Source organism: Brucella sp. NBRC 12950, from assembly GCF_030268145.1.
Lineage (GTDB): Bacteria > Pseudomonadota > Alphaproteobacteria > Rhizobiales > Rhizobiaceae > Brucella.
On the sequence record NZ_BSQC01000018.1, the window covers coordinates 12,988 to 111,827 of the forward strand.

Here is a 98,840-nt window from a genome sequence, read left to right on the forward strand (position 1 = left end):
GTATCTTCGTCAGTGCTTACAGCATCATCATTGGCAACCGGAGCAGGATTGGAAACAGTCCATGTGAAGGTTTGATCGACAGTGCTGGTGCCATCACTGACCGTGATCGTCACACTATGCGCACCGCCCACACCGTCCTGGCTTGCGGATGGATCAATGGTGCCGCTGATAATGCCCGTATTTGGATCAATCGTCAGACCCTTAGGCAGCCCCGTGGCGCTATAGGTAAGCGTATCGCCATCAACATCCTTGAAGAAACCGCTCACATCAAGCGAAGTGATGGCGTCAGCGTCATTGTTCGCCTGATCGACAATCGTGCCAACAGTCTCCGGCAGGTCATCAACGGGCGTAATTTCTATATCAAGAGTGCTTGTCGTCGAACCGCCGTCGTTACCGTCACTGACAGTGTAGGTAACGGTTGGAACCTTACCGTTCCAGTTGGCAACAGGTTCAAAAGAATATGAGCCATCAGCCTTGATCACAAGCACGCCAATGTCAGGAATGCTAACTTTTTCGCCAGGAAGATAGGTCGAACCGTTGATCTCGAAACGGGTAATTGAGATCGCATCACCATCTGGATCACTATCATTGCCAAGCAGATTACCGGTTACGGGCGTATCTTCGGGGGCAATAACGGATTCTGGCTCAGTAACCGGAGGCTGATTGTTCACCGTAACAGTGACAGTCGTTGTCTCTTCGGTGCCGCCGCTTGAAACCGTGTAAGTGTAGGTGTCAGTTCCCACGAAACCAGGTTTCGGTGTATAAGTTATCGTTCCATCTGGATTAACGACGACGGATCCATGTGCGCCAGGAGTTACGGCACTAATGCGGGCGTCTGGATCCTTGAATGTATCATTAGAAAGTACAGCGGTGGTTACCGGCTCACCCGCATGGGTGACAGCCTCATCGGGAGCAATGTCAACTACCGGCGTCACCGTGATTGGAACGGTAACAATCGTTTTCCCACCTCGACCGTCGGATACGACGACATCGAAGCTGTCGGGACCGTTATAGTCGGCATGAGGTGTGTAGGTATAGGTTCCGTCCGGATTAACCGTGACGGTACCGTGCTTAGGGCCTTCGCCACTAAGTTCAAAAGTCAGAGTGTCTCCATCAGCGTCTTTTGCGGTGATCACGCCCTTGAAAACGTTGTCCTCTGCAGTCTCAACTGGGTCAGCAGAAACAACAGGCGCCCTGTTGGACGGGCCATCATCACTACCGCCGCCAGAGCCAAGAGCAATCGCAGCCCCGCCTGCAGCCAGGCCGATACCTGCCAGAAGTGCCATCGGCAAAGGTGCGGCCGTGGTGGTTGAATTGATCTCAGCTATATCAAATCCCGACCAGGTCTCGCCATACTGCGCCCACCATGTAACGTCGTTTCCGTCTTCGAAAACCAGATCATTGCGAGCGTCACCGTTTGTGACAAAGAAATTCTCGATGACTACGACCGAACCGTCTTCAAGAATAAGGAGCAGGTTGTTTCCATCGCGCTCAAAGCGCGCGACTTCCTCGGGCCCGATTTGCAGCTGAACAACACTTGGCGTCTCAAGCCGGATGCGGTTTCCATCAAAGTTTCGCGACGCTCCACTCTCGGCCTTAGGAAACACGACTGCTTTCATTTTGGACGCCTATCTAGCTCTACAATACCAAACTAAACCTCCCGTGATCGGGAAGTTCAATGATTGTTGTGTCCGTGAAATCCGCCCATGAACTCGGACAACGCACAACGAGTTCGCCACCGCAACAGTTGTCAACCTGTTGAGATGCACACGCGTCTTGTACGTTGTCTGCGATCAAATATTAGGTCCCGCCGCAACACAATCAGAGCACCTTATGGTTGCGTCGCCAAGCTGTGTCAACTAATATTCTCTAATAAATAGATATTTGATCAATGCCCATTATTCAACAACTTAGCCCGCCTGAAGGACCTATCTGCCAAGCGATCATTTGAAACTTATCTTCAACGAAGCCGCGCGCGATTAAAAAAATCAAGACTATATAAGATTTAGAAAAGCACCGGATATCCATGTGGTTAGCGCAATATCCCATCAAAAAGCTCTCGTTTAAAAAGCAACCCTCACACGAATGACAATATTACTCTAGATTGAAATTTTACGCAGCCAGATAGGCTTCAATTCATGCACCAATACAGCGCCACCCCTTTAGCAAATTGAAAGCACTATCTGCCTGAAATAATTATTCAGAGTGAATCTTTTTCTGGTTAGTTCACGTTAATACTCTAAAAATAAAATATCTTTTTTATAAAGCAACTTTGTCTTACCAATCGAATAACTATAAAAGTATTATTTGCGATATATATTATCCGACCCATCGACCTATTCACAACCTTTCCGGGAATGCATCTTTGCTTGATGGGCTATTCTGACATTTACGGCCTTCCTAAAGTCGAGCTCCTGAAATAGCATTCCACAATATGCCGCTGTCAGTCCGCTATACCAAGCGGTGCGAGCAGACTGACAGCGGCTTTTGTCACAAAGACCTGTATCTGAGAGTATTTGACGCAGGCCTGCGGTAAACTGTTTTACCACTTCACGCGGAAGCCCACATTCCCCTTGATCGAATAACTGTCACCAAAGTCATTGAGGCTGGTATTGACGACCCCTTCTCCGAAGATCGAATACTTGTCATCATTCCAGTTGTAGGATCCACCGATGCCAAGTCCACCCCACACGCGATCCTGACGGCTAGCAAGGCTCAGATCGTTAACATTGACTTTGCTGCCTTCAAGGAACTCATAGTAAAGGTCAGCGATGCCATAAATATGGCTACGGTTCTTCATCCCATTGCCGTTTTGCCACGAGGTCTCATGATCGAGCGTCAGACCAAGGCGACCCTGCAAGCTGTCTCCGCGATCAAGACTGACCGATGCGCCATAAATATCGATGAAATCGTCGAACTTGACGCTAGAATAGACAAGTTGCGCCTGCGGCGTGACTGCCCACTCAGGATTAATCTCGATCCGCTTACCACCCTCCAACGAAAGGGCGTAACCGAAGCCGCTATTGCCATCTACGAATGTCTTATCATTGTAGTCTGATACGAGATCACTTTTGTACCATGTGGCTTGGCCCTGAGCGTCAATGTAAAAGCCATTCTCGCCATACCAGGTCAGCGTGCCACCCAAACCGTACCCATCTGTAGCAATATTGCCATCGCCCCAGCCAGTGGCGTCATTGGACGAGATCTTGGTTTTGCCATGTACATATTGGGCAAACACGCCGCCGATAAGCTTACCGCTCTCGGCTTCGCTTAGCAAACCATCAATACCGGCCTGCAATTTGACAGAATTTTGCCTGAAATCGCCGCCTGTTGTGGAAGAGTCAGATCCAAAGCGATTGTGTGCACCTTCAATACGACCCCACACACCATTGCCTTCTATCGCCACACCTGCTTCCTGTGGCGTTGCATACGGTGTGCCAACGGGATCCGCACCCTGTTCAATTACCTTGTTGCCGTTACCTGCCCAGAAACGGTTACCAACGCGCTGCTGCAGCGTCGATATCCCGTTCAACCCGAGGAGCGCTTGCGGGTAGGCTTCGTAAGTTTCAGCAGCTGGCGTCAGAACAAATTCGCCGCCACCAGTATTACCGCCACCCGTATTGCCACCGCCAGTATTCGGATCCGTACCGCCAGTGCCGGTATCTTCAACCTTCTTTACAGAGCGCAAATACCAATCTGACTTATCAATACCGGATGCATTTCCTTTATAAAGCCCATAGGCATAAGCACCAGCAACGATAACTTGCTGGTTTGAGTACACTTCATTGCCAACGAGACTGAAAACACCGTTCGATGTGCCGCCGACCGAGATTACCTCGATGCCGTCCGTCGTAAGCGCACCACTACCCCCGGCATTCGCCACATAGACTGATGTCATACCCGATGTATCGCCTTTAACGACAAGCTTATCCGTAGTCGAGCTGTCGTCACCAAGCGCGGTGTCGATCGAAAGACGACCGTTATCGCCACTATAATTGCCGGCAATCGTTACAACATCACCAGCCAGATTGTCCTGTGTTGTGATCAATCCTGAATTGTTCACGCCGCCAGAGATAGTGTAAACACCTGTACCACTGCCTGTTGCAACAAAGGACGAGCTCGCATCGACCGTCAGATTGGCGGCAAGCGCCAGCGCAGCCCCGCCATCTAGCGTCGAAGAGTTCGTCAGATAAACGCCCGTCGCAGCGTCTCCCGCCGCTCCGACTGCAAGGCTGCCATTGGTCAGTTCAAGCCTGCTGTTATCAAGCGTGAATATTTCCCAGTTCTGGATTTTAGACCCATCATAGGAGCTATCCGCATCATGAAGTGTCAGCTGATCATCACCTGTACCACCGTCGAGTGATGTAATTCCCGAGAAACCGCCATAGAGATCAACTGTGTCTGTGCCAGCATTCAAGCTGATCGAACCGTTAACGACGCCACCGTTTGCAACAACCACATGACTGTCTCCCCCGTTATTAACAATGGCAAGGCCAGAATCCGCACTGACAGTTGCATTGCTTCCGACAGTGATATTGCTCAGCACTCCTGCATTGGTCTGTGTCGAGATGGCAGCTCCCGCACCAGACTGAATCTGGCCGGTCACGGAGACGTTGACGTCATTGTTTGAGGAATCTGGGTCTGCGGGATCATTAGCGCTCGAGTTACTAACCACATATATACCGTAATCGGCGCCTTTTGCGTTATTGACATCAACGTTGATCTGCTTGACGTTTGCGTTATCGGCATAAAATTCAATAGCATCATCACCGGAAACGATCGAACCCTGCGCACTGATATTGACCGTGCCGTCACCACTATGAATGGCATTAATGCCGTCATCGCCCGACGTGATACTGTTTACAGCAATATCCAGGTTTTTTGTGGTTGAAGCCGTGTCTAACCAGACACCGATACCCGATACATCGATGTCGTGTGCGCCAACCTTTACGTCGCCTGAACCCCAGGTATTGAACCAAATGCCGTGACCGTTGGTGACCTTAATATCGTTCGCGTTGACAATGGTATCGCCAACGCCCGCATGATTGAAACGGATAGCACTTCCCAGCGATGTGACATCATTCACATCAATGACAAGATCGTTCGAATTCACCGTAGTCTCGATATTGATCCCTTCGCCCCCAGTGCTGACGATATTATGGGCATCAATACCAACATCTCCGGAACCATAGTAATCGATCCAGACACCTTGAGTGCCACTCTTGATATCATTCACATCAATATCAAGGCCCTCAGCCTTGGATGCGATAATTGCATAGATACCGTTGGTGCCAGACGAAATTAAACCAGACGAATTGATGTCGACCACACCGCTTCCGGAACTACGAATGTCAATACCGTTACCACCAGCAGTGACATCGACAACGTCAACTGCTAAGCCCGTCGTGCTTCCGCCATTATTGACATAAATTCCGGTGTTAATTTCACTATTTATTGCTCCAGTTGCAGCAATCGATGTCGAGCCTAACCCGTTGTTATTAGCCTCGATGCCATTGACCCTGCCGTTTACATCCGCCACATCAATCGTCAATTCAGTGGTGGCACCCCCGTTATAGACATAAATACCATTGTTCGCTTTGCCGGTCACATCGCTCGTTGAAGAAATCGATGTCGACCCCTTCCCATAATTGTAAGCTGCAATGCCATAGCGGCCGCCAGTCACATCCACCGTATCGATCGTCAAATCGCTTGTGGTGCTGCCGTTGTAAGCGTAAATGCCATCGGCGGATGTACCGGTGACGCTGCCGGTCGAGGCAATTTGTACCGCACCGGTTCCGTTCGCCTCGACGCGAATTCCGTCCGTTGCTCCAGTGACATTATTGGTCTCTAAGACGACGTTCCTGCTTCCTGCAGTAGCTTCAACGTTTATTCCTTGCGCAGTTTCACCTACAACATTGCCGCGCGCGCTAATCTCCAGGTCACGCCCACCGGTCCAAACCAATGCATCAATACCAATAGTACGACCACTAACGTTATTTACATCCATGGTCATGAGCGAGCCGTAGTGGACAGCTCGGATGCCAGAGGTAGTCTTTGAGGAGACCGTACCCGTTGAAGTGAGATTGAGAGTACCGTTGTTTGAACCACGATTGGTCAATAATACGCCATAGGAACCCGCTGATATATCTGCGACGGAAATATCAACATTGGTGTCTCCTGCGTAGACGAAGCCAAAGCCGTCCTCATAGACGAGACCTGTTGACCCCGCCTCGATGCTACCGGTTACGGCGATCGAGACGTTTCCGGCTCCTCGCTTGCCAACCGTGATACCCTGCGCAGCTGCATTTATACTATTTGCTTCAACTTTAATGTCACCCGTCATGCCAACATTACCATTAACGGATATACCTGAGCCCGAGAATGCGTTCTGCGTCACTATCGAACCCGAAGCAATAACGGTGGCGTCGCCAGCTCCAAAGACATTCGCTACAACGCCACTCTGTCCGCCAACAACGTCATTCACTCTGATTGTTGTGGAACCCGACGCCGAGTTTGCGCCGGTTACAAGGACCCCGAACCCATTATTGGCAGACGTCGCTGTAATTTTACCGGTCGAAGTAATCGTAGTATCTATATTTGCAAGGTTGTTAACGCTAACTCCTCCATAGCCGCTGACATCTAAAACGTTAATATCAACACTTGTGGTTCCTACACCAGCCGTCGCAACAATACCGTTAGATGTGCTGTTGCCAATTATCTGGCCGTTTGACTGAACAATCAATTTACCCGGATTGTTGTTGGTGATAGCCAGACCAACTGCTTGGCCAGAAATTGTTGCAGCGTTCGTGTCTATGAAGCTCGTGCCGCCATTGCCTTGGATCGTAAAAGCGTTTCCCGCCTGGGTCGCGTGGCCAAAGCCCGGTGACGTTGTCACAGATATATTGCTGCCGCTAATACTTCTAGTGGTATCACTGACCGAGGCCGGGCCTGAGCACACCGTGTTGCTCCCGGTGGTGACGCATCCCCCAGCAAACGCCGTTGTTGACGACAGAAATGCACCACCGAGTGAGAGAACCGTTGCAACAACTGTAGAAGTTAGGCTCGATCCCATTTCACAGGGCGCAATCCCGCCGGCAATTCCTTTGTACTTGCCGACACGCCCGCCACGTAACATAAAGGGCCGCCAGAAATGCCGTAAGCTTCCGACTTTGACGGAAGAATTAGTTTGAGAAGCTAACACGATTTTTGACTGCGATATCGGAGCGTATGCCATTAGTGTCCCACTTACCTAATCTGTAATCAATTCGGTAAAGTACACATAGCTTCCAATAACTGGGCTCTCCGTACCTCGCCACCCATTGCTTGATGTTGGCGGCGCAAAGTTCATTTAATGGAATCAGGCATGACAACATCTTTGGGTTGTGTATCCTGACCGCCTATCGATGATATAGAGCATACAATCCAAGTAACCGTTACATCCCGTTACGTAACCTCCTTCTTTCAGGGGTTGTTCGGAAGCCAAATACGTCTTGTACATATTAGTTAAAAATCTGATGATATTGTGAAATAACGTGAAATCACGATTATAAAACGTTTGCGAATTGCCTCGCCAAGTAACGAATTCCCCATTTACGGCCGATCACATTCGCTAATGATCAAATCTCCATGACGCCTTCGACGGCTCGACGGTAAACTTACGATAACAAGTGAGCCGCTCAGTTCAATCCGAGTACGTCACTTCAAATAGTTTTGAAAACGTCATCGCTTGCAACAAGCAATATGCAAAAACGCATCAAGCTCACGGGTGTTGGCCGAGCAGACATGAACTCGGCACCTCTCCGACATCACTTAATACAGAAACACTTTTGTTTCCTTATGAACTAGTAAGAGACCGACAAACTTACTTTAGGAAAATCAGGATTTTTTACAATTTCATTTACTGTCAGAGTCTGACAATCTTCATTCCCGATATCACGCTATTAAACAACAACTAAAGTCGCACGCACCCTCGAAATTCCGCGTTAGACCAGCATCGCTAGGATCAGTCTGTGCCGTCCAGATGGCTCCTAAAGGTTCATCTTATCAGCAAGAAGCAGAATGGACCGGCAAATCTATCGGATTGCGTCCTAAAAAATCAACGAACCCCGCGCTTTTGTTTTGAGAGCATATGAACAACGGGCACAGATTTCCAGCTGATGGGCGCGATTGAGCATGTTTATACAGCTAGACTGTTACACGCCGCGCTCTAAAAGTAGAAGCACTCGAACAAAATAAGAATAGCCCCTTCCTGAATCTTGATCGAGCTCGATGCAGTCTATCGCTGACCTGCAAGTCGGTTTCCAATGGCATACAATGCACAATCCGCCATGTTCTCGGGACGGCTCCTCCTACACAGTGTAATCGCCTGCTCGGCAGCAGCATTGTTCGTTCGCGCCCATATTGACCAACCCCATGCGCCCTTTCCATTCGTTGCAAAAGCTTTTTCATAGGTTTGTCTCTCTTGATACTCCCGAAAGGCTTGTCTCCCCGAGGACGACAATCCCTTTGGCATGGGCAGATCAGTTTTGCGCAGTCCGACGATCTCGGAAAATGGAAGTGCGTTCCGCTTCAAAAATTGCGCAATTCTTGGCCACCAGAAATCCTCGCTCGCTGAAACGATAAAGCTGTGGCCGTTCTGGTGAAATGCCGGAGCCTCGTAGAACTCCGCAATACCGCCGGCGCCACGATAGAGCCCAAACATTTCCTTTCCCAACTCTGGATTGAAAGATCTATCATTAGCGGCATAAACCCAAAGAGTGGGGAGACGAGCAGAGGTTCCATAATGTTTCATGAGAGAAAGCAATTCATCTCTCCCGCAAATTGATTCATCCAAGCCCCGAGCTCCCCTGCCTCCGTCAAAACTGATAACAGCTTGAACCCCCACGGGATTTTCCGCGCTCGCAGCAATGACGCCGAATCCACCAGCGGACAGTCCTATAAGAACCGCTTTGTCCTCAGACGCCCAGGGTTGTCGGCGTATTGCATTCAGTGCGGCAATGATATCAGCTCTTGCAATTTCCCCGGCGCGTTTGTGCCTGGGCTTTTCGCAACTATTCCCTTCATAGTCTGGCTGCCCAGTTGACCGACCAAACCCTTGTCTCAGAACACTCACAGCGGCATAGCCATGCCTCGCAAAAGCAATCGCAGGCGATGAGAAGCGGTTGGGGTTCAGGTTAATGCGGTCCGCTTGAACATTTCCATCCGCGCCATTTGTTAATAAAGCAATGGGCCAATTTCCCGGTTTTGCTGGTCGAGTGACAAATGCATCAAGTTTCGCACGTCTTCCGTCCTGCAAGATTACAAGCAAGGACAACGGCTCTCGGATTAATCCGTGAATTCTTTCGTTGTCTGACTGTGGTGGTGATGCAACTTTCTCCGCACGCGCCGCGAATGGGCCGCCCGAAAAAGCAATAAGTGTTCCAAGAAAAATATTCATGCAAACAATAATGTGCCAACGCATTGTCGCTCTATCTAACGCTATGATCTAAAGATTAATATCATAGACAAGAACTGAGCTGGCTGAAGAGCAATACCTTGCTCCCTAATATGAAATGGTTGTCCGGCTTTGGGCGTACATGTCCACTTAAGAGCTGGAAATCTCGGCGCCCGTTACGGCTCGTTTGCGACCAGTGATGGCCCGGAGTATATTTTCTCCGCACTTATCGGTCGGCTGTTCATTCGTGGCTGCAACAGTCAATATTTTGCGCCATTTACTCATACGCCCATCTTTATTCTGGGAACATAAACGTCAAAGTTGTGCGCAGTCCCCATTTCGGAGTTCCCACGGGGCCTTCCGCGTAGTAACGCCCACCCAGCTGGAAGCTCATCGCCTGATCCTTCACTTTGAAGACCTGAGTAGCACCCACATTGATTGGGACGGTCCACTGCTCTGCTTCCCAATCATATGTAGAGTCCACGCTCACAGACATCGATCGTCCGTGGCCGAAATTATAGGAAACGAATGGCTGTAATAAGCTCGCACTTACGTCTTTCCTGCCAGACGGACCTGCAACGGACCAAACATGATTGCCCAACGCGCCCAGTGTCCAGGCACTTTCCTGAACAAGCGCGACTGCTGTTGGACCAAGCCCAAATTTACCGCTCCCCAGATAGTCGTCGGTGGCTGTTGGAAGCAGAAACACTGGCCCAATGCCCCAGATCAAGCCACTTGGCCCCGCTTTTTTCGGAGACAGAAAGAAACTCGCATTTATATCGCCAAGTCCAGACACGCTGCCACCGGGCATGTAATCTCGATAGGCGATCGGGATGATCGTACGTGATATTACGTTCCAGTCGTCGTTCAGACTGAACGGAATTACCGGCTGAATATTAAGACCATACGCAAAACCATCTTCATGAGCACCGGCTCTAAAATCAAAGTTACTCTGCAAAGGCACGCTAATCAGGCTGGCAAGAGGATTAGCGAGCTGTTGAGAAAGGTTCTCCTCTGAAGACTGGGCCAAGGCGCCTAAGGGAGCAAATCCAAAAAACAAAACGACGGTGATCAATGTTGCCGAAAGCCACTTTTGCCCAACAAAGTGATCGTGGATGTCCTGCATTGCTTTCTCCTCAATCAACAATTGACTTCACACCATTGGTGACAACACGAAGCAAATTTTACCGCGCAACGCCTCAAAAAGGCGCAGTTGAATCTGTTACTCTTTCCCAGTGAAAGCAGTATCATCACAACTCATCTCAACTATATGATTATAAAGGCTAAATTATCCTTGCTGGTACATCATTATGGACCACATCACAATAATTTTCTCGGATTGTAGCTATAAGATCCAAGATTTCCGAAAGCGACAATTAGCGTCGTTGGCCAAAGGTTGCAGTCTGTCAACCGGACATCCTATCGACTACATCATGGCTGTTCAGGATGATCCACGATGAGGAAGGTAGGTATTCTGGTGTCTGATGGAACAGGATCTTTGGAAGTCGTCAATCCAACCCGACCGCTTCTGGTGAGGTGGATCATAGACGAAATTGGTGCGTCATTTGGCAATTCGATCTGATTGACAACTGTCATCGTCTTCAGATCCAATGATACCAGCAACATCGCTGCTTCCACTGCAGGATTGGAGGCTGTTTGCGACACCAGATACAATATCTTTTTCTCCACGTTCAAAACTGGCATCTCCAGCGGCTGGTCATATACTGGGGAGCTGGCAAGATATGCGTTACCATTTTTGATATCGAAGGCATGAATCGTTGATTGCGCCGTATAATCGGTGCTGCTGTCTGCAACGCAAACAACATATAAAATATCTTGATTGTTATCGACGACTGTCCCCGAAACATAGTCAACAGGCTTCCCGGCGATATCTGGCATAACTATCGACGAAACGGTTGCGTCATCTCGGTCATCGATACAAAAAACAGCCGACTTGCCATTTACACCCGGCACATGAAACCCGTTTGAAACGAATATCTTACGCAGTCTGCTTACACTAGGTCGTGAAGTAGCAAGAATGTCGAAATTACTTTTACTGAGGTCAATTTGCCTCTTATACTTTCTAGTCTTGGCGTCGATTATGACGAACCCTGCGAAAGTCCCCGCATCCGACATACCCCCTGCCCCGATACAGTAATAAACCTCATTGTTGTCAGCGTCATAGTTCACCCAAGGTACGTCATATACTTCTCCTGCCACCAAAGGTAATTCAGGCACGTCGATCGTCGAAGCTTGTTTGAATCCTTGACTAGCAAGTGCATCCACCTCGAGATTTGGCATGAGCTCCGTGCGGTAGGCTGAGAATCCCCAGCTTGTTTCCGGCTCCGTGCACAATGCCGTCAATCCTGGATCGACTTTCACACTCGACTTTAATCTATCGCCATTAAATCCAACAGCGACGATCCCCAGATATCCTTCTCCTAAAACGTAAACCGCATCTTGCATAACGCTATATGCCAAGATAGCAGGCCCATTACCGTATTTATCGACCGGTAAGTATATTGGCGCACTGATCTTACTCATCTACTTCCCCTATTACGCAGGTTTTTATTTCCAATAGAGATCAATTTGGAAGTGGTTCTTTCTCGTGCGACCTGAGGACCAATGATCGGTCCTCAGGTCTGCTTGGCTACCAGCTCACTTTGAGACCGATATTGGCCTTGAGCGCGTAATTCTTGCCGAATTGTTCGAGCGAAGTATTAAAGAGACCTTCGCCATAAACCGAGTACTTGTTGTTCGCCCAGGCATAGGTTCCTCCGACGCCAATGCCTCCCCAAGTCTTATCCACATCCGTCGCAAACGATCGACCTGAAACAACGCTTCGAGAACCGTTGAGGAATTCGCGATAGACATTCGCCAGGCCATATATACCAGTATTGACGGTCATCCCCTGATCGTCATGCCAGCTCTTGTCATACTCGACTGTGACACCTGCCCGGCCAACAAGACTATCGGCATTGCCGAGCGCGTATTGTGCGTTCCAAGCATCCGAGAACGGATCAGCTTGAAGCGATGACCAGATTAATTGCGCCTGAGGCGTTAGCGCCCAATATTCACTTGTTTGAAAACGCTGTCCCCCTTCGATACTCAACGCATAGCCTGTCGCAGCATTCCCACTTGCAAGAGAAGCATGCAGGGTATCGGAGAACAGATCTGTGTCAAACCAGACATATTGGCCCTGAACGTCAGCATATAGACCATTGGTACCGTACCAAGTCGCGCTAGCGCCAAGGTTCCAGGCGTTGGTTTTCAACTCACCATCACCGTCGCGCGCCTTAACGTCGCTTCGAGCCACTCCATAGCCACCAAAAATGCCTGCAATAACTATACCGTTGGCATCATCGTAGAACTGCCCGTCGAGCCCCGTTTGAAGCCTGGTTGTATTGGTTTCCATGTCCAGCCCAGTGGCCGACGACGGTGAGATCCGACTATGAGCTCCATCAATGCGCGCCCAGAAAGCGGGCGCATTCGCCGACACGGCAGGATCTTTTTGCACTTCCCTCCGCCAGTATCGATTTCCTACGCGTTCGCGCAGTGACGTTAAGGTATTGAGCTCGCGCAGAGATGCGGCGTAAGCTTCGTAGAGCGGAATGTTTGGCCCAAATCGGCGATCAATGGGCTTGGTTGGCTCAGTGGGGTTGGTTGGCTCCGTGGGATTAGTCGGATCGACCGGGCCCGATTTAAGCTGGCTGGACAAGTACCAGTTACCGTTCTGCGGCGACGCGGTCGTACCCTGATGCAAGGTATAGGCGTAAATGCCCGCAATCACGGCCTGCTGCTTGTCTTTTGTCTCAAAATCCCCGATGAGCGAGAATGTACCCTCAGACTGGCCATTCACCTCAATGATTTCGATCCCATTTTGCGTCTCATCACCCAATCCGCCTCTATTGTAAACAAGGACCTGTGTCGTACCAGAAGTATCACCGTTTACGACCAAACGATCCGTCATTGAACTGTCGTTTCCGAGCACCGTCGAGAATGCTATGCTGCCGCCATGACCGGCATAGTCTCCATCAACCGTCAGCACTGTACCGGCGGTGCCATTGTTCATGACAATTGTACCGCTGTTGTCTAGGGTTGCGAGAGTTGTATCGAACCCACCCACGTCGAGTGCGCCAGCTGGACCAACCACAAATGACGAGTCCGAACTGAAACTTCCGCTACCGCCTTGCTTGAGTGTTCCGCCCGCAATCGTCGATGCCCCGCTATAGCTAGATGAGCCTGAAAGAGTGAGCGTGGCAGAGCCGTCTTTCGTAACACCACCCGTGCCCGAAATCGTACCTGAAAACTCGGTATTGACGTCCTGATTTACGCTAAGCGATGCATCGGTGAGATCGAGTTGTCCCGCACCAGTCAACCCGCCCGTAATTGTGTCATGACCATTCAGATCTGCGGTCGCTCCTCCACTGACGTTGAGAATGCCTTTGCCGAAGGCATCATCATCAACACCTGCTTGCAGCTTTCCACTCTGCACATTCATCGGACCAGTGAAACTATTGTCTCCGCTCAAAACAACGGTGCCGCTACCCTGTTGCGTCACGCTTCCCGACCCCGAGATACTACCTTCAAACTCATAAACATCTGAACGATCAAATGCTAACGCTCCCTGCGTTGGCCCATCCTGGACCAATGCAACATCACCCACGATGGAACCACTGGTGCCGCCGTCACCAATTTTTAGAAGACCGCCGCTTACAGTGGTGTTGCCGGTATAGCTATTGCTCCCTGTTAGAACGAGAGTTCCATAGTCTGTCTTTCGAAGGCCTTCGGTACCGCGCAACTCGTTCTCAATCGTCGCGACGAACGCTGACCCGTTAACATTTCCGTTCCCGACGCGAATGACTGGTACTTGTCCGTCATTCAATGTGAGATAATCACCGGTAAGACGATACCCGTCGACGGCGAATTGAAGGCCTGACGCAACAATGCCACCCGATGCGCTGTCCACCGTCACCGTTCCCGCCTGGCCGCTAAACACTGCGAAGCTATCATCGTCCCATGGGCTGTTGCTATGACCCGCCATGTCAGTCCAGTTATCGTTGAGGGTGTCCCATACACCATCGCCCCCATCGATAGCATCATTATCGTGACCGTTTGTTCCGTCCCAGAAACTCACATTGACACCGGTGTGATTAATCAAATTAACCTGGTGCAATACCCCGGTTTGAACGGCCATTTTAAGGGGATCTGCCCCTGCAGGCACTTGCCCAATATCGAGGCCGTTGTCATTCAGAGTACCGGCATAGTCAAATATTCGGTATACGCCGGCTCCAAATCCGCCAAAGCCGTCAGTAATGTCCAGCGTTCCGTCGAGTGAAAGATTGCCGCCTACGTCGAATAGCGCTGTTTGTGTTGGTACCCCGAGTGCAACATTGACGCGGCTGGTAGCATCAAGAGCAAGATCACCGCCGACATGTAACGTACTGCCTTCTGAGCCCGACAGCGTAGCGCCGGACAAGGTGAGGTTGCCGCCAATTGTTCCATCGCCCGAGATCGTAGTCGCCGTAGCCGCTTCAATATCGCCACCGTATACGCCATTTACTTGCAAAGCCCCCGAAGAAACCGAACCCTTGCCAGTGAATGAACCTGAAGTGCCTGAAAGAGTGAGCGTCCCTGCTCCTGTCTTCTCCCAGTCTCCCTGGCCGCTCATTGTTCCTTGCAAATCAAGAGCTGAATCGGTCTTAAAAGTCCCGCCATTCTGCGAAATACCAATGGAGCGCGCAGTCTGAATTGCCTGGGTGTTATTGAATGTACCGCCATCCAGAGTGAGGCTACCCTGCACATTACCCAGATTGCTATCGGAGCCGACCTGTAACGTCCCTGCACTGACCGTTGTACCGCCGTTGTAAGTATTATCGGCTGTGAGCGTTGTCGTACCCGAACCGTTAACTTCGACCTGCCCTGAACCAGAAATAACGCCGTTGAAGCTGTAATTGTCGCTACGATCAAATGCCAGAGTTCCGTTGTTGGTGACATTGCCCGACAGATCACCCGTTGTTCCACCTCCGCCAATCTGCAAAGTACCCGCAGCAATCTCGGTTCCGCCGGTATTGGTGTTCTGTGCCGTCAAAATGAGCGTGCCCGATCCGTCCTTTTTAAGCGCGCCACTGCCCGATACAACACTTCCCACGACGACCGAATTGGCCCCGGTATCGAGAGACCCGCCGCTGCCAGCTAAAGCAATCGAATGATTAAGGGGGTTGGTATCACTGAAGTCGTCTGAAAACTTGAGGACACCACCATCTATCGTAACGTCCGACTGCGCGGCTCCAAGATTGACGTCAGACGCCACTGTCAAAGTGCCAGCTTTGATGGAAGTGCCGCCACTATACGTGTTTGTTCCCGATAAAATCGTCTCGCCGGCTCCGATCTGTGCAATACTGCCTGTTCCGGAAATAACGTCAGCCAAGGTTAATGTGTCGGAGCGGTTGATCGCCAGAACGCCCTTATTTGTTGCGTCTGCTCCTGTGTCGATGGCACCCAAAACGCTACCAGAGCTTTGCCCATCACCCAGTTGAAGCGTTCCGCCTATAATGGAAGTGCCGCCGCTGTAAGTATTGTCACCGCTCAGGACCAACGTTCCACCAAAGCTTTTTTGCATTCCATGCTGACCGCCAAGTTTCGCTGAAATTTTCGCAGTGATGGCTGTGTCCGAACCAGAACCGCTGCCCACACGAATAATGGGCTTATCCGTCGATGCAGGGTCCTGAGGAGCGAGCGTTATTGTATCACCTGAAGTTGCGCCGCTAATCGTATAATTATCGGCGCTGAACTGCATACCAGAAGCACTGATCGCACCGGCACTATTATCGACGCTGACCGTACCCGCAGCACCTCCAAACACCGCAAAGTCGCCTTCCGTCCACGCGCCGTTTACGAGGTAATCGGGCGCATCAGTCCAGTTGCTATTGGTCGCATCCCAAACACCATTTCCGCCATCCGCTTGACCATTTCCATGATTGGAGGCGTCTCCACCATCCCAAACATTGAGTGCACCACCGCCAGAGTTAACCAAATTGACAAACTTGCCCGCGCTGTCGATTTGTATCGAAATATCACTGGCGTTGACACCCGACGGAAGAGAGCCAACCGTTGCAGATCCGCTTTGTGTGCCGTAGTGAAAGACGTGAAAAACCCCGGGGCCACTGTCACCAAAACTCGCAACGTTGATAGTGCCCGCAAGAGCCAGCGCGCCTTTGACATCGAACAGCGCATTATGACTATTGCCCTGGTAGGAGATATTGGTCTGAGTCCCACTATTTAAAGTGAGATTCTGGTCAAAAGTGAGTGTGCCCGAACCATCGGAAAACAACGTGCCGCCTGTTGCAACAGCTGTCGCCCCACCGATCGCTCCTGTACCGCCGAGGGTCGCGCCACTTGCAACCGCAACGGTCCCTCCGAGAACTCCGTCGACAAACAAAGTACCGGCCGTAATCTGACTCGATCCCGTAAAATGCGTGCTGTCTCCTGTCAACCTCGTGGTTCCGGCGATGTTGGTCAATGTCCCGTTTCCACTCAACTTGGCGGCAAACTCGTAATCTGTCTCGTTATGCCGGAAGTTAAGAGCGCCCACGCCAGATCCGAAGCTGATCGTTGGTGTATCCAGTTTTCCTGCACCCGAAATAGTGCCCGTGCGCTCCCCAATGTCAATGGTACCTTTGGTTCCAGCCGCTGTTGCGACCGAGATACCCTGATCCGCTTTGAAAATCGCCCCTGTTGTAACCACCAAGTGATTCTCTGACGTTCCTCCAAGGGCAGTCGCACCGGTAACGTGAAACAGGGTCCCGCTATCCTGCATGTGGATGTAACCCCCTGGCGTGCCAGTCGACGTAGTCCCTCCGGACGCCAGCGTGAGTTTCGTACTGATCATATTGACACCGGTGGTCATATATATGGAGCCGCTATGTTGCGCCGAGCCAACTGTTATCGCGCCGGTGGTGGCCTTCGTACCGGCATTATGGATTGAAAGAGTACCGCTCCCATCTGCACCGCCTAGAAAGATAGACTTATCGGTGGCGTGAACTAACTGAGAACCCTTATTGATAATAATAGTTGCTTGCTCGCCATTGAAGTGCATATCGCCCCCAACGGTCAATGTCACGTTACTCGCATCAATGGTAATGATCGGCTCGGTATCGCCGATGAAGTTGAGATCGCCTGCGACAGTAAGTTTGCTGCCTGCATTAAGCACAAGTTTACTTGTCTTTCCAACCGCACCTATGTTCAACTGTCCTATTGTCGCTGTGCTATTTAGTTCCGGCGCATTCATAAGGGTCCCGGTCAACACCCAGGCAATCGTAACGTGGTCGGATGAGCCTGGAAGCTGATTAGTGGACCAGTTTCCCGCATCCTCCCAGAACTGGGAGTTGGCCCCCTCCGTCCACTCAACATCCGCTGCTTGAGAAAGACGGACGACATCACCGAGCGACGCAATCGTAACAAATGCCGTCGACAACAGTAAAATTCTTGTCCTGCTACTGATAACACCGGAGCCTTTGAGAATGGAGAAAGCACTTCTTCCCATATTCCACCTGCCTCTTAATTAGTAAATTAAATGAAACTATTTTAGTAATAATATCGATTTGTACTATCTTGATACGAATCGATAACATCAAATATTTAGTCGCGCAACATGCCTAGTAATATTTACACATTTCAATATTTCTATTCAAAGTAGATCATAAATAGACACGTAAAATAGCAATCCCGATTACTTCTTCACGATCTTCAGCTCTTTAAATCCATTGCCTTTTCATCAAGCATGTTTCGCGCCCGCTTTGGGGGCTGTCGACGGAGATCGTCAAGGCCCCCAAGCAAAGTGCCAGCAACCGTAGGACCGACGGTGCAGTGAATGTTCGTTTCCCGCAACGAAGTGCCACCGCCCACGAAATACGCTATCGCAAAGGTTATTGGTTCAGGAGTTACCCCTCGGACAGTCGTCTAATTCAAGAAATTCCCCCGTAATCCTGCCAGCTATCCCAAATCTAATTTTCATGGTCCTATAGGGGCAGCAGCGAACAGAACGTCAGAGCCTATTGTTTGAATATTGCAATATATCCCCGTCTTTTACTTTAAACGATTAAGATCCAGAATTTCTCAATTTGCTTTGACGCGCAATTATTGTCCAACATGCAATCGATAATTCTCATTCAAATCTTTTCATGGGCAGCTCTACGATCGAAGAAGAAGCTGTCATTCTATTTCGTTAAATCTCATCAATTCCAATTCAAGCTTTAGATAGGTAATAAAATGACAGATATTATCGCCAAGAAAGCCTCAAGACTCGACGGGTCCAAGTGGGGCACCATAACAAATTTTCAGGCATACTTCGACGGATTCACTTCAAGGAATACACAAACCTTCGTCTATGCGAATGGGCGAAATCAGGCCGTTCTATGTATGGAAATGATACTTGCTGACAGTACGGGAACACGTCTCACGAATGACAATTCACCCACGATCGAAGAAGTATTGAACGCAATCGACATCATAGATTATAACACTGGTGATGTGCTAGGGGCAGGCACCGTCGCCGGCTGGAGTTTCACCTCTGTCGGAAATGTCTTTCATAAACAGTTGACTGTTAACCCGTCGACGGCTGAGGAATTAGACGGGACGGCTGACGGTAACAACACGCTGGTGAATGGCCTTGCAAAAGTCGTCTTCTATATCAGCTGTGATGACTCAGCTCTTGGAGAAACGGCTTTGCTTGGGGTTCGAGTGACACCGGAAGATAGCGATGGCTTTGATGGTATCCCCGTAGAAAACTCCAAAGATGGGACATTTCATAAACCGGTGAGCCTGATTTCACGCGCGCCAATTACCTACCGGCTTTCGGATCTCGAAATAACCGGCCAACGGATTCGTCACCCAAACGAAGTTGACGGTACCCTCGCCTTCACCGCCGGTGATGATCCAGACGACGGCAACTACTGGCGGCAGTTCGACTACCATATCACGTTAAGTCAAAGTGCGATGACACGCTATGGTACACATCTTTATCGCACCGTTCTGGAGAGCGACGACGCTTACTACAACGAGTACTCGTTCGGTGAACGCAGGACGGGCTACTTCGCTTACAAGGGCTACTTCTGGTCCAAGAACGTCTACACTGATGTCAATTCGACATCACCCATGGTTCCAAACACCAGAACAACATTCCCGATGAGTTCGCGTGGCATATCCGGGAAGACTGCCACCGTTACAACCGAAGCCAATAAACTCTTTATGACGATGTTTTGCTCTGCGGGTGGCGGTATTAGTTTCCAGTATACTAAGATTCCTTTGATTATCACACTTTACGATGAATACGGCAATGCAGGTAAGTTCATGGTTACTTCAGATGAACTACCAACTGGCGGCTTCGACGCGACGGCTTTCACCAAGTTGAATTTTTTGACTGAATTTATCGAGGACACAACCCCGAGCACTGACGGCGACGACGACGGTCAATGTCAGCTTGCCTTTGACCCCAACGCCTTCGGTTCAAGCCCTGCAAAAGCGTATCCTCCATTCAATATCCTGGCGAGATTGATAAAAGGAGTTCCGCTGTTTTGTATTTCTTCTGGCGACCCCCATTTGATCATCAAAATAGCGAATGGTGAGCCTGTTGGCTACAAGATGAAATACTATATCTGCCATCAAGCGCTGGGGGGATTTAATGCAGGTACAGCGTCTCCGGCCAATCATGCAGCGGGAGATCTAATCTGCATGAGTCATAAACAGGTCGTAAACGTCGATGATGGTTACGAGGTAGGGTCTATTGACCTTTCTGAGGCCACGGACAAGCAATTTTATTCGTTAAAGCCTGTCTGGGATACGAAATGTAGCGTGGTCATAGCCTCTACTGATGGGTTGACTAAGCAGTATTTTTACTTGCTCTCTGTTTCCACAGCTACTGGCGTTTACGGCGGGTGGGGTAAAGACTTGATCATTTCCAACATGTTGCACGTTACAGACGGTACAAAGTATTTCGTCAATCCCACAACAACGCCGTCACAAATATAAGGTGCTTTACGGCAACGGATGTGTGCTTAACCGACGGGTACCCAGTAGGCATCATGGTTCATCTTCTCTCGTGCGAGCGGATCTCGTGGTGCTCATTCGACTTACCTATTTAACGCATTGTCTCGCGTTCTTTATTTGGTACCTGCCTCACATAGAGCGGGTAATTCAGGAGCTATAGTGATGGTTACTCAAATTCTTGTCGATAGCTTTGGCGATTGGGCCAATGTCACTGCAATGGGAATAAGTTTCGATACTGACCCAAAGGGCCCCAGTGGTTCAACCCTTAATGGGACGCTCTATGCTAATGAAACCCACCAGGCCGCTATCCATATCAAATTGAGACTTGCGGATGCAAACGGCCTAGCTCTCAACACTGACAATCAACCAAGCGTTCAGGCCGTGTTGGATTCAATTACCATCATAGATTATTTTACAGGCAAGCCGGTAAGCGAATATTTGACAACCACACAGGCGAATAACGGCTACGCCGTCCAATATCCGTCCGCGATACCGGCCGACATCGTTGTCGCAAGCGTTGCAGGTTCCATTGCAACCATCACAGTGTATCTCACGCATCGCATCATAACGGAATCGACCCTCCAACATACTATCGGGTTCTCTGTTCAGTGCGGCCCAACTGGCCGCCTCGTCCGCAATGCAGTTGATGGGGACTGGAACCATCCGGTATCGATATCCATTTTACAAGCACCGGAAATGGATGATGTTTCTGTTTCCGTCTCAGGCAATGCAGTACCTCATAGCGGTGAAAACGACACTGCTCCAACAAACCCCACCGGACAGGAAACCGATGCCAATCTGTGGCGCCGGTTTGATTACAAGGTCGTTCTCATGCGACACGGAGCACCGTTGACCGGTCAATTGAGAATAAGTAATTCCGACCAATACGCCAACAGTGACTACTCATTCGGCGAGCGGTGCTGCGGACCCTATTCGTATAAGGGCTATTGCTGGCCAATCAATATAAGCGGCACGGATAATGCGCCGTTAGTGCCCGCCCAGTCATCCTACACCTATAACCTCACATCCGAAATGTTCGTGAATGAGACGATCACTATCACGCCGAGCGAAAAGGCGCTCTATTTGACGCTTTTCTGCTCGTTTGGCGACAGAGTGACTGGACGTTTTGCCCGTACCCCTCTTCTGGTTTCCATGAGCCTGGATCCATATGGTAACGGGGTACGGCTTTCCCTCGACCCAGACAAGTTGCCGGATTCTTATGATCCTGCGAACCTTAAAAACCTGAACCTGACTGAAAAATCTATAATAGATCTGACACCATCTATAGTGGACGAAGGACTATTCAACTTCCGTGTAGTCGATGGCCAGGGGCGTTACCTTCAATACTCGAACACCTGGCCGTATTATTTTGGCAACGCAAAATATGTCGCAGGTCCGGCTAAGCCGGACAGTTCTGACCATATTTTCTCGACAAAGATGGCGTTAAAAGGGGGCGTGCCTATGCTTGCGGTGCAAAACCCCTCACTATTCATGGCTGCAAAAACCCAGTACCAACCTGTCATAGCCGACACTCTTTCGTCAGGCGATGCTCAAGCCTGGCACTTAAAGCCGATCTGGAACGGCTCCAAAGTCATGCTGTTTGCAAAGGCCCTTGCAGCCTTTGCCTCTACCAAGGGAACCAACCCATTGGAAGACGTGATTACGGCACCCTACAGCGCAGGATATACTGCGAACGCCACCTGGAAGATCGAGATGGATCGAACCTTGGCAGTTGTTGACGGCGACACTCAGGGAGATTGGGCCCGGATCGGAAACTTCACCTTTGAATTCGAAGGAACAAGCGGCCCGAATCCAGTCGGAACACCTGTTTATGCAAACGGCCTCAACCAAGCGATTCTGCATCTTCAGTTGACTTTGGAAAACGAGAACCAAGAATTGCTCGACGGTAGTGACGGTAAAGTCCTTCCCAGTATTGGATTTGTCAAGAAAGCGGTCACATTGATCGATTTCTATACGGGCACCCCAATCCGGCAAGGTGACAGCGCCGGATGGGATTTTTCCTTCACCCGCAACGAATTTGCTAGTGGGCAATCCACTTCGAGTGCGCAGGTCTCCTCAAATGCAGATGAAACCAATACGAACTATATCAAAAACGGCGTCGCCTTTTTGACCCTTTATGTGACATGTAACTCTTCAGTCACACTCGGCAACCTATCGCTTGGCTTTCTCGTCACACTAACTGGAGTTACATCTGGTCAACAATATACAATTGCAAATGCTGCATCCACCGTAACTTGGCTGGGCGAACCTCCAAACATCTTGCTCGATGACGGCCAATCCTGCTCAATCTCGTTGCGCAGTGTGCCCACGATGGGGACAGACCTGCTCAAGATCACCCCTACCCATGTCGGCCATGCAGACGAGGACGACGACAAGGCTAATAACAGCGCCGGCAACCTTTGGCGCCAATGGAATTACGCAATCGGCGCTCGCTCAGGGTCAGCTCAGATACGCTATTGTGTCATCTCTGCGGACACGACACTGCCAGCAAACAACCAAATCTACCGTTACGCGAATGGATTCTATAGTTGCGCTGCGTATTTATGGCCTCGTAATCTAATGACCGCCGATAACGGACAGCCATGCCCTGGGGCTAACGATGACAGCTACAAAGTGACGAATTCCGTTATCAACCAAAGCGTAGTAATCCCTAAAGCCGACGGCGAAGTCTACTTTTCCTTGATTTATTATTTCGGTGAATACAGTGATGGGACACTCTTGAAGAGCGGCATCGACATCACATTCTACGATATTTATGGAAACAATGGCGAAGCGCATATTGATCTTGAATCGATCCCGAAACAGTATGATGTCGATAAACTAAACGCGTTCGTACCTGTCCAGGATGGAAAGAATGCGGGCGCCAACGTTTCTGCCAAGAATAAATCCACGGAATACTATTTGACGATCCCTTCGTCTAACCCGGGTGTCAACGAAACCTATTATTTCGGCTGGTTTCCTTGGGGAAAGAAAAACTACTGTGCCGGAGCGATAACGTCGAGCGGCAAATCTGCTGTGACCAATTTTTCTATGGCAAACAAGACAAGTGGAAACGCAACTTCTATTTCAATGAATATTGTCACTCATGATCACAGCACGGGGTTATCCACCTTTCCTCATGAGCTCAATAACCACGAAGTTCTCACCGATTACGGAAGTCTGGCCACGTTTTATATTCAACCCATTTGGTCGACAGGTAACGTGATAATTCACCAGAGCGATAGCAATGACGCTGTCGTCAGCATAGACAGCGGCCCTGACGAGAACAACAAGACGGACATTAAAGATCATAGCGACAAAAACTTCGTCATCTTATCCACATATGCAAAAGGCGATCCTAAACAATTATGGACGGTCGTACCTGTCTGATTACCAACATTGAAACATATTTAATCGCTTTCAGGAGCTGATAATGGCAAACGATTTCACGCAGGCTGGGAACTTTTACTCGGCGGTGGGTGGCAGTGTCGATATGCGCCGCGGCGTTTATACGGCCTCGATCTCCCTGGGAAAACTGGTGGGAAATGATCTGGCTGGACCTTATCTCCCGCTTACGCTGTCCTATGAGCCTACAAATCCGATCGATCAAGGCTTTGGAGCCGGTTGGTCTTTAAGCTGGACGGTCTACGACAGGAATACGCGAACGCTGTATCTGTCAACTGGTGAGACCTATAAGATCACTGATACAGGCTCGTCAGTGACCATACGACAGCAACCCCTTATCACCACGTCATTCGAACAGCTTGGCGATGACGGTTACCGCGTCGTGCACAAAAGCGGCGAAGTGACAATTCTGTCTGGCAAGAAATATGGAAGCTCACTCAAAGTTCCAATCGCTCACTATACGCCGCTCGGACAGAAACTAACATTTGAATGGACCGATCTTGGTGGGAGCAACCCCAGGATAAAGTCGATTAGTGACTCTTACAACGATAGTAACCCTCTGTTAAGCGTCGACTACAACACGCCCCAGTTAAAGACTACGATCGTTCTTTGGAAGGGAACACCTCATGAGCGCATGATGGTCTTCCAATTGACCGGCGGGTTTGTTCATCATCTTAGTGGTCTCACCATTAGCGATCAGAACTGGGCATTTAATTATGATGAAACAATCGGTTACCTCAATAAAGTTACCGGACCGAGCGGGTCGGTAGAAGAGGCAACCTATAAGGCACAAGGGTTTGCAACACCGGCCTGCTCCGGTCTTGGAACACTCCCGCAGGTCATAAAGGTCGTTCAGTCTCCTAATGCCGGGCAGCCTTCAATCACAACTCAATATAAGTACTCCAATACAAACTACCTCGGCGGTGGAAATTCCGGCATCAACCAATGGAAGCCGGACGATGACAATCTATTCTTAGCCTCGGTCCGCAGCTATACATATTGGGCTCAGTCTATTCTCGAAGACAGTACAGGTGCTTACACAACAATCACTCAAAACTTCAATCTGTTTCACCTGATGTATCGACAAGACACAGAAACGAACAAGAATATCCAAACTGAAACCTATGAATATGGATATGCAGATACTACCAAGGCATTCGAAAAGCAGCTACCGCAATATCAGTTTTCGACCAAGAAAAAGTTAAGTTTCGTTGCAAAGGACAACACGCCTTCACAACAGGATCAGGTTACACTTACAGAATATGATGAGTGGGGAAACCTCACTTCGACGACCGGTCCGGACGGAATCGTAACCACCAGAACTTACTACCCGGCAGACGGTGATTTGCCGAATTGCGATAAGTCGCCCAATCCGAATAAAATCATACGCTTTGTGAAATCTGAAACCAGCACCCCTCCCCCCGACGCCTATACTTCACCCACATTGCGGACGGACTACACCTACATCAAACTAAATACATCTGACCAAGACGGCCAAGCGCTCGGCTGGGCGATATTGCCATCAACAACCTCGTCGTTTTCCGGCGATACTCAGCTCAACGTGTCAACCTCAGAATATATTGATCAACCGAGCAGTGTTGACCATGGTCGGATTAAGAAGGTTAGCGAGAAAGTTTACGTCACCAACGGGAATCCCGCGTCCGCGCTTGCGGCAGGTCTCCCTCCCAGCTATTTCGAGTCTTCTACAACATATAGCTATGTCCACGATCATTCCGCGCGTACAGTCGAGCAGACGACGTTATTTGAGACCCACGATGGCTTGTCCGTGCAGACCGCTTCGACGCTCTCCACCTGCGAAGGCGTAATTTTAGCGGAAACGGATGCTCTCGGAATAAAGTCCACTTACAAATACGATAGCCTCGTGCGGCTGATCGAAAGTCGCTCAGCAGTTGGTTCAGATTTTGAATCAGCTGTCGCTTACTCCTACGCAAGCGAGCTGGTTGGTTCGAGCAAGGTTAAAACGCCGGTGGCGATTGCAGATTCCGGCACCGGTGTACTGACTAAGGCCTGGTACGACGGTTTGAGGCGGATGATCGGTCAGGCTAAGGCTCTTAAAACCTCCGGCACTCCAAACTGGGAAGAAGGTCTGAGGCAAGACTTCGACGCTCTCGGACGAATTTATCAAGCGCATCTATTTGACTCTATCCCGCGCACAGGAAGCAGCGCTCAGGCTATCAGCAACAGTAACACTTTTTCCTACGATGACTGGGGGCAGATCTTCAAATCGCAATATACAAGCGGCTGGAAACAACAAACACAAAAAATGCCCGTGCAGCGGCGCATCATAGACAAGATAGGAAGCGACAGCGAAGGACAGCGCGTTCTCGGCTTTGCCGCCTCGGGACTGATGACAAACGCTGAAATTCAAGATGCCGCTGGTAAGGTCGTATCGACAGTCGAGTGCGATTATGACGGTTTGAGGCGTCTACGCAAATATACCGACAGAAACAAACAGGTCACTTTGTTCGATTACGACGATCGCCACCGTCCGGTCCGCATCACCTTAAGTGACGGAACTATCATTGACCGCCAATATGCTTCCTTCACAGAACACCCGCTTATCACTCAGATCTCGATAAATAGTACAGTTGTTGGCACACGAAGCTATGATGGATTGTTTCGTGTACAAGAAGAGACTGTGGGAGGTCGAAAGCAGACTTACACTTACGACGAAACCAACCCAATGCCGTCCTCTATAATTGACGCATCCGGCCAGACGACGACTTACACCTATATTGCAGAACTCTCTAATGCCGTAAAATCTGTGACGAGTGGTGAATCGGCACAGACCTTCGAATACGATACAGCGACGGGGCTTCTCGTCAATGCCCGCCAAACGGCAGATTTGGGCGGATTAAACATCGCAATGTCCTATGACGGGTTTGGCAGACTAACCAAAGAAGTTTTCGGCGGCCCTACAGGCAACTTAGAGACTGCTTACACCTATTCGCAGGAAGGTCGCTTATTAACCTATACTGATGTCGGAGGCGACACGGCGACCTTGAGTTACGACGATTACGGACGGATGACGAAGATCGATGACGGTATCACCGTTTTTTCGTTAAGTTATGATAGTTTAAGCCGCGTCGATGGATGGAAAGTCACTGAGCCACGGTCCCTTGAAACCACCCTTCAATACGATCAGTTCCATCGAGAAACGCAACGCGATATTAAGACATCTGACGGAATGATTATTCGTGTTGCCCAGACCTATAACAATATTGGGCAAGTCGACAGCCGCACGCGAAGTCAGTTCAAAGCGGACCAGCCAGACAACGTGGAGATTACAACAGAACACTTCAGATACGACCATCGATACCGTTTGCAAACCTATCTACAAGACGGAACCGCACGATCAACGGATGCATATGGCAATAAGATTACTTTCCAGACTTATGACTACGATGCGTTTGGCAATATCATAAGTTTGAAGACACAGTTCACCGATTTCTCCTACAACATTGCAACCTTTTCTTTCAGTAGTACCGATCCCTGCCAGCTGGTGTCTGTGGCCAACACACATCCAGATTATCAGCCACGCATGACATTGCGTTACGACGCTTGTGGGCGCCTCGTCTACGACCATAACGGCATGGAACTACAGTATGACGTGTTCGGGCGATTGCAGACACTTGGTGAATACCGCAAGCCCGCGCAATTGGTCTATGTTTACGACGCTCTAAACCGCCTTCGAACAATAGCTGAAAGTAAGACGATCCGCGATCGTTACTACCTTAACGATATGCTAATCACCGAGCGCACAACAGCGGGGCAAGCCTCAAGCTTCAGACGGTTCCTATATGCAAATAGTGGTGCACTTGTTGCCCAAAGAGACGGCCCAACAAGCATTTCCCTGTTCGCCGTAGATGCAAGTCACTCAGTTCTATATAATGATATCGGAGAAGAGTATAATTACGATCCGTTTGGAGATGCGGCGCCTGACAGCGGCACATCCGTAATGCGCTACAATGGGCAGCCAATCGACGGCGCAACAGAGTACTATCATCTTGGCAATGGCTATAGGGCTTATAGTCCAGTCTTGAAACGGTTCACTTCTCCTGATAGCTGGAGCCCCTTTGGACGAGGCGGGCTCAATTCATACAACTACGCACACAACGATCCGGTGAATTTTTCTGATCCATCCGGTCATGTTCCCGCCACCAAATGGTTGTCAGCGGTATTTGACCTAGCCCTGCTCGGAGCAGCCCTTGTAACGGGCGGCGGAGCAATCGCAGCAGCAGCGGCAGCTGAGGAAGTGACGGGAAGAATGATGGCCCGTATCTTTCTCACCGGCGTTGCGACTGTCGCGGCAGGAAGTGCGCTGGGAACCGAAATTGCGAGTATTGCCTATTATAATTCCAATACGTCAAAATCAAACAGTTTGCAGGAAGCGAGCGCAATATCCAGTATGGTTGCAAGCATTGCCTTGGTCCTACCTGGGTTTTTTAGAAAAAAATCTGTAAACAACAACTTCAATAATGTGAGCGTCGGCTCGCCCGCATATACCGAAACGGATCCCGCAGCGTTGCCAGCGCCGCCGCCTTCCGCACGAGAAGTGATCAATCCAGTTCTTCCAAGCTACGGCGACGTTGCCGGACCTTCGGACCCAAAGATTGCCGAACTTCGAAACAAGCAGAGGCGAATTGACAATCACTCGACGACGAACATCTCAGATAATAGGCGAGACCTGCCTCCGGTTAGGCCGCCTAAAGGTCCGCCGCCACCTCCACCTTTTTCGCCAACTGCTGCTGACAGCCGAGGAATTGGGCAAACGGCAGGAACGTCAAGAAGTGCACAAGCACAAACTGGCGGGCCAAAACCTGGTCGTTATGAAAAGAACATGGCAGCCAGCCACGCTCCATACTGTCCACTACATCCATCGAACAGCCCGAAGTCGGTTACCTTTCAGATATCTGATGACGAGATAACTGACGAAGACAGATATGGAGACAATTGGGATTAGTTTTCGACCTGGGCGCATGAAAAAACCAGAAACTAATGCCGGAGGTTGACGGAGAGGACGACTGAAGCCCTAAGGCCGCCGCCGGGCCGGCCCTTAGGGTCACATTTCAGTGCAGGGAAAGCCCAAAAGGACAAGCCAGCTGAAGTTGAAAATTGACCCTACCAATGTCAAATTGGAGACAATGTGATGCCATTGATGACCTATCTCATCTCGGGACTTGAAGATACTTCGATTGCAGCGCGAGAAGCGAGTGCAGATATGTCTAACGCGCAAGCGGTGAAAGAAACGGGGCAAGCTGAGCAATTGACGCGAGACAAAGTTGGCCCTTATTCACAACAAAGATCCAAATCCGTACGATTCAAGGTTGAAACACCAACCAACAGATCCGTCGTTGAACCGAGGCAGTCAAAACCAGATCTGCACCTTCAAGTGTCGGGTCCACCCATACCACGCCCCCGCACTATTTTTTTTAAGGAGAACCTGGAGAGTACGTTCCTGACTGAAGAGCCAGTCCGTCCACCGCGAGCCATCGACAAAGTGGCCAGGTCCTCCGAGCCTCCTGTTCCGTTGCCACGCAGCGTTAATCACACCGTTCTCACAACACGCTCACATACTAAAATTTACCGCGTAAGAAGCGTTCGTATGTCTGAAGCAAGCATTCCAGCGCGTAACCATCTGTGCACATTCTCCGCACCTCAAAGGCTCAAGATAAATCTTCAATTCGCGCCTCACCCAATAATACGTCCGATGCCTCAACGTTTTGACCCTTATGAGTTGTTGAGCGGTTACACTGATGACGGATATGGCGGCTTAATTTGGGAATCTTGGTTATAGATGTAGCTATTTGGCCGGCGTGAAGGTGGCAAGCTTTGGCTCTACTCACATCGAGCCTCAAGTACAGTCGATGAAAGTTGACTAGAAGCATGTGATTGCGGCCACATTAACTTTGGTTTCCTTTCACTCCGCTGATAGCACCGCGAGCCATGGCGCCTTCAGGCGAGAGACCGGTTTTCGCCTGAAGGGGTTCTCTCTGAGTGAACCAACTTATAATCAACCTAGAGACATCAAGTACTGGCCGGTAGAGGAGCATAAACTCATCAAGACCAAGAAATCGCTCAGAGGAAAGCGGCAGATTGAATCAACACTCTGGCGACAAAGAGTTACAGTCTTCACGTGTGCAGAGAACGCTGCTTTCCTTGACGATTACTCGTTCTCCGATAATACCTTTTGTCAGTTCAAAATTATAAAATTTGGATAGCATTTAAATCTCCTGAATAGATTTAATTGATCGAGATTTGTAGGTTTTCTCTAAGAGGATCTCATTGAGGTCCGGAGCTATTTTACACGCTTCCCGGTCCGTTCAAATCCCAAGATCATTCCCGCATTTCTGAGCGCTGAACCTTTCTTACGGCTTTGCTTTAAAGCGTTACCGTAAGCCACGGAAGTATCGCGATGACATGGCAAGTAGCTGCGCCAAAAAACCCAATTTCAAACTATTTTTGACGTCTCCATCTCGAGATTAGTCTCGCCCTCTCACATTAAGATCAAGTGATCGGTTCTCGGTCGTCAAAAAAGCGTTGTTGTATTCGACAATATGGCCGCTCCAGCTATGAAACTTGTCACTCCAGTCATCGCGCCAACAATCTCAAAATCATTAAGATCAAAGTTTGTTGTAATCCCACCAGTTTCTGACTGATGCCGGATCCGCGCCAAAATATTAGATCCACTACTTCCCAGTGCTCGTACCAGATAATAATCAGCCATCATGCCGTGACAGACACCAAGTGATCGTTGTCGATCACCGATGCGCGAAATAACTACGTTCATGTCGTCGACAAACGCATCATCTGTCATATAGCGCCGTAACTCTATACGAGAAAAGCCTATGCCGTTCGTACCATGACACCAGGAGCAACTCTCGGTCCGGTCCGTATCAAACCGCGGCCACCCACGATCAGTACGCAAAGCTGTTTCCCGGAACAGATTACTGACAATCACTGATCGGGCCCCATCGTGCTCCCCGAACTTCTTCATATATTGAGCCAGCATAGCCGATACGCCAGCCGTACCGTGCGCATATCCAAGCGATGTTTCGTCGTCTCGGAGCGATATTGCGAAAGCAACAATCCGTTCAAAAACCAAAGTGGCAAGCGTTTGGATTTCCCTCGCGACCGAAAATTTATGGTAAAGGTCATGAAGGCGTAGAAGCATTCCCAATGTTCCACTGGCACCGCTAGTATAATCAAGATCATCGTACTGCTTCCATTCCTTCGAAAGCAGACCGAAACACAATTTTGATAACGTGGTTTGTACACACGGTAGCAGGTGCATGAGTTTTTCTTGTCTAATGAAACTAACAGCCCATAGCGATCCCAATGACCCTTTCAATGCACCCCATGTTGCACCAGGACAAGCATTGAGATTGTCAGCGACTTGATTTGCGAGAGTTTCAGCAAACCTAAGATAGCGTTCTTCTTTAAGGCGCAAACCTGCGAGATAGAAAGCAAGAGCAAGACCCGCAACGCCATCGTATAGGTCATCGCCGGTAAGCCCTGCCTTAACATCGCCGTTGCCAACCGTTATCAATGTTCGCCACAGATACTCTCCGTCGACCAAAAGGGCGTCGCTTAAAACCCGGTCTAGCGTGGTTCTGGCGAGAGCGTCAAACCAATCGGCATGTGACAAGTTGCATAAACCACCGTATGTTCTGCCTTTAGCTGGCCTATCGTCGCCACGCCTCAGACGATAGGCGGTCAGAGCGTACCGCAAGTCAGTTATCGCATCCTCGGCAGAATCTGACGTAAGACATGCCAGCCGCATCTCAACATTTTCAATCGGTGAATGTCGAACATCGACTGGAAGTATTTGGCCGCAGTCATCTATTAGTTCCAAACTTTCAAACATCATCTCGAAATATGGGATGTCACCAACTTGCAATTGGTCTAGTTCCGATGCGGTAATGTCAGCGTCCATTGAGGATCCGCACAGCTTCAAAAACTCGCACTGCTCCTCACCGTGTATCATTGCATCGGGATGCCAACTGTTACGCAAAACTTTCGCATAGGTCTCCGTTGCTCGAACGAGCATCCGGACACTTGCCCCGTTCATCGTGTCTTTGAGCTTCTCGAGGATATTGTCCGCATTCTCAAAAATAAACCGCATCGTCTCCCGTGTACCGTCTATAAGAGAAGTATCGTATGCTGAGAAGTCCTCAATCGGAACATCCCGCAACCATGCTTCACAACCGTATTTGCGAGTTGTCATCCTTTTCGGCTCGAGACGCAGGTCACTTTCCCGCCTCTGCGGATTGACTAATAATTCAGCGTCGGTCTCCATCCCCCCGCGCGCCATCAAGGGGCTGATTTCAACAAAATCGCTCATATGATGCACGGGCAGCAGTAAAGACGAATACAGGTGAAACCGCTCTCGCCAAGCCTGTAAACGACCAGAAAACATTGTCTCGTTATCGACAATAACCGGATATGGCCCCGCTGCCACAATATTTTCGCAGTGGAGGTCTTTGGAGCCGAAGATGTGCGTAAGGGCTATCAGCGAACCATAGCGTCTATAATACGCGCGTACCTCGTCCTCACAATCGCACGGTCGCCATTCCGCTGCACAGGTCCATCCATACCCATTTTTTTGTAATGCTTTGGGAATAAAGTGATCAATGGGAGCATGCTGGTTCCACCAAGCAAAGAAAGCAACCAATCCAACATCAACAGCGAGGCTGCGCGGCTTGTAATAGACAGCTCTCGTAATATTATCTGCTTTTTTGTAGAATATTCGCGCCGTTTGCTGCTGACGCCGATGCGGATCACCCACCAATTCGATCTTTGTAACGATGATTTCGCCATAGTCTTCGTATAAATCCGCGGCGACCAAAACGATATCTGAATCAACGCGGGAAAGAAGTAATTCGAGGCTGCCTGCAAGACAATGAAGCTGTCGTCGCCAGCGCGGCATTAATCCTTTGTATTTCTCCAAAAGGACCGAGAAGTTTTTCGGCTTTATTACCTCCGTTGCAAAGAATTCGAACCTATCTTCCGAGGTCTTTCCTTCCAGTAAACCTTCAGCCTCGGCAAGATTCATTTCAACCAGCAACAGGCGTTCCCAAACGCGGCGCAACAAAGGGAGAAAAGCGGATTGAACAAGATCATTCCGGACCGTTGGAGGGATAAGCCGACAAGGAAGCGACGCCAGTCGCTCACTCACATCGCTTATAAGATAGTAATAGATGCTTCCAAGCACCTCTCGCTCAAACATGAAAATTATGCACCTTCAAAATTATTTTGAATACCCAATGACATCAATTAAGATTTTAAATAACGCGCGGTTATTGATGCCGCCCCGAATTTCGAAAAGTTCTTTCTTGTCCGACTCTTGATGGCTTCGATGCATCGCAGTTATACTCAAAATGTGAGAAGGTCGAATTGGACCAGAAAAAGTCCATTCCATCGAACGAATGAAAATCAGCCGGGCCGGTTTTTTTCGTTGACGACAAATTTCCTGAAGAACCACAAACCCAAGCGACTGGGTCAATCGGTCAAGCAACAACATGGGTACATTAAACCTGTCAGAACTTGTCACCCAGACAAGTGCGCCGATGGCATTGGCGTCGATGATCAGCTTTTCGATTTTGAATTCTTCATTTTTAAAATCCTCGGTAAAATAAGAAAACTGCTTGATATCTTCGTGGCAGGTAAATGTCTTGGAGAATGTGACCATCAGAATACTCACCCAACAACGCTTATTTTAATCTCCGTCAATTCTACACATCCGATTGCATCCTCATATCCCTAGTTTATCGCCACTATTTTTACTGCTCTGCAGTATCGAGACATAGCCGCGGCTTCTCGAGTTCGACCTCTTGGCGCGATCACTCCCGTATGATCTTCCAAATAAGAGGTTCTGCCCTCGAAAAGATTACTTCCATTGTAGGCGCCCCAAAATCGACCGCATACGATAGCCTGAGAAGACACAGATTCTTTACCTCCAAAATGACCCCCTTGAGAAAAGGAATAAATAAAATTTGGTAAAAAATAGGGGCCACAATAGCATATACTATTTGTTGCCGTTGAATAATAATCTCTTCGAATATATTTATTCCATGACTGAAGATAAAGCTTTGAGTCGAACAGGGGATATATTATACAATGTATATATTTCGTATTTTCTCACTGTTCCTAATGTATTCATGTTTATTTACTTATCTTATCGGTCTTTTAGATCGCGACGAACCTCTGCCTCCGTTCGATAAGTTCGAACACTGAATTCTAGCAGACAGAACAGGCATCAAAGGTGCCCACGATCAAACACCAGACGAGCAAGAAGACATAGTCACTTCGTTGAATTGCCTCTTAGTTCTTATTTCCGTGTATGCCGATTACTATGGCAGAACTCCTCACACTTCTTATCGTCTGAATTACAGTGCGGGAACGGTCATGCAACCGGTAGCCCGCTAGCACGGCTAACATCCAGAGAGCTTACGCATTCACTCTCTTCTTCCATCAATTTCCAACACGGGCTGCTGAGAAAACAGCCTCATCTTAAACCGGACAGTACGGAGACAATTATGCATATAAAACGCAGCTACTTCGCTCTATCTCTACTACTATTTAGTGCGGGCACAATCGGTGCGGCACAAGCGGGTAAGGCGACGGGAAGCTTACAGGTGAAAGTCGCAATCCGTGCGTCTTGCACTGTCACGAGTGGTAATAATTCTATTATGGATTTTGGAACGCTCGATAACTTGAATGATACTTTTCATAATGCCCAGACTGATCCTGCTACTAACATTCAAGTTCAGTGTTCAAACGGGATCCCATATTCTATTGGACTTGGACCCGGCTTAAACCCGCTGGACTATACCACTCAGCATACAAGACGCATGAAGTCCGGCTCGGAATACGTTAGCTACTATCTTTATACCGATGCAGCTCGCAAATCGATCTGGCTAGACGGCTCAGAAGGCGGACGCGGTCTTTACGTACCATCCACGCCCGGATCCGGAACTGTTCAGAAGTATGGAATTTATGGCCAGATCCCACAGCAAAAGACCCCTTCGGCAGGAGCTTATACGGATACTGTCGTGGTGGAGGTGAACTACTAGAGCAGTCGAACACGTATTTAAACTGATGACGATCAAGCATTCACTCCAACCGACCCGGAAATGTTCAAAATCTATGGACTAGGCCTGTCTGCTTGACGTCATCCCTGTGTTGCGCCCGCTAGTTGCGTGTACCATTCGAGCGGCATTCCCTAGCACTCCGTCGACACCGCCAACCTTAAATAGGTGCAAGCAAGTGATGGACCTGGCTCGGTTGGTTAAATCGCTATCTCTAGGCATTGAGATTAGCCACAAATCGTTGAGGACCAATAACTTATGAGCAGATCCACACACTTATTTGGGTTGTTCCTATCCGGGTTAGCTGCGTTGTCGATTGTTCCTGCCCATGCCGCCGCCCTGCAAGTTTCACCGGTAACACTCGACCTTACAGTCCCCAACAGAACCGCCTCAATCAACCTTCGAAATACTGATGACGATCCGACCAACGTGCAAGTGCGGATTTACAAATGGTCTCAAGTCAACGGGCAGGATCGCTTAACACCTGCAACGAATGTCGTTGCAAGTCCCCCAGCTACCACGGTGCTTCCGGGTAGTACTTACACAATCCGATTGGCACATCTCAACGCTGACTCAATAAAGGGCGAAGAAGACTACCGTCTGCTCATTGATGAACTTCCCAATATCAATGTGCGGCGGCGCAACACTTCCGTACAGTTTGTTACCCGTTATTCCATCCCGGTGTTTTTTTCCGACCGAGCGGCAACTGCGGACCTCAGTTGGACCGTTCGTCGCCGCGGCACAAGCCTTGATGTCGTCGCGGCGAATAATGGCAATCGACACGCAAAAATCGCCGATTTGACAATTACGGCAGGGAAAAACAGTCTTCACTTCGGCGCTGGCCTCAATGGTTATGTTCTGCCAGGCAGCACGATGCGCTGGTCTTCTGCCTCGGGTGCCATCAAGGCTGGCTCTCACGTGACGATTACAGCTAAAGGGGACGACTATGCGGTTAATAAGACTGCGGTGGTGTCCGGACAGTAGCTTGATCCGTCTAGCAATCTGCAGCTGTCTGATCTGCCTCAGCGTTGAGCGTTCGACCGCCGATGAAGGGTTGACCGATGACCAAACATTACAGAACTTTGTTCTTGGGGTCATCATGAACGAGCGTTCAACCGGCGTGCAGGCCAGTTTCAAACGACGACGTGATGGGCGTTTTGCAGCAACTCCTGGCGACCTACAAACTGCTGGGATTAGACCAAGTGTAGGAGTAATCGGCTCAGACGGGCTCATAGATCTCGACACACTCAATGGTGTACAATGGCAATATGATGACGTTAATCAGATCATCCGTATCACCGCACCAGACAATGCCCGTATTCCGCTTCGCATCGATTTAGGGCCTATTGATAAGCCAGTCGACTTTTCAGCCGTTCGATCCAGTCCAAGCTTTGTTCTCAATTATAGCCTCTACGCCGCGTCCGGTTGGGGCGCCGGTTCTCATAAAGCTTTCAGCGGCAGCTTCGATGCTCGCTTTGTCAGTTCCGTTGGCGTTATCTCATCATCAGCCTTCGCGCGCTTCGATCCTGCTTTCAGTAAAATCGACGAACTCGCTACCGGAGTGACGCGGCTCGACAGTTCATGGCGCTATACGGATCCGGTAAACGCACTGGTCTATCAGCTCGGCGATGGAGTTTCCGGAGGTCTTTCTGGGACCTCTTCTTGGCGCTTCGGTGGCTTCCAGTTTCGGCGAAACTTTGATATTCGTTCCGACCTGGTCACCGCTCCAGTTCCCAATTTGTCCGGAACGACGTCCGTTCCCTCGACGCTCGATCTCTATCTGAACAATATCAAAATCTATTCCGGGGACGTACCGGCTGGACCTTTTGATTTCAGCGGTATTCCATATATCAGTAATGGTGACGCCGTGCTTGTACTTCACGACGCTCTCGGCCGGGAGACGCGCACCAGACAGGTCTACTATTTCGGCGCGGAAATGTTGGCGAAAGATTATTTCGATTTTTCGACGGAGTTAGGTTTTCCGCGTTTGCGATACGGTCAAGCTTCTTTCGACTATGATCATGACATCGCTGGAGCTGCCAGTGTACGCTACGGTATGACGGACTGGCTGACGCTCACAGGCCACCTCGAAGCAACGCGTGGATTGATCAATGGTGGCCTAGGTTTCTCCACAAGTCTTGGGCAGATCGGCAATCTAAATGTTTCTGCACTTCTAAGTCACTACAAAGCCGACCAGAGTGCCGAAAAAGGAGGCCGCGTTTCCTTTAGCTACATGACAGGTTACAATGGCTATCTGCTCTATGCCAACTCGTCTCGCAGTTTTGGCGACTACAACGATGTAGGTCTTATTGTCGACCGACGACATGATGCCCTCTCCCCAGTTTCAGCGCGCGCAAAAAGCATCGACAGTATCGGGCTTTCATTCCCACTCTCATTCGATCCTTCGTCCGTGAGTGTGAACTACTCCCGCATTCGGGGAGCAGGAAAAGATGGCAATGCCAGTCTTATAAACATCGCTTGGACCAGAACCGTATTTACTACCGCCTCGCTCTATGTCACCGGCTATACCAATCTCGATAGACATAAAGATTTCGGGTTTTTTGCGGGATTAAGCGTTCCCCTGGATAGAAACATGACGGCCTCGGTCAACGCCTCAAAAGACGGCCTCGAAACAAGCCTGACCAAATCGGCCTTGCTGGGGCAGGATCCTATCAGTTGGTCGTTAAGAGACCGCGAAACAATAAAGGGCCACGGAAGCCGCTCGGCTTCCATCAAATATCGCAGTTCTGTCGGTGAAGTTTCAGCATCAGTCGATCAGTCTCAAGATCAGGGACGTGTGACCAGCACCCTCGACGGTGCACTCGTGATTGCTGGCGGCGGAATCTTCTTCGTCAATCGGGTCAACGATGGATTTGCAGTCGTGAAGGGCGGTGGACCGAACCTTCCCGTATCAATGAACGGGCGACAGGTGGCTACGACCAATTATGCCGGACGCGCCTTTTTGCCGGACTTACAATCCTTCCAATACAACACCATTGCAATTGATCCTGCAAATCTTCCGCTCGATCTCCAACCAGAAACCACACAGAGTATTGTGATGCCAGCCGATCACTCGGGTGTTACCGTCGATTTCAGGGCTGAAAAGGCAAACGGCGCTACGATTGTCCTCACCGACACACGCGGTAATACGCTTCCGGTAGGTTCCGAGGTCAGATTAGATGCGAGCGGCACCGCTTTCGTTTTGGGCTATGACGGCCGGGTATGGCTTACGGGACTATCTGCGGACAATTCACTCACAGTGACATTGCCGGAGGGTGCAGGCATCTGCCATGCCCGTTTTAACTACCGCCCTGTTGAAGGCAACCTTCCCGAAATCTCCGATGTAAAGTGTTTGGATAATGGAGAAAAATGATGCACTTTATCAACTCACACCAACGATCAATCTTCTGGCCACGCAGCAATTCATATTTGGCGGCCGCAAGATCAATACTCCTCAGCCACCTGCTTGTAATTCCTGCAATATCCTTTGTGGCGCCAGCAGCCGCAGCAAGCAGCGGAACATGCGTGCTGCGATCGATGGGATCCTTTGGTGACACAAGAGTCGATATCATCGCCAATTCTGCCGCATCAACGACCGGAAATCTCGAATATGAATGTAACGCACCCACAAGATATACCAGCATTCAATTTTGTGCTTACATTCAAGCAGCGAACAATCATTCTATCCATACGTTTTTTCAAACGCAGGACTCAAATACGCGCTTGGCTTGGCAGATGCGCCTGCCAAACCAAGCAAATTCTCCGCTATCGGCTTTTGGGGGCGGACAAGCCACGGCAGGCTGGACTCATTTCACAAATGGCTGGTCTCCTCAAAATCCGTCGACGACACCCTCCCAGCAGTTTACTCTGACCTACCTCGACAGACAGCAGCAAGACCGTGTTCGCTCCGGTATCTATACCAACAGTTTTGTGCTCGTTACCGAATACAAATTCGGTGATGGCTTAAAATCCTCGTGCAGCTCTGGACTTTCTAATCCTGACGGGACAATTTTCACCAGTTTCAATGTAAACGCGACAGTGAACGATGCCTGCCAGTTGGAAAATCTCCAAGACATCGACTTCGGAACGCAGGGCAGTCTAGATATCGCTTCTGCGAAAGAAGGCCAAATACGAGCGTACGGAAATATAGGAATTCGTTGCACCTATCGAACCCCCTACGTAATTAGCCTGAGTAAAGGCAACAACGCAGAAAATGGGATCGCTCGCGTAAAATCTAACGGAAACTACTTGCCTTATCAAACACTACAACCGGGCTGCAAAATCGTATGGGACGATCATTCAGTGCTTTCTGGCACCGGAAACACAGTCAATCTCGTAGACAATCTCCAGGTCTGTACCCAAATCATTGCTCCGCTCGCTAAAGCCCCTGCACCGGGCGATTATGTGGATACAATCATCGTCACGGCCACCTTTTAAACCAGTCTTTTGGTTGAGATAGCCAATCTACACTTTGGCAGGTATATTCACACATCCGGCATAATACTGACGCGATGTTGCGGGCTGCATAGCTCTTCTTGAGTTGCAACTCAATTGTTCGTCACGTTAGATCGGGTCACAGTCACAGAATGCCCAAACTACGCGCTTTACTGACGGCTTCAGTTTTGTTGGCGGCCGCTAACTTTGCGAGGACATTAGAAATATGGAAATTGACTGTACGGGGAGAAATACAAAGAATGTTACCAATGATAACAGCCGTTTTTCCCTCACTGGTCCACCGCAAAATCTCGCGCTCTCGAAAAGTCAGCGAGATTTCTGCAGCGCTGTGGAATTGATCAATGTCGAGGTATTCAAACATCGCAAGATGGAGGAGGTTACCCACTATTCGTAAGGGGCTCCTTAAGGTGGTAATTTCTTCATCTGTAAATTCGCGTCCTCCACGCAATAGTGTCAGTATTCCGAACACGCCCCTTGCCGCCCAGCACGGTTGCGACACGCCGCTCGTAAGGCCCAATCTTTGCGCGTTTATTCCTATGAGGGCAGAATCCTTGAACACGCGTTCCGACCAAATGAGTGGCTCAATACTGTTACGCCCATAACGAACAACATACTCATCATCTCGATAGCCCTTTGCCTCTGCAGAAAATTGATATTCCGGGAGATTGCTAAAATGAATCTGCCTTGGTTTTTTTTCGAAACACGGAATATGGGCAATATATGACACATGCGAGAAGCCGTTGATGACGGCAAAGCTCTCAATGTGAAACATCAGATCTTCCGGATTTGTGGAGGTCTGAATGCTTTCGCAAAAAGGTTCCCACTTCATAGAAAAAACTCCCACCCATTTATTTATAACTCAATTTACCAATATTAATAAGTATACCTTTCAATGCAATTTACTTATTAATTTATGTAATATTAGAATACTGAATATTTCATATCCGTCTAAATTAGTAATATAAATATATTTATCAGCTTATATACAATATTTCTTGGTCTGGTGGCAAATATATAACACTACTCAGGATAATCATCAATCAAGTTTATATGTTATTTGTTTATGATCGCTGAAATCATAATAAACTAAATTCGACAGAAGATTTTTGACGCACCAAATCCCGGCACTGTAACGCTGTTGATGTGGATCTTTACAGCTTTAGACGGGTTGGGTTGCGAATATTCCCGGTGAGATTTCTCTGTGTCCTGTCGTTTCTAACAGGAAGACAAGGGTCTATCACTACAATAGTATGAAGGTCGTTGACGGATCCATCGGCGAGAATGACACCGGATCATCGGCAAACTTACCCCCCTCGAAATTTGCAACCTCTAAGTAAGGAGAAACCCGTAATGTCGAAGGATTACATTCCATGACTGACATTGCCTTGCGTATTTTTGCAGTCACATACGATAATATCTCTGACTGGTCGGGTAGCTTTTTCTCCAACATGGAAGATGCTAAAACCGCTATGGCAATAATGCGAAAAGAGATTATGGCTGGTGACGACCATCCTTTAATCCCGGTCTTAAAGCTCGAGTCAGCGACTGCATCTTTCCCATCCACATCCGCCGAACTACTAGGTCTACTCAATAACGGGCCAATGTCGATCCTTAGAGACAGAAAGCTCATCGCGACAGTCACTCTTTCAGATGAAATACGCTGACGATTTCCGCGTCTTCTCCCTCCGACGCTTCGACGCTTCGACGCTTCGACGACGACCGTTGTGAAAGGGTCAATAGAAGCAATGAGTACCGGGGGCCTTTTCGACATCGAAAGGTCGCTCTGCCCCTTCTCCCGACGCTGCTGCGGAGCTGCTATTTCAACATCTTCACTTCCAGAGGAAACACTCTTTCTCAGGAAACACGACATAGATGTAGGATTATTCAGTGCTAACAAACCACCTCTGAATCTATCGAGGGATTGAACTAGAGCCGTGATGCATATGTCGGCACTCCAATGTAGCGCCCCTGAAGATGGGTGAAGGATGCTGCCCAAGTTGGGGGGCTTGGGATGGGCGGCATCCTTCATTCCGTGAGCCCTGCACGGGCGGGTGGCAATGCAAATGCTCACAGAACCAAGCATCTCCAGTTCAGAACCGGTTTAGCCTGGTCCTTTATATAGCAAATACAAAAGCCATCCTTCCCGCAATCCTATTTAATTGCGGGAAATATAAGTTAACGAGCACTCGGTCCCCAGTGGTCTGAACGCTGTGCATCACCCCCCGGTACGAAACAATATCGTCATCGAATGAACGGGCAGCGGAGCGACCACTTGGCGGAATTCCCAGCTTTCCGCCCAGAAGTCGTCCACTGCCCTTCAGACGGGCGTTAGGAGGACACCCGCTTGCTACAACACCTAAGCTAAGTTCGGCGCTGATACCCCCGTCACCAACGCTGAATTTTTTCTGTACTGAACCAGAAGCCCCAACTTATCATTCAGCTCAGACTTAAGTGCCTCGCGGTTGGTCGGTCTTCCAAACCGCTTATTCGAAGACAACGTACCCCTGGAGTAAACGCGAATATCCCGCTGCCCCCGCTATCTTCTATTGCCCCCGCAGGTTCGTCTCCTTGTATCGAGCCTGCATTGAAAATAAGCACCTGCGCGCAGTACCAATTATAATTTCGTCATATCAAAATTATTAAGTATATCGAGATGCACCAATTGCAATAATATTGCTATCAAAACGATATAGAATATACTTAGGTTAAAATAACAAGTCAATAGCAAATAACGCATACAATATTATCTAAATTCTCTAAATAACCATTTTCTATAATATTCGAAATTTTATATTCTACTTTAAAAGAAAGAACTCAGATATTATTTCGCCGTCAACGCTCCTATTTACGATCGATTCAGCGATCCCTATCCTAGGAATCGATAGTAGAAGAGAATTGCATAATATAACCAAGTCGTTACGGTTACGCCCTTTCAATTAAAAGAGGCATAAATGGAATATTTAGATATAAGATATCATTACAATAACCATAAAAAATTCCCGAAATATCACAGTAATTTCTCCTAATATTCCGGGGATGTTAAATGAAACCGAATACTACGATAAATCTCTTTTACTCATTTTATGGATCTGTTATTATCCTACACATTATTTATTTATATATTATATTTCTCATTTACGGAGTCATTCTGCATGGACATTAAACATCGCAGCTCCAGGCTTATTGAAAATATTGATGAATTGACTGATCTTTTGAAAGCGCTTGCGAACAAAACCCGATTGATTATTTTGGATCATTTGATAAACGGTGAAATAAGTGTCGGTGAACTTGCCCGCATCGCTGACCTTAGTCAGTCTACATTGTCACAGCACCTTGGAAGACTGCGATCAGTTAACCTGGTTACTGCGCGCCGCGACGCACAGAATGTTTACTACAGCATCTCATCACCTACAGTAAGAAAGATGCTCGCCGTGTTATCCAAATTCTATGTCAGCGAAATCAAAGCGCGGTAGTTGGCTGACACCTCTTTCTTCAATTAATCCCACGCTCTTTATACAGCCAGCGCGATGTTGGTTTGGAACGTTAGGTGGGGCATGCAGTACAGTTCAGCGAACATGTATTCTTCATTTGCGAAGCTTCACGAATACTTTAAATCGCCGATGTCACGCAATAGGACGGAGTGAATTTGATGCCGCGTAAGAGAAAGACCGAGGGCAGTTTGTCCATCGGTCTTTCATTCGTGCTTTAGAATGTTCGTTGAAACAGGATCAATCCTTGCCAAGAACTGGTGCCGCTTTGGAGCGATTTTTTGTCACCCCTGTGGACATAAGACACCTCCGGATTTATTGTTAATCCCGGCACAAGCTCGTAGGCCACATTCGCGGTTGTATAGATCGTTTGTGAGGCATCGACCGCGAGTTCAGCGTTAAGAATCGAACTCTTAGTCATCTTATACGCTAGTCCTCCCCATGCAGCCCAGTCACCGCCCCATTGGCCATAGAAACTGTTGATTGCACGCACGCGGCCGACGAATTGGTCACTATCCCCTTTGACATCCATATATGGGTCTTTGTTCGATTTGTAGCCAGCCATCGCCCATAGGGAAAGCCTGTCAGTTAAATTGAAGTTACCACGCAATTTACCTGCCCACGTTTGATTACGTGCATCATATGCCGCAACTGTTATAATCGATCCCCATCCTTGTGCGTACTTTAAGCCGGCGACGATATGAGGACTATAACCCGTAATCGTTCCGTCATACCCATATTTCCCATCAGTATCTTTATTGTTTCCCTGTTCCAGTGACACAATCGCAGAAACCCCGTTCGGTGCACTATAAGTGTAGCTTATAAGCCCAGTACGATAACCACCGGCGAGGATTACATCATCGTTGTTAACCTCTCCCAATGCACCGACAAATGAAACAAAGACGGATTGATCAAGTCCGATTCGAAGCCCACCAAGGTTGATGTAGCCATACTGGAGAGTGCCGGTGGAGTCTGCATCGGTACCATTATCCCATTGAAAACGCGCTTCCGCAAAGGTTTCAAGGGTTCCGAGCTCTGTTTCCGATGCTGTAGACGCTCTTAATGTGAACCGAACCGAATTGTCCCAGCTCTTTCGTCTATTGGAACTTTGATATACGGCCGTTCCCGCCTTTTCCGTAATATTACGGCCGTTCACGTCTCCTCCGCCTTGCAAGGTATCGCGGATATAACCATGCAGTCGCAGACACGTCTCAGTGCCCGGTATATAATAATACCCCTTGCCATACGCATCGCAGACCGACACGTTTCGAAGGGAATCTGGTTCGGGCCATACAGGGGTATCAGCACCATGAGCGACCGACCCCAGGCACAGGATCGCCATAGAGCTAGCAATTAAAATATTCCGTTTCATGTCCCCTCCCAAGAAAATGAGAAATCTACAATCGGCCTTGATTAGCCGGAGTACAGGGAGGAAAGCTAATTCAGAATAGAAATTTGGAAAATCGCTACTTAAACCTGCCCCCTTTTAGCCTGCATAAGAATATGAGGCGAAGTGAGGCCCGCTAATTATTGGTACCTAATTTCTCCATTTATCTTTTTTGTTGTCTAAATCGCAAAGAACTACGAAAATTCAGAATATCTTTTGACTTTATTCTTAAAGAACATAGCTTGAACGAATTTGAAATCCGATGAAGTTAACGATGTGTCGCGAGGCCTTTGATTTTGACGCGTTTTATGGAAGTTCACTGTCGCCAAGTTCGATCTTTGACTTTGCGAATTGCTGGTTCCAATCTTTCCAGTCGAACGCGGCAGCAGCATAGCAATAAGTAATTTGGTTGCGTTTCACGAGCGTCGAGAGAAGCGAAATTGGTAGCTGTCTCTTGGAGTTGCGTGCGCCAGGTAAAGCAGAAATGCTACATCGCAGATTGCCATTTCTAGTTATATTTTGGATGATATGAAGATAATAAGCACTGCTTTTACCGGTATCGGTCTGCTCGCATTCTCGATATGCGCTGCTACTGTCAAATGCCAAGCCAACACCTATGTCGTTGAACGCAAAGACGGGAACACATTACAAGTTTCCACTGATCGTGCGAAAGACGCTCCTGAAACGAAGCTCATTCTTCGTGGCGTTGGCAGCGGTGTCGAACCGCAAATCAAGAAGACATTCTGCGATGGGGTTACGCTTGAACTCGTTGAGAAAGGTACCTGGCGCGTTCCACAAGGATGTCGTCATATCAGTTGGATAGTCCCGCTTTCACGTACTGCGGAAACCCCCTATGCGCAACGCAGCGTGATCCTAGAACACGGCTTTCTTTTGTGTGAAGGTTCGTCGATAGCCAGATTGGAAGATTCCAACTCTATTGATTTTCTCAAATTACCGGAGGGCCAAATCTTTCCAAGCGGGCCGGCGAATGAACTGCAGTTACCGCCGCGCGAAGCTCCATTCCTCCTCGTTCTGGTCGGTAGCCGGCCAGCTCTAAAGCGGCATGTGGACAACATAAATCTAATCTATTTTCTCGATAAGCGCTCTGGTCGCAGCAGAATAGCAGACATAAGTCGTCATGTTGTTGGGTTGAAATGGCTAAAAGACCATCTCCATTCGACCCAATTATCCAAATTCACTGTTCTGTGGATGGCGAATTCTTCTGACGTTCTTTCGCTAGGAGGGCTCACCGGCAAAGACCTTCTCGTGGTAAATTACAGTGATGGCACGAGCGTCGAGCCATTCGGAAAAGCTATGCGCCTTTACGTACCGCTTCACGAAGCCATACACCAGCTCGCAGCTTCGGATAATCGCCGTCCACCCTGGTATGATGAAAGTTTGGCAAGCTACTTTGCAGCACGCGCGACTATTTTTGCAAGCTCAAGTGACCCAAACGCCGTAGCTATGTTCGAGAAGTTTAAAGATGACGCACGCCGGTTCGATCTTGGCCTGATCCCAATGGACCGGCACATCGCAGATACCGGCGATACGTCTGCTGTTGCTGCCTTTTACACAAAAGGTGTGGCTTTCTGGGATGCCGTCAACACAGCACTACTCGAGTCTCGGGGCGAAAGTCTGAACGACTATATGGCTGCGCTCTGCGGCAGCAATGTCACGGATAGTGAGCACCTACCGGACTTCATTCAATCCACTCTTCGCCTGCCACCCGATCGCTGGGCTTCGATTAAGGAACACTATTTGTTGTAGCTTTATTTCCAATCAAGCAACCAGCGGACACCGACAACAACACATTTCAGAGCGGATACAAAAGGAGAAGACCCGCAATCAGCTCATTCCAATTAATTGGGCTTTCGGATTATGTGGATGAGACTATGAATCATGGCGTACTTTCGTCCTTTCATTTGTTCGTTAACAATTTGGTTAGAATCAATGTCATTAAAAGCTCTCATTGTGTTTCCCATCCTGTCTGCCCTATCGATGTCCGTTGCCTGTGCGGCCGATGTAATTTCAACACCCGATTCACCTCCGATCGTGGCAGTGCCGGCATTCAACTGGGGCGGTAGTTACACCGGCTTCCAGGCGGGATATGCCTTCGGAACATCTAAACATAAAACAGCATTAGAAGCCGACGCGCAGAACGGCATTTCCCAAGAGCTGTCCGGCTCTAATTTACGCTCGAACGGCTTCCTTGGAGGCATATACAGTGGCTACAATTTCGAAGCCAATAACGGATTAGTTTTGGGCGTAGAGGCAGACGCTGCTTACGCGGGATGGCGGGCTAAGCATAGGGAAATTGGCGACATTGATACAATCGTCACTGGCAAAAAAATCATCTGGACAGGTGCGATACGAGCTCGAGCAGGATATGCGCTCGATCGCTTCATGCCGTTTATTTCGGGTGGCCTTGCAATTGCGCAGGTTCAGGACAGCGTCTATCTTAATCAACCAGATCCCACTTCTGATTTTGCTCCTAACATCTATCTTAAACAACGTCGATTTCGTGCCGGCTATACGCTAGGTGCAGGTGTTGATTATGCCTTCAATGACAACACTGTAATGAGATTAGAGTATAGATTTACCGACCTCGGGAAGCAATCTCTCGCCGCTAACAATGCGAGTACCTCAAACCGCCTGCAGTCAAATGAAATTCGGATAGGTATCGCATATAAGTTCTAAAGTTACGTAATGCTGTGAATAGGCACGCAGCGCCTATCGGACCCGCTTGAGGTAGACTTTCAGTTCAATATTTACCTCAAGCGGCGTCCGAACGGATGTGATGCAATCGAAGTCCGCTTGGTGCAGTCATTACGATACTCGACGAGTGCCTACCATTTGACCTGGAACCGAACACTTCCACCGGCAACGTAGTTGTCTGCAAAGCTGCTGAGACTACCCTCATATCGGGCCTCGCCAGACACAGAATATTTATCGTTCCCCCAAGTATAACTACCACCGACGCCCAAGCCTCCCCACCATCGGTCGGTTTCACGCGTAAATTCAACACCCGACACAGTGGCTTTGGAGGCTGCGACAAAACCGTAATAGAGATTACCTATCCCGTAGATCTGCACTGTGCGCTCTTGGCCCCGTTGATCACGCCAAGCGAGATCACGTTCCAGAGCGACACCAAGACGTCCACCTAAACCTCGATCAGGCTGAAATGAGACAACGGCTCCGAACGGGTCTGTGAAGTCATTGGAATGAACCGCCGAATAGATAAGTTGGCCTTGCGGCGTCAGTGACCAACTATTGCCCGTCTCATATTTCCAACCAGTTTCGATACTTAGACTATATCCAGCCGCTCGGTTCCCTTCGACGAGCCGCCGCCTTAGCGTAACCGAATCCAAGTCACTGCGATAAAGACTTGCTTGCCCGACGGCATCAAAATAAAGGCCGTTACTACCGTACCAAGTCAACGTCCCGCCAATGCCATAGCCTGCAGATTCAATTGAACCGTCGCCGAATGTCGATGCGACATCCGAGGAGCCCGTTAAGTATTGCATATAGATGCCACCAATTAGTAGCCCACGGGTATTCTCGATGAGCAGGCCTTCCACACCCGCCTGAAATCTAACTCCATCCACATCGTATAGAGCGTGACTGGTTGACGTGGCGGAACCGAACTTCCCGTGTGCGGCTTCGATCCTTCCCCAGATACCGTTGGATTCGCTAATTCTGCTGCCATGCGTTTGTTGAATGTCGGATAGGTTCTGCGCCCATATGCGATTGCCTGCGCGTTGTTTTAGCGTGCCTAATTTATTCAACTGCTGCAGTGTGCTGGTGTAGGTTTCAAAAAGAGCAACACCTGGCTGGTAAAGAGGCGTTTGTGGGCCAACAGGCTGCGCTGGCGTCTCGGGATCCGTAGGACCCGTCGGCCCTGCAGGAGACAACGATATCGAACGTAGGTACCAGCTGCCATCCGTTGCATTAGAAAGACTACCCTTATAGAGCCGATATCCATATGCACCCGCCACTACGGCCTGTTCCCCGTTAAGAACATAATCGCCCGCAAGCGAAAATTTGCCATTAGATGCACCTTTTATATCGACAATCTTGATGCCGTCGACTGTAAGGCCTCCATGCCCTCCGCGATTAGTAACGACAACCGTGGTATTTCCCGCCGTGCCACCTACGACAACTAGACGGCTTGATGTCGACATGTCATCACCGAGCTTACTTGATATTTCCAGCTGCCCATCGTTGCTGACGTAGTCACCAATTACTGTGAGCGTACCAAACCCGTCAATACCAGGAGAAATAGTGCCCGCATTGGTTGTTGTGCCGACTGCACCGGTACCTTCAAGCCTGCCAGCAGCGCCAATGGTCAATGTGCTAGCCAAGCCGTCCGCTATCGCCAGAATACCGCCAACAACATTCGTGTCTCCTAAGTAAGCGCTGTTATCGCCTGTTAGCTTAAGCCGGCCGGCTCCCGCCTTGGTCAAGGCAGCTGCACCTGAGAGTGTGCCGTTAAGAGTGAGCGTGGTATTTCCGTCAGCATGGATGGTGCCTATTTCCGAAATCACCACCGACCGGTCGGTGCTCATATCTGCTGTCGTGTTCAAGATACCACCCGAAAAGATCAGATCACCAGTCGCCGCACCGAGGTTCTTATCGGACGATATACTCAGTGTACCGGCACTCAGTACTGTTCCTCCAGCGTAGGTGTTGTCGCCATTGAGTTTAAGTCGCCCGCCCCCTTCTTTCCTAAACCCACCCACACCGGTGATTTCACCGTTGAACGTAAGTGTCGTACCATCTTCGGTAACCACAGTTCCATCGGTCGACAAAACCGCCGAACGGTCGGTGCTAAAGTCTGCTTTCGTCTGCAAGATGCCACCTGAAAAGATCAGATCACCAGTCGCCGCACCGAGGTTCATATCAGACGAAACGCTGACGGTACCGTCTCTCAGTACAGTTCCTCCACCGTAGCTGTTGTCGCCATTGAGTTCGAGCTTCCCGCCGCCCTCTTTCGTCAGTGCACCCGTTCCAGACATTTCACCATTGAAAGCAAGTTGAGTACCATCGCCGGTAAATATAGTTCCATCCGACGACAGCAGCGCCAAACGGTCGGTGCTAAAGTCTGCAGTCGTCTGCAATGTGCCACCTGAAAAGATCAGATGACTATTCGGTGCACCGAGGTTCTTATCAGACGAAACACTTACAGTACCGTCTCTGAGTACAGTTCCTCCACTGTAGCTGTTGTCGCCATTTATTTCTAGCTTACCACGGCCCTGTTTCGTCAGTGCACCCGTTCCAGAAATTTCACCGTTGAACGTCAGCTTGGTATCATCATCAGTCAGCACAGTCCCATCAGACGACAAGACTATAGGCCGTTCACTGTCAATGTCAGCTGTTGTATGCAGTGTGCCACCCTCAAAGGTTAGCCCACCGCTAGCGCCGAGGTTTTTATCGGAAGAGACGATAAGCGTACCGCCAGCCAAAATGGTACCACCCGTATAGCTGTTATCGCGCAGAAGCGCGAGTGTGCCAAGGTCGGTCTTCACCAGCTGGGTATCGCCTGCTAGTTCGACATCAATCGAGGCGGTCATATTTTCACCCGCAGATGTCCCGTCACCGACACGAATGGTCGATTGTGGACCGGTTAGCGTAAGTCGGTCCCCCGCGATGCGATAGCCGTCAGATGCAAACTGCAGGCCCGCTGCGGTGACGATGCCATCACTATCGTCCACGCTCACCGTTCCACCCACGCCGGCAAAGATCGCAAATGTGCCATCATTATAGGTTGTATTTATATTGCCCGAGGATTCCGTCCAGTTTAAGCTCCCCGCGCGCTGCCAAGTCCCCTCGCCTCCATCCACGACGCCATTAAATTTCGGTCCCGCATCGCCATCCCAATAACTAAAATCAGTCCCACCCGCGATCAAATTGATTTGCCCCTGCACTGACGTTTGGATCAAACCAGACCCATTGGGCAGGTTGCCAATGCTTAAGCCATTATCTGTAAGGATACCTGTATAGTCGATTACGCGATAAATACCGGGTCCATAGTTGCCACCCGCAGCCTCGTACACATCCAATGTGCCGTCGAGCGTCAGATTGCCGTTAACGACAATACGATCGTTAAGCGCCGTTCCCGGAGTACCGGCTTGCCCCAGTGCTAGCGATAGAAATGATCCGCTGTGAAGCAAAAGATTACCGTTGATCGTCAAGACCCCTGCGTCGCCATTCGGATCCCCGGGGCTAACACCACCAAATACATCAACATCACCGCCAATCGTTCCCCGCCCGCCTATCTTCGCCCCCGACTGAACCGTAGTCAGTCCATTTGCCTGAGACTGATCTCCGTTTACATAGAGGCTTCCGGCCTTGATTGTCGTTGTACCTTTATAACTGTTGGCTCCAGTCAGAACAGTCGCACCTGAACCGTTGTGAATAATGGAACCTGCGCCAGATACCTTAGCAGAGAAAGTGTAATTCACGTCGTTATGGTTAAAGTTGATGCGGTTACCCGAAACAGCCATCGTAACTGACGCGGTGTCTAATAGACCTGAACCGACTGAAGTGCTTCCTTCAGCGCTTCCGATATTGAGCAAAGCATTTCCTGGTCCCATCGCAAGCACGCCGTTCCCAGTCTTAATAGTGCCGCCATTGGCGATTGTAACCGTTCCACTATTGCCGCTGTCAGCTGCATTGGTGATTTGAAAGGTACCTGTGGTTTCGAACTTGGATCCTGTCCCCGTTACCAAAAGGGAAGCGGATGGCGCATTCAAGCCGACACCAATAAAGCCTATTGTCGCCGCCTGCGCTGTGATCCGACCTCCATCGCTGACCGTGACGGATCCACGCCGAAGTAGAAGCTGTTGGGAAACAATCCACTGCGAATTCTGACCCGCAACAGTGACGAAGCCGTTCCCGCTCGTGAATTGACCACCGACCAGGGGGCTAGCCCCCGATGAGACAAGCTTTCCGCCGTCCCGTACGTTAACAGTCGCATTTCCAAAGCGACCCATAATTGCTTGGCCTGAATTGATGACCTGAGAGCCACCACCGGTTACATTGAGGAATCCACTGCTACCATTCGCAGAGGCCATATCCAAATTGACCAAGGTGACGCTGCCTGCGTTGTCTACTGTAAGAGTGCCAGAACCTGCAGCACCGATTTGGTTGAGAGTTGCACCTGTCGAAACTAAGCTTGATCCGGCTGAATCGACCTGGAGTACCCCCCCGTTGCGCAAGGTGAGCACCGAGGTGCCAACTATTTTTCCCCCGTCTGTCAGTACAAGCTTGCCCTTGTCCACAACAGTTGCGCCGCCGTACGCATTCAAGCCACTCATTGAAAGCACACCTGAACCTGCATGGGTTACCGCTCCGGTTCCAGAAATCACACCTGCATAGGTCAGAGCGTCGGATCGGTTGAACAAGAGGGCCCCGTTGTTGATGATGTTACCAGCAATACTACCCGCGACACCGCCGTTGCCCAATTGTAACGTTCCCGCGGCAATCGTTGTTCCGCCGCTGTGGGTAGCATCTCCCGTCAAGACTAAACCCCCGCCACCCCGTTTTGTGAGGCTGCCCGCACCTTCGACTGGACCAGACACGTTGAAAGTAGTGCCGGTGTCAACGGTTATTGTTCCGTCCCCAACTAAAGACAAGGTTCTTATTGAAGAGAGATTGGCTGTGGTATTGAGTGTTCCACCTTGGAAAGCTAAGCCGCCGGCGACGTCTCCAAGATTGCTATCAGACGAGATTCTGACTGTGCCGCCTTCGATGAGAGTGCCGCCGCTGTAACTGTTCGTCCCCTTCAAAACTAGAATGCCGGCATCTGTTTTGACGAGTTGTGCATTTCCCGAAAGCACCGAGTTAATGGTCGCGATCACTGCCGCGCCCCCGGCCGTACCGTCTCCCACTAAAATAGTCGATGCTGATTGGCCAAGCGTGAGCTCGCCGCCAGTTATCACATATCCGTCAACGTTGAATGCTGCCCCACCGATTGTGACTGGACTTCCCACCGTAACAGTTCCGGCAATCCCAGCGAAAATCGAACGATCAAGTGATGTATTGTCCCAAATCGAATAAGGCCCACTAACACCATCTCCGCTATCGCTCCAGAATATATCAGTCTGGTTCCATGAACCAGAACCGCCGCCGCCTGGCACAACGCCGTTGGGATCCCAATATCTGTCCGCTGCAAATGAAGCTCCCATATAAGGCAGGATAAACTGCAGCAAATTCAGGAGTGTGACCGCTATTATAAAAGGGGCCCTCTTTGCAAGAAAGCCAAAGCTTACAACCTGGACCGACCATTGGGCGGCACGACTACAGCGACGAGCTGGCAGTATTTTAGGAGTTTTATATTTTCTAGACGAACGAACCCGAAATGCCGGTGTATCGGTGCCCCTCATGCCATCCTCGCCTTCTATCGCCCAATCAGGCCGCAATGTCCTTATCAGAGGGATTTTCGTCGACAATCGTACCGCGGGCGGGATTAATTCCAGAAGTCTTTTCGACTGTTCCTGGAACGGTCCCTCCGACAAAGGTCACGGCGCATAACAGCTGCGTTAAGCTCTTAAAATATCGACCGAAAGCACCGAACTAACGGTCTTCCCCCAAAAATTTCACCTAAAATTCAGCAGTCTAAAATTGATCCAGCCGAGTTATCGGTATAGGCACGAGAAATTCGCGAACAGAAAGGCTTACCCCGAAACTCTGGAGATTTAACAGGAGGCTACCCTGCTCAAAGCTATCTGACAACCTGTCAGAAATACCAGGTACCTCCCACTTCCAAATGGTCCCGTGCTGGCGAGGACACATCGACCCTAATTCTGAACCAAGAAATCCCCTTGCGTCGACCTAACAGCTCTGCTTGTATGAGTGCATTAGACCGCACAAGGTTTAAAAATAGAATTTGATGTATTCCATTATGATAGACTACTCAAAAAAATACTAATTTGTTAGCGTTGGCCACGAAAACGTATGGTGGTCCCAACCAGCCTTTTTGCTATCGATACAGTATAAAGGGCACCGTTAACACACATGTCGAGGTCAGTATTGCCGCTTGGGCACTTTGACAGCTGGTCGATTTGAAATGTTAAGGCGGCTACCCAAGACCGTTATGATGTACTCAAAGCGCAAACGCAAGGAAATGGACCGCGCCATCGGATTTAACTTATTCTGGACTTATGAAACTGGGAGGAGCGTATGGAAGATGTATTGCTCGCATTAGTTGACCGAGAGTTAGACAGCAGAGCCGCGAGAAATGCCGCAAGGGCTTCTACGAGTGCAATGGAAATACTGATCCAACATCCCGGTAGTAGCTTACCGATTGTGGGCGCGGAACAGCAGATACCGGTCCGTCCCAGTGTTTTACGAACAAGTTTCCGTGGTTATGTTCAGCATTACGATCCAAGCTTATTTGCTACAAGTCCCGCGCAGTTCCTCAGGCAGCCTTCGGTCGAGGAACAAGAAGTTATAGAAACTATGGCTAGAGCCGAACCAGGGCCAAGTCGCCTTGACACATCGGCAGGGCTAAACCTTCCCTTAGTCCGTTCATCGTCTCCCGAACCGGAGTTCCGAAACTTGCTAAGCGCATGGGTTCCGTCGAGGAGAAACTCACCATATCGCCGAAATAATATGAAAATCCTGTTTGAATCGGCGAGCAGAGCAATAGAAAACAAGGCTGGTTCCGGCCCCGGCCATCAATACCCAAACGAACGCATATATAGCCGGCAGTGGAACACTGAGGTCACAGCACTTTTGGCAAGACGTGCCAAGGTTCTGATCTACGGTGAAGTAACTGGCAGTAATTACACTTCGCTTCTCGCGCTGAACCGAGAAGATTTAATCGCCTATTTTCACGGCAACGTTCAGAGAACTGATCACTTGTTGGACTGGTGGCAAAAGCAATGAGCCTTGTCCCATAAGTTTCCGCCGACTTGATGGCGAGGTTGAACTGGGAATTTACGACAGGCTGTGAGGGCACACAGATCTTAGAATCCGCATATCCCTGCGCGCCTGAATATGAATGACGACTTTCCAATTTGATCGTAATCAAGGGTGATATTCTTTGGGATTTTCTTTGTTTGAATTTGGTGCTTCAATTGATTAGGAGGTTCCGAAATTGCAAAACAAACACCAGCCGTCCGACCAGAAAATACTGTCAATGCCGCTGTGCGCAGATTCCCACGCAGCAATTACCGATAAATTACAGGATTTAGTTTCGTTGCAATAGGTTATCTGTATCAGTCGGTTGAATTTAGACCAATTCGCCCTTGGCCTGGCGCCAGGACACTGAGGTTTTTGGCGATTATCGACAGCGCTTTGGCGCAAATGGATATTTCCCTGTTGAACTAGCAGTACGGCTGAGCAGTACGCCTGCCGCTGAAACATTCGTGGAGCGCACATGGCACTGCGACCTATGTCGGTGTTGCGAGCTAGTTAGTTACAAACAGTAATAGCCGAATTGTAGGGAGCATCATGTTCATTCATCAAAAGTGTTTTACGACCGCCCAAGACAATCATTGTGGATACAAAAAAACCACCTCTAACAGTGTCTTGTTCAAGGTCTTCATCCTGTTATTCAATGTTATGGTTAGTAGTACCGCGAATGCGCAACAGCCCGGCATTGACAATTTCGTTTGGCAATCATCTTCAAATGACGCAACGGGCCAAAGTATTACGCCTTTCAATCCAATCAGCACATATGGAGGTCTAATCCGTTATTTTGTACCGGGTGCAGCGCAAGTGACTGTTCGAATAGCGACAAGCCCTGTGCAATTGGATATTACCCCTCTGATTAGCCAGGCTGGAAGTGCGTGGAGCAATGAGTTAGCGGCGCAAGGCGTATCGATGCGTATCGGATCGGGATCCGCCACCGCGCATAATGTGGATATGCAGCTCATCGACAGATCAACTGCAGTTGGACAACTAATGTTTCCCTCCCCCACCATGATGGCGGTCACATACACACCAGGCAGCTCTGCCTTGTCGGCCATTAACACACGGTTATCTCAGCGTGGTTTGGCTCCGATTACTGGCGGCATTTACTTTGCATCGGAACTCTCACTATCAAGCGGCGCTTGGAACAGATTAACCGAGAGCCTACGAAATGATCTTTCCCAGGAGGAGAAACTCAAACTGATCTACTATGCCACAATCATGCACGAAGTCGGCCATCTGTTGGGCCATGATCATCCCTTAATCGCAGGTCTATCGCGTACGCGGATAGAATTGGACGACAACGCCTACAACTCCACCGGACGCCGGTTCGTTTATCGCATACCGGAAGAAAACCGGAGCTCTGCCCCCCTTATGGATAGCCTGTTATCGGACTACTTTGAAAACAGGGCGCGGACCCTAGGCCGGCCCGTCGAAAGCACCAATGATATTGTCCCCGCACCAACCGAAGTAATAGCGATCAATACGATTTGTTTGCCAAGCTCAGGATCCACCTTCATTGCTAGGCATTCTCGCCACTGGTCGAAAACCTGCCCAGCCTTCTCATTGGACAAAATATTGCCGTCTGATGCTGGCCGAGGTCTGAATGCTGCGCTTTACAAAATTCTTTTTTGAGGCTCTTCAATTGTTTGAAATTATCGACCTAGACATCCATGCTGACGATGCATGAAAACCCTCTTTTCTTCAAATCGAATTTATCTCGTCTTTCGTCGATAGAATTTTTCCATTTATATCCAATTTATCGGAGAACGAAATGAAAAGGAATATCCTAACTGCGCTTCTTACAGCGTCTGTGGCTGTAACCTTCATCACAAGCGCTGCGCGGTCTGAACCAAAGTTCGAATGTCCATCGGATTCACAGACCGCCACATTTTACATCAATGGCGTTGGATTTAGCACTGACCACTATCAACCAAGGATTCACTTCAGAGGCCAAGATAAAGACAATTGGGCTTATTTAGCTTACGAGCAAGGTGTAAACACAGAATATGGAAAAGCTATCTTAGCAGTTGCACTTACGGCCTATTCAACGAACGCCCTAGTAAGAATTTCTTGCAGCGCTGCAAGCGTTAGTACCCTGTGGATTTCTGACTCGGGCGGCAAATCTCCAGACTAAAGGGTCAATGTGAAAAGAGCACTGTCTGAAAGCCCACCATAGGTCATTGCCTGGTTTTGTGAGGGACGGGAACTTGGTAAAATCCATGTCCCGTCTAAACTCTAAGACCTCAGCTATGCTTGCAATGACGAAAAGGCAGAGGCTGTACTCACAGCACTCCTTGCAGCGCACACTTTTCGCTCCGCTTCATACTGAGATCTACGTAATGGCCGTGTAATCTGGTAATTTGACCCATCTCGGGTTCGTCCTCCATCTTGCGACGTAGATACTCCGAGGGTGAAAGCGAGAATTCTTGCTGGAAGTTTCTTGCAAATTGGCCCACATTCGAAAAACCGTACTTGAAGGCGATCTCCTTTATAAGGAGGTTTCTGTCCCCTTTCTGACGGTTTAATTCCCGTTGTGCGAGCTGCAATCTCTTCTTTCTGATCAAACTCGCCGCACCGCCATCAGCTTCCAAAAGTCTGTAAAGGTGTGACCGCGATACTGAAAACCGATCAAGTAATCGATCTACGCTTAGATTTGGATCGTTAATGTTGGCATTGACAAAATCGAGCACTTGTTTCCTGAGCTGCTGAGATGGAGCGCTCTGAATGTTGTGGTGATCGTTTTTCATTGCGGCCGCAAGAAGATTCAACAGGGCGTCACCACAGGCAACACCTTCATTGAAGGACAGACTGCCCGCTTCGCGATACGAACTACGGAAAAGCTCTGCAATCAAAATCCCGAGGGCGGTGTCCGATCGGATGACCGTGCCGTTCAAGTCCGATTTGCCACATGCATATTCCAATTCGTCCTTTTCAAGCATCAATGTAAGTGTCGCAGTATCATGGCTGCATCCCGCATCGAAAGCGGCTGTCACTGACCCAATATGCACATCTCCGGGATAAAGGCGGATTTCTCGGCCCTCAAATGATCCGAAGCAAAAGCCTCGGACGCACAGCTGGACGTAGTAATAGTCAAAGCTACTTCGCTTGATCCATTGCCTGGTTCTTATACAAAGATGCTTTCCGAACGATGCGAACATGATCAATCTCTCAGCTAATAAAAGCGAGTGGATTGTTCCATCGATCGGAGATGCATCTCCGTCCTGAGATTCTTGAGCCTCATAGAGCGGCGAAACGGCCTCGCGCCAGCTTTCCGTACGTTCTTTCACCGGAAGATGCCTGTTGGTGACAAAGAAACCCTTGGTCTGTTCACCTGATGATTGACTCATTTTGCAGCTCCAATCTGAGGCCATAATAACAGGGAGATCAATTTGCTAACTCAGTTATTTCCTAACGTCACCAGCACAATGGGACGGGAGAACAGCTGTTTGGGCACTCATTCCTTTACGATCGCGTTGACGTTCCCGGACCAGTCGACATTGCTACCACCCCTCGTATCTCCGCCATTTGAGCGTCGGAATGGTTTAGATCAGGCCGAGGGCAATCAGACTAATCATATTACACGGCCGGCAACCTGATCTCCACCAAAGCCGTCCGCATTTCCCGCAGAAAGGAGGCCGAACCTACCCAATATCCGAAACACTGTTATATTTTCCGATGTCTTTGTCAAAGCGTTATGGAGAGATCATGTTTCCACCCGCTCCGATTATCGTCCACTCGATTGGCGCACTAAAGAGAAGTGGATTGCGAGTCCGAGCACAACGACGCCAAGTTAAATTTCATTCCTGTCGGATCAAAGGAATCTTTGTACAACCGCATTATTGAGAGCCAACTAATTGCCTCCTAGATCTATAGGATTACTGAAAGGCGGGTTTGGTGCTAACCTATCCTCAAGAGGATATAAACATATGGTGAAAAGTAATTTTGGTTCCATAGCAGAGAGCCCAATCCCTTATCGCAAGCGGGCTTGTTCGGCGAGCGAGGTGGGCTGCAGGAAGACAAGAATTTCCACTCATTCGCCCAAAAGCCGTAACCGAGTAGTCGCAAGGTAGCTCGTGTATTCTTTCCCGCGTTAAGTTACGAAATCACAATGCGAGACCGCCAATGGACAGTCCCATAATTTCTCATCGAAGGATCATCTTAATCGTGGCCACGTAATCGATGAATCAGTGGAATTTTCAAGCGATTTTGTTCCAAACACAGCCAATTGGAATTTGAGTTTTTACGTATTTGTAATATACGAATTTACCTTTCTGCACAAAAGAAAATCGACGACCTCTAATTGTATGTTTATGGAATTTTATAGAATAAGCAATACTTATTGCCGTAGTTTTATATACTTCTATTTTCCACAACTTCATTGCTACACGATATAATAATAAATTGATTACTGTATTAGTCATATATATTTCGAAATATACAGACAAATAGATAGTTATGATAACTGTTGTTAAATCCCCATGGAGACCTAGGTCGTGTCTAACCACATACCCAATCCTGGTCCGGGGCGCTTCCTCCGGTCTCTTTCCTGTTGCATGGCCTTGTTCTTGTCCGCATGCGTTGTCAAACCACTCTATGCCGTCGACTCAGGCGCAGGCAAGACGATAGGTCGAGCGGCGCGACCAGACCTCAGCACCAAGTTGGCGGCGATCAAAATTGATGAAGTCAGCGACATCTTCGCCGTGCAAGTCCGTAATCGCCTAATTTTCCTATTGGGACGCGGAGCAGGTGAAGCGCGTAGCGCGGCTTACAGGCTTCAACTGAACCTCAAAACATCCGAACTTGCTTCAGTGGCGCAGAATATTGGAGACAAGACGGATAAGATCGGAAGAGCCTCTTTGGGCATCGCCAATGCTACTTCCAATTTTGAAGTTTTTGATAAGGATGGAAAGATCTTATTTGCACACTCCCGATCGGTATCTGCATCGTTTGATCGCCATCGTCAGGAATTTGCAACTGTTAGCGCTCAAAGGAATGCCATGCTCCGCGCCGCCGACGAACTCGCGGAGCAAATATATCTTGACCTCGCACAGACACTTGGAAATCAAACAGGGTAGCGAGCTCGCTTCTCTGCGCAGCACCATTGCTCTAGGATGATTTGACAAAACTCACTGAAAGACAGAGAATTTTCGGTAGGGTTCTTCTATACGAGCCCTAATATAGTAAAGTGACTCGTTCACCCGATCAGATCGCCATCGAACTCTGGGCTAAGTTGAGAAGATCGGTTATATTCAAAGACGCACCAGCGTGATGCTGTGCCGGAATGTATAGCGCCGGAGTAGGTCTGCCGGCGGTACGCTACACAATAGGCCTATTATGGGTTCGGGTTCGGGAGACACGGCTCCTCATCATGCTTCATCGCACACTTTAATGAGAGCATCGGCAGTAGGTTCTTTTAAACCGGAAAGAGATATCGCTATGGAAGAGCAGTTGCTTGCTTTAGTTGATCGGGAGTTAGATAGCAGAGCTGCGAGAAATGCCGCGATGGGCGGCGCAAGTACGGTCGAAAGGGTGCGCGGATATTCGGGAAACGTGCTCCCAATTATTGGCGCAGTAGATCTGCAACCCGCTGACCGCACTGTTCTGCGCACGAATATTCGTGGATTTTCCGATCGATTTGATTCTGAACCCTTTCCCACGCAATCCGCCCCTTCTGTTCGCGGGTTCTCTGTTGATCCGCTCCCTGGAGGACGTATAGGCCAAGATGAGCTTCAAGCCGGGCCGAGCGGATATTCTGAACCCACAGTAGGCAAGCCCGGTGGGGCCGGTGTGGGTGGACCTGAGCCACAGTTTCGAAATTTACTCAGTGAGTGGGTTCCATCGAAAAGATATACACCCTACCAAAAAAACCGTTTGAAAAGTCTTTTCGAGACTGCACGTGGTGCAATAGAAAAAAAATGCGGCGTTGGATTTGGCGGGCAGCACTATTATGAAGATATGTATAATGAGTTTTGGAACAGGGAAGTCAAAACCCTTTTGTCGAGGCGCGCAAAAGTCCTAATTTATGGAGAACGCACCGGAAACGATTATCGTCACCTACTGGAAATGAACAGGCAACATCTCATAGAGTACTTTCACGGAGATGTTCAGCGAACCGACGCGTTGTTATCCTGGTGGCAAACACAGTAATTTTATCAAGCTCCGCGACAATGGCCAGGATCTGCTACAGTGCGCAAGCATCATACGCACTGTAAGTTTCATCAATTCGCCGCCTGGGGCGCCTCCTCAGCGGTATATGTTCCGTCGCCCGAGAGCTTCGACTAGGGCGAGCGATACGCAAAATATTGTACGCCCAGCGAAATATTTCCGTATTCTATTTATACGAATTCAAAATTGATATAAGTATGAGAGAATATTCAAAAGTGTTAACAAGTAATTGTGGATTCCTTGCTCGTTATTTTCCTTTAGTCTTCGATAATTGACAGATTAGCGATTGAAGGAAGTAATCAATGCATGATGTCTGTTTTGTCAAGAACTTATCATCGTCGACAATTGATATTATTAGATACGTGTATAAAGACGAGCTTTTCGATGAAAAGAAAGCCGTAAAATTTACTCCACTCTCGAATAATCGTGGGGCAATGGAGGGTGAATTTATCCCAACAGAACAATGCTCCTACACGAATAAGCCGTCGAAAATATTTAACGCTCTAACGTCCGGCATATTGTTGAACCAGCTCTGCTTCGTTTACCTTCTGGAGAGCGGGATTATTGTTCCGTCAGAAAAAATAGGTTCAACAGGGCGAATACTGTTAACCAACATCTCGATCGATTGCCGGGGAATTATAAGCAGTAAGTCTGAGCGCGATTACTCATTTCAAATCTTAATTGACAGAAATGCGAAGCGAGATACCGGAAAGATAGAGCTATCCCTTTCCAAAGGACGTTTCTTAATCCGCTCGGATATTATCATTGCAAGCAAAGACATTCACTAAGCTCACCAGATAATGATGCTGCCAGAGCATGCCATTTCGATCGAAGCGCCGATACTTGCCGGCTGCCATACCAAAGTTGGCATGATCGGTCGATCCGTTAACTTAGCTATTTCATGCAGGACGAGCGCATCGTTCATGATCAATTCGCTACTCGGGCTTTGCTACTACGCATAACCGGGCACTGCCTTTGGCTTTGGCGACGCATGCATGCCATCAGCTAAACCAATGAAAGGACTACTAAGGCGTCACGTCGAAGTCGAACCATTTTGCTGACAGACGCTTTATGACGCCACGATCTCGTGCAGAATGAATGGCGTTGTTGAACATGTTTAAAAGTTCCGGATCCGTCTTTCTCAGACCGACCCCTACCCCACCGCCAAGCAATCCGCCCAGAAAATACGGCCCGGTCATAGTGAGTTTCTCATAGCCAGGCAACTTTGAGGTTGCATTCAAGAATGCACGGGAGTTGACAACCAAATCTACCCGACCCGTACTGAGATCAAGCAACTCCTCCTCACCTGATCGATACTCCCGCACTTCTGCGACGTCTTTGAAGTACTCCTTTACAAGCGCGTCATCAATCGTTCCCTTGACAATCCCAACGGTTGCGCCAGAAATTGCGTCTCGAAGCTCGGCTAAACCGGCTTGCGATATCGATCTGTTCTGGGCTAGCTGAAGCGCCTCACCGGTTAACGGGAGTTTTTCGTAACGCCCTCCCTTCATTACCGCAAAGACTTGAGGGGTCAGACTATATGGGGTCGAGAAATCGATTACTTCGCGGCGCTTCGATGTGGCAGTGAGACCCGCCATAATGGCATCAAACTTTCCCGCCAATAGGCCAGGGATCAACCCTTCAAACGGCTGTGCAACGAAGGTACATTCCACACTCATCTGTTTGCATAGATATGCTCCAAGTTCCACCTCATATCCGTCGAGTGTTCCGTCCGCTCGGGTAAAATTATAGGGCCGCAGGTAGCCTTCTGTCGCAATGACTAACTTGCGCTCGCCCGACGCATAGGCCATGCCAATGAACGAGAAAATGCCGGAAAGGCCTAGAATAAGACAAAGTGGAAATCTATTCATAAAAATCACCTCAGTGGATTGCTTAAATTCAAAAGTGTTTAAGAACGGCGCAACGATACGCTATAGGGCGCTCTGACCGAGTTCACAAATGTCTGTCCACTTTAATAGCTATCATATGCGTTTTCTGCATTGCCTATAGTGTCGAAATGCGCCGCACTCCACCGCTGCTGCGAGAACAATAGCAAAGCAAAGGAAAATCCCTAAAAAGTCATTGATACGAAGCGCCTCGGCTATCAAACAACATCGTCAAAATGAGCAGGAGAGTGGAGAGGAGAGCCGCAGCCAAGGCGCTATCGATAAGTGGTAACTCGAGCATGCTTAAAATGGCCACAGACAGGCCACCAGTCATCGGCTGCAAGAAGCCCAAAAGTGCGGAAGCCTTCACGCGTAGCGCCTCGGGCACATTTAATGCGTCCGCTGAGCCCGGCACTCCTATAAACCCATATGCGCCATTGAAGAGACCGATACCGACAATCGCAGCGTAAATTCCTAAGAAATAATTTAGCCCTATTGTAGTCACTCCCATAACCATGAGAGACAAGCCGATTCTTGATAGAATACAGCTCGAGTAGGAGGGAGCGAGACATCCGCCCACGATTAAACAGAGCGCTACGAATGCGTTATCCAACGACAGGATCAATCCGCCGACAATTTGATGCAGGTTTGCTTGGTGTTCAACAATGAAAGGCAAGCGCGCCACCAGGACACTAAACCCAATCTGGTATGCGACAACTCGCAGTACTGGTCGGAGGAAAACCGGCATCCCAAAGAGCGCTTGCCAATCGGTCTTGGGCGAACGCGCTCTCGGCACATCCCTTCTCACCCAATGTCTACGGTCGATGGAAACGACGTAGCAGCCGACAGTTACCACCGGAATTGCAAGAAAGAGAAGTGCCAGGCGCCACCCATATGCGAATGCAAAAGCGCTGATTAGAAATGGGATAGCAATCTGCGTGATCTCAACCAGTGCGAGCACCCATCCAATAACCCTCTTGTATCGGTTTGGATCGGTTAACTGATGCAATGCAACCCTGGTGGCATTCGAACCAACACTATTGGCCGCGAACATTGACGAGAAAAATACAATAAATACAGCGAGGTTATGTGTACAAGCTATCACCGTTGCGGCACATCCAATATAAAGACAGGAAATGGCACAGCTCCGGTACAGTCCGAATGCGGCGATGAGCAGCGGAGAAATCAGCTGTGAACAAGCAAAAATGGCATAACAGCAGCCGATAATGGATTGAAAACGAGCCGGGGTTAGGCCACCGCTGATCGCCATCGATGGAAACAGCGGCGCAAGTTCGTCGAATAAAAGGGCAACTGCTCGTGACACAGCCGCTGAAACCAAGTTTCCGTCTTTCAAAACGAAAAATCGATACATGCGCTTACATCATATGACCGAAGCCAATTCTTTGGCCATATCGCTTGCCTCACTCCGATTTCTACAGGCTGCCAGCCACCCGCTCAATAGGCAGCGATGTTCAGGATATTTTTCCGAGAGATAATTCTCGGCAGCGTCCCAATCCTTATTTTCCAGCCAACCTTGCAACGTTCTTAGCTCCATATATGTCAGTGGAAACTCTACATGAAGTTCAACAAATGAATCCTTGTTCGGGGTCGCAAAATCACAAGTCATATTAAAGTTTAGAACTCCGCTTCCCATAGCGTCTCCTCAAGTATTACCTATCCCTTTTTATACTGAGAAGCTTAGGTTCAACATCCACTGACCTCTAGTCCAATTTAGCGCAAGCAATATATTACTCCCTAAAATGACAGTGGATTGCCTTCATCGTTGCGAACGATCATCAATCATCAAAGTGTGCTAAACGCGCCCATGGAAATCTGAGATTTACCTTGTTTTTACTTAAAACCTATATTGATAATTCTATCCGTCGCGGTTTCGTAATCAGCGTCATGCGTTATTATAATGAGAATGCCATCACGCATGTGGTCTCTAAATCTATCGAGAACGCGTTGGGCTGTTTCTGGATCGAGGTTTGCGGTTGGCTCGTCCAGAATGAGAACCGCCGGCTTCCGGACTAATGCGCGGCAAAGCGCGATGCGTCGTCGCTGTCCACCCGACCAGTTTTTCCCGCCATCTCCAATCATCGAACGTAAGCCTAGTTTCCGCTCTTTCAAAACGGTATCGACTTGCAAATCTTCAAGAGCCTTTTGGACGGCTTCCTCGCTCACATGGGTTTCGCCAAGCCTGATGTTATCGACAATCGAGGCTGCGAACACATAGTCAGTTTGTGGAACATAAAGAATCTCAGTGCAGATGCGCTCAACACGATGTCCGGCCCTCGTCAGAATATATATCTTCCCTGAGCGCGGGGATATGATCCCCGCAATAGTCCGGGCAAATGTGGTTTTTCCTATTCCACTACGTCCTTTGATGAAAACCACATCGCCCACACTCATCCTCGCTGAAATCGGCGCCCCGAAGCCCCGTCCGACATACTGAGGGAGCACAGTATCGACTACGAGCTTTTCAAGAGATTGTGGCGGATGTGATATCTGTGGTGATTGATAATGGTTTTGATTGAGTAATTCAGCGGTAGGAAGGACTGCGATGAGGGCTTGGGAGACCCGATCGCCAGCGCGCGAGAGTGCCGTGATCGGCCCGATGACTTGAAAATAGGATAGAATGAGCGTCAGAACACCACCCATCTTTCCAATATCGTTTTCGTTCTTGGCGCCGAGAAAGAAGATCAAGATCACTACCATTAGCCCAAACCACTGTAATATCTCAAGCTTGATTTGCTTCCAGAAATAAAGTCGCCCGTGACGCGCTACCCGCCTTCGATTGTAAGCCAAGTGCCTTTCGAAAAGCTTCGTTACGAAATTCTGTGCAGAAAAACAGCGAACCAGCTCTTTCAGCTCATGCGCACGGCCAATGTCAGATACCACATTCGCAGAGCCCACATATAACCGCTGACCCGATATCAGCTCGCGTGTCGCAGTACTGCGGTTTAAAGCGAAATACCCAAATGCGATCAAACCCATGGCAAATCCGCAAAACATGTCGATGCGGCTACTAACCAAACCGAGAGCGAGTAGGAGCCCGAGACAATAGGGAACGATCATTGAAAACAAATCCGCAATTAGGGCGTGGCACCCTTCCTTTGCTTTGTTAAACAAATGAAGTAAGTCGGCCTCGGTCCTGTTGGCAGCGTCGATCGGTTCAGCCAGTGTTGCCAGCAGTGTAGCGCGCGCAATGTCGTTGCCAATCTCTTCGCGCGACTTGAGGGTGAAATAGGACGAGGTTCCATTCGCAGCGCCCGCTAGCAACCCAACCCCTATATAAAGTCCCGCCCAAAAGGCGGCAGCAGAAATCGAAAGCTTGGCACTTGCAATCGCCTCTCCCAGCAAGAAGGGCTGAGTTGTTAGCAAAGAGGTCGAAAGCGTTGCCGATAGCGTTGCGTAAAGAATTGATAGTTTGGTACTTTTGCTTGCCAAGCCACGAAAGATCTGGCGAAGGCCCGATATCTGATCGTACCTTTCCATCACCAGCATTCTCAGTCGACAAATTTGATAGAAAACCGATCTGAGTAGTATCGGAGTATGTATTCGAGGCGAACGGCGTTGATGATCACATAGAGTGAAATCTTGGCTTCTGACCCATTTTGAATATCCCTTATAGCATTCATAAGCAGAGCGGAATTTGCAATCATCTCGGCGTGAAGTAAGCTTTCGCAGAAAAAAATGTCGCTTCGGAAGTCTAGAAAATCATCCATGAAAACTCTGCTGAAATTCTCTTTGAACCGAGGATTAACAAAGTAGTCACTGAGCCCTGCTTTCGCGATCGTTAATCTATTCAACAAGCGGTGCCGCTTGTGTTCAGGTGGCACGATTTGGCAGAACCTAACCACAGCGGGATCTATCAGCGGATTCTTTGGCCATATATCATGGGTAAGAAAAATTCGAGCACGAACGAAAGCCGAAGCGAGTGCGCTTTGGCTCACAAAGGTTTGGGGGGCCACTGCCACTGGTGGAGTATTCTGGAAAAATAGCGATTGCAGTGCATTTGGACAACACTTCTGCGGAGCTGTTTCGTCGTCAAATAACGTCGTGATCGTTAACTCGTCTCCTCCGATCCCCGTAAATACCACGTCGGGTTTGCCATTGGGCATCGAATAAAATGCTTCGACAATGCCATCCCAGTACAGTTCATCATAAGGGCTAATGACAAAATCCCCTGCTAATGGCGGGTTTTCAAGACGGGTAAAGGGTTTGCAAACCGTCGAATGAACACGCGTATCTGCAGTCTTGAGTTGATCAATAAGTTCACGACGTCGCGCTAGCTGCTGATCTCCCGCGTTTCCACGATGGATCAACCCATAGGAGTGCCAAGAACCGTGGGTGTATCGCAATGCAATCGCAACACATGAAGAATCCATGCCCCCGCTCAATTCAACAGTTGGAACCGAGGCATGTTTGAGCAACTCCACACTTGACGCTTTAATCAGATCCAGGAAAGTTGACGTTAGAGTGGCCCCGACCGCCAGAGGAGACTCCTCATAAAAATTAACAGGTGTGCAAGTCGTGAATTCAATTTGGTCACTCCCCAGTGTCCACTCCGCCTTTTGCCCCGGCATTAGCTGCGCCACGTTCAATGCAATCGTCTCTTGAGAGAGTTCTGGCCCAAATTGGATAAAACGACGCAACTGCGTTCGCGAAAACGTCAGCGATTGTCGTCGGCCGACGAGCGCATTAAAATCCCAGCAGGCGGTAAAACGGTAATTTTCGCCAGACACGTAGATGGGAACGGTCGCATGCGAGGTCCTGATCACTGTTAAACGACCGTGATTTTCTAGATGGATTAAAACACCATCCCCCTCCAAAAGCGACGCGAACTCCACAATATATTTGGAAACATTCGATAAATTGCTCTGTGGTAAGGATATGTTTCTCTCAGCCACTACAAAAAGCGTTTCATCCTTCAGCGCTATCATGCGGCGATGCAGGAATTTGTCATTTACGACATTAATATAATCTTCTTTGAGAGACCACCCATGGCTTGTCTCGGTCCATTTATCGGCACTGCTTCTTTTATTTGAAACTGAAATCGTAATCATAAAATACCCGGGAAAAAAAGAGCCGCTTTAAGCGGCTCTTTATAGAAATATTAGCTGTCGCGGCGCATGCCTTGGTCGTCAGTTCCAGCTGGCTTCGGCGTAGTGCGCTCAACAGTAAAACGAGGAGACGAGATAAATACATTTTTTTCGTGTTTCATTTTAATTCTCCTTGGGATAGAAATAAAAATATAGAAACGATCGATTTAAATCGTACTTAAATAATACTTCTTTAAGTACATCTTTATTAGAACATATTTTCATTTTATATAAAATCACAATTCTTAGCTACCTATATTTTACTTCTGGTATAATTGGACATACTTTCCTTTATTAAACGGTTACTATTTTTGATTAACGATCCTCGCTGCGTTATGGATTGACTGCTCAACTGCCTATACTGATGCAATAAATATCGACAATGAAAGACTGAGCGTGGGCGTGCTCAACGCTGTTACGGCTTCCTCGGCAGTTTCACTCAAGCCAAAACTGGTGCCTGGGATTGCGCGAGCGACAATGGAACAGCTAAAATGTTGACGGGAATAAGTGAACCCTACATTCCTCGAGTGCCGGCATCGCTGGCCGGCAACAACATTTTCGCCAGCGTCTATCGTGAACTCTTTCGGGCAGCTTCAGCCTCGAGGAGTGCTGCTGCGGATATGAGATCTGTTTGCGTCGAACATCTGTCCTCTTCGCTAAAATTGCGGCCGTGACCCAGGCGTTTGGGACTCAATACGGTAATTGCGAATTCAGGCTTCTTTGGGATAACCAAGCGAGCCGCCTTGGAACTGACCAAAACAGGACCCTGGCAATCGCTAAGCCCTGTATAGTCTTCAGCCTTAGAGCGTTTCGCTCAAAGAAATATTCGCAGATAAGTTCGACCGAACGCGCACTGTTGCCCGCCAGTTCAGACGCCTTGTGAGAACACACTACAGATTGCCACATGTTTGCTACTTTCCACATGTTTTTTACCCTCATTCTTGGGCTTGCTAGTCGCCCTATATAGAACCTACCATCTTACTTCCGCGCACGTTCGACGCAGAGCCAGAACATTAGATCGCGCCTCATCCTCTAAGCGTCATCCAGCAACGCGGGAAAACTATAAGCGGTTCTTGTGAAGGAGGCGAACACCATGGTCTACACGGTAGATGTACGTGAGATTTCAAGAGATTTTAGAAAACATGCCGAACTGGCTAAGACAGACGACGTCATCGTCACACGCAATCACCGCCTCATCTGCGTTCTTATTAGCTTTGAAACCTATGAGAAACTAATCAAAGCGCCGGGACATTCGGTTGAACAAAGTGCGCCTCGCACAGGGAACGCTGAAGCCGATAGCATGATAGAGCCCAATCCATACAAGAAATAACCTCATCGGCACTTAGTCGGGGGTTCCTTCGTCAATCACCCTAATAGAGACGAACCTACTCGCTAGGAAATCACACATCAAATCGGTTTCCATCGACAACCAAGCAGCTTCATCAAGCCTGGAACGTAGCCGTTGACCCGTTGTAGTAGCGTTTATCTCATTATTGGGATCGTAATAGCTTGTCTTTGACGTCGCGCAAAAGGGATGAGATCCAATTAATACCAGGGCCATCTCGGAAATTCCACCGCCCTAATCATCGGTTCGCCCTGCATTCTGGGGAGAAACTCTTCGTTTCATTGCCGCGTCCACGTCGGGAACCAACCTCGAAAGCTTTCTTCTATGTAATACGGCGCCCTCTGAAAATATCCCTCAGTTTCATCAATTTATCCAATTAGGGGTCGTTTGCGGGAGGGGGCGAAATCCTACGCTAAGGGTTTCCGCACCCTCTGAACCAACCCGCACCGGTCCGCTTAAGAGCGCACCTCGCTCAGTATTCCAGCATCTGAAGATCAGTCGGCTCCGGTTTTGCGCCCGCAGCGGTCAGCATCGCGTGGACCTGGCCCCGATGGTGTGTCTGATGGTTGAAAAGCTGCATGGCACAGAGCGCTTTTGGCTTCTCGATTCGGGTGGAACCATCCCCAGGGTACCAGACAATCATCCCGCCCAAGTCGTCGTCGCACAATCTCGCAGCCCATTCTTCGATTTCTTTGTTCCTATGCAGACGGAGAGCCTTAAAGTCAGCCCAATTCGACGGACTTGTAAGAGAGTGCTTGATGGCTTCCTCTGGCCGCCCATTCCCCTTCAGACGTTCCAATATCAGGGCATCAGCCCAATAGAGGTGGTTCAATGTCGCTGCGATCGACTGAAAGAATGCACCGCGATCCTTCCAGCGTTCCTCGTTTGTGAGCTCATCGGCGGCCGTTACCAACGAGGCATTTTGCCAAGTGTTATAACGGGACATAAGTCGGCAATATCCGGCTGAGATCATCTCATCCTCCAAAAAGTTATCAATGTTTGGCTTGAAACAGTGCCGGACGGGTTAGTCTTGTCCTACGCAAATCGCGTCTCAACGCTAGGCGTCAGGCTGGTCGCCTGGGTATCGGACTGGCTGCACTGCTTTAGTAGATATAGGCCTTTCGCTGTTCCCTGACAATCATCCGAAGTGGGCATGGCGCGGTGCGTCTTCATCCAGCCCGTTTATGGGAACCGTGAAGTTCTACGCTAAACCAAGTACGCGATTTCCATAATCTCTGAGTTCGCCCTTCGGGCCGAGGTAGCGATAGAGGGTAACGCGCTCGATCCCCAACTCCTTGCACAGCTCGGAAGCAGAGGTGTCGCGCTGAGCCATTGATGCCTGGGCCAGACGCACCTGCGCTTTAGTGAGAGCGAAGTTCCGCCCTCCTTGGCGTCAACGCGCTCTTGCGGCGGCGAGGCCAGCCATGGTGCGTTCCCGGATCAGGTCACGCTCGAACTCGGCTAAGGTGGCAAAAATACCGAACACCATGCGGCCGGATGCGGTCGTGGTGTCGATCTCAGCGCCTTTTCCTGGCAGCACACGCAGGCCAATCTTGCGTTCTGACAAATCCTTTACGGTGTTGACGAGATGGGCGAGCGACCGCCCAAGGCGATCGAGCTTCCAGACCAAAAGGCCATCGCCGGCGCGCAAGGATTTTAGACAAGCGCAAGACCTGGCTGATCATCCCGAGTGCCGGAGGCGCGAGCCAGAAACGAGATGGAAAGTCCCTATCGCCCGATCTGCTGGCCCATGTCTCGCCGCTCGGATGGGAACACATCAATCTCACCGGCGAATATCGATGGCCAAAGCCTTAGCGTAGGATTTCGCCCCCCTCCCGCAAACGACCCCAATTTGTCATGTTGTAACTCACCGTTGGGATCCATCATCAACCTAGTGACGGCTCGATTGAAACCAATCATAACTATCCATCACTTTGAATTCGGTTTGCAGCTCCGTCGTAAGATAAACCACGCGCGCCAGCACCGCTACACCGAGTGCGCAGGTTGGCTCATCGCATTTGAGAAAACACGGATGGCTTGCAGGCGCTTGCACAATGGCAATAGGTGCCCTTTTCCCACCCGGAAACAGTCGCAGACATCGGCACAAAGAGGCTACTTGAAGCATCACTGTTTCCCGAATATCGGACATCAGGCCAGCAAGGATCAATCCGTTTTTCGATCGCTGCACTCTGGCACCTCATTGCCACGCAATTTATGCCTTTAATAAATCACGCCAGAGGAATTTCGTTTTGATTGCTGACAAGTCCGTAACTAACCTTCTCAGGAATTGCCGATCCCAACCACCGTAAAATGCAGGGGCTACATGTTGGAATTGAACAAGGTTCACATTGAGGAGATTATGGGCAGGCAACGGGATACACGAGAGGATTTCTTAATGCGTAATTTGTTTGTTGTTACGTCCATTATCGGTGGAATCTGTCTATCGTCAGTTCAGCTCGCTTCAGCGGAGAATGCAGTCCCTTCCGCCAGAATGGTCTGCGCCGCTTCTGGCGAACATAGTACCACGGAATGCGCAAAAAAGTGCGCACCCATGGCTCTTACTCTGATAGGCTTTGCTGCATGTATGTAGTGGCAACTCGCCATTGCTGGTCGCTAACACTATGAGAGAAAGGCAATGTCCAGCCAGCGGAACACCCGAATTATTCCTTCTGCGCTCGCCACTTGCCGAGCCGTAACCAACTGCAGCGAATAAGCTGGCATGCGCATAATACGCTATTCCATAAATTAGATCAGACGAATTAGGCGCGAAAAGACAGGAGTCTGATCTATTGTCGAGAGGCGATAGATCAGACTTCGATACGACTGCCGGTTAATGGTCAATTTGTCTGGTGGACAACCTCCAGCTATTACTGTTGTGGCAATCCGTTGGAATAGGCTTCCATCTCGCTCGCAAACACCCAGCCTTCGGGACAGCCGCGATAACCATTATGACTATCTCGCTTGCAACCCGCCATCGTCTTTTTAAAATCACCCGAAAGCGCCTTTGGCTCCTTGCAAAGCTCCTCGCCTTTGCATTCGGCACCATGGTCCATAGGGAGAGCAACAACATAATATTCTTTGTCAGTGGCATTCACCTGGGCGGCTGCTTTAATACATACAAGCTGCTTTGATGCCAGCACCCCTTCTGTTTTCCCGTCAGTGCCAGTTACTGCCACATCTTTTCTCAAAGAAGCAGCCTCATCTCCAATCCGACCAAAATAAGCCGCAACGGCACAGTTTCCATAGATTGTCACATTGTAATAGTCGCCGCTCTCGATATTGCCAGCAGTACACGCGTCTTTTCCTTCGCCTTCGCACACAATTCCTGCCGAGCGCTGCAACTCCGTTCGTTCGTTGGCAGACAAATCTGCAGAGTTCGATGATGTAGCTGTTGCTTGTGAAAGTGGCAGACAAGCCAAGCCCAGAAAGAATGCAACTTGGAATGACCATTTTCTAACATTGAACATTCTAAAACTCCCGAAAGACTAAATAGCGTCAAAGATACATAACTGAATCGCCGTCGTAGCACCACATCGCACCGAAAAGTTGACCCCAGGCTGGCCGCCTTCAGATTTACTGTTAGTTTTTGCGGAGTTTTTGCTGGGCGGACGCAGCTACCTTAGTCATCCAGCATCTCGAAAGCAGTCGGCTACAGTTCCGATTTTCCGTTCTGACAAGTCCATCGCAGTATGAGCAGATGTGCAGAAAACCGTGTGTTCCCCGGTGGTCAAAGGGCATTTGTCCAGCAGGAAAGTCATGCAATGACCTCTCGCCCAGTTCCCTTAGCCCCACTCGCCTTGCACAGATTGACCCCCATCGCCAACCCTAATGCGTTCTTTTATTTTCCGCGGGTTGTCTCCGGCTAAACGTGTCTCTTCCTGAAACTTTCCGCCAATTCCTAGGGAATGAACACTGAAATGTTTTTCTTTAAAATCCAGGCTTCGATCGGTTGAAACGGGGATCATTGAAAATGGCTAGGTCAAAAACCAAAAAGTCTGTCGCGCTGATTAAGGCCGAAATTCGCAGTCTCAACGAGGAACCACAAGCTGCTCTGATCTTAGAGGCACAAAAGATCGGCGAGCTGGCAATCGCTGTTGGCCTCTCGGATATGCCTTTGTACGATCTCAAACCAGCCTTCAAGGAACTTGCGGAACGACTTAACTCCAACACAAATCGGCGTGCTGTCACGGACTGAAATAGAAAACACAGCCAAAAGTGGACTAGTTATGATCAGTAAAGCAAGTCGCTTTTGCGACACTCACGAGAAGAACCAGCTGGGTGACCTGGTGGTTAAAGCAGGGCTGCGCGAGGCGGACAAAGCCTATTTGCTTGGCGACCTTGTCATGGCATCGCAGGAGTTGGTGAATGAGCGTTTCGTCCGTGACATGACCGCTCTCGGCAAATGGGCCTTTGCCAATTCGACCTGACCGGATTTTTACCAATTTCACTCGGCTTTAGTAGACTAATTATCTGTAAAAATATGGTTTTTTGAACTGGACGATTGAAGCAGCGTAAGTGTCAGCGGAGGCTTAAGCGCCAAACTCCACCCACTCATTCTTCCGCACAAATTACAGGAGGCGAAGATCTTGCGTAGCCCAGCTAGTCAATCCTACAAAATCCGGCGCGTCCTCATTTCAGCGGCCCTCGGACAGTTTGTCGAGTGGTATGATTTCGCTATTTACGCGTATTCAGCTCCCGTCATTGCAAAAATTTTTCTTCCCGCCGGGGGACCGCTTCACATCTCTTCTCGCGACCTTTGCAGTTTATGCAGTCGGCTTTCTTATGCGTCCCTTTGGCGGCGTCATCTTCGGAGGTTTAGGTGACCGATTTGGGCGTCGCATCGCATTATCGTTTGTTATTCTGTCCATGGGTGCTGCCACTTTTATAATCGGACTTCTGCCCAGTTACGCGAACATTGGCTTGGCCGCCCCTATCTGTCTTTCGATCTGCAGACTTCTACAAGGCTTGTCCGCCGCTGGCGAAGCTGTCGGCTCCAACTCTTTCGTTGCCGAGCATGTAGCATCAGAAAGGAGAGGGTTTTGTGTGGCTTTTACGCATGCATTTGGAGCCCTCTCTCCGGTTTTTGCAGCAGTCCTCATCCTTATTCTGACAAATTCTCTTCGCCCAGAAGTTTACATAATCTGGGGATGGCGAATCCCTTTTATCATAGGGGGACCAATTGCACTCATCGGCCTTTACATCAGAAGCAAGGTGGAAGAGTCACCGGCATTCGAGGCCACGAACGCCGCCAAGCGCTTGACCAGATATCCAATTCTTACCGCGGTCAACAAGCATCGCTCCAAAATGATACTCAGTTTTGCACTGGCAGCATTTTCGAGCCTCAGCTTTTATACATTGTCGGGCTATTTCGTGACCTATCTTACCACGACCGTAGAATTGGATCAAAATACCGCACTAATATCAAACTGCGTTGCGCTGTTTGTATCCTTCCTGTCAATGAGTGGTGGAGGCTGGCTCTCAGATAAATATGGTCGAAAGCCCATTTTATTGCTCGGCCTGATCGGAAGTTTTGTCATTCTCGTCCCGGCATTTATGATACTAGGGCACGCTACTCTCTTCTCGGCGATCGTAGGACAAGTTCTTCTTGCGTTGACTTTTGGCGTCTATTGGGGTGCAGTCGGTGTTACGTTAATAGAGCTTTTCCCAACGCGCAGCCGCTTCACCGCTTCCGCAATCAGCTACAATCTCGCATTCGCGATATTCGGAGGAACAACACCGTTAATAAGCATTTGGCTTGTGGCGAAAAGCGGCAATAAACTTTCTCCCGCAATTTACATGGCAGTCATTCCGATTTTTGTGCTGCTTGCAATACTTCGAATGCCCGAAACCTCAAAGACAAGCCTGGTTCACGATGAAGATATCAAACAACCCGAGCCATCAGCCTGACTGCGCTAAACTGAATTTGGTCCGGCGGCATTTATGACCGATCCCGTTCGCCTCAGGACTGATCCGATTGAGATCGTATGAATGGCAACTATTCTAACCCACCGAAATTGTCTCTTCGCTTTTTCCAACGACGCTAGCTAGTCGAACCCCACTTAGATTAATTTTTCCGCTGGTTCTTTAGCGCTACCTCAAAGAAAACCCGCTGCACACACGACTGGATCCATTTCACATTCAATAACTTTATCCTTTGCAGGTTTATAAGAAGAGATTTCGAATTTCGGGATAGTACTCTACCCCTGCGACCGAATCTCGAGGACCATTAATCTTGAATTCAACTGGTTCAAAAGGATTGGTTCTGCGCATTCCGGCCGCAGAAGGCAGATCCGTGCGCGCGTCTGATCTTGCAGCTTCCCGAGCACACAGCGCATCCTGGTAACTGACATAGTCTGTTTCACCGACATGAAAAGCAACCGGCTTTCGTTCTCTTGCAGCCAGTCTCTGAGCAATTTCGGCGCCCGTATATGGCCGCGCTCCCACCCCCCACCGAAAATTCTCGTCAGAAGCAACCTGTTCAATAATGTTGATTGACTTGTATTCGCCTTTTCTTCCTGCTGCGTCGATTGAGCCACCAAAATACCGCGTCGCAACGTCAAGAGGATGTCTAAAATTAAATGCAATAGGTCCATTGATAATATTCAGTCGTACGTCTCCATTTATGACATCAAAGTATTGGTATGAATTATTATAATTAAAGTACAATTCATTATTTGGCGTTATGAATTCAACACTTCGTTTAAACACACCTTCAAAACTCACTCCGTCCCCGGGCACCATAACGATCGGCACGTAAGACGGAGAAAAAATATCAGGGACCGGAAATTCGGGACCGCCAACTGGATTATGTTGCAGTCGCGCTATGAAGTTAGCTGGGGAAATTCGCCCATTCGCAACACAAACGAGCGCAGATCTGAAAGCTAGCCCGAACAGCGGCTCCACAGGTAAAATCCGTTCATGATACTCCACGTAATTTATCCATTGCATCATTTCGAACACCTTTCCTCAGCGCTGCGCGGTTAATGTTGGCCAACCTATGTCATTGTTTTGGTTTATTTCTCACCCAGCGACTGTCCGACTGCGCATTCTGCAAAACGTTTCTTTCAACGTTTGCCCCCGGACTTTAAGTTGGTTGAGCCATTTGACTGCCTGCAGACTTATCCCGCTCTTCGGGACTGCCGGCAAAAGACATATTTGCTATATTAGTACAATTTAATTTGAATATTTCCTTCTCTAAATATCGAAATGAAATCTTCCCAAAAAGATGAGCATTCATTTTTTTATATATTTGTAACTTTAATAGTGTTATTCTATTGGATATCGATATATTATCGTAATTGTTTTATATTTTTTAAGAAACTATATATAAATGAAACTTGCTATCTAAATTAATAATAGTCTAATTTTTGCTTAAGATAAATCATAGGGATATTTATACTGATAATCTTAAATCACCGGTTTGGCTTAGAATTTTCCAGTTAGATTTACCATGGCCAAAGGCCTGATGTCTAAATTTGTTTTAGGTATATTTATTTTAATGGAGGCTGTGCCATGCACAGGTTCACAACGACGCTAGTAATCATCGCAGCTGCCGAAATACTGTTCACCGTCGTCCCCGCCTTTGCGCAGTGTCGCTCAGAGAGAGACCGCCCGGTGCCCAACCTGGAGGCTCAAGTAGCAAATCGTCAGCTGGCCGCTCTGTACGGTATTCAGCGAGCGCGAAAATGTTCAGTTGGAGACGCTCAGAACGGACTCTTCAACGCTTGTCGGGATATCGCTCTGCGCATTGCCCAAACGCAGCAAACCCTTAACACTTTGCGCCCCTCACTGCCCTGCAGTTCGACGCGCAAGCCTACGGTTCCCAAAGAGAAGGGCAAGAAAGCTTCAGCACTTGTCGAAAAAGGACGGATTAGTAGCTCTCGGACGACGAGCAATCAAACTGCGATGCGTGCCAGTCAGCCGATAAACAAGACATCACGGCGGCCACCGCTTTATTGCGTCCGCCTCACGGACGGTTACTACGTCCCCGCCCCTCATTCACAATTTGACCAGCAAGGCGGCAATGACGCAGCTATTGCGCAGTGCCGGTTTATATGTGAAACCGACAATGTCGAACTTTACACTCTGCGCGATCGCAATCATGAAACCACGACTATGGTATCGGTGACATCAGGACGCGCTTACACGGAGCTGCCGACTGCTTTCAACTATCAAAGCGATGTTAACTTTAAACGTTGCAATTGGTCGCGCTATGTTGATCTCGTTGCCGGTCGACGGGCACTGCGCAAAACTGTTTCAGGGCAACGCGGAATGACGATTCCAACGCCGCAAGCACGGCCTCAAACGCCTCGAGAAGAAACGATTAGCCCACCGATCCACGGTGAGAGCTACTTTCCCATGATTGAACAAGACATCCGCGTTGTTGGCGCACCACTCATAGAGCACCGTGCAAGCGCGTTGAAGCATGGTCAGCTAGAGCCAACCTCATCAGAGCCATGATACTGCACCGATACATCAAGCGCTGGCACCAGGCTCATATCGTGAGTGCGGCTTGCTTGCATGACAGTCCGAAAGGCTAGCGGCACGCTGACGAAAGGTGCATAACCGCGTTCAAACAATTACACTTAGACGAGCGATATCCTTGCCGTCTCTCACTCTTCTGGTAGCCCGCTGACGTTAATAATCAACCATAAGAGTTGGGCAAAATTGCTTGCTGTGCTCACGGTATATTCAAAACGTTAGGGAGTTGAATGCGCCGATAGGAACCACCTTAAGTTGCGTTTGTTCATATTATCGGCGGGCGTGAAACAAAATTGGACAGGTGCCATGAATAAATTTGCGACTTTAGCTGCAGTGATGATCTCGGCTCTGGTTTCCACAGCAGCGCCCTCGAATGCACAGAGCATCGAGCTCGGCCCCAACGGCATCCAAATAAATCCGGACGGCAGCCGCCAAATGTATCGTGAACGTAACACCGATCGTGGCGAAATCAGTGAGCGCCGGGCTGCAAGAATTGCACGCGAAGAAGGTATGGAAGAGGTAGAAAGTGTATCGCGTCGCCGCGGCGTTTATGTCATACGTGGCATCGACAGGCGCAATAACGACATGCGCGTCGTTATTGATCGCCGAAGCGGCGAAGTGTTGGAAGTGCGATAACTTACTGCATTCTTGCGATGATCGGGCGGCTCGTTAGAGCTTATGCGCGCTCAAACACGGTACGGAGAGACACGCGATATAAAGCGTCTCAATGCATAGATGCCATAACGGAAATGATCGCAGGTTCTGCCCTGGCACAACATTAGTATGCCAGGGTCCTATTCTCGCACCTTGGCGCACAAGGTTGCGCCTGTCGAGCTCGGACCAATGTGATGCAGGAGCCCAGCAGCTTTATCGAATATTGCCGCCCGCAAACTGACTGAGAGAAATCAAGCTCGCTAGATTCAGGCTTGAAATCTGATTTTCGTTGTAGCAAATTTAGACCTCGCACATCAGTGTCATTAGAAAGCTCTTTTCGTCTCGCGTCGGGGGTTCTAAAAATGCCATTGTTCAACAGTTCCAGTCACGTCTATTCTTCTGATGAGGTGGAAGCGTTGCGCCGCTGTTTTTCAAATGCAGCCATCATGCTCAATGAAAAAGGCCGCGACTACAGCGACGCTGATCTCGCTCAAGCAATCATCAAACTATTCGATAGTGGACTACGCGACCTTGATCAGCTGTCCGAGCTCGCTGCTCGCTTGATTGATCTTGATACAAAGAACGACGTCACTGTCGCTGAAACCATCGTGGCCAATCGCAAATCCCCACCATGAGTGAGGAACAAACTCGTCACCTCCGTTGTTACATCCCCATATATAACGAAAGAATGTGCGGATGTCGTTGCATAACAGCCTCCTTCGAGCCGCCCGCCGCATCGTGGCGGGACATAAGAAGCATCGTATTGAACCAAGCGATGCGATTGGCGGCGCAATTGCTGCACTCAGTGAGACATCGGCCCCGAGACACGAAGATGAATTTGCCGATCTGCTCCAACGATTGGATGAAGCCGAGAAAAAGACCTCCAATTAAATGCTTAAGCAAATGGTTGGTTTATTTGTCTTCTACCACGCAGCCGGACCAGCCAGCGACACTGGGTTACGCCTTTTCTTAGCGCGTGGAATAAACGTTCGAATGGCTTTGAAAAGGCCGTACTCATCGTGGATGGCCGGTAGCCTTCCAGGGCTTCTTTCATGTGGATTCCGACCAGCATCGAAAATATCAGCAAGAAAGTACTGAAGAGGTGCCCCTTGGGAGAGAAGCTTCTTTGCGCGCCGCTCCCAGCCGGGATCGGCAATGTCTGATCACTTTCCGCATGCCTTTTCAAATTCTTCCCGTCATGCAAGCTCGATCAGCCGCGGGAACCAAAACGTGACAAGGCCAACACACTAAGTCGTCGCTCAATGGGCGGGCATGAGATTCTCGCTGTTACGTGGTCAACTGCCGGATGACGCGAAGGTTCGAGGCGGCTTACCGGTGTTGCGTAAATTGATTTCCGATAACAAGATTATATTACTATATTGCTATCTTTTTGAGTATTAACTTATATAACGAAGAATATAGTTGTGATTCCAAATGTGATTTATATCCCCTTATTATCGGCAATATTGCTTCTTACTTGATAAGAATAATTTTTAAGGAATGAATAAATGACATATAGATTTTATATTTTTCTAATGTTGGCTTTCTTAATCAGCCCCTCATCGCAGGCCAGTCCGCTGCCGGCGCCGTCACCAGCCATCCAACAGATTGATTTCTTCTGCGGACCGGGCTGGCACCTGGAGTACCGACACTGTGAACCCAACCACACACCTATACCATGGGGATGGAGGCCGATCCCGCGCTATCCGCACTATTACAACCCATATCCCAATAGCAGTCCCGATCCCCGGCCATACGACCCCTATAACAACCCGGACGCGCGGCCTTACGATCCCTATGAGAGGCCCGATTATCCAAAACCGCACCGTTCACACTGGAGCTTCCGCTTTTATGGTTGAACCTTATGGCCATATCGCGGTTGTTACTGAATATAAGGCGAGTTTTCGTCGCAGCACATGAGACCTCTCAACCCTGCGCTTTTGGTCTGAAAATGTCTCAACGCGAAGTAAAGCAAGGACGAAAACCAGAGGTCACTTGAACTAACAGAATAGACCATCGCTATTGAATAGCGGACTGCGAAAATCTCAAAAATCGCATGAACTGCGATGTCGTGACTGAACTCGCAACACCCATCAACGTCCATTTGTAAATTGAGACTTTTGTGAATGGTCATCTCTTCTATTCAACGATCACGAATTGCGCCGACATTCGTGTAACAGAAGCGATAAAATGAAGTGGGTGATCTCTAGGTCCAGCTGCCGGAATTTTAGGTAGACATACGTCCGCTTCTTCCACTTCAGGTGCCCATTTAAAAGCATATTCTTAAAAGACCAGAGTGCACGTCGGATTTAAATATTTGACTACAGATCTGTTATTGCTACGAAGTTTATAGCCGTGTAGAAAAGATCGGCATTAACGAGTGAACGAGGAAATAATGGCTACGGGAACAGTAAAATTTTTCAACCAGGATAAAGGCTTTGGCTTTATTACACCAGAAAGTGGCGGCGCTGATGTCTTCGTACATGTCACAGCCCTAGCGGACGGCGGCCCCCTTCGCGAAGGCCAGAGAGTCAGCTACGATGTCGGCCAAGATCGCAAAACAGGCAAATCGAAAGCCGAAAATGTAACCGCTCTCTAAGAACGGATTGGCTATCGCTACCCACTTGCTATTCTTTCGTCCCATCTCGCAAGATCGTGAATTTTTCGGTTGGGGCGAAATTTCCAAACAATTTTTAAGAGCTCGCGATGGACAGTTCCACCTACCTCACGTCGGCATGATCATCGCCCCGCACCGCTTGGTCAAATAAAGCGGCGAAACACGCACCATCATCAATGCAGTTGTAACTACAGCAAACCAAAGACCTGCTCTCCACGCGATACCGGTGTGGAAAAGTCTGCCTCGATTGAACGAGGCAAACTAATCAACTGCCAAAAATTGTCTTGCCACCCAAAGAAGATCCACTCAGGCGTCCGGCGCGCTGCTGTCCCGCAGCCACTATAACTGCAGGTGAACCGTCTAGTGTGACAGAATGGTTTCCTTTCCTACCATCAGTTGTCTGAGCCGCAAATGCGGAGCCTGACACCATGATTGCACCAACAACCAATAGAGCCATAGTCTTCATCATTCCTCCTTTGCTGACTAAGCCAGCTTACGCCAGATTATAAATCGATGTGCGGGCGCTATCGCAACATCTCATATATATGAAGCGATTTTGATGCAGAGGCCCATACGGCATAGGTCGTATTTCAACACAGCTGGTGACTGAAAACCTGCGCGACTTCCTCTCCGGGAGGAGAAGTGCATGTTCAATCCTTGTTACGCCGACGCGCGCTGGACAAAGCCAGTCAAAGCTGGCAGTTGCTACCGAGTAGGGGCAATACGAACCATCCCAATCACTCTCGCTTCACTCAGCTTTTCATGAAACGTAAAGCCCTTTGGATCTCGAAATAATCTGTTGCCTCAAATGTCACACATCTTGGTCCCGAGGGTCTCGCATTCGGATACCATGACGCGCGATAGGCGTCGCACGGATTGTTGAATTCTATCATAAGATTGAGCGAGGCTGCGATGGCAGGAACGGAAACGGAAGTTCGGTCGCGAATTGCTGCCTCAACTCCTTCTCGAATAGCGATGCACGCTGCAGTCGGCGCGATCGATATCGAGGCCGCTCCATGTCCTTGCATTGTCTCCACAGTTGTTATCCCGGGAACGAGCTTCTCTGCATCAGCGCATATGCCGGCATCCCCGGAAAGAAAGAGCGAGGGAACGTTATATCGCGCAGCACAAAGTGCATTGATCGTGAATTCCGAGACAACCTCTTCATTCAGCGTAAGTCGCGAAATTCGCAGATTAAATGTATGAGCAAGCGGATTCGATTCAGTGCCTGCTTTCGAATGATAACCGATGTATAGCGCCCCGGCAAAATCGTCATCCAGACCGAACATCATCGAATCTGGATGCCCTGACCACCCGCGAACCACTTTCGCGTATTCTGGCAATCGATCGAGGATTAGATTGCGACCGGTGTCGTGGGCATCTTTTATTAATACTTCCCTGGCTCCAGCGGCTCGCGCGCCATCACATGCAGCAACCACCTCCCGTGTCATCAATTCCCGAAACTCGTTATAATCGCGGTGACCGTGTTGTGCTTCGTCCCAGGACAGAATGCCGGCGGTTCCTTCCATATCGGCGGAAATAAATATTTTCATGCTTCCTCCTTAACGTCCTTCTGTACTTAATGCCGTCCTGCAAACAGGTGTTCAGCTTCTAACGTTCGGCTTCGTTCGCAGCACTTATGAAGGCGTCAAAAATGCGGGCTCCTGGGTGTTCAGCTGGATCAAGGCGTTCAGGATGCCATTGAAGTCCAACCGCAAATGATTGAGACGGGATCTCAATCGCTTCCACCACGCCGTCGGTTGCGCGGGCAGAAACAACGACATCGTTAGAGATTTCGACCAGTGCTTCACGATGGAAGGTGTTCACAGTAAACGCCTGCGACCCAAATATACCTGCCATTCTCGTCCCCGGCGAAACCACAACACCGTGCATAAAGTCACGCCGGTCATGCATGATTGCATCGGGCCAAGATGCGTAAACGTCAGAAACCATTCGACAGCCATTTAGGCATCCTAGCATCTGCATGCCGTTGCAGATTCCCAACACAGCTTTGTCGTGCGCAAGAAAGCCTTCCATCAATGCAAGTTCAATCGCAAACCGATCGGAAAAAGGATAAGCAGACCGATCACCATCAACATACCAATCGTTTGGAAATTGGATCCGTCCTCCCACACTCAGAAAGCCGTCGAATTCCTCGATAACCCGGTCTACAATATCCGCTAAATAGGGAACTCCAAAAGGAACTCCTCCCGCGCGCCCAATAGCGGAGAAATAGTGTTTCGACGTCTCATATCGATCGCCGCCAGCACTAGTGTTTTCGTCCATGATCACTGCAATTCTAGGCCTATTTTTCATTTTTTTACCTTGGCTTTGAGGACGCTAGATCACGAGCTTAGCTCTTTCGGAGAAAGTCAGCCAGCGATTGACGAGTATTACCCGCGCGACCAGTCACAGATTCTGCTGCACACATTGAGTTCAATACTGCCTCTTGCGTCGCTTCTGTTGCAGCACGAAACAGCGTATCAATGCGGTTCTCATTCAATAGCGCAATTGATATAAAATCGCTTTTCTCGTCGTGGTTAAACGTGGAACCAGTGGAGAAGCCAATCGCTATATCACCGCTTCCGTGCCCCCAGAAAGCGCCGAGACGAGCCAGGCCAGCGCCGCATCGCGTTGTAACGCGTTTAAGCTGCCGGTGTTCTAAAGGAACGTTGGTAGCTAACACAACAATGACTGAACCTTTCTCAGCTTCTGCTTCTGCGTCGGGCGACGGATGTCGCCCGTCCGGCAGCAAAAGATCGCCAGCACGGCCAAAATTGGTCAGGGTTAAAACACCAATGTGATAAGTGCTTCCGTTCAACTCAAATTTGCGGGATGCTGTGCCAATCCCGCCCTTGAAACCGAAACACGTCATTCCTGTGCCCGCTCCAACATTCCCCTGTGCCAGATCGGAACTTGCAGCTTTCAATGCAAAACGCGCATGATCTTCTGTGATGGCCATTGCCTGAATATCGTTCAGCGGACCGTCATTGCATTCCAGAACAACTGGATTGACAGTTGCCGTGCTTCGGCCAATATCCGTATTGGTCGTAATAGCGTTCCTGATGAGGGCGTTCGCACATGTGCCAACACCAAAAGTGTTGGTGAGTAATATCGGCGTTTCAAGTGTTCCAAGTTCTTCAACCTGTATGAGACCGGTGCTCTTGCCAAAGCCGTTGATAATTTCGCAAGCAGCCATGACTTTGTTACGATACAAATTGCCGTCATGGGGAAGAATGGCTGTAACACCGGTATTCACGTCTCCCTCGCGTAAAGTGTAATGACCGACCATCACACCCGGAACGTCGGTAATCGAATTTCTAGAACCTGTTGGCATAACACCGCAGACGATTCCGAAGTCGCGCGCCGTTCCCGTCATTGCCATACCCTTTGTGTTTCACAATAGTTCACGATTAAAGTCTTCCGGCTTCGATTATTCGCTTGAGGAAGGCTTGAGTACGCTCTCCCTGCGGACTGCCAAAGATCTGTGACGGCGGCCCCTCCTCGTAGACCTTACCGCTTTGCAAAAAGCAGACCTTATCCGCAACTTCGCGCGCGAACCCCATCTCGTGTGTGGCCAAAACCATTGTCATCCCCTTGGTGGCCAGATCCCGAACAATGTCCAGCACTTCGGATACCAACTCAGGATCCAACGCGGAGGTTATCTCGTCAAGCAGGAGAAGCGTGGGATCCATAGTCAGAGCGCGCACTATTGCCACACGCTGCTGTTGACCGCCGGACAGCCTATCAGGATATTCATTCGCTTTGTGATCAAGCCCGATGCGCGCGAGAAGTGCCAAGCCTTTCTCTCGCGCTTCATGGGCGCGCATGCCCAGAACTTTTGTGGGCCCGAGTGTCACGTTCTCCATCACTGTCATATGGGGAAATAGATTGTAGCCTTGGAACACGATACCAATTTCGCGACGTAAAATATCCAAATCCACGCCGGGCCCAGTCACTCGATCGCCATGCAACCGTATCTCACCGGCGTCGATTGTTTCGAGCCGATTGATGCAGCGCAGCAACGTGGATTTTCCGCAACCCGAAGGTCCGATAAGGCACACTACCTGATGCTGCTCAATATTCAGACTAATCCCTGAGAGAACTTCCAAAGCGCCGTAACGCTTGACTGCTTTGTCTATTTCAACGAGTGCCATGGTCTTTCTCCTACATGCTCGAACGCATTTTTCTGCGATCCCGTTCAATCAAGCGGTCAACGAGACGAGCCTGTGGGATCGTGATCAAGATGAAGAGTATGGCGACGGTCGTTACTGCAGACAGGTTGAAATAATTGCTGGCTATAATCTTCGACTGGTTGAAAGCATCAATCGTACCGATAATTGCGACTAGTGCTGTATCTTTCTGCAAACTGATGCAGTTGTTCATCAAAGGCGGAATAATCCCCCGCACAGCCAAAGGAACAACAACATAGCGCATGGTCCGAACATAAGAGAGCCCCAGCGAACGGGCCGCTGCGATTTGGCTTGGATGTACACTCTCAATGCCCGCGCGATAAACTTCCGACGTGTATGCGCCATAAGTCAGAGTGAGCGCGATGATCGCATAAGCGTTTGACGACAAATCTTTGAGGACGGGCAAACCAGTAAGAGGTAAGCCGAAGCCGATCAGATAGATCGTGATAATTGCCGGCAAACCGCGAAACAAGTCGCTATAGAAAGTAGCAAGAATGCGGATTGGTCTACCCGCTTTTCCTGGAAGCGTCCGGGCGATTGCAATAATGAGCGCCCAACACAGGATCAGAACTGCAGACACGACAAAGATAACGATATTCGTGCCAAAAGCCCGTAGGATGGTTGTTGCCGATCTGACGATCAGATTGACGTCAAAAAATGTACGGCTTACCGCTGCATCGTTGACAATCATGAACCAAGCACCGGCGCAGACGATTAATAATGCGACCGCGTAGGAAAGCGCCTGCCAGGATACATCTGATGCCAGAGCACCCAGTTCGCGCCCCTTGTAAATATCGGAGCTTTTTGCGGACTTTGCTGAGAACTGTACTGCGCGCCATGAAAATGCCAAGACGCCGAGCGGTACCACAAAGAGCAACGCACCCACGAATAGGACAACTTTTGCAGACCAGCCTTGGGAGATCGTATAGGTCGTCACGCTGTAAAGTGTTTGGCCGCTGACCAACAAGGTAAAGAACGAAAACGCAAATGCGAACCACGACCGGTTGCGATGGGTGCGGACCTGGTTGCGAGTGCGCCATTGCAAAGCGCGTTCAGCGCTCGCTTCGGGTGCCGGATAGGACATGTGAATTCTCGCTGAAAAAATGCGGGGCATCCGACGTTGGGGATGCTCCGCGGTATTATCGAAAACAGAACGACGAAAAGCTGCGTTCGCAATCCGTCAGCGTTGCTTTATGGCTTCCAAAGCGGAACATCGGCCGGCGAGGTTCCCCACGAGGGCAACAAATACGCAGCTTCAAGTTTCTTTAGCGTTCCGTCTTTACCCATGTCCTCGATCAGTTGATCGATAACTTTCTTGTTTTCCGAACCCTTGGGGTAAATCCCCGCTGTCTCACCGCCCGACGCATATTTGCCAACGACAGAAAGCTTGCCGTTCGAGTTTTTCACCTGTCCGAGAATGATCGAGAGGTCGGTCATAACCGCATCGACCTTGCCAGCCGCAAGCGCGGTAAACATAGATGCGGTGTCGTCGTAGACGTCCAGGCTTTTAACCTGCAGCGTCTCCTGCGCGAAAGGCACCAGCGTCGTGCCGGCCTGCGTTCCGATTTTTCCGGTCCGCATGTCGGCCTCCCCTAGCGGCTTGTCGCTGCGCGAAGCAACGCCGTAATCGGAATTCATATAGGGCGCTGAGAAATCAACAACTTTTTTGCGCGGTTCAGTAACCGAAATCAGCGCCAATGCGATATCGTAATCCTTGTTTTGCCCTGCAACGATAGAGTCAAACGACGCATTCACAAGCTTGACCTTCTCAAGCCCCAGCCGATGCGCGATGTTGACGGCCATGCAGAATTCGTAACCATCCTTGATCGTTTCAGGCGTATCACCGTTGAATTGGCCAAGTGCTGGCAAATTGATAATTACGGTGAGTTGATCGGCGACCGCGGGTGTAATCTTTGCCGTCGCCTTTTCACCCAGGAGCGGACAGTCCCCATACCCTTCAGTCGCAGCCATTGCCGCAGATAAACTTCCCAGTGAAGCCATCCCCACAGCAACGACGCCGCACATCGTTGCAGTTAAAAGCTTTCTTACTTTCATATTCCCCTCTTACTTTCTTGTATTATGAGGTTAGAGAACCCGTTCTGCCCCTTTGCGGGCGAGATCCATATAAATTTCCTGAAGCCGGCGCGTATGAGGGCCAGGGACGCCATCGCCCACTACATGTTCCTGAATACCGATAACGGGTGTCACAAAGCTCGAGGCACTCGTAAGAAACGCCTCCTTCGCAGCCTTCGCTTCGTCGATACTGAACAAACGTTCCTCGATTTTAAGATTGTGTTCTTGAGCGATTTTAAGGACTGCGCGCCGTGTGCAACCAGGAAGCACAGCGTGCGAATTCGGGCGTGTAATAAGCACATTGTCATCGGTAACGATAAATGCCGTGGAAGATGCGCCCTCGGTCACAAATCCGTCCTCCACCAGCCAAACTTCGTGATAGCCTTGGCTCTTGGCTTTTTTCTTCGCCATCACCTGCGCAAGTAGCATCACCGTCTTGATATCGCGCCGAGCCCATCGTGTATCGGCGGCAACGTCGACGCGAACCCCGTCGCGGACAGAGGCCGCAGATGTGAGGTTCTTCGGTTGTGTGAACATGATCACATTCGGTTTGATCCCGTCTAAGTAAACGAAATCCCGCTCGGCTTCGCCGCGCGTTACCTGAATATAAACCACACCCTCTTCAAGTTTGTTCCTGCGGATCAGTTGAATTTGTGCGGCGTGTATTTCTGCCTGTGATAGAGGCAGCGCAATGTCGAGCTCTTTTAATGACCGTTCAAGGCGCGCTAAGTGGAGATCATTATCCACAAGTCGCCCGTCAATGACAGCGCTCACTTCGTAGATTCCATCGCCAAAAAGAAAGCCGCGATCAAAGACCGAAACCTTGGCGTCGCTCTCGTCGACCAATGCTCCGTTTAGATAAATTATTCTGCCCACGCTGCGTCCTCACCGTGCCCTTTTTTGATATCTGGACGCTAAGGCGATTGAGTAATGCTGGCCAATGCTATGTTTTCAAATCGTTATGCAAGATTTGCATAGCGATCCAATACCCAAAGATGTATAGGTGAGTGAGAGTTGCAACGCTGAAAGCGTTCAAAAGTCCTGCGCGCTAGATGCTTAGGTGCACTGATGGAATTGAAATGGCTCGAAGACTTCATCATGCTCGCATCGACGTCGAGCTTCTCGCGTGCAGCAGAAGCACGGAACGTCACCCAATCGGCGTTCTCTCGACGGATAAAACAACTCGAAGTTTGGTTAGGCGCGTCTCTTGTAAACCGCGCGACATTTCCAACTCATCTCACCCGCGAAGGAAAAGAGTTTCTGCTGGTCGCACAGGAAACCGTACGACAATTTTATGCAACACGTAAAAGTCTTCAACCCAGCCGCCGAGGCAAAAACCCGCCGCTCAGATTTTCCGCATTGCATACGCTGACGGTGACATTCTTTCCGCATTGGCTAAGGGGCATCCAAGAGACAGCAGGCGAGATCAATTCACAACTCGCACCTGATCGCGGCGGCTTTGAAGACAACATCGCAACCCTCACTGAGGGCGAAGTTGACTTCTTCCTGACCTATGCACATCCTTCGGTGCCAAGCTTTATCGACAAAGAGCGTTTCCCCTCTATTCTTCTGGGCACGGAACGATTGATCCCCGTATCATTGCCCTCGAGCGACGGACCGGTTCTCGACTACGCTATAACAAACGGAACGCCCCTTCCCTATCTTAGTTATGGAGAAGTTTCGTTTTTTGGAGCCGCGCTTGCCCAAAAATTTGCGAGCGGACCAACTTTTTCCCGCAAAACTGTTCATGAAAATACAATGTCAATCGGCCTCAAATCGATGTTGCAGGCAGGATGGGGCATGACGTGGCTTCCTGAAAGTCTTATCCATGACGAATTGCAGCGCGGGGAAATCGTGCCCGCCTCGGCGGACCCTTATTGGAGCCTGACGGTGGATATTCGGATCCTGCGTCATCACACACCACTCCCAGTCGGAGCGGAGAATTTTTGGAAGTATCTTGGTGCACACTCCAAAAACGATAACGACTAAAGGGCCTTCACATTAAAAATGCGGCGACTCTGGCGGAATTTTGGATTCCTCGATGTCGCCGCCAAGAATTCAAAACCTATTTTGTGTTTCCACCACGTTTATACCTGCAGAAACTCCAGGATCACGCCATTTGCATCGTCCGGGTCAACAACAATGCTATCCTGCTGCGCCTTATAAGTGATCCCGTTTGCATCCAAGACCGAGCGCGATTTACTCAGATCGCTCACCTTAATAACAAGATTGGCGAATGCAGCATTGGGGACTTTGCTTACAGCCTCATTACCGTAAGTTTGCTCAGCCTGCTCGCGACTGTAAACGATAATGTCGGCTGAATTTGAACCGGTGTGCACCCGCAATGGGGCGTCGGCTGTAACTTTGCCTTCCCCATACAAACGAGCAAACCCGCGCGCTGCAGCTTGCGGGTCCGCTGAAATCAAACCAATGGCTGAAAGCGCGATCGCACCGTTTTCGTGTTCGAGAAGTTCAGGCAGCCACACAGTGTCGCGTGTCTTATGTTGACACATGAAGACCATGCCCTGAGGGACCTCGTCATCATTGAACGAAACAGTTTCAAACGCGGCGATACCTTCGCCACCCTTGGGCAACTCTACTGGACGTTGGAACGCACCGACCTCGCTTGTTTGAATGCCAAGAGCCGCGAGTTCCGCTTTAGCCTCGCGCGCATTGTCAATTCGACAAGCGATAGCGTGAAGCCCCTCTCCCTGATCAGCGAGCCTTTGCCGTTGATGAAGGTTTCCTTGCGTCTCATTCACAATCCCGAGAAGTTCAAAATAGTCGTCCGGCAACATGATCGTATAGTTACCAGTGCCCTTTTCCTTACTGTGAAGACCGCGTGGGCTCAACGTGAACCCCAAACGTCGATAGTGTTCCGCGCTCTTGTCCAGATCGTTGACGAGAATAAAAACGTGATCGACACCTTTGACGGGATGGGTCATGCAAACAGGTCCTTTCAATTCATCTAAGCGCGTTTGGTTCACGCTACAGCACGGATGGTCGATAAGAGATACGCCACGGCACTTTTGCAAGTTCAAAAGCAGATATTTTGAGCAAAAATTTTACTCCGGTTAGGATTTTTTTTCGCCTAACCCACTCGCAGACCCCGGTATTAGCAATTTTACCCCGCTACAGCTCTGAAATTCGACACTTATTAACACCGTCCATGCGGTATTTTTTACCAATATTGAGAGATTTCTTAGTTTATCTTGACAAGTTAGCCGCAGATTCTAGCATGGTTGTGCTTGTGTGGAATATTTGCACCTTGAAGCAGCTTTTTGAGCAGTTTCAAGGGCTTGAACAATATCGGCCGGTGCGGGAAAAGAGGCATGAAAGCCCTCCCTCAACGTCCTTCAGGGGAACAGAGAATGCATATCAAAAAAGCTGGCCTTGGCCTGTTTCTCGCCGCTTTTTCGATCGCGTCGGCGCCAAGCCACGCGGAAGAAATAAAGCGCGGCGGCTCGGTGATCGTCCATATGAACACCGAGCAAGGTGTTCTTAATCCGGCATTGCGCGCCTCCACCGGCGTCTACCAGATTACTGGACGAATTATGGAGCCACTCATCGATCGCACTTATGAAGGCTATGTGCCAGTGCTGGCAACGAGCTGGTCTTCTTCTGAGGACGGCAAGGCTATCACTTTCAAGCTGCGTGAAAACGTGCGCTGGCATGACGGCCAACCGTTCAGCTGTGATGATGTATCCTTTAGCGCAATGAACCTTTGGAAAAAGCTGCTTAACTATTCGACGACACTTCAAGCCAATCTCGAAGCCGTCGATTGCACCGATCCACATACCGCTGTTTTCCGCTATTCGAAGCCGATGCCACTGGAATTGCTGGTCGCAGCGATGCCGGACCTTGGTCATCCGGTGCCAAAGCATCTTTATGAAGGCACCGACATCTTAAAGAATAAATACAATTCAGCACCCGTGGGTACCGGACCGTTCAAATTTGTTGAATACGAGCGCGGACAGCACATTATTGCCGAGCGCAACGATGACTATTGGCGCGGCAAGGAATACCCTTATCTTGATCGTGTCATCTGGCGCTTCATGCCCGATAAAGCTGCAGCAGCCGCGGCGCTTGAAGCAGGTGAAATGATGGAAACCGCCTTTAATGGAATTTCCATGTCAGATACCGAGCGCCTTGAGAAAGACGGCCGCTTTGACACTGGAACCAAGGGCTTCGAAAACAACGTCGCGCATTCGACCATTGAGTTCAACCTGCGCAATCCCATCCTCGCAAATCTGAAAGTGCGTCAGGCAATCTATCACGCTCTTGATATCGATTTCGCGATCAAAAACATCATGCGTGGCTATGCAAAGCCAGGCCGCGGTCCAATCCCAAGCTCAGGCGGCGCAAATTACACCGACGATGTCGAGACTTATGCCTATGACGTCGAAAAGGCAAAGAAGCTACTCGATGAAGCTGGCTATCCAGCTGGTCCGGACGGCATTCGTTTCAAGCTGCGCCACCGCCCTGCGCCATGGGGCGAATACACGCAGCTTTGGGCCGAGTACTACGCACAGGCCATGAAGGAAGTCGGTATCGACGTGCAACTGCTTACCAACGACGCCCCAGGTTTTCTCAACGGCGTTTATCGCGACCACGATTTCGATACGGCAAGCGGCTGGCACCAGTTCCGCTCCGACCCGGCCGTTTCCACAACTGTCTGGCTGCGCTCGGGCGCTCCCGCCGGAACGGCATGGTCGAACCAGTTTGATTATAAATCCGACGAGATGGATCAGTTGATTGATCAGGCTGCCTCCGAGCTTGACCCGGCAAAACGCGCCGATCTCTACCATCAGATCCAGAAACTTGAGATGAAAGACCTTCCTGTCATCTTCGCCATCGAACATCCGTTCGTCGGTGTCACCAACAAAGCGCTCAAGAACCATCACAATACTCCGCGATGGGATTCTTCGAGCTGGTACGATCTCTGGATCGATCAATAAACGCAATCAGGCTGTTGCCGATATACGGCAACAGCTTTTTTTCCTCCCGACAGCAAAAACTGCGTCTGAATATCTGCAGGATAATTCCCAATGTCCCTGCCTCCAATCCTGAGTTTTGCCCTCCGGCGTATCTTGCAGGCGATACCGGTCATTCTTCTCATCATGATCGGCTCGTTCCTTCTGATTAAGCTTGCCCCTGGCGACACGGTCGATGCCCTTGTCGGCGACATGGGCGGCGCTGACCCTCAATTTGTCGCTAATTTGCGGGCCGAATATGGTCTTGATCAGCCAATATGGGTGCAACTCTCAATCTACATGACCAAGCTAGCGCAGTTCGATTTTGGATGGTCCTACGTCTATGAGTTGCCGGTGGTTGACGTCCTGATGTCCCGCCTCATGCCCACATTGCTGCTCATGATTTCGTCATTGTCCGTCGCATTTATCTTCGGTATCGCGCTTGGTGCTTTTGCAGCGCGCCGCGCCTATTCGCTGACTGATAATGCGATCTCGACCCTCGGCCTCATCTGCTACGCGATGCCAAGCTTCTTCCTCAGCCTCATACTGATGTTTGTCTTTTCCGTGAAACTCGGTTGGCTGCCTGTTGGCGGCTACAAAACAATTGGTGGCTTTTATTCGGGCTGGAAGAATGTCTGGGACATCACAGTTCATATGGTAATGCCCACAACAGCACTGTCGCTGATTTACGTTGCCTTTTATATGCGGCTCATGCGTACCAGTGTTCTGGAAGTCGAAGATCTCGACTATGTTCGCACGGCACGCGCGAAGGGCGCGAGCGGTGCGCGACTGATGTTCCATCACATCATGCGCAACGCCTTTCTTCCCGTGGTAACCCTGCTTGGACTTCAGTTCTCAACGGTCCTTGGCGGTTCAGTCGTGATCGAAACCATTTTCTCGCTGCCCGGCCTCGGTCAACTTGCCTACACTTCGGTAATCAAACGCGACCTCAACACGCTGATGGGTATTATCTTTTTGTGCTCGATACTGGTGGTGCTCGTTAATTTCATCACCGACCTCATCTATGCGCGGTTAGACTCCAGGATTGAATTGTCATGACGTCGCAAGATCTTTCTCTTCCCCGTCCCAAAGATTCTCGCTCTCGGATTTTATGGCAGCGTTTTAGCCGCAACCGCGCTGCAGTCCTGGGGCTCATTCTTTTCGCTGCCGTAGTGGCGATCGCAATCTTTGCCGATGTCATTACACCCGGGGATCCTCTGCGCCGCGTAGGCGACCCTCTCACATGGCCGTTTGTCAATGCGGCAACGCCGCTTGGAACAGATCAACTTGGCCGCGATATCATGGCCGGCATCTTTCACGGCGCACGCATCTCATTGCTCATTGGTGTCGTTGCCACACTGATTTCGATTGTCATCGGTATAATAATCGGTGCGGTCGCCGGCTATTATGGCGGCTGGATCGATGACGCGCTAATGCGCGTGACAGAAGCCTTCCAAACCGTTCCGAGCTTCGTTCTGCTGCTAACCCTCGTCGCAATTTTCGGTTCCTCTATTGAAAACATCATCCTCTGTATCGGTATCGTTTCCTGGACAGCACCGGCTCGCATGGTACGTGCAGAATTTATGGCATTGCGCAATCGCGAATTCGTCGATGCAGCCCGCAATCTTGGGGTCGGCAATCTTTCAATCATCTTTCGTGAAATCCTGCCCAATGCCCTACCGCCCGTCGTCGTCTTTGCGTCGGTTGTCATGGCAACCTCCATTTTGATGGAAAGTGCACTCGCATTCCTCAATCTTGGCGATCCAAACTATGCCAGCTGGGGCAACATGATCGGTCAGGGCCGTGCCGTTTTGCGCACCGACTGGTTCTGTTCGGTCATTCCGGGAATAGCTATTCTGCTCACTGTGCTATCCTTCAGCCTGCTGGGCGAAGGGCTGAACGACGCGCTTAATCCAAGGCAGAAAAAGAAATGACTGCGGCACCCGTTCTTGAAATTAACAACCTGCAAATTGCGCTGCCTGAAGGCGCAGATCGCCCCTTCGCACTGCAGGATCTGACATTGAGCGTCAAACCAGGTGAGATCGTCTGTCTGGTGGGCGAAAGCGGCTCAGGCAAATCTTTGTCAGCCGGCGCGATCATGCGCCTGCTGCCCGAGCCGCATGTTCGTGTCACGAACGGTTCCATCCGGCTCGAAGGCATCGACCTTTACACGCTCAGCGAAGCCGACATGAAGAAGCTTCGCGGTGATCGGATTGGAATGATTTTTCAAGAGCCGATGACCGCACTTAATCCCCAAAAGACTGTCGGCTGGCAAATCGACGAGGTGCTGCGTTTGCACACCAAGCTTGGCCGCAAGGAACGTCACGCAGCCGTTCTGGACATGCTGGCTGAAGTCAAAATCCCTGATCCGGAATCGGCTTATAATGCTTATCCGCATCAGATTTCCGGCGGTCAGCGCCAGCGTGTCATGATTGCCATGGCGCTGATCTTGAAGCCCCGTCTGATTATTGCAGATGAGCCGACCACAGCCCTCGATGTCACAACACAGGCACAAATCCTCAAACTGATCCGTGATCTTCAGCACCAGCACAATACAGGTATTTTGTTCATCACCCATGACTTCGGTGTGGTGGCGGAAATCGCCGACCGTGTCGCAGTACTTCGTCTTGGCGAACTGGTCGAAGAAGGGGTGGCCGAGCAAGTCCTCAATCATCCCAAGCACCCTTATACCAAAGCGTTGATTGCTTCGGTTCCGGCGCTGACACCACCCGAAGTAACATCATCCGGTGAGAGTCAGCCTGTCATTTTAAAAGCCAGCAACCTGAGCAAGACATTTAAGGCGCAGGGTGGATTGTTCAGCGCAAAGCGAAGCGCAGTGCCTGCTGTCAAAGACTTGTCTTTCGAACTTCGCCAAGGTGAAACCCTAGGCGTTGTTGGTGAAAGCGGATCAGGAAAAACCACAGTTTCGCGCATTGTCACGCGCCTTCTTCAAGCCGACGGCGGCAGCGTCAATCTGAACGGCCGTGACTTTCTTAGCGCGAATACACGCGATGTACGCACCATGCGCAAAGATATCCAAATGGTCTTTCAGGACCCCATGGCATCGCTTAACCCACGCCGGCGTGTCGTCGATCTGATTGCACAGGGGCCGATCGTTCACGGTGTACCCAAAAAGCAAGCCCATGCGAAAGCTCGTGAATTGCTCGAACTGGTCGAGCTGTCACCCGCAGCTGCAGATCGTTTCCCTCATGAATTCTCTGGCGGTCAGCGTCAGCGCATCGGCATCGCCCGTGCACTGGCACTCGAACCCCGCGTTATCGTAGCCGATGAACCAGTCTCGGCGCTTGATGTCTCCGTTCAGGCACAAGTTCTGCGACTGTTGGCCGATCTGCGCGAAAGATTGAACTTGTCACTGTTGTTCGTAACACACGACCTGCGCGTTGCAGCCCAGCTTTGCGACCGCGTGATTGTGATGTCGAAGGGCGAAATTGCTGAAACCGGCGCAACGGCTGACGTCTTTGCCAATCCACAGCATGAATATACCCAGCGTCTCCTTGCCTCGATCCCCGGCAAGAACTGGACGCCACCCCGCTTGGTCAGCAAAGAATGAAGGCGCCAGATATCATGGAAAAAGTTGAGTTCCCTCCGTCCATCTGGGCGGCAACCGCCCCTGCCCGTAACCTGACCCAGCCACTGATCAGCAACGCAGAAGCCGATGTCGTGATCGTTGGAGGCGGCTTCACTGGACTTTCAGCAGCCCTGCATCTTGCCAAACGCGGTAAGCGCGTCATCGTGCTGGAAGCCAAAGCGGTGGGTTGGGGAGCATCGGGACGCAATAATGGTCAGGTCATTCCCACGATGACTGCGGCAGAACCCGATGCAATCACCAAACGATACGGGTCGTCAGGGGAACGCTTCGCCAAGCTGATTGGCAACAGTGCCGATATTCTGTTTTCAATCGTACGCGAAGAAAAGATCGAGGCTGAGGCTGAGCAAACAGGTTGGTTTCAGCCGGCACATTCCTCTGGACGGGTAAAACTCTCGCAAGCGCGTGTCGAAGCATGGAAGCGGTTTGGCTTTCCTACTCAATATCTCGACAGCGCCTCGACTTCGAAGCTTCTGGGCAGCGACTTTTGGTATGGCGGGATGTTCAACCCGACAGGTGGCCACATCAACCCTCTGGCTCTGGCCCGAGGCCTTGCAGCAGCGGCCGAACGCCATGGAGCCATAATTTACGAGAGAAGCCCTGTAACCTCCTATGAACGCAAAGGCGATCACTGGGAAGTAAGCGCTAATAGTTCTGTTGTCCGCGCCAAAGGCTTCCTGCTCGCGACAAACGCCTATACAGGCGAAATCCGCGAACAGCTCGCACCGAGACTTGCGAGGACAATTGTCCCCGTTCTGTCATGGCAAATGGCAACAGCACCCCTCAACGATACGCTGCGTGCAAGCATCCTTCCCGGTCGTCAAGCCGTATCCGATACGCGTGGCGATCTGCGCTTCTTTCGCTATGATGCACGCAACCGCCTGATCACGGGCGGTGTGGTAATGGGCGACTACAATGTCGCAGAGCGCGTCAAGCAAAAAGCGGCGCGCAATCTGGCAGAAGCCTTTCCAGCTCTTGGCGCACCCGAAATGACCCATGTCTGGAGTGGTTATATCGGCATGACATGGGACAGATTCCCCCGTGTTCATCAGCTCGGGACCGATGGCTGGGCCTGGATCGGTTGCAATGGTCGTGGCGTGGCGCTGGGCACCGCGCTCGGACGTGAACTGGCTCGCGCCTTGGATGGCGAGCCGTTGCAAGACCTTGCCCTACCAATATCCGAGCCCGCGCCGCTACCGCTGCACAAAATCGCACGCAGGATTGCGCCCTTCTATCTCGCATGGTTGCGGCGCAAGGATCTTACTGAGCCGAATTTGTAAATAAGTCTGTCGAACATTCATGTGAAAGGTAGACCCATGAATCAACTTCCAATTCTCGAGCGACGCCGCATCGAAGCGCTGGTTCTAAAAAATGTGTACGAGGTTCTTCGCACGCGGTCAGGCGAAGAAGAAGCTCAGGCTGTGATCGGGGAAGCCGTATCCCGTTCAGCTATAGAACAAGGCAAGAATTTTGCTGTGGAATTGGGGCATACGCCCGACCTCGAGGACTTCGCCGATATCCTACCGCTCTGGACCAAAGACAATGCCCTTGAAATCGATGTGTTGTCACAGGGCAAGGATTACTTTGATTTTAATGTGAAGCGTTGCCGCTATTCGGAAATGTATCGCGAGATGGGACTTGGCCATATTGGCCATTTGCTGTCTTGTAACCGCGATGGTGATTTCTGCATCGGCTATAATCCAGAAATGAAATTGGAACGCACACAAACCATTATGCAAGGCGCAAGCCATTGCGACTTCCGTTACAGCCTTGAGACAAAACAACAAGGAGCCTGAGATGCCGGTTGAAAATTGGACTTCGAACCAGCTTGATGATCTGATTGCCTTCCGCCGCGATCTTCATGAAAATCCTGAACTGCTTTACGATGTAAACAGCACGGCTGAAAAAGTCGCCGAAGCGCTGCGTGCGGCGGGTCTCGACGAAGTGGTTACAGGCATCGGTGGCACAGGCGTGGTCGGCGTCATTCGTGGCCAAAGCAACAATTCAGGCCGGGCTGTTGCTTTGCGCGCCGATATGGATGCACTCCCCATCCTGGAAGAGACTGGCGCACAATGGTCATCAAAAATCCCCGGAAAAATGCATGCCTGCGGACATGACGGTCACACCACAATGCTCTTGGGCGCCGCTCGCGAACTTGCGAAAAGCAGAGCCTTCGACGGCACTGTGATTGTTATCTTCCAACCTGCCGAAGAAGGCGGCGCCGGCGCAAAAGCCATGATCGATGACGGACTTTTCAAACGCTGGCCGGTCAACGAAGTTTATGGCATGCACAACCGCCCAAATCTCGACGTGGGCAAGTTCACCATCAATTCAGGCCCAATCATGGGGTCAGTGGACGTTCTTGACATCACGATCGAAGGCGTCGGAGGGCATGCGGCGTCTCCGCATCATACGATCGACCCGATCCCAGTTACCGCAGCGCTCATTCAGGCCATTCAGACGCTGACGGCTCGCACCGTTGACCCTTTGGATTCTGCGGTTATTTCGATCACCACAATTCACGGTGGCGATGCTTTCAATGTCATCCCACAGTCTCTCAAACTAACCGGCACAGTGCGAACATTACGAGAAGAGGTGCGCAATCACATTGAAGACCGCCTCACCCGTGCGGTGCAGGGCATTGCCGATGCATTCGGTGCGAAAGCCACTCTAGATTATCAACGCAACTATCCAGTTACCGTCAATCATGAGCATGAAACCGAGCTCGCAGCTCTTGCCGCTGAAGCGGTTGCGGGCATAGGCCATGTCACACGCGACATGCCAGCAACACTCGGCGGAGAGGATTTTGCTTTTATGCTCAATGAAGTGCCCGGGGCGATGATCAATATCGGCAATGGTCCGAGCGCTAACCTCCATCATCCAAAATATGACTTCAACGACGATGCTATCGCTTGGGGTTGTTCCTATTGGACGCAGTTGGTCCGCCAAAGGCTGCCTATCTAAACCCCATACGCCACAGCTTCTTAGGCGTCTCCTAGCCGCTAGAGCATTTCCAGTTTTCGTTGAAACCTCGGAAATGCTCTATCTATCTGTTATTTCGCGCATTTACCTACAGCCGCTTTGCGCTTTTAGGGATGCAGCTTAGATGAACCTGCGGCTTTGTTGCAATCAACGATCCGTCACATCTTGCCATAGACTGCCTCAGCAGATCCAAAATCTGTTTAAATGTCCATATCCTTCGAGTTCGGGTACCGCTGCAATAATAGAGGTGAGGTTTTCTATTTCCAGCCGCTAGCGCGGATATCTGGATCCAATTGATAGCACCACCCGCGTCTGATGATATTCAATCGCTGTAAAGACAGTCTTTCAAAGCCTTTGCAACGATTTCAATTGCGGCGAAATTCGCCGCTCAGCACCGGCTCCTGTTTGAGGTTATCGAGCCAGTTGGTATCGAGTTTTGGGACGGACGAGAACAGCAGCCTTGAATAAGGATGGCTCGCCTCGCCTCCCATCATGTCGGGACGCAGCTGCTCGACT

General features: G+C 49.7%; 61 protein-coding genes and 4 pseudogenes. 33 read left to right on the forward strand and 32 right to left on the reverse strand.

Going from position 1 to position 98,840, the window contains the following annotated elements; all coding sequences use genetic code 11:
* From QSJ70_RS23820 to QSJ70_RS23845, 6 genes are all read right to left on the reverse strand, one after another.
* Nucleotides 1-1,619, reverse strand: a 1,619-nt coding sequence (locus tag QSJ70_RS23820; RefSeq protein WP_285540236.1) for an Ig-like domain-containing protein, incomplete at its 3' end; no start/stop codon positions are given.
* Nucleotides 1,620-2,542: 923 nt separating this feature from the next.
* Nucleotides 2,543-7,135, reverse strand: coding sequence for an autotransporter outer membrane beta-barrel domain-containing protein (locus QSJ70_RS23825; protein WP_285540238.1), 4,593 nt, complete (start codon nt 7,133-7,135; stop codon nt 2,543-2,545).
* 1,140 nt (nt 7,136-8,275) lie between these two features.
* Complete coding sequence (locus QSJ70_RS23830) at nt 8,276-9,460, reverse strand: dienelactone hydrolase family protein (protein ID WP_285540240.1); 1,185 nt, start codon at nt 9,458-9,460, stop codon at nt 8,276-8,278.
* A gap of 268 nt (nt 9,461-9,728) precedes the next feature.
* Nucleotides 9,729-10,559, reverse strand: coding sequence for a transporter (locus tag QSJ70_RS23835; RefSeq protein ID WP_285540242.1), 831 nt, complete (start codon nt 10,557-10,559; stop codon nt 9,729-9,731).
* A gap of 305 nt (nt 10,560-10,864) precedes the next feature.
* A complete protein-coding gene (locus QSJ70_RS23840; protein WP_285540244.1) occupies nt 10,865-11,977 on the reverse strand; it encodes a hypothetical protein in 1,113 nt (370 codons plus the stop codon).
* Nucleotides 11,978-12,083: 106 nt separating this feature from the next.
* Nucleotides 12,084-17,909, reverse strand: coding sequence for an autotransporter outer membrane beta-barrel domain-containing protein (locus tag QSJ70_RS23845; protein WP_285540247.1), 5,826 nt, complete (start codon nt 17,907-17,909; stop codon nt 12,084-12,086).
* Nucleotides 17,910-18,703: 794 nt separating this feature from the next.
* On the opposite strand from QSJ70_RS23845, the gene QSJ70_RS23850 reads away from it, so the two are divergent.
* The 3 genes from QSJ70_RS23850 (at nt 18,704) to QSJ70_RS23860 (ending at nt 28,868) form a co-directional block, all read left to right on the forward strand.
* The gene (locus tag QSJ70_RS23850) at nt 18,704-20,461 is read left to right on the forward strand and encodes a hypothetical protein (RefSeq protein WP_285540249.1); all 1,758 of its coding nucleotides are present in this window, start codon (nt 18,704-18,706) and stop codon (nt 20,459-20,461) included.
* 180 nt (nt 20,462-20,641) lie between these two features.
* Nucleotides 20,642-23,869, forward strand: coding sequence for a hypothetical protein (locus QSJ70_RS23855; protein ID WP_285540250.1), 3,228 nt, complete (start codon nt 20,642-20,644; stop codon nt 23,867-23,869).
* A gap of 43 nt (nt 23,870-23,912) precedes the next feature.
* A complete protein-coding gene (locus tag QSJ70_RS23860; RefSeq protein ID WP_285540252.1) occupies nt 23,913-28,868 on the forward strand; it encodes an RHS repeat-associated core domain-containing protein in 4,956 nt (1,651 codons plus the stop codon).
* 1,566 nt (nt 28,869-30,434) lie between these two features.
* Here QSJ70_RS23860 and lanM read toward each other — a convergent pair.
* On the reverse strand, nt 30,435-33,134 hold the full coding sequence (gene lanM, locus QSJ70_RS23865) for a type 2 lanthipeptide synthetase LanM (RefSeq protein ID WP_285540253.1): 2,700 nt from the start codon (nt 33,132-33,134) through the stop codon (nt 30,435-30,437).
* 21 nt (nt 33,135-33,155) lie between these two features.
* Nucleotides 33,156-33,596 carry a hypothetical protein gene (locus QSJ70_RS23870; protein ID WP_285540255.1) on the reverse strand — a complete coding sequence of 147 codons (441 nt, stop codon included), beginning with the start codon at nt 33,594-33,596 and terminating at the stop codon, nt 33,156-33,158.
* A gap of 847 nt (nt 33,597-34,443) precedes the next feature.
* On the opposite strand from QSJ70_RS23870, the gene QSJ70_RS23875 reads away from it, so the two are divergent.
* From QSJ70_RS23875 to QSJ70_RS23890, 4 genes are all read left to right on the forward strand, one after another.
* Nucleotides 34,444-34,980, forward strand: a complete 537-nt coding sequence (locus tag QSJ70_RS23875) for a Csu type fimbrial protein (protein WP_285540257.1) — start codon at nt 34,444-34,446, stop codon at nt 34,978-34,980.
* 273 nt (nt 34,981-35,253) lie between these two features.
* Nucleotides 35,254-35,979 carry a fimbrial biogenesis chaperone gene (locus tag QSJ70_RS23880; RefSeq protein ID WP_285540259.1) on the forward strand — a complete coding sequence of 242 codons (726 nt, stop codon included), beginning with the start codon at nt 35,254-35,256 and terminating at the stop codon, nt 35,977-35,979.
* A gap of 1 nt (nt 35,980) precedes the next feature.
* Nucleotides 35,981-38,368 (forward strand): fimbria/pilus outer membrane usher protein, encoded by a 2,388-nt coding sequence (locus QSJ70_RS23885; RefSeq protein WP_285540260.1) that lies wholly within the window; start codon nt 35,981-35,983, stop codon nt 38,366-38,368.
* Nucleotides 38,365-39,432 (forward strand): Csu type fimbrial protein, encoded by a 1,068-nt coding sequence (locus QSJ70_RS23890; protein WP_285540263.1) that lies wholly within the window; start codon nt 38,365-38,367, stop codon nt 39,430-39,432. Before QSJ70_RS23885 ends, QSJ70_RS23890 begins: the two co-directional genes overlap by 4 nt.
* 142 nt (nt 39,433-39,574) lie before the next feature.
* Here the strand turns inward: QSJ70_RS23890 and QSJ70_RS23895 are convergent, their stop codons facing one another.
* The gene (locus tag QSJ70_RS23895; RefSeq protein WP_285540265.1) at nt 39,575-40,279 is read right to left on the reverse strand and encodes an autoinducer binding domain-containing protein; all 705 of its coding nucleotides are present in this window, start codon (nt 40,277-40,279) and stop codon (nt 39,575-39,577) included.
* A 541-nt stretch (nt 40,280-40,820) separates the two neighbouring features.
* Here QSJ70_RS23895 and QSJ70_RS23900 point away from each other — a divergent pair.
* Together QSJ70_RS23900 and QSJ70_RS23905 are read left to right on the forward strand one after the other, a co-directional pair.
* Nucleotides 40,821-41,114, forward strand: a complete 294-nt coding sequence (locus QSJ70_RS23900; protein ID WP_285540267.1) for a hypothetical protein — start codon at nt 40,821-40,823, stop codon at nt 41,112-41,114.
* A 1,488-nt stretch (nt 41,115-42,602) separates the two neighbouring features.
* Nucleotides 42,603-42,923 carry an ArsR/SmtB family transcription factor gene (locus tag QSJ70_RS23905; protein ID WP_285540269.1) on the forward strand — a complete coding sequence of 107 codons (321 nt, stop codon included), beginning with the start codon at nt 42,603-42,605 and terminating at the stop codon, nt 42,921-42,923.
* Between the two features lie 232 nt (nt 42,924-43,155).
* Here QSJ70_RS23905 and QSJ70_RS23910 read toward each other — a convergent pair whose 3' ends face one another.
* Nucleotides 43,156-44,310: a porin gene (locus tag QSJ70_RS23910; RefSeq protein WP_285540271.1), complete on the reverse strand. Its 1,155-nt coding sequence runs from the start codon at nt 44,308-44,310 to the stop codon at nt 43,156-43,158.
* Nucleotides 44,311-44,853: 543 nt separating this feature from the next.
* Here QSJ70_RS23910 and QSJ70_RS23915 point away from each other — a divergent pair.
* Nucleotides 44,854-46,092, forward strand: coding sequence for a hypothetical protein (locus QSJ70_RS23915; RefSeq protein WP_285540273.1), 1,239 nt, complete (start codon nt 44,854-44,856; stop codon nt 46,090-46,092).
* Nucleotides 46,093-46,224: 132 nt separating this feature from the next.
* Nucleotides 46,225-47,022, forward strand: coding sequence for an outer membrane protein (locus QSJ70_RS23920; protein WP_285540275.1), 798 nt, complete (start codon nt 46,225-46,227; stop codon nt 47,020-47,022).
* A 149-nt stretch (nt 47,023-47,171) separates the two neighbouring features.
* Here the strand turns inward: QSJ70_RS23920 and QSJ70_RS27795 are convergent, their stop codons facing one another.
* The 3 genes and pseudogenes from QSJ70_RS27795 to QSJ70_RS27805 form a co-directional block, all read right to left on the reverse strand.
* On the reverse strand, nt 47,172-49,895 hold the full coding sequence (locus QSJ70_RS27795; protein WP_502871719.1) for an autotransporter family protein: 2,724 nt from the start codon (nt 49,893-49,895) through the stop codon (nt 47,172-47,174).
* Nucleotides 49,896-49,901: 6 nt separating this feature from the next.
* A pseudogene (locus QSJ70_RS27800) lies at nt 49,902-50,843 on the reverse strand (autotransporter-associated beta strand repeat-containing protein); the annotation flags it as partial.
* A 435-nt stretch (nt 50,844-51,278) separates the two neighbouring features.
* A pseudogene (locus QSJ70_RS27805) lies at nt 51,279-52,709 on the reverse strand (autotransporter-associated beta strand repeat-containing protein); the annotation flags it as partial.
* 796 nt (nt 52,710-53,505) lie between these two features.
* Between QSJ70_RS27805 and QSJ70_RS23930 the strand changes: the two are divergent.
* Nucleotides 53,506-54,213 (forward strand): hypothetical protein, encoded by a 708-nt coding sequence (locus tag QSJ70_RS23930; protein ID WP_285540280.1) that lies wholly within the window; start codon nt 53,506-53,508, stop codon nt 54,211-54,213.
* A 567-nt stretch (nt 54,214-54,780) separates the two neighbouring features.
* On the forward strand, nt 54,781-55,875 hold the full coding sequence (locus QSJ70_RS23935; protein ID WP_285540282.1) for a hypothetical protein: 1,095 nt from the start codon (nt 54,781-54,783) through the stop codon (nt 55,873-55,875).
* Between the two features lie 650 nt (nt 55,876-56,525).
* On the opposite strand, the gene QSJ70_RS23940 is transcribed toward QSJ70_RS23935, so the two are convergent.
* Entirely contained in the window at nt 56,526-57,590 is a 1,065-nt protein-coding gene (locus QSJ70_RS23940; protein ID WP_285540284.1) for an AraC family transcriptional regulator, read from the reverse strand.
* Between the two features lie 1,206 nt (nt 57,591-58,796).
* On the opposite strand from QSJ70_RS23940, the gene lptE reads away from it, so the two are divergent.
* Nucleotides 58,797-59,318, forward strand: coding sequence for an LPS assembly lipoprotein LptE (gene lptE, locus QSJ70_RS23945; protein ID WP_502871720.1), 522 nt, complete (start codon nt 58,797-58,799; stop codon nt 59,316-59,318).
* Nucleotides 59,319-59,679: 361 nt separating this feature from the next.
* Nucleotides 59,680-60,390 (forward strand): hypothetical protein, encoded by a 711-nt coding sequence (locus QSJ70_RS23950; protein ID WP_285540288.1) that lies wholly within the window; start codon nt 59,680-59,682, stop codon nt 60,388-60,390.
* Nucleotides 60,391-61,433: 1,043 nt separating this feature from the next.
* Here the strand turns inward: QSJ70_RS23950 and QSJ70_RS23955 are convergent.
* The 5 genes from QSJ70_RS23955 to QSJ70_RS23975 form a co-directional block, all read right to left on the reverse strand.
* On the reverse strand, nt 61,434-62,279 hold the full coding sequence (locus QSJ70_RS23955; RefSeq protein WP_285540290.1) for a transporter substrate-binding domain-containing protein: 846 nt from the start codon (nt 62,277-62,279) through the stop codon (nt 61,434-61,436).
* A 208-nt stretch (nt 62,280-62,487) separates the two neighbouring features.
* Nucleotides 62,488-63,666 carry an MFS transporter gene (locus tag QSJ70_RS23960; protein WP_285540292.1) on the reverse strand — a complete coding sequence of 393 codons (1,179 nt, stop codon included), beginning with the start codon at nt 63,664-63,666 and terminating at the stop codon, nt 62,488-62,490.
* Nucleotides 63,667-63,675: 9 nt separating this feature from the next.
* Nucleotides 63,676-63,948, reverse strand: coding sequence for a hypothetical protein (locus QSJ70_RS23965; protein WP_215779209.1), 273 nt, complete (start codon nt 63,946-63,948; stop codon nt 63,676-63,678).
* A gap of 197 nt (nt 63,949-64,145) precedes the next feature.
* The gene (locus QSJ70_RS23970; RefSeq protein ID WP_215779211.1) at nt 64,146-65,792 is read right to left on the reverse strand and encodes an ATP-binding cassette domain-containing protein; all 1,647 of its coding nucleotides are present in this window, start codon (nt 65,790-65,792) and stop codon (nt 64,146-64,148) included.
* Between the two features lie 11 nt (nt 65,793-65,803).
* Nucleotides 65,804-67,363 carry an asparagine synthase (glutamine-hydrolyzing) gene (locus QSJ70_RS23975; RefSeq protein WP_285540295.1) on the reverse strand — a complete coding sequence of 520 codons (1,560 nt, stop codon included), beginning with the start codon at nt 67,361-67,363 and terminating at the stop codon, nt 65,804-65,806.
* Nucleotides 67,364-68,492: 1,129 nt separating this feature from the next.
* Here QSJ70_RS23975 and QSJ70_RS23980 point away from each other — a divergent pair.
* Nucleotides 68,493-68,729, forward strand: a complete 237-nt coding sequence (locus tag QSJ70_RS23980) for a hypothetical protein (protein WP_215779214.1) — start codon at nt 68,493-68,495, stop codon at nt 68,727-68,729.
* A 487-nt stretch (nt 68,730-69,216) separates the two neighbouring features.
* On the opposite strand, the gene QSJ70_RS23985 is transcribed toward QSJ70_RS23980, so the two are convergent.
* Nucleotides 69,217-69,717, reverse strand: coding sequence for a DinB family protein (locus QSJ70_RS23985; RefSeq protein WP_183686835.1), 501 nt, complete (start codon nt 69,715-69,717; stop codon nt 69,217-69,219).
* Nucleotides 69,718-69,945: 228 nt separating this feature from the next.
* Nucleotides 69,946-70,463 (reverse strand): annotated as a pseudogene (locus QSJ70_RS23990) (recombinase family protein).
* On the opposite strand from QSJ70_RS23990, the pseudogene QSJ70_RS27720 reads away from it, so the two are divergent.
* Nucleotides 70,464-70,559 (forward strand): annotated as a pseudogene (locus QSJ70_RS27720) (Tn3 family transposase); the annotation flags it as partial.
* 1,052 nt (nt 70,560-71,611) lie between these two features.
* Here the strand turns inward: QSJ70_RS27720 and QSJ70_RS23995 are convergent.
* Nucleotides 71,612-72,211, reverse strand: coding sequence for a hypothetical protein (locus tag QSJ70_RS23995; RefSeq protein ID WP_215779216.1), 600 nt, complete (start codon nt 72,209-72,211; stop codon nt 71,612-71,614).
* A gap of 503 nt (nt 72,212-72,714) precedes the next feature.
* Between QSJ70_RS23995 and QSJ70_RS24000 the strand changes: the two genes are divergently transcribed.
* The 3 genes from QSJ70_RS24000 (at nt 72,715) to QSJ70_RS24010 (ending at nt 74,651) form a co-directional block, all read left to right on the forward strand.
* Nucleotides 72,715-72,939: a TraC family protein gene (locus QSJ70_RS24000; RefSeq protein WP_285540300.1), complete on the forward strand. Its 225-nt coding sequence runs from the start codon at nt 72,715-72,717 to the stop codon at nt 72,937-72,939.
* Between the two features lie 31 nt (nt 72,940-72,970).
* Nucleotides 72,971-73,171, forward strand: coding sequence for a conjugal transfer protein TraD (locus tag QSJ70_RS24005; RefSeq protein ID WP_285540301.1), 201 nt, complete (start codon nt 72,971-72,973; stop codon nt 73,169-73,171).
* Nucleotides 73,172-73,409: 238 nt separating this feature from the next.
* Entirely contained in the window at nt 73,410-74,651 is a 1,242-nt protein-coding gene (locus QSJ70_RS24010; RefSeq protein WP_285540302.1) for an MFS transporter, read from the forward strand.
* Nucleotides 74,652-74,906: 255 nt separating this feature from the next.
* On the opposite strand, the gene QSJ70_RS24015 is transcribed toward QSJ70_RS24010, so the two are convergent.
* Nucleotides 74,907-75,695, reverse strand: coding sequence for a hypothetical protein (locus tag QSJ70_RS24015; RefSeq protein WP_285540304.1), 789 nt, complete (start codon nt 75,693-75,695; stop codon nt 74,907-74,909).
* A 561-nt stretch (nt 75,696-76,256) separates the two neighbouring features.
* Between QSJ70_RS24015 and QSJ70_RS24020 the strand changes: the two genes are divergently transcribed.
* The 5 genes from QSJ70_RS24020 to QSJ70_RS24040 all read left to right on the forward strand — a co-directional run bounded on the left by QSJ70_RS24020 (nt 76,257) and on the right by QSJ70_RS24040 (nt 80,478).
* Complete coding sequence (locus tag QSJ70_RS24020; RefSeq protein WP_285540306.1) at nt 76,257-77,204, forward strand: DUF2865 domain-containing protein; 948 nt, start codon at nt 76,257-76,259, stop codon at nt 77,202-77,204.
* A 327-nt stretch (nt 77,205-77,531) separates the two neighbouring features.
* Nucleotides 77,532-77,861 (forward strand): PepSY domain-containing protein, encoded by a 330-nt coding sequence (locus tag QSJ70_RS24025; RefSeq protein ID WP_285540308.1) that lies wholly within the window; start codon nt 77,532-77,534, stop codon nt 77,859-77,861.
* Nucleotides 77,862-78,241: 380 nt separating this feature from the next.
* Entirely contained in the window at nt 78,242-78,514 is a 273-nt protein-coding gene (locus tag QSJ70_RS24030) for a hypothetical protein (protein ID WP_285540310.1), read from the forward strand.
* Between the two features lie 61 nt (nt 78,515-78,575).
* On the forward strand, nt 78,576-78,770 hold the full coding sequence (locus tag QSJ70_RS24035; protein WP_215779227.1) for a hypothetical protein: 195 nt from the start codon (nt 78,576-78,578) through the stop codon (nt 78,768-78,770).
* A gap of 1,504 nt (nt 78,771-80,274) precedes the next feature.
* A complete protein-coding gene (locus QSJ70_RS24040; RefSeq protein WP_215779228.1) occupies nt 80,275-80,478 on the forward strand; it encodes a cold-shock protein in 204 nt (67 codons plus the stop codon).
* Between the two features lie 283 nt (nt 80,479-80,761).
* Here the strand turns inward: QSJ70_RS24040 and QSJ70_RS24045 are convergent, their stop codons facing one another.
* The 8 genes from QSJ70_RS24045 to QSJ70_RS24080 form a co-directional block, all read right to left on the reverse strand.
* Nucleotides 80,762-80,965: a hypothetical protein gene (locus QSJ70_RS24045; RefSeq protein WP_285540314.1), complete on the reverse strand. Its 204-nt coding sequence runs from the start codon at nt 80,963-80,965 to the stop codon at nt 80,762-80,764.
* 283 nt (nt 80,966-81,248) lie between these two features.
* Nucleotides 81,249-82,049 (reverse strand): M55 family metallopeptidase, encoded by an 801-nt coding sequence (locus QSJ70_RS24050; protein ID WP_215779230.1) that lies wholly within the window; start codon nt 82,047-82,049, stop codon nt 81,249-81,251.
* A gap of 58 nt (nt 82,050-82,107) precedes the next feature.
* Nucleotides 82,108-82,782, reverse strand: a complete 675-nt coding sequence (locus QSJ70_RS24055) for a gamma-glutamyl-gamma-aminobutyrate hydrolase family protein (RefSeq protein WP_285540316.1) — start codon at nt 82,780-82,782, stop codon at nt 82,108-82,110.
* Between the two features lie 67 nt (nt 82,783-82,849).
* Entirely contained in the window at nt 82,850-83,875 is a 1,026-nt protein-coding gene (locus QSJ70_RS24060) for a DmpA family aminopeptidase (protein WP_285540318.1), read from the reverse strand.
* A 34-nt stretch (nt 83,876-83,909) separates the two neighbouring features.
* Nucleotides 83,910-84,653 (reverse strand): amino acid ABC transporter ATP-binding protein, encoded by a 744-nt coding sequence (locus QSJ70_RS24065; protein WP_285540320.1) that lies wholly within the window; start codon nt 84,651-84,653, stop codon nt 83,910-83,912.
* Nucleotides 84,654-84,663: 10 nt separating this feature from the next.
* A complete protein-coding gene (locus tag QSJ70_RS24070; protein WP_285540322.1) occupies nt 84,664-85,773 on the reverse strand; it encodes an amino acid ABC transporter permease in 1,110 nt (369 codons plus the stop codon).
* Between the two features lie 107 nt (nt 85,774-85,880).
* Complete coding sequence (locus tag QSJ70_RS24075) at nt 85,881-86,744, reverse strand: ABC transporter substrate-binding protein (RefSeq protein ID WP_215779241.1); 864 nt, start codon at nt 86,742-86,744, stop codon at nt 85,881-85,883.
* 30 nt (nt 86,745-86,774) lie between these two features.
* Entirely contained in the window at nt 86,775-87,638 is an 864-nt protein-coding gene (locus tag QSJ70_RS24080; protein WP_285540325.1) for a D-amino-acid transaminase, read from the reverse strand.
* 192 nt (nt 87,639-87,830) lie between these two features.
* On the opposite strand from QSJ70_RS24080, the gene QSJ70_RS24085 reads away from it, so the two are divergent.
* Entirely contained in the window at nt 87,831-88,751 is a 921-nt protein-coding gene (locus QSJ70_RS24085) for a LysR family transcriptional regulator (protein WP_215779244.1), read from the forward strand.
* Between the two features lie 98 nt (nt 88,752-88,849).
* Here the strand turns inward: QSJ70_RS24085 and QSJ70_RS24090 are convergent, their stop codons facing one another.
* Complete coding sequence (locus QSJ70_RS24090) at nt 88,850-89,707, reverse strand: VOC family protein (RefSeq protein WP_215779246.1); 858 nt, start codon at nt 89,705-89,707, stop codon at nt 88,850-88,852.
* Between the two features lie 426 nt (nt 89,708-90,133).
* Between QSJ70_RS24090 and QSJ70_RS24095 the strand changes: the two genes are divergently transcribed.
* The 7 genes from QSJ70_RS24095 (at nt 90,134) to QSJ70_RS24125 (ending at nt 98,306) form a co-directional block, all read left to right on the forward strand.
* A complete protein-coding gene (locus QSJ70_RS24095) occupies nt 90,134-91,720 on the forward strand; it encodes an ABC transporter substrate-binding protein (protein ID WP_215779247.1) in 1,587 nt (528 codons plus the stop codon).
* Between the two features lie 90 nt (nt 91,721-91,810).
* Entirely contained in the window at nt 91,811-92,794 is a 984-nt protein-coding gene (locus QSJ70_RS24100; RefSeq protein ID WP_285540330.1) for an ABC transporter permease, read from the forward strand.
* Nucleotides 92,791-93,669, forward strand: coding sequence for an ABC transporter permease (locus QSJ70_RS24105; RefSeq protein ID WP_215779251.1), 879 nt, complete (start codon nt 92,791-92,793; stop codon nt 93,667-93,669). Before QSJ70_RS24100 ends, QSJ70_RS24105 begins: the two co-directional genes overlap by 4 nt.
* Entirely contained in the window at nt 93,666-95,306 is a 1,641-nt protein-coding gene (locus tag QSJ70_RS24110; RefSeq protein ID WP_285540333.1) for an ABC transporter ATP-binding protein, read from the forward strand. Before QSJ70_RS24105 ends, QSJ70_RS24110 begins: the two co-directional genes overlap by 4 nt.
* A 14-nt stretch (nt 95,307-95,320) precedes the next feature.
* A complete protein-coding gene (locus tag QSJ70_RS24115; RefSeq protein ID WP_285540334.1) occupies nt 95,321-96,622 on the forward strand; it encodes an NAD(P)/FAD-dependent oxidoreductase in 1,302 nt (433 codons plus the stop codon).
* Between the two features lie 36 nt (nt 96,623-96,658).
* The gene (locus tag QSJ70_RS24120) at nt 96,659-97,138 is read left to right on the forward strand and encodes an L-2-amino-thiazoline-4-carboxylic acid hydrolase (RefSeq protein ID WP_285540335.1); all 480 of its coding nucleotides are present in this window, start codon (nt 96,659-96,661) and stop codon (nt 97,136-97,138) included.
* A gap of 1 nt (nt 97,139) precedes the next feature.
* Nucleotides 97,140-98,306 carry a M20 aminoacylase family protein gene (locus QSJ70_RS24125; protein ID WP_285540337.1) on the forward strand — a complete coding sequence of 389 codons (1,167 nt, stop codon included), beginning with the start codon at nt 97,140-97,142 and terminating at the stop codon, nt 98,304-98,306.
* The last annotated feature ends 534 nt before the right edge of the window (nt 98,307-98,840 follow it).

Coding starts and splice junctions, on each gene's coding strand:
- QSJ70_RS23825 (WP_285540238.1), bottom strand. CDS start 7,135: ATGTTACGTGGCGGGCGTGTCGGCAAGTACAAAGGAATTGCCGGCGGG.
- QSJ70_RS23830 (WP_285540240.1), bottom strand. CDS start 9,460: ATGCGTTGGCACATTATTGTTTGCATGAATATTTTTCTTGGAACACTT.
- QSJ70_RS23835 (WP_285540242.1), bottom strand. CDS start 10,559: ATGCAGGACATCCACGATCACTTTGTTGGGCAAAAGTGGCTTTCGGCA.
- QSJ70_RS23840 (WP_285540244.1), bottom strand. CDS start 11,977: ATGAGTAAGATCAGTGCGCCAATATACTTACCGGTCGATAAATACGGT.
- QSJ70_RS23850 (WP_285540249.1), top strand. CDS start 18,704: ATGACAGATATTATCGCCAAGAAAGCCTCAAGACTCGACGGGTCCAAG.
- QSJ70_RS23855 (WP_285540250.1), top strand. CDS start 20,642: ATGGTTACTCAAATTCTTGTCGATAGCTTTGGCGATTGGGCCAATGTC.
- QSJ70_RS23860 (WP_285540252.1), top strand. CDS start 23,913: ATGGCAAACGATTTCACGCAGGCTGGGAACTTTTACTCGGCGGTGGGT.
- lanM (WP_285540253.1), bottom strand. CDS start 33,134: ATGTTTGAGCGAGAGGTGCTTGGAAGCATCTATTACTATCTTATAAGC.
- QSJ70_RS23870 (WP_285540255.1), bottom strand. CDS start 33,596: ATGGTCACATTCTCCAAGACATTTACCTGCCACGAAGATATCAAGCAG.
- QSJ70_RS23875 (WP_285540257.1), top strand. CDS start 34,444: ATGCATATAAAACGCAGCTACTTCGCTCTATCTCTACTACTATTTAGT.
- QSJ70_RS23880 (WP_285540259.1), top strand. CDS start 35,254: ATGAGCAGATCCACACACTTATTTGGGTTGTTCCTATCCGGGTTAGCT.
- QSJ70_RS23890 (WP_285540263.1), top strand. CDS start 38,365: ATGATGCACTTTATCAACTCACACCAACGATCAATCTTCTGGCCACGC.
- QSJ70_RS23895 (WP_285540265.1), bottom strand. CDS start 40,279: ATGAAGTGGGAACCTTTTTGCGAAAGCATTCAGACCTCCACAAATCCG.
- QSJ70_RS23900 (WP_285540267.1), top strand. CDS start 40,821: ATGACTGACATTGCCTTGCGTATTTTTGCAGTCACATACGATAATATC.
- QSJ70_RS23905 (WP_285540269.1), top strand. CDS start 42,603: ATGGACATTAAACATCGCAGCTCCAGGCTTATTGAAAATATTGATGAA.
- QSJ70_RS23910 (WP_285540271.1), bottom strand. CDS start 44,310: ATGAAACGGAATATTTTAATTGCTAGCTCTATGGCGATCCTGTGCCTG.
- QSJ70_RS23915 (WP_285540273.1), top strand. CDS start 44,854: ATGAAGATAATAAGCACTGCTTTTACCGGTATCGGTCTGCTCGCATTC.
- QSJ70_RS23920 (WP_285540275.1), top strand. CDS start 46,225: ATGGCGTACTTTCGTCCTTTCATTTGTTCGTTAACAATTTGGTTAGAA.
- QSJ70_RS27795 (WP_502871719.1), bottom strand. CDS start 49,895: ATGACCGCCTCGATTGATGTCGAACTAGCAGGCGATACCCAGCTGGTG.
- QSJ70_RS23930 (WP_285540280.1), top strand. CDS start 53,506: ATGGAAGATGTATTGCTCGCATTAGTTGACCGAGAGTTAGACAGCAGA.
- QSJ70_RS23935 (WP_285540282.1), top strand. CDS start 54,781: ATGTTCATTCATCAAAAGTGTTTTACGACCGCCCAAGACAATCATTGT.
- QSJ70_RS23940 (WP_285540284.1), bottom strand. CDS start 57,590: ATGAGTCAATCATCAGGTGAACAGACCAAGGGTTTCTTTGTCACCAAC.
- lptE (WP_502871720.1), top strand. CDS start 58,797: ATGGCCTTGTTCTTGTCCGCATGCGTTGTCAAACCACTCTATGCCGTC.
- QSJ70_RS23950 (WP_285540288.1), top strand. CDS start 59,680: ATGGAAGAGCAGTTGCTTGCTTTAGTTGATCGGGAGTTAGATAGCAGA.
- QSJ70_RS23955 (WP_285540290.1), bottom strand. CDS start 62,279: ATGAATAGATTTCCACTTTGTCTTATTCTAGGCCTTTCCGGCATTTTC.
- QSJ70_RS23960 (WP_285540292.1), bottom strand. CDS start 63,666: ATGTATCGATTTTTCGTTTTGAAAGACGGAAACTTGGTTTCAGCGGCT.
- QSJ70_RS23965 (WP_215779209.1), bottom strand. CDS start 63,948: ATGGGAAGCGGAGTTCTAAACTTTAATATGACTTGTGATTTTGCGACC.
- QSJ70_RS23970 (WP_215779211.1), bottom strand. CDS start 65,792: ATGGAAAGGTACGATCAGATATCGGGCCTTCGCCAGATCTTTCGTGGC.
- QSJ70_RS23975 (WP_285540295.1), bottom strand. CDS start 67,363: ATGATTACGATTTCAGTTTCAAATAAAAGAAGCAGTGCCGATAAATGG.
- QSJ70_RS23980 (WP_215779214.1), top strand. CDS start 68,493: ATGGTCTACACGGTAGATGTACGTGAGATTTCAAGAGATTTTAGAAAA.
- QSJ70_RS23985 (WP_183686835.1), bottom strand. CDS start 69,717: ATGATCTCAGCCGGATATTGCCGACTTATGTCCCGTTATAACACTTGG.
- QSJ70_RS23995 (WP_215779216.1), bottom strand. CDS start 72,211: ATGTTCAATGTTAGAAAATGGTCATTCCAAGTTGCATTCTTTCTGGGC.
- QSJ70_RS24000 (WP_285540300.1), top strand. CDS start 72,715: ATGGCTAGGTCAAAAACCAAAAAGTCTGTCGCGCTGATTAAGGCCGAA.
- QSJ70_RS24005 (WP_285540301.1), top strand. CDS start 72,971: ATGATCAGTAAAGCAAGTCGCTTTTGCGACACTCACGAGAAGAACCAG.
- QSJ70_RS24010 (WP_285540302.1), top strand. CDS start 73,410: ATGATTTCGCTATTTACGCGTATTCAGCTCCCGTCATTGCAAAAATTT.
- QSJ70_RS24015 (WP_285540304.1), bottom strand. CDS start 75,695: ATGATGCAATGGATAAATTACGTGGAGTATCATGAACGGATTTTACCT.
- QSJ70_RS24020 (WP_285540306.1), top strand. CDS start 76,257: ATGCACAGGTTCACAACGACGCTAGTAATCATCGCAGCTGCCGAAATA.
- QSJ70_RS24025 (WP_285540308.1), top strand. CDS start 77,532: ATGAATAAATTTGCGACTTTAGCTGCAGTGATGATCTCGGCTCTGGTT.
- QSJ70_RS24030 (WP_285540310.1), top strand. CDS start 78,242: ATGCCATTGTTCAACAGTTCCAGTCACGTCTATTCTTCTGATGAGGTG.
- QSJ70_RS24035 (WP_215779227.1), top strand. CDS start 78,576: ATGTCGTTGCATAACAGCCTCCTTCGAGCCGCCCGCCGCATCGTGGCG.
- QSJ70_RS24040 (WP_215779228.1), top strand. CDS start 80,275: ATGGCTACGGGAACAGTAAAATTTTTCAACCAGGATAAAGGCTTTGGC.
- QSJ70_RS24045 (WP_285540314.1), bottom strand. CDS start 80,965: ATGATGAAGACTATGGCTCTATTGGTTGTTGGTGCAATCATGGTGTCA.
- QSJ70_RS24050 (WP_215779230.1), bottom strand. CDS start 82,049: ATGAAAATATTTATTTCCGCCGATATGGAAGGAACCGCCGGCATTCTG.
- QSJ70_RS24055 (WP_285540316.1), bottom strand. CDS start 82,782: ATGGACGAAAACACTAGTGCTGGCGGCGATCGATATGAGACGTCGAAA.
- QSJ70_RS24060 (WP_285540318.1), bottom strand. CDS start 83,875: ATGACGGGAACGGCGCGCGACTTCGGAATCGTCTGCGGTGTTATGCCA.
- QSJ70_RS24065 (WP_285540320.1), bottom strand. CDS start 84,653: ATGGCACTCGTTGAAATAGACAAAGCAGTCAAGCGTTACGGCGCTTTG.
- QSJ70_RS24070 (WP_285540322.1), bottom strand. CDS start 85,773: ATGTCCTATCCGGCACCCGAAGCGAGCGCTGAACGCGCTTTGCAATGG.
- QSJ70_RS24075 (WP_215779241.1), bottom strand. CDS start 86,744: ATGAAAGTAAGAAAGCTTTTAACTGCAACGATGTGCGGCGTCGTTGCT.
- QSJ70_RS24085 (WP_215779244.1), top strand. CDS start 87,831: ATGGAATTGAAATGGCTCGAAGACTTCATCATGCTCGCATCGACGTCG.
- QSJ70_RS24090 (WP_215779246.1), bottom strand. CDS start 89,707: ATGACCCATCCCGTCAAAGGTGTCGATCACGTTTTTATTCTCGTCAAC.
- QSJ70_RS24095 (WP_215779247.1), top strand. CDS start 90,134: ATGCATATCAAAAAAGCTGGCCTTGGCCTGTTTCTCGCCGCTTTTTCG.
- QSJ70_RS24100 (WP_285540330.1), top strand. CDS start 91,811: ATGTCCCTGCCTCCAATCCTGAGTTTTGCCCTCCGGCGTATCTTGCAG.
- QSJ70_RS24105 (WP_215779251.1), top strand. CDS start 92,791: ATGACGTCGCAAGATCTTTCTCTTCCCCGTCCCAAAGATTCTCGCTCT.
- QSJ70_RS24110 (WP_285540333.1), top strand. CDS start 93,666: ATGACTGCGGCACCCGTTCTTGAAATTAACAACCTGCAAATTGCGCTG.
- QSJ70_RS24115 (WP_285540334.1), top strand. CDS start 95,321: ATGGAAAAAGTTGAGTTCCCTCCGTCCATCTGGGCGGCAACCGCCCCT.
- QSJ70_RS24120 (WP_285540335.1), top strand. CDS start 96,659: ATGAATCAACTTCCAATTCTCGAGCGACGCCGCATCGAAGCGCTGGTT.
- QSJ70_RS24125 (WP_285540337.1), top strand. CDS start 97,140: ATGCCGGTTGAAAATTGGACTTCGAACCAGCTTGATGATCTGATTGCC.